Origin of the sequence: Domibacillus robiginosus (assembly GCF_000966195.1) — a bacterium.
Classification (GTDB): Bacteria; Bacillota; Bacilli; order Bacillales; family Domibacillaceae; genus Domibacillus; species Domibacillus robiginosus.
In genome coordinates, this window is the sequence record NZ_LAHL01000005.1 from 1 (window position 1) to 115,343 (window position 115,343).

Annotated in this window: 104 protein-coding genes (1 of these 104 running past the window's edge); 78 read left to right on the plus strand and 26 right to left on the minus strand. The window is 45.3% G+C overall.

What is annotated here, in order from left to right:
- Positions 1-51: 51 nt before the first annotated feature.
- Entirely contained in the window at positions 52-315 is a 264-nt protein-coding gene (locus VP97_RS03425) for a hypothetical protein (RefSeq protein WP_050180283.1), read from the minus strand.
- A gap of 262 nt (positions 316-577) precedes the next feature.
- Entirely contained in the window at positions 578-1,777 is a 1,200-nt protein-coding gene (locus VP97_RS03430; RefSeq protein ID WP_050180284.1) for a nitrate/nitrite transporter, read from the minus strand.
- Between the two features lie 192 nt (positions 1,778-1,969).
- Here VP97_RS03430 and VP97_RS24685 point away from each other — a divergent pair, with 192 nt between their 5' ends.
- From VP97_RS24685 to nasC, 3 genes are read left to right on the plus strand one after another with little or no spacing between them, the layout of a single operon-like run.
- Positions 1,970-2,098 (plus strand): hypothetical protein, encoded by a 129-nt coding sequence (locus VP97_RS24685; protein WP_281175072.1) that lies wholly within the window; start codon positions 1,970-1,972, stop codon positions 2,096-2,098.
- 21 nt (positions 2,099-2,119) lie between these two features.
- Entirely contained in the window at positions 2,120-4,387 is a 2,268-nt protein-coding gene (nirB, locus tag VP97_RS03435) for a nitrite reductase large subunit NirB (RefSeq protein WP_050180285.1), read from the plus strand.
- A 13-nt stretch (positions 4,388-4,400) separates the two neighbouring features.
- Positions 4,401-6,512, plus strand: coding sequence for an assimilatory nitrate reductase catalytic subunit NasC (nasC, locus tag VP97_RS03440; protein ID WP_245629822.1), 2,112 nt, complete (start codon positions 4,401-4,403; stop codon positions 6,510-6,512).
- A 25-nt stretch (positions 6,513-6,537) separates the two neighbouring features.
- Here the strand turns inward: nasC and mobA are convergent, their stop codons facing one another.
- The gene (mobA, locus tag VP97_RS03445) at positions 6,538-7,113 is read right to left on the minus strand and encodes a molybdenum cofactor guanylyltransferase (protein WP_050180286.1); all 576 of its coding nucleotides are present in this window, start codon (positions 7,111-7,113) and stop codon (positions 6,538-6,540) included.
- 42 nt (positions 7,114-7,155) lie between these two features.
- On the opposite strand from mobA, the gene mobB reads away from it, so the two are divergent.
- Positions 7,156-7,650, plus strand: coding sequence for a molybdopterin-guanine dinucleotide biosynthesis protein B (mobB, locus tag VP97_RS03450; RefSeq protein WP_050180287.1), 495 nt, complete (start codon positions 7,156-7,158; stop codon positions 7,648-7,650).
- 10 nt (positions 7,651-7,660) lie between these two features.
- Here mobB and VP97_RS03455 read toward each other — a convergent pair whose 3' ends face one another.
- Both VP97_RS03455 and VP97_RS03460 read right to left on the minus strand, forming a co-directional pair.
- A complete protein-coding gene (locus tag VP97_RS03455) occupies positions 7,661-8,656 on the minus strand; it encodes a TolB family protein (RefSeq protein ID WP_050180288.1) in 996 nt (331 codons plus the stop codon).
- 22 nt (positions 8,657-8,678) lie between these two features.
- Entirely contained in the window at positions 8,679-9,299 is a 621-nt protein-coding gene (locus tag VP97_RS03460) for a hypothetical protein (RefSeq protein WP_050180289.1), read from the minus strand.
- A 149-nt stretch (positions 9,300-9,448) separates the two neighbouring features.
- Between VP97_RS03460 and VP97_RS03465 the strand changes: the two genes are divergently transcribed.
- Positions 9,449-9,919: a COG4315 family predicted lipoprotein gene (locus tag VP97_RS03465; RefSeq protein ID WP_050180290.1), complete on the plus strand. Its 471-nt coding sequence runs from the start codon at positions 9,449-9,451 to the stop codon at positions 9,917-9,919.
- A 13-nt stretch (positions 9,920-9,932) separates the two neighbouring features.
- Here VP97_RS03465 and VP97_RS03470 read toward each other — a convergent pair whose 3' ends face one another.
- The gene (locus tag VP97_RS03470) at positions 9,933-11,969 is read right to left on the minus strand and encodes a sensor domain-containing protein (protein WP_245629823.1); all 2,037 of its coding nucleotides are present in this window, start codon (positions 11,967-11,969) and stop codon (positions 9,933-9,935) included.
- A gap of 165 nt (positions 11,970-12,134) precedes the next feature.
- Between VP97_RS03470 and VP97_RS03475 the strand changes: the two genes are divergently transcribed.
- From VP97_RS03475 to VP97_RS03485, 3 genes are all read left to right on the plus strand, one after another.
- A complete protein-coding gene (locus VP97_RS03475; protein WP_050180292.1) occupies positions 12,135-12,404 on the plus strand; it encodes a hypothetical protein in 270 nt (89 codons plus the stop codon).
- A gap of 72 nt (positions 12,405-12,476) precedes the next feature.
- The gene (gene rbsK, locus VP97_RS03480; RefSeq protein ID WP_050180293.1) at positions 12,477-13,400 is read left to right on the plus strand and encodes a ribokinase; all 924 of its coding nucleotides are present in this window, start codon (positions 12,477-12,479) and stop codon (positions 13,398-13,400) included.
- A gap of 28 nt (positions 13,401-13,428) precedes the next feature.
- Positions 13,429-13,950, plus strand: coding sequence for a PTS sugar transporter subunit IIA (locus VP97_RS03485; RefSeq protein WP_050180294.1), 522 nt, complete (start codon positions 13,429-13,431; stop codon positions 13,948-13,950).
- Positions 13,951-14,178: 228 nt separating this feature from the next.
- Here VP97_RS03485 and VP97_RS03490 read toward each other — a convergent pair whose 3' ends face one another.
- Both VP97_RS03490 and VP97_RS03495 read right to left on the minus strand, forming a co-directional pair.
- The gene (locus VP97_RS03490) at positions 14,179-15,441 is read right to left on the minus strand and encodes an Nramp family divalent metal transporter (protein WP_050180295.1); all 1,263 of its coding nucleotides are present in this window, start codon (positions 15,439-15,441) and stop codon (positions 14,179-14,181) included.
- Complete coding sequence (locus tag VP97_RS03495) at positions 15,374-16,360, minus strand: agmatinase family protein (RefSeq protein ID WP_050180296.1); 987 nt, start codon at positions 16,358-16,360, stop codon at positions 15,374-15,376. The genes VP97_RS03490 and VP97_RS03495 overlap by 68 nt, the downstream gene beginning before the upstream one ends.
- A gap of 898 nt (positions 16,361-17,258) precedes the next feature.
- Between VP97_RS03495 and VP97_RS03500 the strand changes: the two genes are divergently transcribed.
- The 5 genes from VP97_RS03500 (at position 17,259) to VP97_RS03520 (ending at position 22,927) form a co-directional block, all read left to right on the plus strand.
- Positions 17,259-18,317: an LLM class flavin-dependent oxidoreductase gene (locus VP97_RS03500; RefSeq protein WP_050180297.1), complete on the plus strand. Its 1,059-nt coding sequence runs from the start codon at positions 17,259-17,261 to the stop codon at positions 18,315-18,317.
- Positions 18,318-18,333: 16 nt separating this feature from the next.
- Positions 18,334-19,212, plus strand: a complete 879-nt coding sequence (locus VP97_RS03505) for an aldose 1-epimerase family protein (protein ID WP_050180298.1) — start codon at positions 18,334-18,336, stop codon at positions 19,210-19,212.
- A 514-nt stretch (positions 19,213-19,726) separates the two neighbouring features.
- On the plus strand, positions 19,727-20,413 hold the full coding sequence (locus VP97_RS03510) for a GntR family transcriptional regulator (RefSeq protein ID WP_050180299.1): 687 nt from the start codon (positions 19,727-19,729) through the stop codon (positions 20,411-20,413).
- Positions 20,414-20,601: 188 nt separating this feature from the next.
- The gene (locus VP97_RS03515) at positions 20,602-21,924 is read left to right on the plus strand and encodes an Nramp family divalent metal transporter (RefSeq protein WP_082220214.1); all 1,323 of its coding nucleotides are present in this window, start codon (positions 20,602-20,604) and stop codon (positions 21,922-21,924) included.
- Positions 21,925-21,940: 16 nt separating this feature from the next.
- Entirely contained in the window at positions 21,941-22,927 is a 987-nt protein-coding gene (locus VP97_RS03520; protein WP_050180301.1) for a 2-hydroxyacid dehydrogenase, read from the plus strand.
- Between the two features lie 325 nt (positions 22,928-23,252).
- Here the strand turns inward: VP97_RS03520 and tlp are convergent, their stop codons facing one another.
- Positions 23,253-23,483, minus strand: coding sequence for a small acid-soluble spore protein Tlp (gene tlp, locus VP97_RS03525; RefSeq protein WP_050180302.1), 231 nt, complete (start codon positions 23,481-23,483; stop codon positions 23,253-23,255).
- Between the two features lie 187 nt (positions 23,484-23,670).
- Between tlp and VP97_RS03530 the strand changes: the two genes are divergently transcribed.
- The 4 genes from VP97_RS03530 (at position 23,671) to VP97_RS03545 (ending at position 28,313) form a co-directional block, all read left to right on the plus strand.
- Entirely contained in the window at positions 23,671-25,062 is a 1,392-nt protein-coding gene (locus tag VP97_RS03530) for an L-cystine transporter (RefSeq protein WP_050180303.1), read from the plus strand.
- A gap of 159 nt (positions 25,063-25,221) precedes the next feature.
- Positions 25,222-26,271 (plus strand): lactonase family protein, encoded by a 1,050-nt coding sequence (locus VP97_RS03535; RefSeq protein WP_050180304.1) that lies wholly within the window; start codon positions 25,222-25,224, stop codon positions 26,269-26,271.
- 73 nt (positions 26,272-26,344) lie between these two features.
- Positions 26,345-27,034 (plus strand): DUF475 domain-containing protein, encoded by a 690-nt coding sequence (locus VP97_RS03540; protein WP_425388441.1) that lies wholly within the window; start codon positions 26,345-26,347, stop codon positions 27,032-27,034.
- Between the two features lie 49 nt (positions 27,035-27,083).
- A complete protein-coding gene (locus VP97_RS03545) occupies positions 27,084-28,313 on the plus strand; it encodes a CynX/NimT family MFS transporter (protein WP_050180444.1) in 1,230 nt (409 codons plus the stop codon).
- Positions 28,314-28,357: 44 nt separating this feature from the next.
- On the opposite strand, the gene VP97_RS03550 is transcribed toward VP97_RS03545, so the two are convergent.
- Positions 28,358-28,864, minus strand: coding sequence for a shikimate kinase (locus VP97_RS03550; protein ID WP_050180445.1), 507 nt, complete (start codon positions 28,862-28,864; stop codon positions 28,358-28,360).
- Between the two features lie 198 nt (positions 28,865-29,062).
- On the opposite strand from VP97_RS03550, the gene VP97_RS03555 reads away from it, so the two are divergent.
- Together VP97_RS03555 and VP97_RS03560 are read left to right on the plus strand one after the other, a co-directional pair.
- On the plus strand, positions 29,063-30,022 hold the full coding sequence (locus tag VP97_RS03555) for a 2-hydroxyacid dehydrogenase (RefSeq protein ID WP_050180306.1): 960 nt from the start codon (positions 29,063-29,065) through the stop codon (positions 30,020-30,022).
- A 53-nt stretch (positions 30,023-30,075) separates the two neighbouring features.
- Positions 30,076-30,894 (plus strand): polysaccharide deacetylase family protein, encoded by an 819-nt coding sequence (locus tag VP97_RS03560; protein WP_050180446.1) that lies wholly within the window; start codon positions 30,076-30,078, stop codon positions 30,892-30,894.
- Between the two features lie 22 nt (positions 30,895-30,916).
- Here VP97_RS03560 and VP97_RS03565 read toward each other — a convergent pair whose 3' ends face one another.
- Positions 30,917-31,678: an IclR family transcriptional regulator gene (locus VP97_RS03565; protein WP_050180307.1), complete on the minus strand. Its 762-nt coding sequence runs from the start codon at positions 31,676-31,678 to the stop codon at positions 30,917-30,919.
- Positions 31,679-31,868: 190 nt separating this feature from the next.
- Here VP97_RS03565 and kduI point away from each other — a divergent pair, with 190 nt between their 5' ends.
- The 15 genes from kduI to bglB all read left to right on the plus strand — a co-directional run bounded on the left by kduI (position 31,869) and on the right by bglB (position 48,148).
- A complete protein-coding gene (gene kduI / locus VP97_RS03570; RefSeq protein WP_050180308.1) occupies positions 31,869-32,699 on the plus strand; it encodes a 5-dehydro-4-deoxy-D-glucuronate isomerase in 831 nt (276 codons plus the stop codon).
- 13 nt (positions 32,700-32,712) lie between these two features.
- Positions 32,713-33,477, plus strand: coding sequence for a 2-dehydro-3-deoxy-D-gluconate 5-dehydrogenase KduD (gene kduD, locus VP97_RS03575; protein WP_050180310.1), 765 nt, complete (start codon positions 32,713-32,715; stop codon positions 33,475-33,477).
- Positions 33,478-33,490: 13 nt separating this feature from the next.
- On the plus strand, positions 33,491-34,438 hold the full coding sequence (locus VP97_RS03580) for a sugar kinase (protein WP_050180311.1): 948 nt from the start codon (positions 33,491-33,493) through the stop codon (positions 34,436-34,438).
- 7 nt (positions 34,439-34,445) lie between these two features.
- Positions 34,446-35,084 (plus strand): bifunctional 4-hydroxy-2-oxoglutarate aldolase/2-dehydro-3-deoxy-phosphogluconate aldolase, encoded by a 639-nt coding sequence (locus VP97_RS03585; protein WP_050180312.1) that lies wholly within the window; start codon positions 34,446-34,448, stop codon positions 35,082-35,084.
- A 141-nt stretch (positions 35,085-35,225) separates the two neighbouring features.
- Complete coding sequence (locus VP97_RS03590; protein ID WP_050180313.1) at positions 35,226-36,053, plus strand: sugar phosphate isomerase/epimerase family protein; 828 nt, start codon at positions 35,226-35,228, stop codon at positions 36,051-36,053.
- A gap of 79 nt (positions 36,054-36,132) precedes the next feature.
- Positions 36,133-36,768: a YesL family protein gene (locus VP97_RS03595; protein ID WP_050180314.1), complete on the plus strand. Its 636-nt coding sequence runs from the start codon at positions 36,133-36,135 to the stop codon at positions 36,766-36,768.
- A 28-nt stretch (positions 36,769-36,796) separates the two neighbouring features.
- Complete coding sequence (locus VP97_RS03600; RefSeq protein WP_245629825.1) at positions 36,797-38,587, plus strand: cache domain-containing sensor histidine kinase; 1,791 nt, start codon at positions 36,797-36,799, stop codon at positions 38,585-38,587.
- The gene (locus VP97_RS03605; RefSeq protein ID WP_050180316.1) at positions 38,562-39,344 is read left to right on the plus strand and encodes a response regulator transcription factor; all 783 of its coding nucleotides are present in this window, start codon (positions 38,562-38,564) and stop codon (positions 39,342-39,344) included. The genes VP97_RS03600 and VP97_RS03605 overlap by 26 nt, the downstream gene beginning before the upstream one ends.
- Positions 39,345-39,505: 161 nt before the next feature.
- Entirely contained in the window at positions 39,506-40,813 is a 1,308-nt protein-coding gene (locus VP97_RS03610; RefSeq protein WP_050180317.1) for an ABC transporter substrate-binding protein, read from the plus strand.
- A 257-nt stretch (positions 40,814-41,070) separates the two neighbouring features.
- The gene (locus tag VP97_RS03615; protein WP_050180447.1) at positions 41,071-41,970 is read left to right on the plus strand and encodes a carbohydrate ABC transporter permease; all 900 of its coding nucleotides are present in this window, start codon (positions 41,071-41,073) and stop codon (positions 41,968-41,970) included.
- A gap of 51 nt (positions 41,971-42,021) precedes the next feature.
- The gene (locus VP97_RS03620) at positions 42,022-42,864 is read left to right on the plus strand and encodes a carbohydrate ABC transporter permease (RefSeq protein WP_245629831.1); all 843 of its coding nucleotides are present in this window, start codon (positions 42,022-42,024) and stop codon (positions 42,862-42,864) included.
- Positions 42,865-42,984: 120 nt separating this feature from the next.
- The gene (locus tag VP97_RS03625) at positions 42,985-43,674 is read left to right on the plus strand and encodes a rhamnogalacturonan acetylesterase (protein ID WP_050180320.1); all 690 of its coding nucleotides are present in this window, start codon (positions 42,985-42,987) and stop codon (positions 43,672-43,674) included.
- Positions 43,667-45,673, plus strand: a complete 2,007-nt coding sequence (locus VP97_RS03630) for a beta-galactosidase (protein WP_050180321.1) — start codon at positions 43,667-43,669, stop codon at positions 45,671-45,673. Before VP97_RS03625 ends, VP97_RS03630 begins: the two co-directional genes overlap by 8 nt.
- Positions 45,670-47,076 (plus strand): family 4 glycosyl hydrolase, encoded by a 1,407-nt coding sequence (locus VP97_RS03635; protein ID WP_050180322.1) that lies wholly within the window; start codon positions 45,670-45,672, stop codon positions 47,074-47,076. The genes VP97_RS03630 and VP97_RS03635 overlap by 4 nt, the downstream gene beginning before the upstream one ends.
- Positions 47,048-48,148, plus strand: a complete 1,101-nt coding sequence (bglB, locus tag VP97_RS03640) for a beta-galactosidase BglB (RefSeq protein ID WP_245629826.1) — start codon at positions 47,048-47,050, stop codon at positions 48,146-48,148. The genes VP97_RS03635 and bglB overlap by 29 nt, the downstream gene beginning before the upstream one ends.
- 131 nt (positions 48,149-48,279) lie before the next feature.
- On the opposite strand, the gene VP97_RS03645 is transcribed toward bglB, so the two are convergent.
- On the minus strand, positions 48,280-49,269 hold the full coding sequence (locus VP97_RS03645) for a LacI family DNA-binding transcriptional regulator (protein WP_050180323.1): 990 nt from the start codon (positions 49,267-49,269) through the stop codon (positions 48,280-48,282).
- 142 nt (positions 49,270-49,411) lie between these two features.
- On the opposite strand from VP97_RS03645, the gene uxaC reads away from it, so the two are divergent.
- From uxaC to VP97_RS03755, 22 genes are all read left to right on the plus strand, one after another.
- Entirely contained in the window at positions 49,412-50,857 is a 1,446-nt protein-coding gene (uxaC, locus tag VP97_RS03650; protein WP_172656734.1) for a glucuronate isomerase, read from the plus strand.
- Positions 50,826-52,289, plus strand: coding sequence for a tagaturonate reductase (locus VP97_RS03655; protein ID WP_245629827.1), 1,464 nt, complete (start codon positions 50,826-50,828; stop codon positions 52,287-52,289). The genes uxaC and VP97_RS03655 overlap by 32 nt, the downstream gene beginning before the upstream one ends.
- Positions 52,258-53,742, plus strand: a complete 1,485-nt coding sequence (locus VP97_RS03660) for a UxaA family hydrolase (RefSeq protein ID WP_050180325.1) — start codon at positions 52,258-52,260, stop codon at positions 53,740-53,742. Before VP97_RS03655 ends, VP97_RS03660 begins: the two co-directional genes overlap by 32 nt.
- A gap of 101 nt (positions 53,743-53,843) precedes the next feature.
- Complete coding sequence (locus VP97_RS03665; protein WP_050180326.1) at positions 53,844-55,628, plus strand: sigma-54-dependent Fis family transcriptional regulator; 1,785 nt, start codon at positions 53,844-53,846, stop codon at positions 55,626-55,628.
- A 149-nt stretch (positions 55,629-55,777) separates the two neighbouring features.
- A complete protein-coding gene (locus tag VP97_RS03670) occupies positions 55,778-56,959 on the plus strand; it encodes an iron-containing alcohol dehydrogenase (protein WP_172656733.1) in 1,182 nt (393 codons plus the stop codon).
- 21 nt (positions 56,960-56,980) lie between these two features.
- Positions 56,981-58,324 carry a GntP family permease gene (locus VP97_RS03675; protein ID WP_050180327.1) on the plus strand — a complete coding sequence of 448 codons (1,344 nt, stop codon included), beginning with the start codon at positions 56,981-56,983 and terminating at the stop codon, positions 58,322-58,324.
- Between the two features lie 13 nt (positions 58,325-58,337).
- Positions 58,338-59,795: a CoA-acylating methylmalonate-semialdehyde dehydrogenase gene (locus VP97_RS03680; protein ID WP_050180328.1), complete on the plus strand. Its 1,458-nt coding sequence runs from the start codon at positions 58,338-58,340 to the stop codon at positions 59,793-59,795.
- Positions 59,796-59,879: 84 nt separating this feature from the next.
- Positions 59,880-60,389, plus strand: a complete 510-nt coding sequence (locus VP97_RS03685; protein WP_050180329.1) for a DUF3231 family protein — start codon at positions 59,880-59,882, stop codon at positions 60,387-60,389.
- 129 nt (positions 60,390-60,518) lie between these two features.
- Positions 60,519-61,382 carry a MurR/RpiR family transcriptional regulator gene (locus tag VP97_RS03690; RefSeq protein ID WP_050180330.1) on the plus strand — a complete coding sequence of 288 codons (864 nt, stop codon included), beginning with the start codon at positions 60,519-60,521 and terminating at the stop codon, positions 61,380-61,382.
- A gap of 90 nt (positions 61,383-61,472) precedes the next feature.
- A complete protein-coding gene (locus VP97_RS03695) occupies positions 61,473-62,096 on the plus strand; it encodes a phosphoheptose isomerase family protein (protein ID WP_156153403.1) in 624 nt (207 codons plus the stop codon).
- Between the two features lie 143 nt (positions 62,097-62,239).
- Entirely contained in the window at positions 62,240-62,506 is a 267-nt protein-coding gene (locus VP97_RS03700) for a phosphocarrier protein HPr (RefSeq protein ID WP_050180332.1), read from the plus strand.
- A gap of 90 nt (positions 62,507-62,596) precedes the next feature.
- Positions 62,597-63,451 carry a Cof-type HAD-IIB family hydrolase gene (locus VP97_RS03705; protein ID WP_050180333.1) on the plus strand — a complete coding sequence of 285 codons (855 nt, stop codon included), beginning with the start codon at positions 62,597-62,599 and terminating at the stop codon, positions 63,449-63,451.
- Positions 63,452-63,668: 217 nt separating this feature from the next.
- Entirely contained in the window at positions 63,669-64,595 is a 927-nt protein-coding gene (murQ, locus tag VP97_RS03710) for an N-acetylmuramic acid 6-phosphate etherase (protein WP_050180334.1), read from the plus strand.
- On the plus strand, positions 64,592-65,446 hold the full coding sequence (locus VP97_RS03715; protein ID WP_050180335.1) for a MurR/RpiR family transcriptional regulator: 855 nt from the start codon (positions 64,592-64,594) through the stop codon (positions 65,444-65,446). Before murQ ends, VP97_RS03715 begins: the two co-directional genes overlap by 4 nt.
- Before the next feature lie 47 nt (positions 65,447-65,493).
- Positions 65,494-66,855: a PTS transporter subunit EIIC gene (locus tag VP97_RS03720; RefSeq protein WP_050180336.1), complete on the plus strand. Its 1,362-nt coding sequence runs from the start codon at positions 65,494-65,496 to the stop codon at positions 66,853-66,855.
- 54 nt (positions 66,856-66,909) lie between these two features.
- Complete coding sequence (locus VP97_RS03725; protein ID WP_050180337.1) at positions 66,910-67,971, plus strand: DUF871 domain-containing protein; 1,062 nt, start codon at positions 66,910-66,912, stop codon at positions 67,969-67,971.
- A 70-nt stretch (positions 67,972-68,041) separates the two neighbouring features.
- Positions 68,042-68,353, plus strand: coding sequence for an iron-sulfur cluster biosynthesis family protein (locus VP97_RS03730; RefSeq protein WP_050180338.1), 312 nt, complete (start codon positions 68,042-68,044; stop codon positions 68,351-68,353).
- Between the two features lie 324 nt (positions 68,354-68,677).
- Positions 68,678-70,189, plus strand: coding sequence for an MDR family MFS transporter (locus VP97_RS03735; protein WP_050180339.1), 1,512 nt, complete (start codon positions 68,678-68,680; stop codon positions 70,187-70,189).
- Positions 70,190-70,375: 186 nt separating this feature from the next.
- Positions 70,376-71,524 (plus strand): mannitol-1-phosphate 5-dehydrogenase, encoded by a 1,149-nt coding sequence (locus VP97_RS03740; RefSeq protein WP_050180340.1) that lies wholly within the window; start codon positions 70,376-70,378, stop codon positions 71,522-71,524.
- 641 nt (positions 71,525-72,165) lie between these two features.
- Complete coding sequence (locus VP97_RS03745) at positions 72,166-73,632, plus strand: SulP family inorganic anion transporter (RefSeq protein WP_050180341.1); 1,467 nt, start codon at positions 72,166-72,168, stop codon at positions 73,630-73,632.
- 62 nt (positions 73,633-73,694) lie between these two features.
- Entirely contained in the window at positions 73,695-74,111 is a 417-nt protein-coding gene (locus VP97_RS03750) for a universal stress protein (protein ID WP_050180342.1), read from the plus strand.
- 61 nt (positions 74,112-74,172) lie between these two features.
- Entirely contained in the window at positions 74,173-74,883 is a 711-nt protein-coding gene (locus VP97_RS03755) for a DNA alkylation repair protein (protein WP_050180343.1), read from the plus strand.
- A 279-nt stretch (positions 74,884-75,162) separates the two neighbouring features.
- Here VP97_RS03755 and VP97_RS03760 read toward each other — a convergent pair whose 3' ends face one another.
- From VP97_RS03760 to VP97_RS03780, 5 genes are all read right to left on the minus strand, one after another.
- Entirely contained in the window at positions 75,163-76,113 is a 951-nt protein-coding gene (locus VP97_RS03760) for a bile acid:sodium symporter family protein (protein WP_050180344.1), read from the minus strand.
- A gap of 121 nt (positions 76,114-76,234) precedes the next feature.
- Entirely contained in the window at positions 76,235-77,926 is a 1,692-nt protein-coding gene (gene cydC, locus VP97_RS03765) for a thiol reductant ABC exporter subunit CydC (RefSeq protein ID WP_050180345.1), read from the minus strand.
- Positions 77,892-79,610, minus strand: coding sequence for a thiol reductant ABC exporter subunit CydD (cydD, locus tag VP97_RS03770; RefSeq protein WP_050180346.1), 1,719 nt, complete (start codon positions 79,608-79,610; stop codon positions 77,892-77,894). Before cydD ends, cydC begins: the two co-directional genes overlap by 35 nt.
- On the minus strand, positions 79,610-80,620 hold the full coding sequence (cydB, locus tag VP97_RS03775; RefSeq protein ID WP_050180347.1) for a cytochrome d ubiquinol oxidase subunit II: 1,011 nt from the start codon (positions 80,618-80,620) through the stop codon (positions 79,610-79,612). The genes cydD and cydB overlap by 1 nt, the downstream gene beginning before the upstream one ends.
- A complete protein-coding gene (locus tag VP97_RS03780) occupies positions 80,620-82,014 on the minus strand; it encodes a cytochrome ubiquinol oxidase subunit I (protein WP_050180348.1) in 1,395 nt (464 codons plus the stop codon). Before VP97_RS03780 ends, cydB begins: the two co-directional genes overlap by 1 nt.
- A 252-nt stretch (positions 82,015-82,266) precedes the next feature.
- Here VP97_RS03780 and VP97_RS03785 point away from each other — a divergent pair, with 252 nt between their 5' ends.
- The 3 genes from VP97_RS03785 (at position 82,267) to VP97_RS03795 (ending at position 84,408) form a co-directional block, all read left to right on the plus strand.
- Positions 82,267-82,722 carry a GNAT family N-acetyltransferase gene (locus VP97_RS03785; RefSeq protein ID WP_050180349.1) on the plus strand — a complete coding sequence of 152 codons (456 nt, stop codon included), beginning with the start codon at positions 82,267-82,269 and terminating at the stop codon, positions 82,720-82,722.
- 85 nt (positions 82,723-82,807) lie between these two features.
- Positions 82,808-83,392: a phosphate propanoyltransferase gene (pduL, locus tag VP97_RS03790; protein ID WP_082220217.1), complete on the plus strand. Its 585-nt coding sequence runs from the start codon at positions 82,808-82,810 to the stop codon at positions 83,390-83,392.
- 209 nt (positions 83,393-83,601) lie between these two features.
- Positions 83,602-84,408, plus strand: a complete 807-nt coding sequence (locus tag VP97_RS03795; protein ID WP_050180350.1) for a YihY/virulence factor BrkB family protein — start codon at positions 83,602-83,604, stop codon at positions 84,406-84,408.
- A 30-nt stretch (positions 84,409-84,438) separates the two neighbouring features.
- On the opposite strand, the gene VP97_RS03800 is transcribed toward VP97_RS03795, so the two are convergent.
- From VP97_RS03800 to VP97_RS03820, 5 genes are all read right to left on the minus strand, one after another.
- A complete protein-coding gene (locus VP97_RS03800; RefSeq protein WP_050180351.1) occupies positions 84,439-84,846 on the minus strand; it encodes a DUF3021 domain-containing protein in 408 nt (135 codons plus the stop codon).
- Positions 84,843-85,301, minus strand: coding sequence for a LytTR family DNA-binding domain-containing protein (locus VP97_RS03805; protein ID WP_050180352.1), 459 nt, complete (start codon positions 85,299-85,301; stop codon positions 84,843-84,845). The genes VP97_RS03800 and VP97_RS03805 overlap by 4 nt, the downstream gene beginning before the upstream one ends.
- 34 nt (positions 85,302-85,335) lie before the next feature.
- Positions 85,336-86,079 carry an ABC transporter permease gene (locus VP97_RS03810; RefSeq protein WP_050180353.1) on the minus strand — a complete coding sequence of 248 codons (744 nt, stop codon included), beginning with the start codon at positions 86,077-86,079 and terminating at the stop codon, positions 85,336-85,338.
- Positions 86,076-86,810 carry an ABC transporter ATP-binding protein gene (locus VP97_RS03815; RefSeq protein WP_050180354.1) on the minus strand — a complete coding sequence of 245 codons (735 nt, stop codon included), beginning with the start codon at positions 86,808-86,810 and terminating at the stop codon, positions 86,076-86,078. The genes VP97_RS03810 and VP97_RS03815 overlap by 4 nt, the downstream gene beginning before the upstream one ends.
- 121 nt (positions 86,811-86,931) lie before the next feature.
- Positions 86,932-87,489, minus strand: a complete 558-nt coding sequence (locus VP97_RS03820) for a hypothetical protein (protein WP_050180355.1) — start codon at positions 87,487-87,489, stop codon at positions 86,932-86,934.
- A gap of 47 nt (positions 87,490-87,536) precedes the next feature.
- Here VP97_RS03820 and VP97_RS03825 point away from each other — a divergent pair, with 47 nt between their 5' ends.
- The 5 genes from VP97_RS03825 (at position 87,537) to VP97_RS03840 (ending at position 91,816) form a co-directional block, all read left to right on the plus strand.
- Positions 87,537-88,046 (plus strand): dihydrofolate reductase family protein, encoded by a 510-nt coding sequence (locus VP97_RS03825; protein ID WP_050180356.1) that lies wholly within the window; start codon positions 87,537-87,539, stop codon positions 88,044-88,046.
- Positions 88,047-88,050: 4 nt separating this feature from the next.
- Positions 88,051-89,079, plus strand: coding sequence for a PQQ-dependent sugar dehydrogenase (locus VP97_RS03830; RefSeq protein ID WP_050180357.1), 1,029 nt, complete (start codon positions 88,051-88,053; stop codon positions 89,077-89,079).
- An 81-nt stretch (positions 89,080-89,160) separates the two neighbouring features.
- Positions 89,161-89,859: a DsbA family oxidoreductase gene (locus VP97_RS03835; RefSeq protein ID WP_245629828.1), complete on the plus strand. Its 699-nt coding sequence runs from the start codon at positions 89,161-89,163 to the stop codon at positions 89,857-89,859.
- 1,015 nt (positions 89,860-90,874) lie between these two features.
- Entirely contained in the window at positions 90,875-91,006 is a 132-nt protein-coding gene (locus VP97_RS24690; RefSeq protein ID WP_281175073.1) for a hypothetical protein, read from the plus strand.
- A gap of 237 nt (positions 91,007-91,243) precedes the next feature.
- A complete protein-coding gene (locus VP97_RS03840) occupies positions 91,244-91,816 on the plus strand; it encodes a metallophosphoesterase family protein (protein WP_050180359.1) in 573 nt (190 codons plus the stop codon).
- Between the two features lie 257 nt (positions 91,817-92,073).
- Here VP97_RS03840 and VP97_RS03845 read toward each other — a convergent pair whose 3' ends face one another.
- Positions 92,074-92,979, minus strand: coding sequence for an AEC family transporter (locus tag VP97_RS03845; RefSeq protein WP_050180451.1), 906 nt, complete (start codon positions 92,977-92,979; stop codon positions 92,074-92,076).
- Between the two features lie 197 nt (positions 92,980-93,176).
- On the opposite strand from VP97_RS03845, the gene VP97_RS03850 reads away from it, so the two are divergent.
- Genes VP97_RS03850 through VP97_RS03865 form a run of 4 tightly spaced genes read left to right on the plus strand, consistent with a single transcriptional unit; the run spans position 93,177 to position 96,037 of the window.
- Entirely contained in the window at positions 93,177-93,791 is a 615-nt protein-coding gene (locus VP97_RS03850) for an acetate uptake transporter (RefSeq protein WP_050180360.1), read from the plus strand.
- A 59-nt stretch (positions 93,792-93,850) separates the two neighbouring features.
- Positions 93,851-94,645 (plus strand): threonine/serine exporter family protein, encoded by a 795-nt coding sequence (locus VP97_RS03855; protein ID WP_050180361.1) that lies wholly within the window; start codon positions 93,851-93,853, stop codon positions 94,643-94,645.
- Between the two features lie 13 nt (positions 94,646-94,658).
- Positions 94,659-95,111, plus strand: a complete 453-nt coding sequence (locus VP97_RS03860) for a threonine/serine exporter family protein (protein WP_050180362.1) — start codon at positions 94,659-94,661, stop codon at positions 95,109-95,111.
- 14 nt (positions 95,112-95,125) lie between these two features.
- Entirely contained in the window at positions 95,126-96,037 is a 912-nt protein-coding gene (locus tag VP97_RS03865; RefSeq protein WP_050180363.1) for a DMT family transporter, read from the plus strand.
- Positions 96,038-96,088: 51 nt separating this feature from the next.
- Here the strand turns inward: VP97_RS03865 and VP97_RS03870 are convergent, their stop codons facing one another.
- Positions 96,089-96,721 carry a hypothetical protein gene (locus VP97_RS03870; protein ID WP_050180364.1) on the minus strand — a complete coding sequence of 211 codons (633 nt, stop codon included), beginning with the start codon at positions 96,719-96,721 and terminating at the stop codon, positions 96,089-96,091.
- A 457-nt stretch (positions 96,722-97,178) separates the two neighbouring features.
- On the opposite strand from VP97_RS03870, the gene VP97_RS03880 reads away from it, so the two are divergent.
- The 5 genes from VP97_RS03880 to VP97_RS03900 all read left to right on the plus strand — a co-directional run bounded on the left by VP97_RS03880 (position 97,179) and on the right by VP97_RS03900 (position 105,178).
- Positions 97,179-97,574, plus strand: coding sequence for a hypothetical protein (locus VP97_RS03880; RefSeq protein WP_050180366.1), 396 nt, complete (start codon positions 97,179-97,181; stop codon positions 97,572-97,574).
- A 298-nt stretch (positions 97,575-97,872) separates the two neighbouring features.
- Positions 97,873-100,773, plus strand: coding sequence for a DEAD/DEAH box helicase (locus VP97_RS03885; RefSeq protein WP_050180452.1), 2,901 nt, complete (start codon positions 97,873-97,875; stop codon positions 100,771-100,773).
- Between the two features lies 1 nt (position 100,774).
- Positions 100,775-101,170, plus strand: a complete 396-nt coding sequence (gene mutT, locus VP97_RS03890; protein WP_050180367.1) for an 8-oxo-dGTP diphosphatase MutT — start codon at positions 100,775-100,777, stop codon at positions 101,168-101,170.
- 350 nt (positions 101,171-101,520) lie between these two features.
- Positions 101,521-104,634, plus strand: a complete 3,114-nt coding sequence (locus VP97_RS03895) for a PAS domain S-box protein (RefSeq protein ID WP_050180368.1) — start codon at positions 101,521-101,523, stop codon at positions 104,632-104,634.
- A gap of 130 nt (positions 104,635-104,764) precedes the next feature.
- Positions 104,765-105,178, plus strand: a complete 414-nt coding sequence (locus tag VP97_RS03900) for a VOC family protein (RefSeq protein WP_050180369.1) — start codon at positions 104,765-104,767, stop codon at positions 105,176-105,178.
- A 40-nt stretch (positions 105,179-105,218) separates the two neighbouring features.
- Here the strand turns inward: VP97_RS03900 and helD are convergent, their stop codons facing one another.
- The gene (gene helD, locus VP97_RS03905; protein ID WP_050180370.1) at positions 105,219-107,546 is read right to left on the minus strand and encodes an RNA polymerase recycling motor HelD; all 2,328 of its coding nucleotides are present in this window, start codon (positions 107,544-107,546) and stop codon (positions 105,219-105,221) included.
- Between the two features lie 189 nt (positions 107,547-107,735).
- On the opposite strand from helD, the gene VP97_RS03910 reads away from it, so the two are divergent.
- Together VP97_RS03910 and yidA are read left to right on the plus strand one after the other, a co-directional pair.
- Positions 107,736-108,713 (plus strand): aldo/keto reductase, encoded by a 978-nt coding sequence (locus tag VP97_RS03910; RefSeq protein ID WP_050180371.1) that lies wholly within the window; start codon positions 107,736-107,738, stop codon positions 108,711-108,713.
- A gap of 293 nt (positions 108,714-109,006) precedes the next feature.
- Entirely contained in the window at positions 109,007-109,816 is an 810-nt protein-coding gene (yidA, locus tag VP97_RS03915; RefSeq protein ID WP_050180372.1) for a sugar-phosphatase, read from the plus strand.
- A gap of 154 nt (positions 109,817-109,970) precedes the next feature.
- Here the strand turns inward: yidA and VP97_RS03920 are convergent, their stop codons facing one another.
- The gene (locus VP97_RS03920) at positions 109,971-110,843 is read right to left on the minus strand and encodes an NAD(P)-dependent oxidoreductase (protein WP_050180373.1); all 873 of its coding nucleotides are present in this window, start codon (positions 110,841-110,843) and stop codon (positions 109,971-109,973) included.
- 120 nt (positions 110,844-110,963) lie between these two features.
- Here VP97_RS03920 and fdhD point away from each other — a divergent pair, with 120 nt between their 5' ends.
- The 3 genes from fdhD to VP97_RS03935 all read left to right on the plus strand — a co-directional run.
- Positions 110,964-111,755, plus strand: a complete 792-nt coding sequence (fdhD, locus tag VP97_RS03925; RefSeq protein ID WP_050180374.1) for a formate dehydrogenase accessory sulfurtransferase FdhD — start codon at positions 110,964-110,966, stop codon at positions 111,753-111,755.
- A gap of 248 nt (positions 111,756-112,003) precedes the next feature.
- On the plus strand, positions 112,004-114,991 hold the full coding sequence (gene fdhF / locus VP97_RS03930; RefSeq protein ID WP_425388440.1) for a formate dehydrogenase subunit alpha: 2,988 nt from the start codon (positions 112,004-112,006) through the stop codon (positions 114,989-114,991).
- On the plus strand, positions 114,984-115,343 hold the 5' portion of the coding sequence (locus VP97_RS03935; protein WP_050180375.1) for a helical membrane plugin domain-containing protein. Its footprint extends 258 nt past the window's final position; the window shows 360 of its 618 coding nt (coding positions 1-360); its start codon is at positions 114,984-114,986; the stop codon falls past the right edge of the window. The genes fdhF and VP97_RS03935 overlap by 8 nt, the downstream gene beginning before the upstream one ends.

Below are 115,343 nucleotides of genomic sequence, written 5' to 3' on the forward strand. Positions count from 1 at the left end.
TTTGTCTACAGTCTGAAATCCGGCCTATTAAAATAAGGCCGGATTTTTCTTTTAACGACGGCATCCGCATCCGCATCCACGGGTATGGCCAGGATTAGAACCAGAACCAGGGCCCCATCCCCAGTTATTTCCTGGGTAACCGGGATCAACAACTTCGTTACGTGTGATCGGCTGATAGATGTGGCGTGGTACGTTTACAATGTGCTGACGATTAATCGTCACCACTGGATGAATAACTGGAATTTCACGTTTAATATACGTATCTTTTATTACGCATTGCGGCGGACAGACGATTGGACGAACATGACGACGCATATTTTTCACCTCCACGCTTCTATACAAATAGTAAATGCATCAGCCTTCCTTTCCGCAACGGACAAACATCCAGCAATTCAAATAAACTTACATAATATCAAGCGGTACTTTTCGTTCAGGAGCTAGAAACCGCTCGTTCAGCCTACCCAAAAAGTTAAACCCTTTCCTTATTATATGAATCTGTTCCCTTTATCGTTTGAACATCCAACAATAAACAGCCGAGCCGGTAAAATGCCGGCTCAGCTGACTTTGGGAAAGTGCATTAAGCTGATTCTTCCTTTATCGCATAAGCTTTACGCCACGAAATTTGTGCCACTATTAATAGGATAAGAGCAGCAATACCAATGACTGCATAAACTGTAAATCCGGCTGCATATGTGCCGGTCATTTGTTTTAATGTACCCAAAATATTAGGAACAAAAAATCCGCCTACACCGCCAGCGGCACCAACAACGCCTGTTACCATGCCGATTTCCTTTTGAAACCGCTGTGGAACAAGCTGGAATACAGCGCCGTTCCCCATCCCAAGGCACATCATGCCGATAAATAACATAATAGTAACGATTGTTAAGGAAGGCAGCGTGCTAACGCCAAACATCATGACTGCTACACCGATAAATAAGAATTTAAGCAGTGCAGCTCCACCGATTTTATCAGCAATCATCCCACCGACGGGACGGAACAGGCTTCCGGCAATTACGCAAAGCGTGACGAAATCACCTGCGCGAACACTGGTTAAACCATATTGATCCACAAAGAAAATACTTAAAAAGCTGGTCAGCCCTACAAATCCACCGAATGTCACACTGTACAGTAAACAAAAATACCAGGTATCCCGCTGTTTAAACACTTTAAAATAGTTGATAATCGGCTGAGGCTCCGGCTGTGTCGGCGCATCTTTAGCAATAAGTACATACGTAATAAAAACGAGTGTAAGAGGAATAAGAGCAAGGCCCATCACGCCATTCCAGCCGTATACCTCTGCCAGGCGCGGACCAAACAGGGTTGCCAGTACAGTTCCGCTGTTTCCAGCGCCGGCAATGCCCATTGCCAGCCCTTGAAGATGAGGTGGATACCAGCGGCTTGCCATGGGCAGTGCAACGGAAAAGCTTGCGCCGGCAACCCCAAGCAAAAGGCCGATAAAATAAAGCTCTGTCATGGAATTTCCGAAAAGCCATCCCCATAAAAGAGGAATCATGGTTACGGTCATGCCGCCAATAGCGGTTTTACGAGGACCGATTCGATCTGTTAGGATGCCGAGAATAATACGGAAAAAAGAGCCGGCCAAAATTGGAATCGCCACAATCAATCCTTTTTGAGAAGGGGAAAGGCCAAAGTCCTGCGTAATATAGACCCCGAGTGCTCCAAGCATAACCCAAATCATAAAGCTGATGTCAAAGTACAAAAACGACGCCAGTAAAGATGGTGCATGGCCGCTTTTTTTTAATTCTGCTAGTTTCATGTGTTCCTCTCCTTCACGTTAAGTAGTGGATAAGTTGCTTACCGTTAGTGTAGGTGTGTGAAAAGATACTTTCCATATACTTGTTAGAAAACCTTACTAATTATTTTAAAAAATCAAAAAAATCTGATTGACTTTCGAAAAAACGTTTTATATTGTGTTAGTTAAGCTGACACGAAAAAAGGAGTGATCATGATGAAAATCATAACGATGATGTGGGTATGGATAGCGAACGGAGATGCCTGCACAGAATCGGCCCAATCACTGCATACATCATTTACGGGGAACGAAACGTATTGGAACCCGGCCTTCAAAGCGGACTAAAAAGAAGAGAGGGGTTTCTCCATGAACAAAAGAAAGCTAGTTGTGGTTGGAAACGGGATGGCCGGTGTTCGTGCGGTAGAAGAAATTTTAAAGATTCAGCCAGATAAATTTGAGATTACGATATTTGGGAAGGAGCCGCATCCAAACTACAATCGAATCTTACTGTCTAAAGTTCTTCAAGGAGATACGACGGTCGAAAGCATCACCTTAAATGACTGGTCATGGTATGAGGCAAACGAAATTACTCTTTATACAGGTGAGCCAGTCGTACAAATTAATACAAATCAAAAATATGTTGTAACCTCCAAAGAGCGTTTGGTGCCGTATGATGAATTAATTCTTGCAACGGGTTCTCTACCGTTTATGCTACCGCTTCCGGGCGCTAAAAAAGAAGGCGTAACCGCGTTTCGCGATATATATGACTGCGAGAAAATGGTTAAAGCTTCCCAAAAATACGAAAAAGCTATCGTTATTGGCGGCGGGCTTCTTGGTCTTGAGGCAGCTCGCGGGCTTCTTAATTTAGGTATGAAGGTAGACGTCGTGCATATCGGCGACTATATTATGGATCGGCAGCTTGATCCAGTCGCTGCCCGTATGCTTCAAAGGGAGCTGGAGGAGCAGGGAATGAACTTTCTGCTTCAAAAACATTCATCAGAAATTACCGGCCATAAACGGGTGAAAGGAATTCGCTTTTCAGATGGAAGCTGGCGTGAAGCTGATTTGATCGTGATGGCTGTTGGCGTTCGGCCAAATACGGGAGTCGCTGCTGGTACAGACATTGAAGTAAATCGGGCTATTGTGGTGGATGACTACATGCGCACGAACATTCCGCATATATACGCGGTTGGGGAATGTGCAGAGCATCGCGGCTTCGTATATGGTCTAGTGGCGCCTTTGTATGAACAGGGTAAGGCGCTGGCTGCCGCTCTGTGTGACCAGGAGCATCCAGGCTATCAGGGATCTGTACTTTCTACACAATTAAAAGTATCTGGTGTCGATGTTTTTTCAACAGGGGAATTTATGGATAGCGATGAAACACAGTCGATGCAATGGATAGACGGTATTCATAACACATACAAAAAAATTGTCATAAGAGACGGTAAAATTGCCGGTGCCGTATTGTTCGGCGATATATCAGAAGGTGCCCGGCTGCTTGGGATGATTCAAAAGAAAACAAGTTATAAAGTGCTTGAAAGAGAAATGGCCCAGGGCAATGACAGCAAAGATGAACAAATTGCCGCTATGGCTGATCATAATATTGTCTGCGCATGCAACGGTGTATCAAAAGGAAAGATTATAGAAGTTGTTTGCGAGCAGTCGCTTGAAAGTGTTGAAGATGTAAAAGCGTGTACGAAAGCGTCAGGTTCCTGCGGAGGCTGCCGTCCGGTTGTAGCAGATATTCTTGATTTTATTAAAAGAAACGGAGCAGAAAAGGAAATAGAAAAAGAACCAATCTGCGCATGTACCAATGCTGAACACGGAGATGTGATTCAAGCAGTACAGCATTACCCGAACGATTCGGACGCTCAGCTGATGAGCCGGCTTGGCTGGGAATCAGATGGAGGGTGTGATGTATGTCGACCGGCTCTTCACTATTACATGAGTGTACACAGCAATCTTATTCCGGATATTGTGGAGGAACGGGCTGCAGATGGAACCTATATGGCAGCTCCGCGTATGTATGGCGGCATTACAGGAGCCGAGCAGCTTCGAGTCATTGCAGACGTAGTAGAAAAGTATAATATCCCGCTTGTGAAGCTTGCAGCTGGGCCAAGAATGGAGCTTTATGGCATTGAAGAGCAGGCGATTTCCGATGTGAGAAAAGCACTTTCTTCTGCTGTGTTTCCATGTGGAACAGGGCTTCGCGCTGTCGGCACATGTGCGGGTATACGTTATGCAAAGCATGCACTTCATGATTCGTTAACCCTGGGTATGCAGCTGGAGGAGCGGCTTGAATCGTTCATCTTTCCGACTGAATTGACAATTGCTATTTCCTCGGGCCTTGATGATGAAGCCGAGGCACACGGAGAAAACATTGGCTTAATCGGGGCACCAGGCGGATGGGAATTGTATATATCGGGTGAACGGCTTTATGTGGCCATGAAGCCGGAGGAAGCTGTTCAAATGACAGAAGCATTGCTTACGTATTATCGTATATCGGCATTTTATGGAGAAAAAATGGACAGCTGGGCCGAGCGGCTTGGTTTAACATTGATTCGCGAAGAAATGTTAAGACGAAAACGTCGAGAGTCATCCGTTCAAAATCAACAGGCAGCCGCTGCCTTGTAAAGCAGGTGAGAAGATGGAAACAGCAGTCGAAAACGCAATGAAAACGGTGATGGAAACACAATGTCCTTTTTGCAGCGTTCAATGTAAAATGACGATCACAGAAACAATAGAAAAGGGGCAGAGCACTTATCATGTTGAGCCAAAACAAAATGCAGCTTCAGAAGGCCGTCTTTGTATTAAAGGACTGAACGCTTATCAGCATGCACTGACAGGTGAAAGAATTACGGAACCGCTAATGAAAAAAAACGGCCGTTTCGTGCCGGTTTCATGGGAAGAAGCGTACAAAAAAATTGCAGAGCAGTTTACAGCACTGCAACATCAATTCGGCCGTGATGTGATTGGCGTATATGGAGGCGGCTCGCTAACCAATGAAACGTCTTATACACTCGGAAAATTTGCACGGGTAGCCCTTCAGACGAAGTATATTGATTACAACGGCCGATTTTGCATGTCAGCGGCGGCCACAGCTGGCAACCAGGCGTTTGGCGTTGACCGTGGGCTAACCAATCCGCTGTCGGAAGTAAGGAAGTCGGACTGTTTGATTCTGGCGGGAACCAATATTGCTGAATGCCAGCCGACATTGATGCCCTACTTTAGAGATGCAAAAGAAAATGGCGCGTTTATGATCGTTATTGATCCGCGCAGCACCTCGACAGCTGAAATGGCAGATCTGCATTTGAAAGTAAAACCAGGCACGGATGCTGCGCTTGCTAACGGTCTGTTGAAAGTCATTGTAGATGGCGGATTTATAGACGAAGCATTTTTAGCTGCGCGTACAACGGGATTTCAAGAAGTAAAAGAGCATATCGATTCACATAAGCTTGAGGATATCGCCGCTTTCACAGGTGTGCCTCAAGCGGATATCGAAGAAGCAGGCCGGAAATTTGGTCAGGCCGCCTCCGGAATGATTTTAACGGCCCGGGGCGTAGAACAGCAAACAGATGGAGCAATGGCTGTGCGGAATTTTATTAATCTGCTGCTTGTCACAGGCAAAATTGGCAAGCCGGGGAGCGGCTATGGAGCGGTTACAGGCCAGGCGAACGGGCAGGGAGGACGGGAGCATGGCCAAAAAGCAGACCAGCTGCCGGGCTACCGGTCGATTGAAAATGATGAGCATCGTGCTTATATAGCCAAAGTGTGGGGTGTTGAACCTGACAGTCTGCCGGGCAAAGGTGTATCTGCGTATGAAATGATGGAAAAAATACATGCCCAGGAAATTCGCGCGCTATTTTTAATGGGGTCAAATCCGATTGTCTCCAATCCAAACGCAAACTTTGTAGAAGAAGGGCTGAGGAAGCTGGACTTCCTTGTTGTAGCTGATATGCTTTTCTCAGAGACTGCCCAGCTGGCAGACTTAATTTTGCCTGCTGCTGCTTATCTGGAAAATACAGGAACATTGACGAATGTAGAAGGACGTGTGCTGCTTCGGGAAGCTGCTCGTCCAGCGCCAGGGTCCGCCAAGCAAGATTGGGAAATCCTTTCCGATATTGCTACGCTCATGGGCAAAGGCGTTTACTTTTCTTATAAAAACGCTGAAGCAATTTTTGAAGAGCTCCGTCTGGCAAGCAAAGGCGGCATTGCCGATTATTATGGTATTACCTACGACCGGCTTCGCAAAGAAGAAGGTATTTATTGGCCTTGTCCATCGCTGGAGCATTCAGGTGAAAAAAGGCTGTTTGAAACATCGTTTCCAAAGCCGGATGGAAGGGCCGTAATGGTTCCAGTGCCGAATGAGTTTCCGAAAGAACGAGCAGGGGGAGAATATCCACTTACCTTAACGACCGGCCGGGTACTTGGACACTATTTAACAGGGGTGCAGACACATAAAAGCCCTACGCTTGAAGCGCGGCAGTTTGAATCATTTGTAGAAATTCATCCTAAAACAGCCCGGCGCTTAAAAATTGAAGACGATGCGCTTGTGAAGGTGCAATCCCGACGTGGTGAAGTCATCGTCCGCAGCAAGCTGGCGGCAACGATTCGTGAAGATACGATTTTTATGCCTATGCACTGGGATGGTATTCAAAATGTAAATAAATTGACCAGCGAAGCCCTGGATCCGTCCTGTAAAATGCCTGGCTTCAAGGTATGCGCGGCCAAAGTTACACCTGTTTTAGCGGCAAGGTAAAACAATCCGTTTTGGATTGTTTTTTTTATTGGTTTTCTTTGTATTTGTGAAAGTCAAGTGGTGTATTAATGTTGATAAAGGACGGCTCATCTTGAAAAGAAACTGTTTTAAAAGGAATCCTGTGTAAAAGCGCCAGTAAGCTTTTTTTTCCTTCTCCTAACGTTTCATTCATGTAAGGAAGGCAGCGCCGGTGGTATAAAGCGACAAGCGGCTGCAATTTCGCTCCTTCTGCTGGCACAATCGCGCTATAATCAGGATGACGATGTAAAAGCAACTGCCTGATAAACGCTTCTCTTACAAAGGGAATGTCAGCGGAAAGCACAACAAACCACTCAGGCTCTTTAAACTGCGAGATAACATGATGAAGAGCAAAGAGCGGACCTTGATGCGTAGTGGTTTCCACCACCAGCTCGAATCCAGCCCGATCAAACCGGTCAGCAAGGAAACGGTTTGTAGAAAGAATAATTGGCTGCAGCCCATTGGCCCGAAGCGCATCTACACTATGCTCGTAAAAAGGCTTTTCTTTATATCGCTCAAACATTTTTGGGCGGCCATATCGTGATGACTGGCCGCCGGCAAGTACAATACCGGCTGTTTTCATCTTTATCACTCCTGAAGCTATTATAACGCGGAGGTTGCTTTCATGAAAAATGTATTTCAAGTAGTAGGCTATCAAAACAGCGGCAAAACCACATTGATGGAAAAGCTAATCCAGGCGGCCGCTGCGCGCGGGGCACGTGTTGCGTCCATTAAGCATCACGGTCACGGAGGTATGCCGGATGGGCAGAAAGACAGCGCCAGACACCAGCAGGCGGGAGCCGTTATAGCTGGTGTAGAAGGAGAAGGAGTCCTGCAGATAGCCATTACACAGGATCAATGGACGCTGCAGCAGATTCTTAGTTTATACAGCTCTTTTCCAGTAGACTTCATTTTTATAGAAGGCTACAAAGGAGAACCGTACCCGAAGGCGGTTTTGATTCGCAGTGAGGAAGACCTGCCGCTTTTATCTCTTTCGAATATCCAATGTGTGATCAGCTGGAGAGACATCCCTGAAGGCTCAGCTGATTGTCCGGTATTCCGGTTGAACCAGGAAAAAGAGTACCTTTCATTTATCTTAAGAAAAGCCGCGCTGGACTAAAGCGCGGCTTTTACTCGGAAAGCACAATTTCCTGTTTATTGGATCCATCGAGATTCATTTTAAACAAGTGATAATCCGGCTTTCCTTTTGCAAAGTTCGGATCGGTCATAAAATAAATAGTATGCCCAGAGGGATGAAAAACGGGAGAACCTGCATATGTACCAAAAGATGTGAGCGCCTGCGGCTGCTTTAACTGGTTATTGTACCGAAACAGCTCGTACTGGAAAGTATCGGCTGTTTCTTCATTGGCTACAGCTTGATACACCATGTCACCAGTTGGTTCATGAAAGGCATAATCAGTCACTTCCAGATGTGTTTTGGGCGTTGTATAAGGCTTTACTGTAGACTGGCCATCGAGTGAAACTGTCCAGACAGATGACTTGCTTTCAAACATATCAACCGTTTCATCCTGCATCAGTACAAGAGCAGAAGTACCATCCGCGCGGACATGCAGGCCGCTCATACTATATGAATTCAATGTGGTCAGCCGTTTTTTCGCACCAGTGGATAAATCATATCGGAAAATGTCTGAATGGGCTCGCTCACTGGCTAAGCCAATGAAGTAAAGACTGTTTCCATCTTCTGAGAATTCAAGACTTGAAGCTGCCTGATTTCCTTTAAATAAAAGCGTTTGTCTGCCAATAGAAAAATCTACTATGTAAACGTCTGTACGGACTTCTCCTGTTTCTATCACATCACCTTCCTGAATAGCAATAAAAGCGGCAGCTGAGCCGTCCGGTGACACATCCACATCGGTAACCAGCTGGTCAGCTGGCAGGCGGGTGACTTCTTTGTCTGTTTTATTTTTTTCTGAAAAGATTCGTAAAGATGGAATACCGTCCTCATGTTTTACATAAAATATGTCTCCAGCAGGTGAAAGGTCAAATACATCCGTTAACCCATTTTGTTTTTCAGCGTCTGTTTTTTGAAAGGCAATACCCGTTGACACCAGGACAGCCCACAATATAAAAAATCCGCCCAATATCCAAGCTGTTTTCTTTTTCAATGGCTCGCCCCCGTTGCTAAAATCATTCAGAAAACAAAAGAAAGTAAGCGCCTATGAATAAAATACCGATCAAAGGCAAAGTCATCAGCCAATCGTGGGTGTTTCCCTCCTTACTCCAAAGAACCAGCTGAACTTTGTAAAGCACAACCCAAATCAAAAAAGGAATAAGAAGCAGCAGGAGCATAAGAGAAGGACCTGCCAGGACAAAAGAAATGAACAGAAGAAAAAGCGTTACCGCGCCGTATAAAAGGCCAGTCGTAATATAAAAAGCATGAATTCTTTTTAGCATTTTTGGCTTTTTCCCCATTACATTCAATCGATAAAAAAGAAAAACAGTAAATCCAATAAGCACCCATACAATGATCGACAGAGCAAACTTGCTGATATGCTCAAGGTAAAGCAGAGAAACCCATCCGTAAAAGAATAAAATCAGCTGTGCAGCGAGTAAAATACTTACATGTGTTGGGTTTGGTTTTTCAATTCGGCTTGTGAACAGAAAAAAAGCTGACGCAGCAAGTGAGAGCGTCATCCAGTAAAAAAGCGCGTCACCATTCGCGAAAAGAAGAGCAGTGTACAAAGCTGTTGTAAAAAAAGCGGAGGACAAGCCAAAGAAAAACAATTCTTTTGACGGGAACGTAGTCATAAGAGCTCCTTTTCATATCCTTATATTTCCATAAATAAATTATATAACCAAAAAAGCAGCTATGCAAATATCGACAAATATTTCATATCCAGCGATGAATAAGAAGCTTCTTTTAAGGATATCCTCTTGTTACAAAGGAGATGGATAGAATGTGGAAATGGATGATAGCAGTTGTTTTGCTGTCTGGATGTATGGCGGATGAAGAGCCAAAAGAGATGTCAGCCCCAATGAACGAACCCCAGGATGCTGCTCAAAATCCAACAGAGCCGCTTCGAGTTATGAAAAAAGAAGAAACAGGACAATATTTAGCCGATTCGGCTGGTATGACACTTTACTATTATATACACGATAAAGAGGGTGCCTCTGCCTGCACAAATCACTGCCTTGAAGAATGGCCGCCTTTTTACCTTGGTTCTAGTAAAGTACCAGAAGGCTTCAGCCGGAGCGATTTCGGTGTTATTACACGAAAAGATACAGGTGAAAAGCAGTCTACGTACAAAGGATACCCACTATACTATTTTTCGCGTGATCAGATGGCCGGTCAAACGAACGGGTACAGCGCGGATAACGAATGGTATACTGTTAACAACGCCATTGAACGTATAGCACAGGCAAACTAAAAAACGGCTGTCCTTATAATCCGGACAGCCGCTTTTTTATGTTTTCAGAAGAAAGCGGCTCTGCATACAGATAGCCCTGTGCTTCCGTACAGTTCAACGCCCGCAGCAGCCGAGCCTGTTCCTCGGTTTCTACTCCTTCTGCAATCACCTTTAAATTTAAATTTTGAGCAAGATCAATGATCGTTTTTACAATTGCTTGATGGTGTTCTGTTAAATCCTGAACGAAAGACTGGTCAATTTTCAGCTTTGTAATGGGGAATCGGCTCAGGTAGCTGAGCGAGCTGTAGCCGGTGCCAAAGTCATCAATGCTGACATGAACACCAATATCACGCAGCCGGTTTAAAACCTGCTCTGCATGAGCGACATCAGCGGTCATACTCTCGGTAATTTCAACATCCAGCCATTTGGGCGAAAGGCCGGTCCGCTGCAAAATCTGCTCTATCTGCTCGGCAAAATGCTTCTGCATAAATTGTCGAAGTGACACATTTACACTCATGCACACGGGCGGCAGTCCTGATTCCTGCCATGCTTTGTTTTGAGCACAGGCAGTCTCAAGCACCCAGGTGCCAATAGGAATAATCAGGCCGGTTTCTTCGGCAAGCGGAATAAAATCGGCCGGAGAAACAGGCCCGATTTTCGGGTGATTCCAGCGGATCAATGCTTCAACGCCGATGGTTTGTCCTGTTTTTATATCGATTTGAGGCTGATAATCCAGGTGAAAATGCCCCTGCTCAAGGGCACGGTGCATTTCCCGTTCAAGCATCATTTTATTACTCATGTCGCGGTGCAAATCGCTTGTGAAAAACTGATAATTGTTTTTGCCGCTTTCTTTGGCAAAGTACATAGCAGCATCTGCGTTGCGTATAAGCGTTTCTGCCTCTAATCCATCCTGTGGATACATACTGATGCCGATACTTGTGCTAATGAAAATATCGAGGTTTTCAATCAAGAAAAAGTGGCTGATCTCTTTTTGAATTCGTTCGGCAATCAGCTGCGCTTGTTCGTGCGTAATGGAGGGCAGCAGGATGGCATATTCATCTCCACCAAGCCGGGCTGCTATATCGGCGCGTCTAATACACTTTTGAAGCCGAAGGGCTACTTTTGCAAGCAGGAGATCTCCTGTATTGTGGCCAAGTGTATCGTTTATGTTTTTAAACCGATCCAAATCAAGGAACATAACCGCAAAGGATTCCTGTGACTGCGCTGAATGATGTAATGTTTCAGTCAGCTTTTTTTGAAATTGGCGCCGGTTCGCAAGACCGGTTAAGTCATCATAATGAGCCATTTTTTTCACTTGTCTTTCGGTTTCCTTGCGCTCTGTAATATCAATAGCTGTGCCGATGACTTCCGTCACTTTCCCGTTTTCAAAAAGCGGTGAAAGATGCACAAGCAAAACAAATTCAAGCAAAGTCAATTCGAAATTTACCTGTTCCCCTGCAAATCCTCGTTCCAAATAACCTGCTGCATACGAAAAAGTACGTTTTGAAACAAGATCTTCCAGGCGGCTTTCCCTAGGCCAATTGGACGACAGGCCCATCTTTTGGGCCAGCTTTCCTTCCAGCATTGTTAAAATAATATGGCCTGCTTCATTTTTTCGATATTTAAATACAGCATTTTGCAAGTGCTTGACTGTAGTTTGAAATTCATTTTTCTGCGCTTGCTTTAATGCTTTTTCTGTTTGATGCTTGTCAGTGATATCTATGTCAATCGAAAGGAAATTTACCAGGCAACCATTTTGATCCAGAATAGGCACGACGGTCGCATTGATACTGTAAATCGTCCCATCTTTTGCACGATTGTGCAGCTCGCTTTGCCAAACCTGCCCCTGTTTTAACAAATGCCACATGCTATTGAAGTGATCAGTTGGGTACAGACCTGAATCAAATAGTGAGTGTTTTTGCCCAATGATTTCTTCCAGGTCGTATTTTGACAGTTCACAGAATCGATCATTTACGTATAAGATGACTCCATCTTTGCTTGTAATAGAAAGGGAAAAACACTCGTCCAGGGCATGGACAATCGATGAAACATCGTGCAGATGGTTTAACATAGACTCCAACCTTTCGCTTTCTGTTCTATCTAGGTCTATTTTACCTATATGTTCCAAAATTTTCAATGAATACATGCCTCGCTTTATTATTTTATTGCTCAGTTCCATATTTTTTGGACTGAAATGGGTATAGAGTACATAATATATAAAATCGGAGGGATCGATATGGGATGGAAATATTGGAAGGTGGTTTTACGTTATGGTCATGTAGGAAAGCGAAACGAGGTTAGTGTAGCAAGATACCTGTTAACAGAAGCCCACTATACACCCGTGCTTGTTATGGACCAGGCTGCCCACATGCCAGGTGTAAAGCATAATGGGGTAACGTCTGTAACAGAAATTAATCGAGATACGTTTCTAGAAGGCAAACGAAGAGAACAGGAGAATTTCTTTCTTCAAAAAATGAAAGCGTTCCATAAAGAACGCCCGGCTTAAAAAAGTGGTCTCGTCCGCCTGCTGGTGGCATTTGAGGCCGCTTTCTTTTATGCTTACATAGGGGTGAATAAAATGGGGCAAGTAACAGTAGCAGGCAGTTACGTAGCAGATTTGATGATCCGGACGCCGCAATTGCCGGCACCTGGAGAAACCGTTTTAGGCGGACCTTTTCAAATGGGACCTGGCGGTAAAGGCGGAAACCAGGCAACCGCAGCGGCCAGGAGTGGGGCGGATGTTGTTTTTATAACGAAAATTGGCACTGATGTTTTTGGCCAGGAAGCCATGCAGCACTTCGAGCGCGAAGGATTTGATATTCGCTTTGTGCAGAAAAGCGAACAGGACGCAACAGGCACCGCCCTTATTTCTGTTGATGAAAAAGGGGAAAACAGTATTGTTATTGCACCAGGCGCGTGTGGTAAAATGAGCCGCATGGATATAGAAAGGGCAGGCAGGGCAATCGAACAAGCCGATATTCTTGTGCTCCAGCTTGAAATTCATTTCGAAGCTGTGGAAGCGGCCATTCACCAAGCCATTCAGTGCGATGTACCCATCCTGTTAAATCCTGCTCCCTACACAGCATTTCCGGCAGAGTGGCTCTGTCATGTTACTTATGTAACACCGAACGAAACAGAAGCTCGTGGTTTAACAGGAATTACTGTAGTCGATGAAGCATCAGCTCAGCGTGCAGCGGATATCCTACACGAGAAAGGTGCCGGCGTCGTGATCATTACCATGGGCGGGAGAGGCGTTTTTTTGTCCAAAGAAAAGGGGAAAGGCCGACAAATGAAAGGGTTCTCTGTTGAAGTCGTTGATACAACGGGTGCCGGAGATGCTTTTAATGGAGGATTCGCTTATGCTATTAGCAGCGGCATGAAGGTAGAAGACGCTGTGCAGTTTGGACAGGCTGCTGCGGCACTTTCGGTCATGAAAGCAGGCACCGCTGTTTCTATGCCGTATCTTGAAGAAATAAAAGCGTTTTTAAAAAAGGTTCTTTAGGGAATAGAGAAAAAAAGGAGGGTTCTATATGGGATTTTTAAGCAAGCTTTTTGGTGGAAAAGAAGAAGAGAGTACCGTGCAAAATACGGGTGAAATCGTGCTGGTTTCTCCAATGAGTGGAGAGGTCATCAGCTTAGAAGAAGTACCTGATCCGGTTTTTTCTCAAAAAATGATGGGCGACGGAATTGCCGTGAATCCGTCGGAAGGAAAAGTAGTGGCGCCGGCCGATGCAAAAGTGCTGAATGTGTTCCCGACCAAGCACGCCATTGGTTTAGAAACGGCAGAAGGCCTGGAGCTTCTTATTCATGTTGGGCTCGATACAGTGAACATGAAGGGGGAAGGCTTCGATGTGAAGGTTTCAGAGGGAGATCAAGTGAAAAAGGGGGATGTACTGCTTACATACAGTCTCGAACTTGTTCGTGAAAAAGCAGCCAGCATTATCACCCCGCTCATCATCTCTAATGGAGATCTTGTTAAGCAGATGGAAAAGCATGAAAATGTGACGGCAGTTGCAGGTGAAACACCTGTACTGACAGTCAAGATTAAATAATGTAAAGGAAGTCTCAATCGTTGAGACTTCCTTGAGAGTGTAGACAAAGTTAGAAAGCAGGCTGATTGAAAACGCTTGGCTTTCAAGGAAAGCGGCCGGCTGGGAAGCGGAGTGACCTTTTAGGGGTCATGAGCATTCACAGCCGGCAAGTGACACCGAAAGTGAGCGTTTGTCAACAGCCTGAAGGAAGTCTCAATTATTGAGACTTCTTTTTTAGATTTCAGCCATTCAAGCTCCAATGAAGGAACGAATTGCATCAATTAAGCTGTAAATACCAAGCCCGGTGCAAACCAGGGCAACCAGTCCGCCAGCGATATTGGCCCTTACTGAATTTGTATATTCGCCTAAACGGTGCTGATTATTCATGATGATTAGCAGCATAATCGAAATAAAGGGGAGTAAAATACCGTTTAGTGCCTGTGCAAAAAGAAGGACATCCAGCGGTTCGAAACCGACCGCCGAAGATACAATGCCGATCACGATGACCACTGTAAAAACCAGCTTAAAACGACGGTCCTTCATGCCGTTCTGCCAGCGCAGAATACTACCAATGGTAATCGCCGCGCCAAGCGGTGAAGCAATGGCAGAAGAAAGGCCAGCTGCAAACAAGCCAACGCTCATAAAAATCTTTGCCCAGCTGCCAAGAATCGGTTCAAGCTGCAGGGACAATTCGGCTACGCTTTCTACCTCAATGCCGCGAATCATCGTAGCCGAAGTGATTAAAACAGCGGCTGTAATCAAACCGCCAATTCCAATGGAGACGATAATATCAAGTCGTGATTCTTTTAAATCGGACGGCTTGTTCCATCTTTCCTGCACAGTTGAAGAATGAATAAACAGGTTGTAAGGCACAACCGTAGTACCGATCAACGCAACAATCGTAATAATAGAGCCGGCAGGAATAGTGGGAACAAATGCTCCTTTGACGACTTCTCCTATATCCGGCCTGGCAATCACCATCGTCGTTAAAAAAGTAATGCTCATAATTGCAATAAGAAAGATCATGACTTTTTCAATGATTTTGTAGCTTCCTGTAAGTCCAATGATTAAAATGATCATGCCGACTATCGGGCCAAGCACACGTTCAGGTACGCCAGTTAAAGTAGAGATGCCGAGTGATGTCCCGAGAAGATCGCCAGCGATATACGCAGAGCAGCCAACAAGGATAGAAATGATCACCAGCCACATTGCTCCATATTTTAAAATGGGCTGTGTAAACTGCTCCCGAATCGCGTCACCAAGACTCGACTGCGTCATAATGCCAAGACGCGCCGTCATTTCCTGTAAAATCAGTGTGGCAACAATAGAAAAAACAATGGCCCAGAGTACAGCATATCCGAAAGAAGCACCCGCTTTGGTCGCAGTGGTCACGGTACCCGGCCCGATAAAAGAAGCGGTGACAATGGCACCTGGCCCAATAAATTTAATCCTGTCCCTGAATGTTTTCGCCAACGGTGCCAGCCCCTTCAGATTGTTGTTTGTGTAACACATGGCCTGCGAGCGCATATAAAACAATCGTTGAAGACAAGTGGGCAGACAATTGTGAAGGATCCTGCTGCGGATATACCTCTACAAAGTCCATGCCAGCAATACCGAGCTTAGCAATTTCATGAACAAGCGTAAGCAATTCATAAGAGGTTAATCCGTTACCGTCAACCGGCCCGCCTGGATTAAAAGCAAAATCCAACACATCACTGCAAATACTTAAATACACACAGTCCACTTCTTTTGAAGCAAGTTCATGCAGCCGATGAGCCAGCGCTTTTAAATCGGGATGTTCACGAATGTCGTTAACGGTAATTGTCACTGCTCCTGCTTTATGTGCATTCCGGCCGCTTTCAGGCTTGTTTCGGGGGCCGTGAATCCCGGTATGTATGATACTTTCATTCCGGACACCTTCTTGCTCATACAACCGCATAAACGGGCTGCAGCGTGCGTAGGGGTCTCCTTCATGAGATGGAAGATTATCATAGTGAGCATCTAAATGAATAACGCCAACTTTTTTACCAACATTCGTCAATGAGCGGACAATCGGAAACGTTATGCCATGATCGCCGCCAAGCCCGATCAAAAATTTGCCGCTCTGCCAAAGCGGTTCGGTAAACTGTGTAATCCGGGTCATGGTTTCTTCTACATCAGCCGGTACTACATCCACATCCCCGATATCTCCGAGCCTGATATGCTCAAACACATCCATATGATTTAGTTCTGGCAGGTAGCCGCTATAGCGCCCAGAGCTTAACCGCATAACTTTAGGGCCCAGTTCACAGCCTGTATAGTCTCCCCAGGTTACGGCACCTTCCCAGGGCACGCCATAAACGATCGCATCCACTTCATCCAAACGATGATCAGCCGCTAAATTTCGTGCCCCTAAAAAACAAGGTGTATTTCCATAAATCATGTTACTCATCCAAACAGTCCTTTCATGATAAGGGTTGGTTTTCTTTTTCCCTAACAAGAAGGAAGAAAACCAGGAATTTGGAATAAGGTTTAGGCTATGCTTTGATTTCAGTCATTGAGGGGATTCGTCCGGTCGTTATAGCCTTAATGATGTATGCGGCCGCTACATTTGCCCTGTCAGCTGGCGCAGGTGGGGAATGGAAATCCATACAGTAGATTTACTGTATCGAGAGTGTAGACAAAATCTTTCTCTTTCAAAAAAGAGCCGATAAGTGAAGCCTGCCGGACTTCGCGTATTCTAAGGCAGTGCGGGAGCTTCCTCGGCTTGCGCCTGCGGGAGTCTTCGTCCGGCCTGCTTCACTAAATGGTATTGAAGATCAATCAGCCAAGGACTGCGTAGACATTTCCTCTTTTTTAAAAAGAAAAAATATGACCTTATTGGTTTTATACAATTTTGTTGCAAGCCACTTGGCGTCGGGAGGGCCGCGCAGACTCCTATGGGACTATCGGGCAGCAGAGACCGGTGGAGCCGACAGGCGCAACTGGGCTCTGCGCCTGCCCCATGGAAAGCGGAGCTGCCCGGACGCCGCTGATCTATCCCCATTCATGTAGACGGTTATCAATCACTTTTCTACAGCCTGATACAGTAGATTTACTGTATCTTTATATTTTTTAACCAGGAGGATGACATACCCTGCTTTTGTTACTGCCATAGTCGTCCTTCGCGGAATGGACTTTTATTCTTAAGTGTCCCCGATGGTTCAATAAATCGGCAGGACGGTTAGAAACAGGTATCTGGCTGTCCTGCCGTTTTTTTTCGTCCAGAAAGGCCATATTATTTCCTTGCCTAAACCGATCATGGTACTTTTAAAAGAAAGGATACGATGCAACGGAAGGAAGGTTTTTTTATGGAAATTGGGATTAGTACATTTGTGGAAACAACACCCGATATAAAGACAGGCATCGTGATTGAGCACGCTGAGCGGCTGCGTCAGGTAGTCGAGGAAATCGTGTTGGCTGATCAGGTGGGCCTGGATGTATTTGGAGTGGGTGAGCACCATCGTGAAGATTATGCAGCATCTTCTCCGGCTGTTGTATTGGCCGCAGCAGCCCCGCAAACAAAACAAATCCGGCTGACAAGCGCTGTAACCGTGCTTTCTTCAGCCGACCCGGTACGCGTATTCCAGGACTTTGCGACGCTTGACGCCCTGTCAAATGGTCGGGCCGAAATTATGGCGGGGCGGGGGTCATTTATTGAGTCTTTCCCATTGTTTGGGTATGATTTACAGGATTACAACGAACTGTTTGACGAAAAGCTGGATTTGCTGCTGAACATTCGAAGTGCTGAAAAAGTAACGTGGCAGGGAAAACACCGGCCGGCGATTCAAAATCTGGGTATATACCCGCGGCCTGTGCAAAATTCACTTCCAGTCTGGATCGGCAGCGGCGGCAATTCTGAATCAGTCGTTCGCGCCGGGCTTCTTGGCCTGCCGCTTGTGCTCGCCATTATCGGCGGAAGCCCGGTTCAATTTGCCCCGCTTGTAGAGCTGTATAAAAAAGCAGTGGTGCATGCCGGGCATGATCCGGCTGTTCTGCCAGTAGCGTCACATTCACACGGCTTTTTAGCCAAAAGTACAGAGGAGGCGGCTGATTTATTTTTCCCGTCTACACAGGCGGCGATGAATAAGCTGGGCAGGGAACGTGGTTGGGGACCATATAGCCGGGCAAGCTTTGATGCGGCTCGAAGCTTTGATGGTGCCCTGTATGTCGGTGATCCAGAAACGGTTGCCCAAAAAATCATTCACCTTCGTAAAAAGGTCGGTATTACACGGTTTATGCTGCATGTTCCAGTGGGCACGATGCCTCATGAACTGGTGATGAATGCAATTGAACTGCTTGGCAGGGAAGTGGCACCCATTGTACGTGAAGAAATAGCTAAGTGGGAAGCGGACGGACAGCCGCAATAAGGAAAGGAGCTATGAAATGATTGTTCTCGAAAATGAAACGTTAACCGTTAATATTTCTCCGTCCGGGGCGGAAGTGCGGAAAGTGTTTCATAAAAAAACGGGTCTGGATTATATGTGGAGTGGTAACAGCAAGTATTGGGGCCGTGTGTCACCAGTGCTGTTTCCAATTGTCGGCCGTCTGAAAAGAGATCGATATACGCTGGAAGATAAATCACACAGAATGCCACAGCATGGTTTTTTACGAGATGTGGAATTTACCGTACAGGATCGGGGAAAGGATTATGCGGCCTTTTGCTTTGACCCGCTTGATTCATTCCTTGACATTTACCCATTTCGGTTTCAAGTGATGATTTACTACACATTAAAAGAGGAATCCTTAAATGTGCGCTGGGAAATTCGGAACGAGCATCATAAAACAATGTATTTCTCCATCGGTGCCCATCCTGCCTTTAATGTACCGCTTCAAGCGGAAGAAAAAGCGGAAGAATATACATTGAACTTTACGCCGGCAGCGGGCAGACAGGTCACGCAATATGAGCTGGTAAACTCAATGGCAAGGGAAAAAAAGACGCTTCAAACGATTGAGCCGATTTCCATTCAGTCCTCCTTGTTTGAACAGGACGCCTTTATATACAGCCACATTGACCGCGTTTCACTCCGATCAAATCGGACCGGCCATGGAGTAGAAGTGGACCTGGCTGGGTTTCCCTTTGTCGGCATTTGGTCAAGCTACAACAAAAAAACCAGCAAAATGGCGCCGTTTGTCTGCATTGAACCATGGTATGGCATTGCCGATACAGTCGATGCCAGCGGGAAACTAAATGAAAAGCTGGGGATAAACGAGATTGAAAAGGGTGGACGGTTTAAAGCTGATTATACCATTACCTTTAAATAAGTGAAGTTCTCCTAAAAACGCACACGTCCTGTGTGCAACGGAGAACCCAAAACATCCTGTTTAAGTGAAGTTCTCTAAGAAGGCACACGTCCTGTGTGCAACGGAGAATCCAAAAAATCCTGTTTAAGTAAACAAGAGAAACTGCCTAGTCAGAAAGACTGGGCAGTTTTTCATTTGGGAAATGGAAACAACAGGGCTTATAAACAAACAGTAAAAGTGTCCATCACAGTATTATACTTTTTTTAAAAGAACATGGAATGGAACAAAGCGGCTAACATTCTGCTGTGGAATGTATGGCGACATACATTCTTGCTAAAAAGATAGACATGAAGTATAAAGCGCGATGATAAAAAAATTTTTTATTATAATCTGAAATCGTTGAAAACCCTTACGGTTGCAAGGTTTAAAGGGAGAATTGGTTTTTTATGAGGGTATTGACATTTTATGTTTGGTTGATTATGATACCAATATATTCTGATATATCAGACATCACTATAAAGAAAGGAGGGGGAAAATGGAGCCGAAAATTAACTTGAACGTAAAGACAGAAGAAATAAAGTCTCTTCGTGAAGTTGTGCTGGGATCGATACGGCAGGCGATTGTTACGGGAAAATTAAAACCGGGACAGCAATTGAAAGAAAGAGAACTGGCTCTCGCCATTGGAACAAGCACAACACCTGTAAAAGAAGCACTTCGTATTTTAAGCCATGAAGGTTTAGTAGAAACTTTTCCAAGAAAAGGAACGTTCGTTTCCGAGGGTGTTCATACTTCTATTAAAGAAATTTTTATGTTAAGAGCCAATCTAGACAGCCTTCTAGCTAGACTTGCTGCTTTGAAAGTAACCAAAGAGGAACTAATGCAATTAGAAAACCAAATTAGTATAATGGAAAACCTTGTAAAGAAAAAATCGGTAGACCACTTAAAAAAAGAAAATACCAATTTTCACATGATGATCCGAAAAGCGGCAAAAAACCCGGTTATTTTTCAAATGATTATGAATGTCGTAGCGTATGATGAAGCATTTCGTGATCGGACTTATGAACATGAAGAAGAAATTGAAGCAGGATTTAACGATCACCGGCTTGTTTACGAAGCAATCCGTGCAGGAGATGAAAACTTATCTGAGGAACGGATGAAAAGTCACATTTTGAGGTCAGTAGAACGAGTATTGGAAAAAGAAAAAAAGAAAAAAGAAAACTGACGTGTAGAGCCTGGTAAGCAACACGTCAGCTTGTCTTCCGGATATTCTCCCAATGGAGAGCCGTACAGCCTCCATTATAGCAGTGAATTTTCTTTTAAACAATGCGCATATAAAGCATTATTTTGTAAGCGCTTTACAAGAGATTAGCATGCGAAAAAGTATAATAACTTTTATGGAGGAGGTTCCGTATGGAATTAAACCAGCGCAATCAAGAAATTAACGAAGTTCAAGCCGAACAAACTACACTCGTTCCTGAAAAACGATCTTTTTTAAAGACGATGCGCTCTTATGGGCCGGGGATTGTCGTTGTACTAACGTGGATGGGAGCAGGAGACCTGGTGGATGCTTCTGTCGCCGGGTCCCATTATGGATACTCACTCATGTGGGTTCTTGCGCTTGCTCTGTTAATCCGTTTTTGTATTGTGAACATTATGGCTCGCATTGAGCTTTGTAATACACAGGGTATTTCTCTTTTGCAAGGCTTTGCAGGCCTTCATAAGTTTTATCCTTACTTTTTTGCTTTTGCAGCAATCATTATGGGTCACCTGGTTAATGCATACATGATTAAAGGTACCGGGGAAGTGCTCGCCTGGATTTTTAATTTTGGTTCCCCATTAATGTGGTCAGTCGGTGTTGTTATTCTTAGCCTATTTATTCTAGGAAAAAATATTTACAACAAAATGGAGCTTATTATGAAAGTGCTCCTTGCCGTTATGACTGTGTCATTTATTGGCCTGGCTCTCTATACAAAGCCGGATGCTTCTGAAATTGTCCGTGGAACAATCGGGTTTGGTATACCGGAAAATACGGGTGCTTACGGTACATGGGTGGTTGCAATCTCGCTTGTCGGGGCTGTCGCCGGGTCTCTCGGAAACTTTTTATATGGATACTTTATTAAAGAAAGAGGCTGGACAAAGCCTGTTCACAAGAAAATGCAGCGCAATGATTTGCTGCTGGGTATTTGCGTAGGTGTTGTAATTAATCTTTCTATCTGGGTAGTGGGCGCTGAGATTTTAAGACCCAATAACATTGAAGTAAATAGTTTAAGTGATATTGCAGCAGCTTTAGAACTTCACCTGGGCTGGCTTGGGTCTACTATCTTTTACCTGGGAGCGTTTGGCGTGCTTTACAGTAGTGTAATTGGCCATGCAGTCGGATTTCCTCGAATTACTGTCGATTGCCTGCATATTGTGAGTCAAAAAAGAAAAGAAAAGTACGGCAAGAATCTTACAGAGGATCCGCTGTTTAAATGGGTGAGTTTGTTTATTCTCGTTACTCCACTTGTTTGGTCGCTTCCTAATATGCCTGGCTTCGTTACACTCGTCGTATTTGTAAACGTATTGTATGTAATCGCACTGCCAGCTATTTCAATCGGTCTTTTAATCTTATCAAACAAGAAATCACTATTGGGGAAAAGTACAAATAATTGGTTCGAAAATATGGTGCTTTCCGCTACAACGATTCTAGCTGTCTGGTCTTCAGTCAAATTATTTATGGACTTTTTCAATTAAGGGAGATGAAAAGAGCATGAAGCCATCTATTATTGTTTATAAAAAAGTACAGCAGGAAATAAAGAACAAGCTTGAACAAGATTGCTCGGTCACGTATTTTGAACAGCCTGATTATGAAAAAGACCCGCTCTTTTGGAAGCATCTTCAAAAAGCGGAAGGGCTTCTAGGTTCTGGGCTGCGTATTGATGAAGACTTTTTGAAAAAAGCTCCATGCTTAAAGATCATTAGCAATTCTTCAGTTGGTTACGATAATTTGGATTTGAAGGCGATGACGAATCGACAGGTTATGGGAACAAATACTCCGGGCGTACTGACGGATACTACAGCAGATACTATATTTGGCTTGCTGATGTCTGCCGCCCGGAAGATGCCACAAATGCATACATTAGTTCAAAGCGGTCAGTGGCAGCAAAAAATAACGGAATCCTCATTTGGAGTCGATGTTCATCATAAAGTGCTTGGAATCATTGGAATGGGCAGGATTGGCAACGCCATTGCCAGGAGAGCACATTTAGGATTTGGCATGGAGATTCTGTATCATAACCGTTCGAGAAATGAACAGGCAGAAAAAGATTACCGGGCACAATACTGTGAGCAGGAAGAGCTGTTGCGCCGGTCCGACTTTGTTTGTTTGATGCAGCCACTCACACCTGAGACAAAGCATTCATTTGGCAGGGAGCAATTCCAGCAAATGAAAAAGACGGCTGTCCTTATCGTCGGATCAAGAGGCGGAATTGTGAAGGAAGAAGAGCTGGCGGATGCACTAAAGCATGGAATAATAGGGGGAGCCGGACTTGACGTGTTTGAGCAGGAACCTATCCGGAAAGACCACCCGCTTCTCGGCTGTTCAAATGTTGTTACTTTTCCGCATATTGGTTCCGCTACACTAGAGACACGTTTGGAAATGGATCGCCTTGCCAGTGACAATTTGCTAAAAGGGCTTAAAGGAGAAGTGCCGCCAAACCTCCTTAATCCAAGAAATGAAAAAGTAATTGTTTCATAATAATTAAAGAGAAACCGTTTGAAAATGTATCCAGCCGGTTTTTTTTATTAATAAATGCGGCTTGTTTTAATTACGCAGTTTAAAGCGGGATAAGAAATCAATTTTGTCGATCTTCTGCTTCATTTGCGAATGAAAAAAGCTATGCAGCTGCTGAGGCAGGAAGGACTGAAGATTTAAGAAGTGGCAAGCATGGTCGGCTGCAGCCACCCGCAGTATTTTAATATTTGCCTTAAACAGTACACCCATCAGTCACCAGGCCAGTTTAAATAAGAAAGAGGAGCGGTCTTGCATGCAGCAACACCGCTCCTCTTTGTCATATTTGGGTTTATTTCTTTCTGCGGGCTGCCGCTTCGTCTTGGATCTCCTCGCGCATTCCTTCAATGCTTTCTTCCCGGCGTTCATTTTTCGCTTTAATGGCTGCACGCTCTTTACCATTTGCAAACACCATTGTTTCTTCGGCCGCTTCAATGTTTCCAATGGTGTTTTGAACCATTTCCTGCAGCTTCTGAACATTGTCGGAGCGGTTATCCGGCTTTGGTCGGTTGTTATGTGTCATGTGTATTCCTCCTTTTAGTCTCGGGTAGTACAATCCGTAGACTGCCCTTTATTTCTTCTGTCCATTCAAAGAGAAAATATGTATATGTTTTATCATTTAAAAATTCTGACAATATTCCCGACTTGACTTATCGGAATTGGGGAGTTAAAGTAAGAATCTACATTTTAGCTATTAGGGGGCTTTTTTTATGGAAAATGGATTTATCCTTTTAAATATTATCGGCCTTCTGGTTCTCGTGGCTCTTTTATTTTTCATGCAGCGCCGTCACGTTTCATTTTCGAAACGGGTATTTACCGGGCTTGGCCTTGGTATTGTGTATGGACTTATTTTGCATTTTGCTTATGGCACAGAATCAGAAACGCTGGCAAGTTCTACAGCCTGGTTTGATTTGATTGGAACAGGCTATGTACGTCTGCTTCAAATGATTGTTATGCCGCTTGTTTTTATTTCTATTTTAGGCGCATTTACAAAAATTACGATCGGAAAGAATTTTGCCAAGATGGCGACGCTTATTCTTGGTATCCTTCTGGGCACAACGGCTGTAGCGGCAGCTGTTGGTATTGCATCGGCAATCGGCTTTGACCTGGATGCATCTCAAATTGTACAGGGTACAGCAGAAACAGAACGCGGCCAGTCTATTGCTGACCAATCGGCTGAAGTGGCGGATAAACCACTTCCATCTCAAATCGTTGATCTGCTTCCGCAAAACCCATTTCTAGACTTTACGGGTGCTCGTCCAACTTCTACTATTGCTGTTGTGATTTTTGCTGCTTTTTTAGGCTTTGCTTACTTAACCGTTGCACGCAAAGAGCCTGAGCATGCTGATTTGTTGAAAAAAGGTATCGATGCACTTTACTCACTTGTCATGAACGTTGTGAAAATTGTGCTTCGTTTAACACCATACGGCATTTTGGCTATTATGGCCCGTACGGTTGCACTGTCTGACTTTGGAGCTATTTATAACCTTGGCAAGTTTGTCATCGCTTCTTATATAGCATTGATTGTCATGTTTATTATTCACTTGTTGATTTTAACTTTATCCGGCTTAAGCCCGGCTACTTATGTGAAAAAAGTCGGGGAAACGCTCAGCTTTGCTTTTTCTTCACGTTCAAGTGCAGGAACGCTGCCAATGACATTAAACACGCAAACGACACGCCTGGGCGTGCCAGAAGGTATAGCTAACTTTGCCGGATCATTCGGTTTGTCCATTGGCCAAAACGGCTGTGCAGGCATTTATCCAGCTATGCTTGCTGTAATGATTGCTCCTTCTGCGGGCATTAACCCGCTTGACCCTGGCTTTATTGCTACCTTGATTGCCATTGTGGTGATCAGTTCATTTGGTGTAGCCGGTGTAGGCGGCGGTGCCACATTTGCGGCCATTTTGGTCCTATCTGCGATGAATCTTCCTGTCGCACTTGCTGGTGTGCTTATTTCAGTTGAACCGCTGATCGATATGGGACGGACAGCTCTTAACGTAAACGGCACGATTACGGCAGGCGTCACAACTGCACGCGTAACAGGAGAGCTGGACAAAGAAATCTTTAACGAAGACCTGGCTAAACAAACAGCCGATGTATAAACAAAAGCACCTCCACACAAGGAGGTGCTTTTTTTGTTATTCAGCGTTTTTAGATTTTTTGGACAAATTAGCATGAAGACTTATTTACGGTTCATAGTATATAATAGAAGTGTCGTATACATAGACAAGAGGAGCGACTTACGAAACGGAGGCACTTTCATGACGATCTATACAGGGTTTGTAGGAACGTACACAAAGCAGGACGGAAAAGGAATTCACACGTTCGAGCTTGATACAGAAAAAGCCGAACTCTTACATGCTGCAGTGGCAGCGGAAGTAAACAATTCAACATACATCACGATCAGTGAAAATGAACAATTTTTATACGCGGTAGAAAAAGGCGGAAAAGGCGGCGGCCTGGCAGCTTTTTCAATCCAAAACGGAAAGCTTCACAAGCTGAATGATGTGCTTGACAGCGAAGGCGTGCCCTGCCACGTATCCTTAAATAAAAGCGGCACTCGTGCTTTTACTGCTCAATACCATACGGGTACAGCCGAAATGTACAGCATCAATGCCGAAACAGGCGAATTAATTGATTTGCTAGATGTGGCGACTCATGAAGGGACAGGCCCGAATCCAGACCGTCAGGAAAAAGCGCATACTCACTTTTTCGGTATGACAAAGGATGAGCGTTTTGTTGTGGCCGTAGACCTTGGGACAGATGAGATTATCACTTATGAAATGGCCGGAGAAGACCTGTTGAAAAAAGCGGTTTTCAAAACAGCGCCGGGAGCCGGTCCGCGCCATATCGTGTTTCACCCGGCGGAGTGCATAGCTTATGTGATGACAGAACTGAGCAATGAGGTTCTTGTACTGGAACTTAACGAGCAGGATGGGACATTTACACAATTGGCTGCCCACAAAACAATCCCGGCTGATTTTGAAGAAAACAGCCAGGGCAGTGCCATCCGCATGTCATCCGACGGCCGTTTTATTTATGCAGGAAACCGCGGTCATAATAGTATTGCTGTATTTGAAACAGCTGAAGATGGACGGCGCATTCAATTGGTAGAAATTGTTTCCACGAAAGGCGATTGGCCTCGTGATTTTGATTTGGATCCAACGGAAATGTTTTTGATTGTGGCACATGAAAAAACACATAATGTGGTCCTGTTTAACCGCGAAGTAAAAACCGGCCGTCTGACACCTGCAAACTCGGAAGTGACAGTGCCAGAAGGAGTTTGTGTGACCTTTTTAAAAGGAAACTAATTGAAAGAAGGCTTTCTATTTGAATGCAATCGACAGTATCGTTCAGACGTACGCTTCTTTTTGGGACTGGGACATGTGGATCCATGTCCTGACAGATCCGGTCAGCTGGGGGCTGATTGGGACACTGATCGTGCTGGAAGGACTGCTGTCGGCGGATAATGCATTGGTGTTGGCCGTAATGGTCCGTCACCTGCCTGAAAAAAAGCGAAAAAAAGCACTGTTTTACGGGCTTTTAGGAGCGTATCTGTTTCGGTTTATTGCGATCGGGCTTGGTGTCTGGTTAATGGAAATTCGATGGGTAAAAATTCTGGGCGCCATTTATTTAGCATGGCTGGTTTGGAATCATTTAAAAGAGAGCGATGAAAAAAAGCAGCATGTCGACATGAGTAAAACCGGTTTATTGGTCCGAATGTTTGGCCCTTTTTGGGGTACGGTTGCAGCCGTTGAATTGATGGATATTGCTTTTTCCGTTGACAGTGTACTGGCCGCATTCGGCATCAGCAAGGAAGTATGGATTCTTCTTCTGGGCGGCATGCTTGGTGTTTTAATGATGCGGACAGTGGCAGGAATATTTATCAAGCTGATTGACCGGGTGCCGGAGCTTGAAACAACCGCTTATCTATTAATCGCCATTATTTCCATCAAAATGATGCTAAGTATTGCACATATTGAAATAAGCCATACGATTTTCTTTGTGATTTTAGCGGCGGCGTTTTTCGGAACATTCGTCGTTCATATTTTTCGAAGAAACCCTGTCAATTAGCGGCAGGGTTTTCTTTATGGAAATAAGAAAAGGAGAAAGGAAATCCAACATGAACAGTCAAAGAAATGAAATAGAACAACAGCGTTCAAGGACCGGACAGCTTTTGCTGCTGTTCAGTATTATCCTGCTGGCCTTAAATATGCGGTCGCCGATTACCTCAGTCGGACCGCTCACAACGATGATTCAAAATGACCTGCAGCTATCAAGTGCAGCAGCAGGTGCCCTGACAGCGATTCCTCTGCTCGCTTTTGCTATATTGTCACCGTTTGCGTCAAAATTAGCGCGTGCATTTGGAATGGAGCGGGTGCTGTTCAGTGCCCTGCTGCTATTAACGATGGGCTTGATGCTGCGGCCGGCAGGAAGTGCAGCGGGACTATTTGCGGGCACAATCCTGATTGGACTGGCGATTGCCCTTTGCAACGTGCTGACGCCGGCTGTGGTAAAGCTGAATTTTCCTCACAAAGTCGGCCTTATGACTGGATTTTATGCCATGTCTATGAATTTATCAGGAGCACTTGCATCGGGATTCAGTATTCCCATGGCTGCGTTAAGCTCTTTGGGCTGGCGGACTTCATTAGGATTTTGGATAATACCAGCTTTTGCCGCCATCCTCGTCTGGATCACTCAGTGGCGCTATATTCGAAACCCATTGAAAGCAGGACAGCGTACATATCAAAAAACCTCCCTCAAGGGCTCGATGCTTGCCTGGAAAATCACTGCTTTTATGGGTATTCAATCTCTTCTGTTTTATTCACTCGTGGCCTGGCTGCCGGACATTTTACATGAACAGGGGCTGAGTGTGGAGTCGGCAGGTTGGATGCTGTCTATTATTCAATTTACACAGCTGCCCTTTACATTTATTGTTCCGATTATTGCTGATCGGATGAAAAACCAGCAGCCGCTTGTCATTTTAACTGTTTCCTTTATGGCAGCTGGCTTGAGTGGCATTTTATTTGCCTGGACGGAATGGGTTATTCTTTGGGTCATCATGATTGGAATCGCCGGAGGGTTCGCCTTTAGTCTTGCCATGATGTTTTTTAGTTTACGGACGAAAACTTCATTTGAAGCAGCTGATCTGTCTGGTATGGCCCAATCAGCCGGCTACCTGTTTGCTGCATCGGGGCCGGCCTTGTTCGGCGCGCTTCATGATACATTGAATAGCTGGACGGTGCCTATGCTTCTATTAATAGCGGCTGTTATGGGCCTTTTTATTGCTGGTATGGATGCGGCAAAAGAAGGGTATGTAACGGGGCGGTCTTACAATCGCTCCGCCAAGTAAAAAAGCTGCATCACAGGGAACAGGGTTCCTTTGATGCAGCTTTTTTATTTATAATTCGGCTCGTACAATTCCCATGTATATTTAAGAGAATCGACAATAAAGTCTGCTATTTCTTCCGCAGAACGATGACGAACTGGCAGTGTAGAATGGTGAATGGCGTACGCACTCTTACGTTTGTGAAAAAGCTCTTTAATTTCATCCAGGGTCTTGCTTTGAAGAACAGGACGGGTATCGATCAAAAGATCAAGGCGTTCTTTCCATTCTTCCCAGGCCACATCCAAGTAAAAAACGATGCAATGATCAAGGCATGCTTTTCGGATCTCCGGATTTAAAAAAGCACCGCCGCCGATAGACAGAACTTTCAGTTTTTCCTGGGCAAGAAAGCATGTTTTCTTTTGTTCATATTCACGAAAAAACGGCTCGCCATGCTGAGCGAATATTTGGGGAATCGTCATGCCGAAATCTTTTTCAATTTCCTGATCTACGTCAATAAATGTTCGGTATAGTTTTTTTGCGACCAGTTCACCGATCGTCGTTTTGCCGACACCCATAAAACCGATCAGTACAATGGACTTTTGTCTTGCCGGTATTTGTAAATGGTTCAATCGAAACACTCTTTCCTTTGTTAAATTACTTTTTAGTATAGTACAGCTGTGAAGTGCCGTAAATAAGTTTTGTATTGGCAGGAAACGAAGCATCTGGACGTTTCATGCTATACTAGAAGAAAATGTAAAGGAAGGGTGAGTAATATGAAGCCGGTAGTTGTCGTGTACAAGCCGCTCTACGAAGAAGCACTCCAGTATATCCGTTCTACATGTGAGGTAGAATATTTCCCGGGATATGAACGAAATGATTCTAACTTTCTTGAAGCACTTGGACGTGCAGATGGCTTGATCGGCTCGGGATTAAAAGTCGATGAAGCGCTTTTGCAGCAAGCGCCAAATTTAAAAGTAATCGCCAATAAATCAGTAGGCTACGATAATCTTGACCTTGAACTGTTAAAAAAGCATGGTATACGAGCGACAAACACGCCCGGTGTTTTAGACGATACAGTGGCGGATACGATCATGGCGCTTATGCTGGCAGCAGCCCGCCGGGTAACTGAATTGGATCGATTTGTTAAAGCAGGCAGCTGGTCTGAAAAAGGATTTGATGACGATCAGTTTGGCCTGGATGTTCACCATAAAACACTGGGGATTATTGGAATGGGTGGTATCGGCCGGACGGTTGCCAAACGGGCGCATTTCGGCTTTGATATGAACATTTTATATCATAACCGCTCACGCCAGGAGAAAGCAGAGCGTACATATGGCGCTGTTTATTGTACGATGGATGAACTGCTGGAGCAGTCGGATTTCGTTTGTGTCATGACGCCTTTGACGGAAGAAACAAAAGGAATGATCGATCAAGCAGCGTTTGCTAGGATGAAAAGCACCGCTGTTTTTATTAACGCATCACGCGGCCCGGTCGTCAACGAAGCAGCACTTATTCAAGCTCTTCAATCCAAACAAATATGGGCTGCCGGGCTCGATGTGTTTGAACAGGAACCTGTTCATCCCGATAACCCGCTCCTGCAAATGGAAAATGTCGTTACACTGCCGCATATTGGCTCCGCTACAGAAGAAACACGCCGCAAAATGGCGATGCTCGCCGCTGAAAATGTGGTGGCCGGTGTAACAGGCGAAACATTAAAAACACCGATTTTTTAACATTCTTTGTATCGGCTGAATGAGAAACCATAAATGGAAGGGTGTAGGTGAAATTGGTAAAAGTAACAGTGGTTTTCCCTGAAGGCAGGCATAAAGTGCTGACAATGAGCTATGACGACGGAAAAGAAGCAGATCGACGACTCGTCGCACTGTTTAATCGATATGGCATTAAAGGTTCTTTTCATTTGAATTCAGGGCTGTTTCATACAGCCGGCCGGATTCCGTCACATGAAATTGCTGATTTGTTTCAGGGGCATGAGATTTCCGCTCATACGTATACTCATCCAACCATTGAGCGTTCTCCGAAGGAACAGCTGATCAGTGAAATAATGGAGGATCGGAAGGTGCTTGAACAATTGGCCGGCTGCACGGTCAGAGGTATGTCTTATCCGAATGGATCCTTCAATTCCCGGATTAAATCGATGCTGCCTTTTCTTGGCATTGAATACGCAAGAACCGTCAACAGTACAGGATCTTTTGGCATGCCGGATGATTTTTTGGAGTGGAATCCGACGTGCCACCATAAGCACGATTTAATGCAAAAAGCTGAAACGTTTGCTGGACTTCATAAAACTCAATACTTATATATGATGTATGTTTGGGGCCACAGCTACGAGTTTGACCTTGATCATAACTGGGACATAATAGAAGAGTTTTGTGCGTTCATCTCCGGACGGAAGGATATTTGGTATGCTACAAATATCGAGATTGTCGATTATATGAATGCTTTTCATGCGCTTAAATTTTCCGCCGACAGCAGGTTTGTTTACAATCCCTCGGCACAGTCGGTCTGGCTGAATGTGGATGGGGAAACGGTTGAGGTAAAGGGAGGCAGGCAACTTACTCTCGCCGGACAAAAAAGCACTTCCTGACTGGAGATCAGGAAGTGCTTTTTTACATCTGGCAGCCGAGCTGCTCGGAAATACTCCTCGAGGTCTCGCGCATTTTGCGAATGAGTTCATCGTGAATGCGCTCCATTGTAATACGGTGAACAGGTCCTGATACACTGAAACTGGCCACGATACGGCCGCTGAAGTCACGAATGGGCGCAGCGATGCAGCGAATACCTTCTTCATTCTCAATGTTATCAAGCGCGTAGCCCTGCTGTCTCACCCGTTCGATTTCCTTTTGTAATTCTTCAGGTGAATCAATCGTTTTGGCCGTTCTTTTAACAAAGTCAATGGATGCGGTTGCCTGTTTATAGGCTGCTTCATCCATCCCGGAAAGCAAAATTTTCCCCACACCGGTGCAATACATTGGGTTACGGCTGCCGATTCTTGAATACATACGAATTGTTTGGCTGCTTTCAATTTTATCAATGTAAACTACTTCTGCATTATCTTCCACGCACAGGTGGATTGTTTCGTTAATATCCTCACACAGGGCTTCAAGAAACGGACGAGCAGCGGAAATCAAGCCGTTGTTAGCCGTAATATTCCGGGACAAGTAGAGAACCTGATAGCCAAGCCGATATTTTTCCGTTTTCGAGTCCTGCGTTACATATTTCATGTGCAGAAGTGTGCTGAGCAAGCGGTGAATCGTGCTTTTGGATAAGCCGGATTTTTCCGCAAGCCGGCTGATTTGAATGCCATCCGGATAGTCTGACATGATATTTAAAAGCGTCAATGCGCGTTCGAGTGACTGGACATTGGACATAAAAGTGTCCTCCTTCAAAGAGCTGTTCTATTTATCATAGGGAATCAAGGTTTTTTTGTAAATAGTTGTTGTTTTCTTTCTTTTTTCAGAATATTGCTTGCAAAACATGAAAACGCCTTTATAATAAAATTATAAATAATGAAACAAAGTTCCATGATACGGAACAAAAATCAAAAGGAGTGTTCATTAAATGAAAACATTGTATGCCCACCATCCAGATGATGTAAAAAACTATACGACTGATAAACTGCGTGATCAGTTTTTAATGGAAAAGGTCTTTGTAGAGAACAGCATTCAATTAACATACAGCCATGTAGACCGGATTATTTATGGCGGTGCAATGCCAGTAGAGAAAGCGCTAACAATGGAAGCCGGAAAGGAATTGGCGGCAGAATATTTTTTAGAGCGCCGTGAAATGGGTGTCATCAATGTCGGCGGTGACGGGAAAGTAACACTGGATGGCAAGGAATACGAGATCAACAGCCGGGACGGTCTTTATATCGGCAAAGGAACAAAAGATATTGTGTTTGAATCAAAAAATGCTGAAAAACCAGCAAAGTTTTACATTAATTCATGCCCGGCTCACCATTCTTATCCAACCGTAAAAGTTGGGATCGATAACGCCATCGCTCGACCAATGGGTGCAGATGAATCGATGAATAAACGGACCATTTACCAGTTTATTCATCCAGATGTATTGGAATCATGCCAGCTGAGCATGGGGATGACGATGCTGGAAAAAGGAAGCGGCTGGAACACGATGCCGTGCCATACACATGAACGCCGCATGGAAGTGTATTTCTACTTTGATATGGAAGAAGACACACGCGTGTTTCATATGATGGGGCAGCCGCAGGAAACTCGCCACATTTTAATGGCCAACGAGCAGGCGGTACTGTCACCAAGCTGGTCCATTCACGCAGGTGCCGGCACAAATAACTATACATTTATTTGGGGTATGTGCGGCGAGAACATTGATTTTGATGATATGCAGTTTGTCGATATGAAGGATTTACGCTAAGGGGGCGGACCAAATGGCATTTCAACAGGCGTTCTTTTCGTTAAAAGGAAAAACGGCTCTCGTCACAGGGGCCAGAACAGGAATTGGGCAGGCTATTTCTGTTGGTCTTGCTGCTTCCGGGGCACATGTTTTATTACTCGGGCACCGAGACAATTTAGATGAAACAAAAGCGAAGATTGCCGAAGTAGAAGGAACGTGTGAAACGGTATTAATTGATTTAAGCCAGACAAGTAGTATTCGGGAGCAGATCAAGCCGGTGCTCGAAAAGCACCAGATTGATATTTTAGTCAACAACGCCGGTGTCATTTATCGCGAGCCGGCCGCCGAGTTTAGTGAATTAGAGTGGAACCGCGTGATGGATGTGAATATTAACTCCGTATTTATTTTGTCACAGGAAGCAGGCCGTGCGATGGTTGAGCGGGGCTCTGGAAAAATCATTAACATTGCGTCACTTCTTTCCTTTCAGGGCGGTGTGTTTGTTCCGGCTTACACGGCCAGCAAGCATGCGGTAGCCGGCTTAACGAAAGCGCTTGCGAATGAATGGGCAGCGAAGGGCGTGCAGGTAAATGCGATTGCGCCGGGCTATATTGAAACAAACAATACTGAAGCACTGCGTAACGATCCGGACCGGAGTAAATCGATTTTAGACCGTATTCCTGCAGGAAGATGGGGAGAAGCAGATGACATTGCGGGAGCAGCTGTGTTTCTTGCTTCGAAAGCAGCCGATTATGTGAACGGTCACGTGCTCGTTGTTGATGGCGGATGGATGGGAAGATAAGGAGGCGAAAAGAATGGATGTGGTAACAATCGGCGACGGCATGATTACATTTGATCCTGCTTCGAAAGGGCCGCTTCGCTTCGTTGGTCAATTTCAGCGGAAAATTGGCGGTGCTGAACTGAATGTGATGCTTGGCTGTGCACGTCTTGGTCTCCGCTCTGGCTGGATCAGCCGTCTTGGTAAGGACGAGTTTGGCCGTCATATTTTAAACACCGTTCGCGGAGAAGGAGTCGATATTTCTGAAGTGAAGCTCGAAGAAGGATATGCCACTTCCCTGAATTTTAAAGAAGTTCAGGAGTCAGGTGCAGGCCGGACCTTTTATTACCGGCTTCCTTCACCTACTGAAACGCTGACACCTGAAAAATTGCCAGAGGCGTACATTAAGGAAGCTCGCATTCTTCATGTGACAGGTGTATTTCCGGCTATTCAGCCCCAAAATCGCCAGGTCATTCTTCGAGCGCTTCAAATTGCAAAAGAAAATGGCGTAAAGGTATCTTTTGATCCGAATATACGCCTCCGTCTTTGGTCAAAAGAAGAAGCCCGAGAAACGATCCTGTCTTATCTGCCGTATGTTGATTATTTATTAACGGGCCGGGAAGAGCTTGAAATTATCTTTGATTCAACAGACGATGGTTTTCTGCGTCATGCGCTTGGTGGATTTTCATTCGAGCAGGTGATTATGAAAGATGGAGACAAAGGAGCGGCTGTGCTTCAAAACGGTTTATGGAAGCACGTGGCGGGCTTTCCGGTAGCGAAGGTTGTAGACACAGTTGGCGCCGGGGATGGATTCGACGCCGGTTTTCTATACGGGCTGCTGCAGCAGTGGCCAGTCGAGCAATCATTAGAATTTGCCAACGCGATCGGTGCTATGGTTGTGCAGGTAAATGGTGACAACGAAGGACTTCCATATTTAGAAGAGGTAGAAGGATTTTTAGGTCAGCGTGAAACGATAGAAAGGTAGGGGAACTATGGTTATAGAGCAATTGACAGCAGCACCGATTGTGCCTATTTTGAGAAAGGTGCCGTACGAAAAAAGCGCTTCTATTGTACAGGCTCTTATTGATGGAGGGGTTACTTCTATTGAAGTGACAATGGAAAGCGATCGGGCCGAGGAAATTATTGCAGAATCTATTCAGTCACATGGCAGCAAGGTGCTGGTCGGAGCTGGCACGGTTCTAAATGTCAATGACTGCCGCCGGGCGATTGAAGCAGGAGCCCAGTTTATTGTGACGCCAGCGCTGGATGAGGAAGTCACTGCTTATGCAGTCGAGCAGAACATACCGATTATTCCAGGTGTGTTCACGCCTGCTGAGATGATGCGCGCTATGAAGCTTGGGGCAGAAGCGATTAAATTGTTCCCGGCATCTGTTCTTGGTCCCGCGTTTATCAAAGATGTAAAAGGACCGCTCGGCCACATTCCGATTATGACGACCGGCGGTATTACACTCGAAACAGCGGCTGACTATATCAAAGCAGGAGCTGCAGCTGTCGGAACGGGCAGTGCTCTGCTGAAAGGAGACTTGATTGCCGCGAGTGACTGGGAAGGTTTAAAGAAAGAAACAGAAAAATGGCTTCAAGCTGTAACGAGCCAGAAGGTGATGGGCTAAAAAAGCCGGATGGCCAGAGTACGAAAAAACAGGCCGGAATGTTTGCCTGGCGACCCAAGCATTTGTGATGGAGGTCGCCAGGTTACCCATTCTGGCTCATTTTCATTTTTATAGTCTATAGAGGAACAGGAGGAAGCAAAGATGAAATTAGGTCTTCGGGGACACGATTTAGAAAAAATGCCGGCAGAGGAGCTGGCCCGGACGATTTCCCAAAAAGGATTTAATGCGGTACAGCTGGCGGTAGGAAAATCTTTTGACTTTTATACGGGGCCTGGCAGCTTAACGAAGGACATTTCCCGGGAAATCGGCGAGACATTTCTTCGGCATGATGTGCAAATTGCAGTACTCGGCTGTTATATCCAGATGATCCATCCAGACCTTGAGATACGCCGGCGTGAACTGGATCGTTTCAAGGAGCATCTTGCTGCTGCCAAAGACTTTGGCTGCCTGCTGGTTGGGACGGAAACAGGAAATGTTCATGCAGAAATTGCTTATACAACGGATAACTTCGAGGAAGAACCATTTTTAGCGGTTGTGGAAAGCATGAAAGAATTAGCAGCAGAAGCGGAAGTGCAGGATGCGGTGATTGGAGTAGAAGCCGGTGTAAATCATCCGATCTACTCGCCAGAAACGATGAAGCGGCTGCTTGACCTTGTTGATTCAGATCATGTGCGTGTTATTTTTGATCCGGTAAATTTCCTGACGGCTGAAACATGGGAAAATCAAGCTGCTATATTTGAAAAGGCGTTTGAGCTGTTCGGAGACAAAATTGCTGTGCTGCATGCCAAGGATGTAGAGCTTACAGATGGTTCGCTTCAGGCGGTTCCGGTAGGAAAAGGCTTGATTGATTACGAAACAGTTTTCCGGCTGATCCGGGAAACCGGACGGGTGATACCGGTGCTGCTTGAGGATGTGCGTGAACCGTTTATTGAAGAAAGCCGCCAATTTTTAGCAGCACAAAATCACTGATTTTTAAACAAACTCCCCGGAAAAGTTCTATCGAAATTTTTTCCAATTTCGATAAACTGAATAAAAAGGGGATGATATAATGGTACAAATGATGACCAATGGTGTGTACCGGTTTTGCGAGTGGATTACCCGCCTGGCTTACTTAAACATTTTATGGATAGCGTTTTCACTGGCGGGCCTGCTCGTTTTTGGTTTTTTCCCGGCCACAGCAGCCCTGTTTTCCGTTACACGTAAATGGACGATGGGAGAAACGGACACACCTGTTTTTCGGACATTTTGGACTGCTTATAAGGAAACATTCTGGCGGTCCAACCGGCTGGGACTGATCATTACACTGCCGGCTGTTTTATTCGGAGCCAATTTTATGATTTTTGAGCAGTACGGGGCACCGCTTCCGTTTATGCCATTTCTTTTAACAAGCTTTTTTTTGTTGTATAGCGTAGTTGCATTATTTGTTTTTCCGGTGTATGTTCACTATAACGTCCCGCTCAAACAAACGGTTAAGTATTCGCTTTTTATCGGGCTCTTACGCCCTGTTCACACAGTGATGATGATCGCGAGTCTGGTCGGAATGGTATATGTTATTATGCAGCATATTACGTTTGTTCTGTTCTTTAGTGGAAGCGCTTTCGGATTCGTACTGATGTGGTTTGCGATGAAGGCGTTTCACACGGTGGCTGAAAAGCAGAAAGAAACTTCTCTGCAGCAAACGTAAAGAGTGCGCCGGAGGAGGATACATGTTCTTGAAGCAGTTATGGGAACAGCTTGTTATCGCATTTGAAAATTTAAAAATCAAGTATAAGTTTATTTTGTTTGTTTCAGCCATTATGTGTGTATTTTTACTTTTTACGATTGCCGGTCTTCAGTACGCATTTACAACGTACGATCAACAAATTTACCGGAAGTCCTCTCAGGTACTGAGTATGTCATCTGACAGTGTGGAAAATGAACTGCAGCGTATTCAGGATATTTCATTTGAAATTGTCACCGATCCTTCCCTTATTCAGCAGACAGCCCTTACAAAGAAAGAAACAAATCGTTATGAGCAATACGGCATTCAAACAGCGATCAGCAACCGGCTCAGCGACTATATCAGCTCTGAAAAGTACATTCATTCTATTTACCTGATTGATGCAAATGGAAAAATGTATTCAGCGGGAAATTCACTGGCGCCGGCATCTGAAGAAGAAAAAGCTATGCTGATCGAGCGAGCAGAGCAGGCACATGGTTCAAACGTATGGATAACAGCTGATGGCAAAAACCGCTTCCTGACCGCTGTCCGGCAAATCCGCTCCTATGAAAACTTGAGCATGGAAAACCTTGGAACCATTGTGATTCGTGCTGACCTGGAAAAGATTGTCTCGTCTCTGCCTGAAGAGTGGGAAGATACACAAAGCAATACGATGATTTCAAATGGCAGCCATGTGTTTTTTTCTGAAGAAGATATTCGTCCATTCCGCTCATTTGATTTTTCAAAGCAGACAGAGCAAGGCTACACGGTCAAGGAACTTAATGGAAGCCGTTACTTTGTAACATACGTAAAAACGTCGTTTGCAAATTGGACATACTGGCATTTCATTCCTTTTGATGCTGTGTTTTCAAATATTACAAAAGTAAAGTATTCAATCATAGCCGCATTTGTCGTTTTACTGCTGGCTGTCATTATGGCCGTGGTTCATTTTACGCGAAAGATTACCACGCCGATTGAAGAGCTGGTCCGAACGATGCATCACATACAGAAAGGGGATTTTGCAATCGCGGAAACGCTGCCGCCGCCTCCACGACATCAGGACGAGATCGGGATGCTGCACCGCGATTTTACATTTATGGTTCAGCGCATTAATGAGCTCATCAAAGAAAACTATGAAAAACAGCTGCTCGTAAAAGAAACGGAATTTAAAGCGCTGCAAGCACAGATCAATCCGCACTTTTTGTATAACACACTTGAATCAGTCAACTGGCTGGCGAAAGCAAACAAACAGACGCAAATTTCTAAAATGGTAGAGTCCCTTGCCTATTTGCTGCGGAACTCCGTTAATGTAAAAGAAGACATCGTCACCATTCAGCAGGAAGTAGATTTAGTCAGCCATTACGTAACCATTCAAAAATACCGCTTTGAAGACCGACTTGATTTTCACATCGACGTGGAACCGGCTGTGTTTGATTGCCGTATTCCAAAATTAACGATTCAGCCGTTAATTGAAAATGCGATTCACTATGCGCTTGAGAAAATGATCCATCCGTGTACGATTACCATTAAAGCATACAAGAAACAAGATGCTGTTTTTGTAACAGTGGAAGACAATGGGCCTGGAATGGATGCGCAATTTTTGCAAAAGCTGTACAAAGGAGAAGTAAAAACACGCGGGACAGGCATTGGACTGAAAAATATTGATGAGCGGACTAAGCTGTTTTTTGGGGAGAAGTACGGGGTTTCAATCCACAGCATACCGGAAAGCGGCACGGCTGTGACGGTTTTTTTACCTTACAAAACGGGAGATGAAAATCATGTACAAAGTGTTGCTGGCGGATGATGAGCGCATCATTTTGGAAGGGATTTCAAATGTCATTGACTGGCAGTCAATCGATACAGAGCTGGTTGCCACAGCACGAAACGGGGTAGAAGCTTATGAAAAAATTGCCGAGTATCGTCCGCATATTGTGATCAGCGATATTAAAATGCCAGGCATGGACGGGCTTGAGCTTGCCGGGAAAGTACAAACTGATTTTCCAGATATTCAATTTATCATTTTATCAGGATTCAGTGAATTTGAGTATGCACGCTGTGCGATGCAGCACGGGGTTAAAAACTATTTGCTAAAGCCCTGTAATGAAGCGGACATTATCGAAACGGTTACAGGTGCGGTAAAGAACATTAAACAGCGTGAGCAGCAGCGGCAACAGCTGTCGGACGTGCAGTCGAAGCAGGTTATGGAAGAAAAACGGCAGCCGTGCAAAGCATATTCGCCGGTTATTAATGAAGTAGTGGATATTATTTATACCCATTTTGGTGATAAACATTTGTCTTTAAAGTGGGTGGCAGGCCAAATGCTGTATATGAATGCAGACTATCTTGGAAAGCTGTTTAAGCAGGAAACGAATGAGCGCTTTTCCGTTTATTTAACCAAAGTCCGTATTGAAGAAGCGATGAAGCAAATTGGACAGATGGATGATGTAAGAGTAGCTGATCTGGCGGAGCGAACTGGCTTCGGTGATAATCCGCAATACTTCAGTCAGGTATTTAAAAAGTATACAGGTGTTACGCCGACAGAATACCGAAAAGCCATTTAAACAGCTCCATCCTGACCCTGGTCAGGGTATTTTTTTTGACATTTTGTCCATCACTGTTTTTTAAACATTGTTGTCGGGTTTTTCCATTTAAATTATTTTAAAAATCCATAAAATAAGGATTGTAAGCACTTTCAAAAAAGAAGCGAAAGCGGGGGATTGGGATGAAGAAAGCAGTATTATCGCTAAGCAGCCTTATGCTAGCTGCAGGACTTGCCGGATGCGGTAACGACAGCAGCAGCGGGTCGAGCAGTGAAACAAAAGAAGGCGGTTCAGGCGAAGAAATTACACTTCGAGTTGCATGGTGGGGCGGCCAGCCGCGACATGATTATACAATGAAAGTCATTGAAATGTATGAAAAGGAGCATCCAAATGTAAACATTGAAGCAGAGTTTGCTAACTGGGATGACTACTGGAAAAAGCTAGCGCCGATGGCAGCAGCCAATCAGCTTCCTGATATTATTCAAATGGATACAGCTTACTTATCGCAATATGGTGAAAAAGGGCAATTGGAAGATTTAACACCGTATACGAAAGATGGAACGATCAATGTAGATAATATTGATGAAACGACACTTGCAGGCGGCAATATTGATGACAAAATGTATGGATTCAACCTTGGTTCAAATGTGCTATCCGTTATTACAAACGATGACATGCTCAAGGAAGCGGGCGTTGAACTGAACGATGAAAATTGGACATGGGATGATTTTGAAAAAATGGCCATTGATGTACAAAAAGCAACTGGCAAATACGGAACAAACCCTATGAATCCACCGGATGTATTTTTCCCGTACTACCTTCGCACACAGGGCGAGCGCTTCTATAAAGAAGACGGTACAGGCCTTGCGTACAAAGATGACCAGTTATTCGTTGATTTCTTCGAGCGTCAAGTTCGTTTAATTAAAGCGAAAGCGTTCCCAACGCCAGATGTTTCTGCTCAGGTTAAAGGGCTTGAAGATGACTTTATCGTAAAAAGCGAAGCAGCGATGACATGGAACTACTCAAACCAGTATCTTGGCTTTGCACAGCTGACAGACGCGCCATTAACGCTTAACCTGCCGCCGGAGCAAGCAGAAAACAAAGCGCTGTTCCTGCGTCCAAGCATGTTCTTCTCTGTACCAAAAAGCTCTCAGCACAAAGAAGAAGCAGCGAAGTTTATTGATTTCTTTACGAACAATGTAGAAGCAAACAAATTAATCAAAGGTGACCGCGGTGTACCGGTTTCATCTGAAATCATCGAAGCCCTAAAGCCTGAGCTGACAGAAGATGAATTGAAAATCTTTGAATATGTTGAAAGCGCATCCGAAACAGCCAGCCCTGCTGATCCGCCAGATCCACTTGGCAGTGCCGAAGTAATGAAAGCGCTAAAAGATATTTCTGACCAAATCCTATTTGAAAAAATCTCTGCTGAGGAAGGCGCGAAAAAATTCCGTGAGCAGGCAGATGAAATTTTAAGCAGAAACAGCTAATACCATACGAAACATTCAGTTTGTTTGGACGGCTGGGTTTTGTCGAGATGTGGCTGCATTTTCGCCTGAAATGGCTGAATAAAAAAGTGAATGGCTGGATAACAACTGGTAAATGGATAAACCAGCCCTTCCTCAGTTCAATTCAGCTGTGATCAATGAAAATCCAGACACAAGCAGCACAAATCCAGCCGTCTTATCATGAAAAACACGAAACCGAATGGCGCTTTTCTTTAAAAATACGAAAGGACGTGACCCCAATGAAACTACGCCCGGCAGGAGATAATCTCGCAGGCTATGCGTTTATCTCTCCATTCATTATTGGATTTCTTGCCTTCACTATTATTCCAATGGTTATTTCGCTTTACTTGTCTTTCACAAGCTATGACTTGTTTACAACACCTCAGTGGGTTGGGCTTGCCAACTACATTGAAATGTTTACTGGAGATGAAAAATACTGGACCACAATTAAAGTAACCTTCACCTATGTGCTGGCCGGGGTGCCGCTTCGCTTAACATTTGCTCTTATTGTCGCGATGCTGTTAAACCGTGCTTCCCGTATGGTAGGCATATACCGGACACTGTTTTACCTGCCGTCCATCATTGGCGGAAGTGTTGCGGTAGCGATTATGTGGCGCAACATTTTCGGGAATGAAGGGACGATTAATCAAATTCTATTTTTTATGGGGATTGACCAAAAAATCTACTGGTATCAGGACCCGACTTCCGCTCTTTGGACTTTAATCATGCTGTCTGTATGGCAATTCGGTTCTTCTATGCTGATTTTCCTGGCTGGCTTGAAAAACATTTCACCTGAATACTATGAAGCTGCAAGCGTAGACGGTGCTAATCCATTCCAGAAATTTTTTAAAATTACATTGCCGCTCCTCAGCCCAATCATTTTCTTTAACCTTGTGATGCAAACGATTTCCGCGTTTATGACCTTTACACCGGCTTATATTATTTCTAAAGGAGAAGGCGGCCCGCTTGATGGGACACTTCTGTACTCGCTTTACCTGTTCCAAAAGGCATTTAACTTCTTCCAGATGGGCTATGCCTCTGCCATGGCATGGGTCATGCTGTTGATCGTCGGACTTTTAACACTGATTTTATTTAAAACATCCAAGTACTGGGTGCACTACGAATCGAAGGAGGGGTAACGAATGAAAGCAGTCCACGAATCACCGCAGGCGGAGCCCCGCCAGCTTCAAATGCAAAAACCAAAATTCAACTGGAAAAAATGGCTGTATCATCTTGTCACAGGCGCATTTGCCCTGTTAATGCTTTATCCCATTCTCTGGCTGTTAATGAGTTCATTTAAAGAAAGCTCACAAGTGTTTGTTACTGCTCACTCTCTCATTCCAGATCCATTTATTTTAAGCAACTATGTGCAGGGGTGGGAAGGCATCGCCGGCCAGTCATTTGGCACCTTTATTAAAAACTCACTGATTATTGTTGGATTTTCCACAATCGGCGCTGTTATTTCTTCTTCACTGATCGCTTATGGATTTGCCCGCATCTCTTTTAAAGGGAAAGCGTTCTGGTTTGGCTGCATGATGGTATCAATGATGCTTCCACACGAAGTTGTTATGATTCCGCAATACATTATTTTTGCGAAAATCGGCTGGTTAAACTCGTTTCTGCCCATTATCGTGCCACAGTTTTTCGGCCATGCGTTTTTCATTTTCTTGATGGTTCAGTTTATCCGTAACATTCCCATTGAGCTTGATGAAGCAGCGCGAATTGACGGCTGCGGCCGATTCGGTATTTTCTACAAAGTAATTTTGCCGCTTATCGTGCCAGCGATGGCTACAGCTGCGATCTTCTCGTTCTACTGGAAATGGGAAGACTTGATCAACCCGGTTCTATACTTAAACAGTCCTGAAAAGTACCCGGTTTCACTTGCCTTAAAACTGTTCCTTGATTCGGAAACAGCCTCTAACTGGGGTGCCATGTTTGCCATGTCAGTTGTTTCACTTCTGCCGGTTATCTTGATTTTCTTCTTGTTCCAGAAATATATCGTGGAAGGAATCAGTACAAGCGGATTGAAGTAAGAAAAGTAAAAGGCGCTCTAAACCTCTGGAAGGACCGGGCTTATGAGCGCGGACTGATGGTGCCTGGAACTGGATGTCATTTGTAATAGGTAATTTCTTATCTTGGAAAGGAGCGGCTCCATGGGAAAAAGAATGCGTGTGTTTATTGCCGGTGATTCTACCGCTGCAAACTGCCCGCCTCATGAAGCACCTATGATGGGCTGGGGGCAGGTGGCTGCCGAGTGCTTCACCGATAAAGTGGACATTATCAATGCTGCCCGAGGCGGCCGAAGCTCAAACAGCTTTATTGAAGAAGGCCTGCTTGACGGTATATGGGAAAGCATTTCGCCGGGTGATTATTTGTTTATTCAGTTCGGCCACAACGATCAAAAAGATTTTGGCACAAAGCCGTGGACTACGTACCCTCATTATTTGAGCCAGTACATTGATGGAGCGAGGGAACGGGGAGCACTGCCCGTTCTTCTTACTTCGGTTCAGCGCCGCACATTTGGGGAAGACGGCGCAATCGAAAATTCACTTGGTGATTACCCGGCGTCTATGAGAGAGCTGGCAGATAAAAAAGACGTGCCGCTTATTGATATGTGGGCCAAAACCAAAGAGCTGTATGAATCCTATGGACCTGAGCGTTCTATCGAATTATTTACCTGGTTTGCCCCGGGAGAAAACAGCAACTACCCGGATGGCATCCAGGATAATACCCACTTTTGTGAAACGGGCGCTCGCCGGGTTGCTGCACTTGTCACAGAAGGCATTGAGGAATTGAATCTGCCGCTTAAGGCGTATATAAAGGAGACCATTCGCAATGGCTGACAAGCTTTATCATGGCGCTTGTTTTTATCCGGAGCTATGGGATGAAAAAACAATTGCCGAAGATATAAAGAAAATGAAACAAACCGGCATTAATGTTGTGCGGATCGGTGAATTTGCCTGGTCAAAAATGGAGCCGGAGGAAGGAAGCATCGACCTTCGCTTTTTTGTAAATATCATTCATCGTCTATATGAAAACGGTATTGATACAGTTTTGTGCACACCGACTCCAACACCGCCGATCTGGTTTTCACACGGGCACCCGGAAAGAATGCACGTGGATCAGGCTGGCCGAACGATGCATCATGGATCAAGACAGCATGCCTGCACAAACAACGCGTACTTCCGTGAAAAAGCCGCCATGATTACAGAAGCACTGGCCAAGGCAGCAGGCCGGCTGCCCGGTGTGATTGCCTGGCAGCTCGATAACGAATTCAAATGCCATATTGCGGAGTGCATGTGCGCTTCATGCAAGAACCAATGGCATCAATGGCTGCAAGCAAGATACGGCACAATTGAGCAATTAAATGAAGAATGGGGCACCCATATTTGGAGTGAATATTACCATTCTTTCGATCAAATTCCCCAGCCGGCTGCAACACCTTTTCTTCATCATTCCTCACTGCAGACGATGTACCGGCTGTTTGAATCAGAAAAAATCGCCGAGTTTGCGGATGAGCAGGCATCTATTATCCGCCGATATTCCGAAGCGCCGATTACACACAACAGTACGCTCTTTTTTTCGCTTGATAATGAACGGCTGTTTGAAGGGCTTGATTTCGCTTCTTTTGATACGTATGCCACGCAGGAAAAAATGGAGTCTTACTTATTAAATTGCGATGTATGGCGGGGTTTAAAGAAAAACAAGCCATACTGGGTGGTGGAAACGAGCACCTCGTATGCTGCGTCACTTGAAAGCTATGCAAACCCGCATCCAAACGGTTATCTGAGATCAGAAGCTGTTGCCGCTTATGCGCTTGGAGGAGAAGGCTTTTGCTACTGGCTCTGGCGCCAGCAGCGCACCGGCTCCGAACTGCCGCACAGCGCTGTGATCAGTGCGTGGGGGGAGCCAACTGTCGGCTATGAAAATGTACTTCAGGTGGAAGAAGCGCGAAAAAAGATAGAGCCCATCATGATTGCAACAAAACCCGTTCAAGCGGATATAGCGATTACCTACTCAGACCGAGCTCGCATGTTTCATTTGACCGAGCCGCATAACGGCATACATTACAAAGACTTAATGACTGACTTATACAAGGTTGTGCTGCAGGAAGGGTTCCACCGTGATGTTTTGCCTGAAGGAGGCGATTTGAGCGGTTACAAGCTGCTGTTTACGCCGCTTCTGCCATACGTATCGGATGATTATTTGGAGCAGGCAAAAAGCTTTGTAGAAGACGGAGGCATTTGGATTGCCGGACCGATGACAGGCGGACGGACGAAGGATCACACGATTCATACGGACAGGGCGCTTGGCAGGCTGGAAGAATGGGCCGGCGTTAAAACTCTTTTTACCTTCCCGATGGACGAGAAAACAACAGCTGGAGAAGCATTTGGGCTGGAAGCACCGCTCGGACTGTGGAGTGCTGTGTTTGAACCGGCCGGTGCAAGTCCTGTAGGAAAGGTCACAAAAGGAGTTACGCCGAACAAAGCGTTTTTAACGGAGCACAGCGTTGGCAAAGGAAAAATTGTGATGCTAGGCGCCATGCCGTCTGGAGCAGCAGGAAAAGAATTGATCGCAGAGATCTTTCGCCATTACACAGAAGAAGCCGGCGTAGAAGTAAAAATGGATGTAACGCCGGGCACGATTGTAGCACCGCGCAAAACCGAGGATGGACATTCCGTCTGGATCATCGTAAATATGGACGGCCATGGAGGCACTGTAACGGTACCAGCTGATGGAGAGGATATACTGGAAGCAACGACGATCGGAGCCGGAAAACTCACGATACAGCCATATGAATATAAGATCATTCAATTTAAAAAAGAAGGTGCTTTTGAATGAAGCGTAAAGTGGAAAATGTGAAGATTGCTTATATTGGCGGCGGCTCTCAGGGCTGGGCAAAACGGCTGATGAATGATCTTGCACTTGAGCCAAGAATGAGCGGAACGGTATCGCTGTATGATATTTATCCCGAAGCCGCCCGGCAAAATGCAATCATTGGAAACAGCGTATCGGCACGGAAAGAAGCAGTAGGAAAGTGGGCATACGAAGCAACGGGCGATATAAAGGAAGCGCTGACAGATGCTGATTTTGTTATTATTTCGATTTTGCCGGGATCGTTCGATGAAATGGCGTCTGATGTTCACACGCCTGAAAAATATGGTATTTATCAATCAGTCGGTGATACAGTCGGGCCAGGCGGAATCATTCGCAGCCTGCGGACGATTCCGATTTACAAGGAAATTGCCAAAAATATAAAAGCGTACGCACCGGATGCATGGGTCATTAACTATACAAACCCGATGACGCTTTGCACACGCACACTGTATGAAATCTTTCCCGAAGTGAAAGCGTTTGGCTGCTGTCATGAGGTATTCGAAGTACAGCATCTCCTGGCCGATATGGTGAAAGAAATCACCGGTACAAAAGTGGAACAGCGTCAGGATATAAAGGTCAATGTAATGGGCATTAATCATTTTACGTGGATCGACCGGGCAAGCTATGAAAACACAGACCTGCTGCCAATGTACAAGGAGTTTGTCGAGAAGCATGCCGAATCAGGCTATGAAAAAAACCCGGGAGACTGGGAGAAAAGCGTTTTTTCATCTGCAAACCGGGTGAAGTTTGACCTGTTTCGCCGGTACGGACTCATTGCCGCAGCAGGTGACCGTCATTTAGCGGAATTTATGCCGCCGGTTTATCTGGAAAGCCCGGAAACGGTGGCGGAATGGAAGTTTCATTTAACGCCGGTTGATTTCCGGAAAAAAGACCAGAGAAGCAAAATAGAGCAAAATCAAAAAGTGGCTGCCGGCGAAGCAGATTTTGAACTCGCACCATCTGGAGAAGAAGGAGTAGCCATCATCGCCGCGCTTCTTGGACTGGAAGAGCTGGTGACAAACGTAAACATGCCAAACCGGGGCCAGATTGACAATCTGCCGCATGGTGCCGTTGTAGAAACAAACGCGGTTTTGCGCCGTGACAGTGTACAGCCGGTATTAGCCGGTAGCCTGCCCGCGGATTTGTTGGGAATCATCGGCCGACACGCCGCTAACCAGGAAACAGTTTTACAAGCAGCTTTGACAGAAAACAGAGCCCTTGCTTTTAACGCATTTGTAAACGATCCACTTGTAGCGCCAATTGGATTTGAGAAGGCAGAAGCGCTGTTTGAAGAAATGATCGAAAACACAAAATCACATGTTGGGGGAGGTTTTGCTCGTGATCGCAACGCGTATGCATCGTCATGATATTGAACAAACCATTGATTTACTGATTGATAATCTTGTGAACTTAAATGATCCGGACGGAAAGTATGCCATTCCACTTGCAGACGGCCGGAAAATCGATAATAAAAGCTTCAATTACTGGGAATGGACAGCGGGTGTCGGCCTGTACGGCATGATGAAGTACTACAAGCTGACGAAAAAGCAGGACGTGCTTGATATCATTGTGAAATGGTTTGAAGACCAGTTTAAAGAACATCCCGTCGAGAAAAACGTCAATACGATGGTACAGCTGTTAACGATGGCTTACTTGTACGAAGAAACAGGCAACCCAACGTATTTGCCGTACCTGGAATCATGGGGAGACTGGCTGTATCACGATATGCCGCGCACAAAAGACGGCGGCATTCAGCACGTCGTATTCGGATCGGAAAACAATCAGCAGCTTTGGGACGATACACTGATGATGAGTGTGCTGCCGCTGACGAAAATCGGTCTGCTGTTAAATAAGCCTGAGTATGTGGAAGAAGCGAAGAAGCAATTCCTTGTTCATATTAAGTATTTATTTGATAAAAAAACTGGCCTTTGGTTCCACGGGTGGACGTTTGATGGCAATCATAACTTTGCAGAAGCGCTGTGGGGACGCGGCAACTCCTGGATTACCATTGCCATTCCCGAATTTTTAGATTTGATCGAACTGCCGGCAGGCGACCCAGTCCGCCAGGTGCTGATTGATACACTCCAACGTCAGCTTGAAGCACTGCAGGCATGTCAGAATGAAAACGGACTCTGGCATACCCTGCTTGATGATCCTTCTTCCTACGTAGAAGCCTCCTGTACAGCAGGCTTTGGCTTCGGTACGCTGAAAGCCATTCGCAAGCGCTATGTTGGAAAAGAGTATAAAGAAATGGGCTTGAAAGCGGTAGAAGCAGTTATTGAAAACATTGATGAAACCGGCGAATTAAAGCATGTATCTGCCGGAACAGCAATGGGCGAAACACTTGATTTTTACAAGCAGATACCTGTGACAGCGATGCCATACGGCCAGTCGATGGCGATCCTGTGCTTAGTAGAATACTTATATGTAAAGTTGTAAAAAGGGGTGCACCACGCACCCCTTTTTTTGCTGGCCCAAAATAAGCTTCCCTGGGCCGGAATCGTTATATTTGGGCCGGATTTCAAGGCTGTTCGGCCGGATTTTCTTTTATTCGGCCCGGAGAAGAACAGTTACCGGCCATTTACACGTGCGCAGGAATGCCGCTCGATTAGGACAGAGCTCATCGTACGGGTAAGCTGTTCGGTTGACCCTGCTTCCAGCTGGTCGAAAAGAAGAGAGGTCATTTGCTCGGCAATTGCCTGGATGGGAACCCCAACACTGGTCAGCGGCACCTCGAGCGTAGCCATCTGCGGAATATTATCGTAGCCGATAATTGACATATCTTTCGGAATCACAAGACTCGTTTCGCGGAGCGCTCGTACAATACCTGCGCTTATATCATAGCTGGCCCCAATAACAGCAGAAGGAAGAGTAGAAGACCGGAGCATCCTTTTTGTCGCTTGATAGCCGTCATACCATTCAAGCCCCGCCGAATTAATAAACGACTGCTTATGAATTGGTAGGTTAAAGTGCTGCATCGCTCGCTCGAACCCCCGGTACTTTTCCTGCTGCCGCAAATTAATAGGAGAAAAATCACCGATAAATGAAATATCCCGGTGGCCAAGCTCTTTTAAATAAGCGACCGCCTGAAACATGGCCTCCTGATAGTGAAGATCAACAAAGGAAAAAGAGTTGTGCGGACCTGCTCCGTATGAAACAACAGGAAATGGAGCCGTCACCGCAGGAGAAAGGTTGTTTTCTTCATCAAAGATAAGCACACCGTCTACATGAAATCGCTTAAAAAGGTCCAGTGAGGATTGAACAGGGTTGACTGATAAAATCATAGAAAATTCTCTTTTTTGAATCTCCGTATTCAACTCTGTAACAAGTGTAGAATGAGTAGCACGGTCTAATGTCGGCCAGATTAAGCCAATTGTTTTGGATTGCTTTGTCACGAGCTGCTTTGCCGCAAAATTAGGCTCGTACCCCATTTCGCGTGCCACTTGATGAATTTTTTCTTTCGTTTTCGGCTGAACGAGCGGGCTGTCGTTCAATGCTTTCGAAACAGTCGAATAGCTTACGCCGGCTGCTTTCGCAATATCTTTTATTGTAATGGCCATATCGATCACCTGAATTGTTTTTCTTCATGTTACTCTAAAAAAACGTTGTTATCAATAAAGGATTGCAAGAAATAAAGCAATGAAGTATTATAATAACAACGTTGTTATTACGAAAAGGGAGATGGGAAAAGTGAAACCATTTATGGATGATCAATTTTTATTGACGAATAAGACAGCGGTTACATTGTACGAGCAGTATGCAAAAGACATGCCGATTATTGATTATCATTGCCATTTAAGCCCGAAAGAAATTTATGAAAACAAGCAGTTTGCTAATATTACGGAAGCGTGGCTTTATGGCGACCACTATAAATGGCGCTTAATGCGGGCAAATGGAGTGGAAGAGTCACATATTACAGGGGACGCGGATGATTATGATAAGTTTCTTGCCTGGGCAAGAACGGTTCCAATGACGATTGGCAATCCGCTTTATAACTGGACGCATCTTGAGCTTCAGCGGTTCTTTGGCATCCATGATTTATTGGATGAAAAAAGTGCACCTTCTATTTGGGAACGGGTCAATAAACAGCTTACAAGCGGGCGTATGGGCGCACGTGACTTAATTCGAAATTCTAATGTAAGAGTTGTCTGTACAACAGATGATCCAGCTGATTCACTCGAATACCATCAAAAAATTCTCCAGGAAGGGGACTTCGATGTAAAGGTTGTACCGGGATTCCGTCCAGATAAAGGGCTTGAGCTTAACCGTGACAGCTTCGCAGGCTGGATAGGAACCCTTTCAAAAGCAGCAGAAATGACGATAAACAGCTATGACACGTTTTTAAATGCACTGGAAGCACGAATCGACTTTTTTCATGAAACAGGCGGCCGCGTATCAGATCATGCGCTTGACCAGGTGATGTTTGCCGAAGGGAGTCGTGAAGAGGCTGCCGCTATTTTTGAAAAAGCTTTACATGGTGAAAAGGTATCTGTCGAAGAAGAAGCCCGGTACAAAACGCATTTGCTGACGTTTCTTGGCGAGCAGTACGCAAAGCGCGGCTGGGTCATGCAGTACCATATGCACGCCCACCGTAATAACAATAAGCGTATGTTTGAGCGTCTCGGCCCCGATACAGGCTATGACAGCATGAACGATGAGCCGCTTGCAAAACCGCTTGTCGGGCTGCTGGGTGCTCTTGAGAAAACGGGAAGCCTGCCAAAAACAGTCCTGTATTCTTTAAATCCAAAAGACAATTATACAATCGCAAGTGTGACAGGAAGCTTTCAAGGCGGCGGTGTTCCGGGCAAAATTCAGTTTGGAACAGCCTGGTGGTTTAACGATCAGAAGGACGGAATGCTTGACCAAATGAAAGCGCTGGCCAATCTCGGCTTGTTCAGCCAGTTTATTGGTATGCTGACGGATTCACGCAGCTTCTTGTCCTATACACGTCACGAATACTTCCGCCGTCTTGTCTGTGATTTAATCGGCACATGGGTCGAGCAGGGCGAAGTGCCACAGGATCTGGACCTTCTTGGGGGAATCGTGAAAGGGATCTGCTTTGAAAATGCAGCTGCTTATTTTGACTTCGGCTTACATGAAAAAGGAGGCGGGATTCTTGCAGCGTCTAACCAAAACAGTGCACAATAAAACTGAATATCCGGAACGGGTGCTTCAATTTGGCACCGGTAACTTTTTGAGAGCGTTTACTGACTGGATGATTCACCGCATGAATAAGGAAACGGATTTTAATGGCAGTGTGGTGGTGGTTCAGTCGACGAAGCGCGGCGCTGCCGAGGTGATCAATGAGCAGGATGGGCTGTACAGTCTTTTCCTGCAGGGGATGCTTGATGGAAGGGCCGTGCGGCGGCATGAAGTAATTGAATCGATCAGCCGGGCATTGAACGTACACGATCAATATGACGAGTACCTGGCGCTGGCGACGAGCCCGGACTTGCGGTTTGTTGTGTCCAACACGACCGAAGCGGGCATTGCGTTTGACGAGAAAGATCAGCTGGAGAGCCGTCCACAAAGCAGTTTTCCAGGTAAATTAACAGCGTTGTTATGGAAGCGTTTCACACATTTTAATGGCGATCCTTCAAAAGGACTTGTGGTCATTCCGTGTGAGCTGATCGATCAAAATGGCACGACATTAAAAAATATCGTTCTGCGCTACGCGAAAGCATGGCAGCTCGGTGAAATTTTCGCAGAGTGGATTGATAACGCCAACACATTTTGCAACAGCTTAGTAGACCGGATTGTGCCGGGTTATCCAAAAGATGAGAAAGAAGAGCTGGAAAGGGAGCTTGGCTGTGAAGATCAGCTAATGACTGTCGGTGAGCATTACCATTTGTGGGCAATTGAAGGACCGGAATGGCTGCGTGAAGAGTTTCCGGCTCATAGGGCTGGATTGAACGTGAAGGTGATAGATGACCTGGCGCCATACCGATTGAGCAAAGTGTACATCTTAAACGGCGCACACACGGCCTTGACACCGATTGCCCTGCTTTCAGGAATTGAAACAGTCAAAGAAACGGTTACAAGAGGTGAAACAAAAGCGTTTGTTGAAGAGCTGATTTTCCAGGAAATTATTCCGGCGGCAGGGCTCCCAAAAGAAGAAACAATTGCTTTTGCCAATCAAGTATTAAGCCGGTTTGCGAATCCATTTGTTCATCATTATGTAAAAAGTATTGCTCTGAACGCCATGCCGAAATTTAAAACGAGAAATGTACCCCTCCTGATCAAGCATACAGAGGCGTTTGGTGAAGTGCCCGAGCGGATCGCACTGGCGCTTGCGGCCTGGATTCACGTTTATAAAACGAGTGAAACGGACGAAGCGCCTATCGTAGCCCTTTTCCGTGGTCAATGGGATGCATGTGACGGTACAGACGAGGGGATTTATCAGCTGGTCGAGAACGTTCTTGCTTATGAAGCTCTCTGGGAGCAGGATTTAAATCAAATTCCTCGTTTGACAGAAACAGTGGCCCGCTTAACAGTGGGCATTGAGAGAGAGGGAATGATGGAAACATTACAGAAAGCAGGTGCCAGCTATGAAAGACACGCTGATCATCAACGAACGTGACAATGTGGCTGTAGCACTGCGGGATTTGTCCAAAGGAACCCGTATTGAATCAGGCGTTGAACTAGGAGAGAACGCAGGGAGAGGCCACAAAATTGCGCTATATGATATTGACGAAAATAACAACGTTGTTAAGTATGGTTTTCCGATTGGGCATGCCACAATGCCGATTAAAAAGGGGAGCGTTGTTCATACACATAATGTAAAAACAAATCTACATGATATTCAGACGTATACCTTTACACAGAAACTGAACGAAAATCCATTTAAACAGTCCAAATGCACTTTTAAAGGGTATAAGCGAAGCAATGGAAACGTCGGTATTCGTAACGAGCTCTGGATTGTGCCAACAGTCGGCTGTGTAAATGGTGTTGCAGATTTGATCATTGAAGAGTTCAAGCGGGAACGCGGCGGAGACATTGCCCCTTTTGAAAATGTGCTTGTGCTAAAGCATAATTACGGCTGCTCGCAGCTTGGCGATGACCATAACCAAACAAAACAAATATTAGCCGATGCGATTGTGCATCCTAATGCAGGCGGTGTGCTTGTACTGGGGCTTGGCTGTGAAAACAACAACATTCACGAGCTTCGTGACTCGCTCGGTCATTACGATGAAAGCCGTGTTCAGTTTTTGCTTTCACAGGACGTGGAAAATGAAATTGAAGCCGGGGTAAAATGTCTGCATGCGATTTGGGAAGCAGCAAAACTTGATCAGCGGGAGGATGTACCGCTTTCCGAACTGAAAATCGGGCTAAAGTGTGGAGGATCAGACGGGTTTTCAGGCATCACTGCTAACCCGCTGCTTGGAAGGCTTTCAGATTTTATTACGGCGCAGGGCGGCACTACCGTTTTAACAGAAGTGCCGGAAATGTTTGGGGCTGAAACGATTTTGATGGAGCGGGCTGAAAACGAGGAAGTATTTGAAAAAATTGTTCGGCTGATCAACGAGTTTAAGCAGTATTTTATGGATCATAATCAGCCGGTCTATGAAAATCCATCACCGGGCAACAAGGATGGCGGGATTACCACACTTGAAGACAAATCGCTCGGCTGCACGCAAAAAGCCGGAACGTCTACGATTGTTGATGTTCTTCCTTACGGGGGACGTCTGCAAAAGCAGGGACTAAATTTATTGAGCGCTCCTGGAAATGATTTGGTCGCTTCTTCCGCTTTAGCTGCGGCCGGCTGTCAAATGGTGCTGTTTACAACAGGGCGCGGCACGCCATTTGGCTCGTTTGTACCGACGGTTAAAATCGCTACAAATACACCGCTTTATGAAAAAAAACGCCATTGGATTGATTACAATGCCGGGACGCTTATTGAAGATATTTCTGAAGATTTAGTGCTTGAGGATTTTATTCAATATATTATCCGTGTAGCCAGTGGTGAGTGGGTTAATAATGAAAAAAATAATTTCCGGGAGCTCGCGATCTTTAAAACAGGCGTAACACTTTAAAAGCAGCCTTTACGGTTTTTTACCGTGAAGGCTTTTTGTATGGAAACTTATGTTTAAAGATGGTAGCGTATACAAAAAAGAGTACCGGAAGGAGTGAAAAAATGAATCGGGTTAACAAGTCAACAAATTATCAGGAAACATTAACAGTGGGTAATTGGATGACGCCGGCTCCTTATGTAATTGAAGCGCAGAGAACATACCGGGACGCAGCGCTTATGATGAACCGGCTCCGCCTGGACTGCCTGCCGGTGATCGATCACCAGCAGGACATTGCAGGAATCGTTACACTGCGGCAAGTTTTAAATATTTTATTAACAGGAGATCCTGATACCTGTCTGGAAGGGGAAATGAGAAAACGTCATTTTATTACAGTGAAGCCGGAAGACCGGATTCAAGATGTATTTACACTTCCACACAAGCAGTTTTTAGTCGTCAATGAGACACAGCAGCTTATCGGTATTTTAACGAGACGTGATATGCTGGATGCCTTTTCTAAGCATATTTACCGGCTGCAGCAAATGGAAAACACGGCAGATGTCCTGCAAGTTATTTTAGAAAGTGCATACGAAGGTATTGCCGTTGTAGACGAAAATGGACTTTTACTTGAATTTAATGAAGCATACAGCCGGTTCACCGGCGTAAAAAGAGAAGATGCGGTTGGACGGCATGTGACAGAAGTAATTGACAATACAAATTTACATATGACCGTTAAAACCGGCATTCCGGATCGCGGGGTTCTGCAAACGATTCAAGGCCAGCCGATGGTTGTGCATCGTATTCCGATCTGGAATGGAGAAAAGGTGACCGGCGCAATCGGCATGCTTATTTTCGAAGGCGTAACAGAGGTATATGGCCTTTTAGAACGAATTCAAAAAAGTCAGGTAGATGCGCAGGTGCTGCCCAAGTCATTGGCACAAACAACCGAAGAAGACAGCCGGATTACATTTGACCAGGTAATCAGTGTAAGCGAAAGCATGGCGGTGGTAAAAAGAATGGCTAGAAAAGCAGCACGGACGACAGCGACAGTACTAATTACAGGCGAAAGCGGCACAGGGAAAGAAATATTTGCAAAAAGCATTCATCATTTAAGTCCGCATTTTAATGGTCCTTTTATTAGTGTTAACTGCGGAGCGATCCCCGAGCAGCTATTTGAGTCCGAACTATTCGGATATGAGGAAGGTTCTTTTACCGGAGCGAAAAAAGGCGGCAAGCCAGGAAAATTTGAGTTAGCTGAAAACGGCACACTTTTTCTCGATGAAATCGGTGAGCTTTCCCTTGTTCTTCAGACAAAACTGCTGCGTGTATTGCAGGAAAAGGAAGCTGAGCGTGTAGGAGGGATCACAAAATATAAAGTAAATGTCCGAATTATTGCCGCGACCAATCAACATATCGAGCAAATGGTGGAAGAAGGGGCATTCCGGGAAGATTTGTATTACCGGCTGAATATCATCAGGCTGCATTTGCCTGCATTACGCGAAAGAACAGAAGATATTCCAGCCCTGCTTTCTTATTATGTGAAAAAAGTGTGTGATAACTATGGCATTGCGGAAAAGCAATTTACATCCGATGCAGTAGCGATCATGATGAACAGCCCGTGGAAAGGGAACATTCGAGAGCTGGTTAACAGGGTGGAGCAGCTGGTTACAATGGTAGATGAACGGATTGTTGATGCTTATCACCTGGAAGGAATGACACAAAATCCGCCTTCCTTGCAAGAATCAGAATCTCGTGTAATTGACCGAGTAAAAAGACAAAGTGCTGAAAATGAAAAAGACTTAATTATTCGGGTGCTTGAGGAAACAGGCGGAAATAAATCAAAAGCGGCTGCGAAGCTTGGCATCCACCGTACAACGCTTTATCAAAAATTAAAGAAATACAAAATGTAGTATAAGGTGTAGTGGTTACGCTACACTCCCACTACATATGTAGCGTTAAATCGACACTTTTTGTTTGGGAATTGTCGATTTAATGCTTTTTTTAGTTTGGCACGGTTATTGCATTATATAAATTAAGAAGCGACAAGGAGATGAAGTAAGTGAACGAATACAATAAATTTCAAATGCCGCAAACAACTATATATGGGTGCGGCTCCTTTGAACAAATCGGCAAAGAAGCCGCTCAGAGAGGAAAAAAAGCACTGATTGTCAGCGATGCAGTAATGAACAAACTTGGCTATGTTGACACATGCAGAAAGCAGTTAAAAGAGGCTGGTATTGAAAGCGTTATCTTCCTGGGGGTAGAATCAGAACCAACAGATCAATATGTGGCAGAGGCCCTTCTAATGCTGGAAAAAGAAGCATGTGACGTTATCGTTTCGCTTGGCGGCGGCAGTTGTATTGACACAGCGAAAGCGGTTGCTGTTTTAGCAGAAAACGGCGGCTATATTGGAGAGTACCGGGGCGCAAGCAAGATTGCTGATCAAGCACCGCTTCCGCATATTGCCGTACCGACTACAGCGGGAACCGGTTCGGAGGCAACAGATGTAACAGTCATTACCAATACGTCCAACGACGTAAAAATGATGATTAAGCAGCCTGCTTTTATGCCTTCTGTTGCACTTGTGGACCCCTCTCTTTCAATGTCGTCACCGCCGAAAATTACGGCAGCGACTGGTGTTGATGCCTTGACACATGCAATCGAAGCGTACATATCGAAAAAAGCACATCCGATGAGTGATATGTACGCGCTGGAAGCAATGAAATTAATCATTCCCAATCTTGAAAGAGCTTATCAAAATGGGTCGGATCTCGAGGCGCGTGAAGCGATGGCGCTCGGCTCCATGTATGCAGGCGCTGCTTTTTCCAATGCATCGGTTTGTCTTGTGCATGGCATGTCACGGCCCATCGGCGCTTTGTTTCATGTGCCGCATGGTATTTCTAATGCAATGCTTCTGCCGGCAGTGCTTGAATACAGTAAAGAAGCGTGTACCGAAAGACTGGCGCACATTGCCGCTATTTTTGACCAGAGTGCAGTTGAGATGACAACTGTTGAAGCGGCAGAATTAACAGTTGAGCGTGTTAAGCAATTATGCGATTCACTGGATATTCCGAATCTGCAAGGATGGGGAATCGATAAAAACCGGTTTGAAAGCGTCATTGAAAAAATGGCGGTTGATGCGCTGGACAGCGGCAGTCCGGGCAATAATCCGCGCGTCCCGGATGAAAGAGGCATTCAAGAGCTTTACCGTACGTGCTTTTCATATCAATTTTCATTATAAAGAGAGCAGAGAGGTGTTTGTATGTTAGGGATGCTCGGGTTGCTGGTTTCTTTAATTGTGCTAATTGTTTTGACAATGAGAGGCGTCAATATTATTATCGCTGCGATTATTAGTGCGATTTTAGTTGCTTTAACGGGCGGCATAAACCTTGAGACGGCGCTGACGGAACATTACATGGGCGGGTTTACGAGCTACTTTGCCAATTGGTTTTTAATCTTTTTGCTTGGCGCAATTTTTGGCAAAGTGATGCAGGAAACGCGTGCAGCCGACAGCATTGCACGATGGATAAAAAATAAGCTTGGCCCTGAGCGAGCTGTATTAGCCGTTGTGGCTGCAGCAGCCATTATGACATATGGCGGCGTAAGTTTGTTTGTTGTCGGGTTTTCTATTTATCCGATTGCAGTTTCATTATTTCGCTTAGCTAACTTGCCTCACCGGTTTATTCCCGCGGCTCTTGTATTCGGATCTATTTCCTTTACAATGACAGCGCCCGGATCGCCCGAGATTCAAAACTTAATTCCAACTGAATTTTTCGGAACAAAACCAACAGCAGGTGGCTGGATTGGTGTATTAATGGCCCTTGTTATTATGACCGCCGGCGGCTGGTATTTAGGAAGAATGGTGAAAAAAGCATCTGCAAACGGTGAAGTGTTTTATTTGCCGGAGGAAGCAAGCCGAAAAGAGGGAGAGGAAGTCGCAGCAACTGCTTTAGCTGAGCAGGAACTTGAAGAAAGAATGAGTGGTGAAGTCCCGCCGTTTTTGGTTGCTTTATTTCCTCTTGCGGCCGTGATCATTATTTTAAACATAGCGGCAAACTTTACTTCTTCAACAGCGGCAGCACTTATTTCTTTGTCGAGTGGAATCTTTTTTGCGAGTGTTTTGATGGCAAAATTTTTAAAAGATTTATGGGAAGCACTTGCGAAGGGAGCGCATGATGCCCTGATTGCAGCAGCTAATACATGTGCGGTTGTAGGTTTCGGAAGTGTTGCGGCGCAAGTATCTGCCTTTGACAAAGTAGTCGATGCACTTGTTAATATACCTGGCCCGCCTTTAATGGGCCTGGCCGTTGCTGTAACGCTGATTTGCGGGATTACAGGATCCGCATCAGGCGGTCTTGGTATTGCTCTTCCTATTTTATCGCCGATTTATATGGCACAGGGGCTTGATCCGGGAGCAATGCACCGTATTTCAGCATTGGCTTCGGGCGGCCTGGATTCTCTGCCGCATAATGGTTATGTTGTTACAACGATCCGGGCCATCTGTGGAGAAACACATAAAAGGTCTTACAAGCCCATTTTTATTCTGAGTGTAGTTCTGCCAACGCTTGTTTTAATATTAGCAGTTATTTTGTATTCAATTTTCTAAGGAGGAATTATAAATGACAGAAGTGAAAAAATTACAAAATTATATAAACGGTGAATGGGTGGATTCTCTGTCGAGCCAGACCGAGACGGTTGTAAACCCAGCAACAGGCGAAGAAATCGCTCAGGTGCCGCTTTCTACAAAAGAAGACGTAGACCGTGCGGTACAGGCCGCAAGCGAAGCATTCAAAACATGGTCGCAGACAGCCGTTCCAAAGCGTGCACGCATTCTGTTCAAATACCAGCAGCTTCTTGTAGACAACTGGGAAGAGCTGGCGAAGCTGATCACGATTGAAAACGGTAAAAGCCTGTCAGAAGCGATGGGTGAAGTGCAGCGCGGGATTGAATGCGTAGAATTTGCAGCTGGTGCACCGACACTGATGATGGGCAGCCAGCTTCCAGATATCGCGACAAACATTGAATCAGGCATGTACCGTTATCCAGTAGGCGTTGTTGGCGGTATCACACCATTCAACTTCCCAATGATGGTGCCTTGCTGGATGTATCCACTGGCGATTGCATGCGGTAACACATTTGTCCTGAAGCCGTCTGAACGCACACCGCTTTTGGCAGCGAAATTGGTCGATCTATTCAAGGAGGCCGGCCTTCCAGACGGCGTACTAAACATCGTAAACGGAGCGCATGACGTCGTAAATGGCCTGCTTGAGCATCCAGAAGTAAAAGCCATTTCCTTTGTCGGCTCACAGCCAGTGGCAGAATACGTATATAAAACAGGGGCAGCGAACTTGAAACGCGTACAGGCGCTTGCCGGAGCGAAAAACCACTCGATTGTGCTGGCTGATGCAAACCTTGACCTGGCCGCAAAAGAAGTCACAGCGGCAGCCTTCGGTTCAGCGGGCGAGCGCTGCATGGCTGCAGCCGTTGTGGCAGTAGAAGAGGGCATTGCTGATGAGTTTATTGCCAAACTAAAAGAAGCAGCGGATAACATTCAAATTGGCAACGGCTTAGATGACGGCGTATTCCTCGGCCCGATCATCCGCGAAAATGCGAAGCAGCGCACAATCGGCTACATTGAAGCCGGCATCGAGCAGGGGGCAACACTTGTGCGTGACGGACGTGAAGATGAAGCCGCGAATGGTGACGGCTACTTCCTTGGCGCGACGATTTTTGACAATGTGACACAGGAGATGACGATCTGGCAGGATGAAATCTTTGCACCGGTTCTTTCAGTAGTCCGCGTAAAAGACCTGGCAGAAGGTGTGGAGACAGCGAACGCTTCTACCCTTGCGAACGGTGCCTGCCTGTACACAGACAGTGCAGCAGCGGTACGCCAGTTCCGTGAAACGATCGATGCAGGGATGCTTGGTATTAATGTTGGGGTGCCGGCACCAATGGCTTTCTTCCCATTCTCAGGCTACAAAAATTCATTCTATGGCGATCTTCATGCGAACGGTAAAGACGGGGTTGAATTCTTTACACGCAAGAAAATGGTTACAGCACGCTATGTGAATTGAATGCCACATATTTGACTATTCCATGGAAAATACTAATCATGTGCAAAACCAGCACAGACAATTTATTTTTCCTGGAGGGATATGATGGGTATTTTAAGTGGGAATCCAAAAGACGAGCCGATGCATTACGGTGAAGTAGCTGCCGTCTGGGCAGGCTCCTTAACTGCTAAAGGCGCAGCCGCTTTTTACAGCACGATGCTAAACCATGCCGGTGATACGGATTTGAAGCAAGTGCTTGAGGAAGGCTTCACACTGGCGCAGGCGGAAATAGCCGGTTTAGATGAAATTTTAAGAGAAAACGGCGTAGCAATTCCGCCGGCACCTCCAGAACGTCCACACGCGGATCTTGAAAGCATCCCGCCGGGCGCACGTATTCAGGATCCGGAAATTGCCACGATGATTGGAAAAGATGTCGGCATGGGCTTAGTATCGCACAGCCAGGCAATGGCGCAATGTATCCGCGAAGACATTGCAATGATGTTTGCAGAGTTTCACACAGCAAAAGCGAAGCTTGGCCAGACCAACTTGCGGCTTTTAAAAGAAAAAGGCTGGCTTGTTGTACCGCCCCTTCATATGAACCAGGTAAAAGAGTAGTCGAAAAGCAGGGCTGTTATCCAGACAGCCCTGCTTTTTTGCGGAAAATAGAACCAATTACACCGGCACCGATTGACGCTTTTTAAGCCTGTCCGATAAGATAAAAACAATACAATCAGGAGGGGCCGAATGAGCGGAACATCGATGCTGGAAAAAATACAACATCAAAGCAGTGAAATGAGTACAGCAGAGCAAAAGGTAGCGTCTTTTATTTTAAACAATGCTCACCTTGTACCGAACATGACTACAGGAGATTTATCGAAAAAAGCAGAAGTCAGCGAAGCGACGGTTATTCGTTTTTGCAAAACAATTGGCATTGGAAGCTACAAAACGTTTAAATTAACACTCGTAAAAGAATTATCGAATACATCCATTGGCGTAAATGACTTTTCTCTGTTGCAATCGAAGGACTCACCATATGATCTGTTTAACAAAGTAACCCATGTAAACAAGGGAGCTCTTGAATCTGCTCTTTCAGCACTGGATAAGCGGGAACTTACCAAAGCTGTTCAGGCACTCCTTCAGTCAAAAATGATGTTGTTTTATGGAGTAGGCGGCTCTGCTGCTGCTGCCGTTGACGGACACTATAAATTTGCGAAGCTCGGCTTTCATGCCGTTATGACGCCGGATTTTCATTTTTCACTTTCAATGGCCGCCCATATGCAAAAAGGAGACGTACTGATGGCGATCAGCACGTCAGGAAAAACAAAAGACGTGATTGAGCTTGCCCGCTTCGCCAAATCAAGAGGCGCGACGGTTATAGCGATTACAACGGTCGGTAAATCAACTCTTTACAAAGAAGCGGATATTACACTTGGAACCCCTATGGTCGAGCATGAAAACCGGATTGGAAGCATCGCCTCTAGAACCGTTCAACTGAACATTATTGATACGCTTTATGTAGCTGCTTTTCATCAAATTGGTTCTTATGTAGAGGAGCCGTATACAAAAGCATCACAGGCGGTTGCAAAATTAAAAAAATACAAAAAATAAAATTTCATAAAAACAACTTAAAAAATTGTATTTTTATTTCTTGAGCGTATAATAGAAAGTGAGACGCTTGAAGAGAAATGAGTGATAAAAGTGCAAATTGTAAAAGATGCTAAAAAAGTGGCCTGTGAAGATCCGCTTGATTGCTTACGTGATATCAACGAGCTGTTACACTCAGGTGAACTAAATGATTCTAATCTCTTAAAAAAGCTAGAAAAAGAAATGGGCTTGATTCATAAACTAGTGATCGCAGCCATTCAAACGATTCAAAACAAAGGAAGATTGATTTATCTTACACCTCGGGCAGTTGAGCGCATTCATATAACTGATTTAAACGGGCCAAAGCGTCTGCAAAACGACAGTACTGGAAAAAAACAGTGTTTAAAAGCAGGTGGAAGCGAGCTGCTGGCTCGAATAGAGCTTAATGAGCTTCAAGTCGGGCCCCGTGATATGGTGATTTGTTTCACAGCCGCTGCTGAGGTCTATTCGGAAAGCAGCATAAGATATGCGAGAAAAAGTGGGGCTATGACAGCTTGTATTCTCCTTGGCGAAGATGCGGAAGAAGAGATACCAGCCAACATAAATGTGAGGATGGAGGCAGCGGAACATTTGACAGCCTTCGAGCGCGCATGGCTGCAAAACTTGTTGATTCACCTCGTTTCCAGTGCGGTATCAAATTACATTCTTCATTATGAGTTAAAAGAAATTTCCTTTTAACCCACTGTTTTCCGCGATTAATCGCGCAACAGCAGGGTTTTTTGTTTTATGCTAAAATGCGACAACACTTTAGTGGTATTTGTGTGCTGTTTATTTTATAATAGGAAAAGCGTACAACTTAACGATAAAGGAGTTTTCTTATCATGGCACAAAAAACATTCACAATTACAGATGAAACAGGTATCCACGCTCGTCCGGCTACTGTACTTGTTCAAACAGCTTCAAAATTCAGCTCAGATGTAAATCTTGAGTACAATGGCAAAACAGTAAACCTAAAGTCAATCATGGGCGTTATGTCTCTTGGTATTCCTAAAGGGGCGTCTATCACAGTAACAGCTGCTGGATCTGATGAAGATCAAGCGATTGAAGCTGTAAGCGAAACAATTAAAACACAAGGTCTTGGCGAATAATTTTTGCCTGAGGCTTCTCTTAAAACGGAAAGAAGAATCCCTTCTTTCCGTTTTTTCATACATAAAAATGGAAGCATAGAGGGGGATTATATGGCGTACTCACTTATTGCGATTGATTTAGATGGGACACTTTTAAATGAGGAAAAAGAAATTGACGATCGGTCAATTCGTGCAATCCGTGCTTTTGAAGAGCAAGGCGGCCAGGTAGTCATCTGCAGTGGGCGAACACCGCTGGCTACACGCTGGATTGCCGAAACAATTGGACTTCAAACACCGATTATTTCACTGAATGGGGCAGTTCTTCACGACGAGAAGGGGACATTGCTTGATCAAAAAACATTCTCTCATACAGGCTTACAACAGTTTGTTTCTTTTTGTGAAGAGGAGCATATATGCGTTCATTTATATGAAGGAAATGATCTGATTGTGGCGGAAAAAAACCGCTGGAATGAAATATGGGTGGATCAAAATATTCTTCCTCTTGCTCAAACAGGGGGTATTGTGGAACGACGGAACATGTATTTGGAGGAATGCCGGGTCCGGGTAACACCTGATATCAAAAGTTGGATAGAGAATCACCCGGCTATTTCAAAAATGGCTGTTTTCAGTGAAAACGGCGATTTTCGAGCGATTGAACAAAAAATCAAAGCTGCGCTTCCGGATGTAGAAGCAGCTAGCAGTTCTAATTACGCCAATTTAGAAATTTCGCCTCGTGGTGCTGCGAAGGGCGTTGCTCTAAAGAAGCTAGCTGCGCGGCTTAACGTACCGATCGCCGAAACGGCTGCTATCGGTGATAATTTTAATGATATTTCCATGTTTCAATGCGCTGGAATGAGCATTGCGATGGGGAACGCACCGGAGCTGGTTAAAGCGGCTTCCCATCATGTGACAGCTTCAAACAATGAAAATGGAATTGAAGAAGCGATCACTTTTTTAATGAAGTAGCTGGAGACTGTCGACAAAGTCGTCAGTCTTTTTTTAAAAGAGCTGATAGGGGAAGCTGGGTGCTCGCCCTCTTCTCAGTCCATATCAAAATATTTTGTTTATAGTCTGGAAATTTTCAAGGTCTTTTTTAAAATTTTATTTCATAATTATTATAAAGTGTTGAAATACAAAATCAGTACAATTACAATAGTCCTATCATCTAAGAGGGGGAATCTGGATGGATGAAAAGCTGATGCAGCTAACGACAGAGTCGAGAAACAACCGCACAATGCAAATTGATACAGCCGATACAAAGGATATTTTAACCATTATGAATGAAGAGGATCACCGTGTGGCGGAAGCCGTTAAAGCAGTGCTGCCTGAAATTGAGCAGGTGGTCAGCTTTGTTCTTCACTCGTTTCAAAACGGTGGCCGGCTTTTTTATATGGGTGCCGGAACAAGCGGCCGGCTCGGTGTACTGGATGCGGTTGAATGCCCGCCGACCTTCAGCACACCACCCGAAATGGTGCAGGGGCTGATCGCAGGTGGAGAGCGTGCATTTGTAAAAGCCGTTGAAGGAGCAGAGGATGACGAGGCGGCTGGCCGTCTAGATCTTGAAAGCCGGGGGCTGACAGAACAGGATACTGTTATTGGCTTAGCGGCAAGTGGCAGGACGCCTTATGTAAAAGGTGCCCTGGCTTATGCACAAGAAATAGGGGCTAAAACAGCTGCCATCTCCTGCAACCATCATGCACCAATCAGTGCCTACGCTGACCAGCCAATTGAAGTAGTCGTCGGTCCAGAAGTGTTAACAGGCTCAACAAGATTGAAAGCGGCTACAGCTCAAAAAATGATTTTAAACATGATTTCAACCGCATCAATGCTAAAAATGGGTAAAGCATTTGAAAATTTAATGGTCGATGTTCATGTGAGCAACGTGAAGCTAAAGCAAAGAGCCATTCATACAATCGTCCGTGTAACAGGGGTTTCGAAAAAGGAAGCGGAAGCAGCCCTTCATTCAGCCAGCAACGAAGTGAAACCGGCAATTGTTATGCTTCAGTGCGGCCTATCTTTTGAGGAAGCAAAAAAGCTGCTGGCAGAAGCGAAAGGCTATGTGAGAAAAGCCGTTCAGCTGGGCAGGGAACGTGAGGAGAACAGTCGATGAACGCCGGAGGATTGAACCGGCTGCGGAGCATCTTGCCTCAGCTGCCACCCTCAGAGAAAAAAGTGGCTCAGTTTATTTTAGAAAACCCTGAAAAATTGCTGAATGCAACCGCGGGAGAAATCAGCCAAATGGCCGGCTCAAGCAGTGCAGCTGTTATTCGTTTGTGTAAATCAATGGGTGTGAAGGGGTATCAGGAGCTGAAGGTAAGGGTAGCCGGTGATTTGGTAAAAGTGCCGGAAGCCGGCTATCGGGATATCGAAAGCGGCGAAACACTCCAAGGCATCGTGCAAAAAACGCTCAGCAACAGCATTCAAAGCTTAAGTGATACAAGTGAATTGCTTGATTATGGACAAATAGAAGCAGCAGTCGAAGTGCTGGCAAAGGCCAAAACCATTCACTGTTTCGGGATTGGTGCTTCGAGCTTAATTGCAATGGATGCTCAACAGAAATTTTTACGCATCCATAAAAATGCGACCGCTTTTACAGATACATACCTTGTTGCTTCACTCGTTGCCAATGCAGAGGCAGAGGATGTTCTGCTTGGTATTTCATTTTCAGGTGAAACACAGGAGGTGGTGCGAATCCTGTCTCTCGCTCGGAAAAGAGGCATCAAAACGATCAGCTTAACGAAATACGGGTCATCTACAGTGGCAGCTCTTGCAGAAGTGAACTTGTTTACATCTGCATCGAGCGAAGCACCGCTCAGAAGCGCGGCCACCGCTTCGCGTTTTGCGCAATTATTTATCATTGATGTGTTGTTCATGGGGATGGCAACAAAAGAATTTGATCAAACCGTGCAGTATATTGACCATTCACGGGAAGCGATACGCTTTTTAAAAGAATCAAAGTAAAAGAGCTGGAACAAAGGGTTGAAATATGGGGGAAAGGGTGAAGAGAGATGTCAAACGAAAATAAAATGATCGCGCAGCAAATTGTAGACTGTTTCGGTGGTCCGGAGAACGTTGCGTCTTTTACCCATTGCATGACGCGCCTTAGAGTCACACCGGTCAACAGGGGACGTGTAGATACGGAGGCGATCAGGAAAATCGAAGGGGTTTTCGGAGTAGTAGAGGAAGAAACAGTTCAAGTCATTCTAGGGCCAGGTAAAGTCAATAAAGTTGCCGAGGAATTCGGAAAAATAATAGATGCATCGGGCGGGAATATGCTGAAGGACCGGGCCGCTGCCACAAAATCAGAGTTAAATAAAAAAAACGCCACGCCTTTTAAGTTGTTTTTGCGTAAAATATCGAGCATCTTTATTCCTCTTATTCCGGCGCTGGTCGCCTCCGGCCTGATTACCGGGATATCTAAAGCCATTATCCAGGCAGGCTGGCTCGATGCTGAATCGCAAGCCGCTCTTCTTTTAAATGCGATTGGTGGCGGCTTGTTCGCCTATCTTGGCATTTTAGTCGGCTTGAATGCGGCAAAGGAATTTGGCGGGTCGCCTGCGCTGGGGGCACTGGCTGGAATTCTGGTTATTAACCCGGCAATTGACGGCATTACGTTGTTTGGAGAAGCGCTCGTGCCGGGACGCGGCGGCTTGATTGGAATTCTGTTTGCAGCCATTTTCATTGCTTATGTAGAGCGCTGGATTCGAAAAGGGGTGCCGCAGTCACTGGATATTATTGTAACTCCGACGATTGCTTTGCTTATTACCGGTATCGTTACGTATGTTATCTTCATGCCTATTGGCGGTTTTGTTTCCGATGCGATTACAAACGGTTTGCTTGCCGTTCTGGATATTGGCGGCATTGTCGCTGGCTTTGTACTTGGCGCAACGTTCCTGCCGCTTGTAGTTACAGGGCTTCATCAGGGATTAACACCGATTCATCTTGAATTGTTAAATTCTATTGGTGATGATCCGCTTCTGCCGATTCTGGCAATGGGCGGCGCCGGACAGGTTGGTGCTGCTTTTGCGATTTATATGAAAACAAAGAAAAAGCGATTAAAACGAGCGATTGGCGGATCTCTTCCGTCTGGTATGCTGGGGATCGGTGAACCCCTCATTTTCGGTGTGACGCTGCCGCTTGGACGCCCATTTCTAACTGCCTGCCTCGGAGCAGGAGTCGGGGGAGCCTTTCAAGCTTATTTTAATATAGCAACAAGTGCGATCGGGGTTTCCGGACTGCCGCTTTCGTTCATTGTTCTGCCGCATCAAATTCTGCTTTATTTAGCTGGCCTTGTGATTGCCTATGTAGCTGGATTTGCATGTACGTATTTGTTTGGATTTAAGGATGAAATGGCAAAAGAATTTGATTGATAAAAAACCAGGAGCAGAATCCTTTTCTGCGCTTTTTACGTAAGGAGGATGTGTATGTTTGGGATTTCTGTTTACTTAAGTGAAGACATAGGGGAAAAGCAAAGGGCCTATATAAAAAAAGCAAAGCAGCACGGCTTCGGCTGGATTTTTACTTCCCTTCATATTCCAGAGGATAACACTTCAGCTCTTCGCGGCCGGTTTAGCCAGCTTGCAAAAATAGCACAGGAAACAGAAATGGAACTTTTTGCGGACGTTTCACCGGCGTCGCTCGAACAAATCGGCTTATCAATAGACCGGGCCGAAGAATTGACTGAATGGGGCGTGACCGGGCTTCGCGTTGACTACGGCATAGCGGCGAAGCAGATTGCTGCTCTTTCCAGCGTAATGAAGGTGGCGCTCAATGCCAGTACATTAACAGAATATGAATACAAAGAGATTCTCGCGGCCGGAGCTGATATTCATAGGATCGAGGCTTGGCATAATTTTTACCCACGACCAGAAACGGGGCTTGGAGAAGCATACGCAGGAGAAAAAAATGAGTGGCTTGCATCGCTCGGCTTGCGTACAATGGCTTTTGTTCCGGGAGACCGCGACAAGCGCGGCCCATTGTTTCAAGGGCTGCCGACACTTGAAAAGCATCGGAACAGCGCGCCCTTCTCAGCCGCGCTTGAGTTAATGCGCAATTTGCATACACAAAAAGTGCTGATTGGCGATCCTGATCTCTCAGATAAAGCATTCCGGCAGTTTAAGCGCTTTGGGGAAAATAGATGTATTCCGTTAGGAGCAAAATCATTTGCAGATACATCCCTTTATAAACATACGCAAACGAATCGGCCGGACCCGGCAAGAGATTGTATTCGTTCCATTGAATCAAGAGGGTTTGCACAAACCGGAGACAAACCGATAGAGCCTTTTCATACCGTTGAGCGGCCGAGAGGGTCTATTACTGTTGATAACAGACTGTACTTGCGCTATGCGGGAGAAATGCAGATTGTACTAAAGGATTTGCCGGCTGATGAAAAAGTGAATGTCATTGGAAGAATCGTCGCAGAAGACCTGCCGCTGCTTCCGTTTATCGAGCCTGGCGGGCGGTTTATCATTCTTTGGGAGGAATAAGCAGTCATTGCCAGGCAGCCGATGATTTTTTCTTTAATTTTTGGGGAAAAGAAACAATGAGGTGATTGATATGAACATTGATGTAAAGCCAGCTGCGGCGGCAGAATTGCAGAAGCACGAATTTGGTGAAAATGAAGGGGTGCGGATTGAATCTATTTTTATCGGTAGCTGCTCGATCGCATCTGAATATCATCTAAGAATCGACCGTAAAAAAGAAGAAGACGGTTTATTTACGGTTTCAGGCATTCCTTTCCTTGTTTCAAAAGAAAGCCAGGAAAATCTGCATGATCAGATCTCGCTCGATTTCAACCCGGCGATGGGGTACAAGCTGACATCAGCCGAAGAAACATATCGCTACAACTTAAAATTAGAGCGGGCATAGGAACCAGCAAGGGCTGTTTCTTCTGTCTCCACGATAAGCATTGTACAGGGACTCTGTTGTCACGTAAAAAATCCATAGATAATAAAAAAACGCCGCTTTTTAAGCGGCTGTTTTTTCTGCCTAGAGGCAATACTTCTGTAAAGATGACACCCTTAGTATAAAGAAAAAAAGAAGAGCGGAACAACAAGTTCGTTAGATTATCTGACAAGAAATTTACCGCTGTCACAACCCCGGCTTTTTTGCCGGCAGCCGCTTTTTTCATATTCGTCCCGTCCGTTCGTTGCTATACTAAAAAGCAGGTGAAACAAAGAGAGGAAGAGTAAAATGACAACGGAACAAACACATTTGCGGTTCGTACTGGCAGGGCTGCTTCTGGCGATTTTAATGGCTGCAATGGACAATACAATTGTAGCGACAGCGCTCGGCTCTATTCTGGCTGATTTAGGCGGCGTGGACAGCTATATTTGGATTACCTCTGCGTATGCTGTAGCGGTGCTGGCCGGCATGCCCATCTTCGGCAAGCTGTCGGATATGTATGGAAGAAAAAGGTTTTTCATATTTGGCCTGTTTGTTTTTTTAATCGGCTCTGCCCTGTGCGGCATTGCTCAGTCGATTCCTCAGCTGGCCGTGTACCGGGCTGTTCAGGGCATTGGCGGCGGCGCATTAATGCCCATTGCGTTTACGATCGTATTTGACGTATTTCCTCCTGAAAAGCGCGGGAAAATGACGGGCATGCTTGGCGCGGTATTCGGGGCATCAAGTGTGATAGGGCCGCTGCTCGGGGCATTTATTACAGATACAATCAGCTGGCACTGGGTTTTTTACGTGAACATACCTATTGGCCTGGTCGCTCTTTTTTTAATTCTACGCTTTTACAAGGAAACACCAAAGCATACAAAGCAAAAAATTGACTGGACAGGGGCGGTTACACTTGTGATCGCGGTTGTTAGTTTGATGTTTGCCCTGGAGCTTGGCGGGAAAGAATTTGCCTGGACTTCGTGGCAGAGTATTTTGTTGTTTGGCTCGTTTACTGTTTTTATCCTTCTTTTTTTATGGGCCGAAACAAAAGCAGAAGAACCAATTATTTCATTCTGGATGTTTCGAAACCGGCTTTTTGCTTCGTCACAGGTGCTTGCTTTTTTATACGGTGCCACGTTTGTTGGGCTGACCATCTTCATTCCCATTTTTGTACAGGCCGTGTATGGTGGTTCAGCAACCAATGCCGGTATTATTTTAATGCCGATGCTGCTTGGCTCTGTGGCAGGGAGTGCTTTTGCCGGAATTATGCAGGCAAAAATGCCATACCGCCGCATTATGTGGATTTCTGTGATTGCGTATGCAATTGGCATGGCGTTCATGTCGACGATTTCACCTGAGACAAGCCGTTTGCTGCTGACTATTTACATGGTGATTGTTGGGTTTGGCGTTGGCTTTTCTTTTTCGCTGCTGCCATCCGCAAGTGTGCACAAAATGGATTACCGGCATCGTGGCTCAGCGAACGCAACCAATTCTTTTTTTCGCTCACTTGGGCTGGCGCTGGGAATTACAGTGTTTGGGTCGATTCAAACGAAGCTGTTAACAAGTGAGCTGGATGATAAGCTGGGTGGAAGTGAAAATACAGGTGCGTTCGGCGTGGATAACCTTCAGACTATTTTTCAATCGGATCAGCGCGCCCAAATTCCAGCGAATATTTTAGATATTATCGCTCATGCGATGTCGCATTCGATTGCGGCGACGTTTTCATGGTCGCTTATCCCAATTGCCATTGCGTTTATCGCTGTTTTTTACATGGGAAATGAACAGTTACAAGTAGAAAAGAAAAAAGTGATGGAATAAAAAAAGTCGTTCCCCTTTCATTGGTGGAACGGCTCTTTTTTAGTTTTTAAACGTATTTCTTTCGGAACAGAGGATGGAAGGGTTTAAGAGAGAGGCAGAAGGAAATAATGTAAAAGAATAGCATCAAAGCGTAAGGTCGTTTTTCAGTAAAAAACAAGATGAAAATATGTAAAGAGGTGATCTATTATGCAGGCCGTTCATTTTGGTGCAGGAAATATAGGAAGGGGCTTTATTGGAAGCCTTTTGTATCAGTCAGGATATGAAACATGCTTTGTAGATGTAAATAGTGAAGTGGTTGAACAGCTTAATGAAAGAAAGGAATACCGGGTAGTTCTGGCGGATGAATCACAGGAAGAGCTGGTGGTAAAAAATGTTCGCGCGCTGAACAGCTCTATAGAAGCTGACCGTGTGATAGAAACCATTGCGACCGCGGATATTGTGACAGCTGCAGTGGGGCCGGCTGTTTTACCCCACATTGCAAAACTTGTAGCAGAAGGACTGCGGAAGCGGGATTCACCTGTGAATATCATCGCCTGTGAAAATATGGTGGGCGGCAGCACACTGTTAAAAGAAAAAGTACTCGAGAAAATACCACAGGATGAGCACGATGCCATTTTATCCCGGGCTGGATTCCCGGATGCAGCGGTTGACCGGATTGTGCCGAATCAGTCGAATGAAGATAAATTGATGGTCGTCGTTGAACCGTTTTACGAGTGGGTAGTAGAAGAGTCGAAGGTTGTCGGTGACAAGCCGGCGGTAAACGGTATTACCTGGGTTCCGGATTTAAAACCGTATATCGAACGGAAGCTGTTTACTGTCAATACCGGTCATGCAGTGGCCGCTTATTTTGGCTGGCAGGCCGGCGCCCAAACAATTGATGAAGCACTTCAAAAGGAGGGGGTATCACAGGCACTTAAAGAAACATTAAGAGAAACCGGTCAACTTTTGGTCGCAAAATATGGGTTTGATCAAGCAGACCATACCCGGTATATTGAAAAAATTATCGGCCGGTTTGCGAACCCGCATATTACGGATGATATTACCCGTGTCGGCCGCGCACCAATCAGAAAGCTTGGCGGAAACGATCGCCTTGTCAGTCCGGCCAGGCAATACGAGCAGCTTCTTGATAAGACGCCTGTTTACCTGGCCAAAAGTATCGCTGCTGCTCTTTTGTATGACTACGCACAGGACCCGGAAGCAGTGGAGGTCCAGGGAGAAATTGAGCACAACGGTGTTCATTCTGCACTGAGAAAGTTCACACAGCTGAATGAATCAAATCCGCTTTTTGCGGAAGTGATTGAGCAATACGAATCGATTCAAAAAAAAGGAATATAAAAAGAAGCTGAATAGATCAGCTTCTTTCAGACTGTAGACAAATGATTGATAACCGTCACATGAATGGGATAGATCGGCGGCGTCCAGGCAGCTCCGCTTTTGCAACAAGAATGTATAGGGCTATAAGGTCGTATTTTTTCTTTTTAAAAGAAGAGAAAATTTCTATCTGGTCCCTGGCTGATTGATCTTCAACACACTTGGTGAAGCCTGCCGGACGTAGACTCCTGCGGGAAGTACAGTGAGTCGGGAGATCCCGCAGGCGCAAGCCGAGGAAGCTCCCGCACTGCCCGTGGAACGCGAAGTCCGGCCGGCTTCACTTATCGACTCTTTTTTTGAAAAAGAAAGACTTTGTCTACACACTGAAAGAAGCTGAATAGATCAGCTTCTTTTTTTGTAGCGACAAAACTGGATTTAATAGAAAAGGATCGAAAAATGGTGGTCAAGCCGGATAAAAAAGAAACCTCGCTGTAAGGGAAGGGAACACAATCCGATTTGTTCTCCCTTTTTTAGTTTAAGCAGTAAGAATCCGCACATTTTCAACCGAATTGTTTCGTGGTATGATAAAAGAACTTTAAACGGGCAGTGACTTCCATGAGAGTTGGGGGTCAAAAAATAATGCAATAGAGGTGACGTGTTTTTTTATGTTTACACAATTGAAAAAAGAATGGTTCGGCAATGTCGGCGGTGATATTTTGTCGGGTATTGTCGTGGCGCTTGCGCTTATTCCAGAGGCTCTGGCTTTTGCGATTATTGCGGGAGTAGACCCGATGGTAAGTCTGTACGCATCGTTTTCAATGGCGGTTGTGATTGCGTTTATGGGCGGGCGCCCGGCGATGATTTCGGCTGCTACTGGTGCAATGGCGCTGGTCATGGTCACACTTGTGAAAGATCACGGGCTGCAGTATTTATTCGCGACGACGATTTTAACCGGTATCCTGCAGATCACCTTCGGCTGGCTGAATGTGGCGCGTTTTATGAAGTTTATTCCGCGCTCGGTTATGGTTGGCTTCGTTAATGCGCTGTCGATTCTGATTTTTATGGCACAGCTGCCCCACTTTGTCGGCAGTTCAATGGCGATGTATGTATTTGTAGCGGCAACACTTGCCATCATTTACATTTTTCCGCGTTTTGTTAAATCCATTCCTTCTCCGCTTGTCGCCATCGTCGTCATGACCATTGTGGCAGTGGTGGGCGGTTTTGATTTGCGGACGGTTGGTGATCTTGGAAACATTACCCAGTCCTTGCCGTCATTCTTTATTCCGGATGTGCCATTGAATTTCGAGACATTGTCAATCATTTTCCCAACGGCTTTAGCACTCTCTATGGTCGGTTTGTTAGAGTCGCTGCTTACCGCGTCGATTGTAGATGATATGACGGATACGACAAGTGATAAAAACCGGGAAGCGCGCGGCCAGGGAATCGCAAACATTGTAACCGGCTTTTTCGGAGGAATGGCTGGATGTGCCATGATTGGACAATCGGTCATTAATGTGAAATCCGGCGGCCGTGGCCGGTTGTCGACCTTTGTGGCGGGAACATTTTTGCTGTTTTTAATTATAGTGCTCGGTGACCTGGTTGTGAAAATTCCTATGGCAGCGCTTGTTGGCGTAATGATTATGGTATCAATCGGCACATTTGACTGGTCATCCTTTAAGGCCTTTACGAAAATTCCCATTACCGACAGTATCGTAATGGTCGTGACGGTTGTAACTGTTTTGATCACGCATGACTTATCAAAAGGTGTTTTCGCTGGCATCCTGCTGAGCGCCATTTTCTTTACAGCGAAGATTTCCAAAGTGGAGGTCTCTTCTTCCCGTAAAGGTGATACACTATATTACAAAGCAGCCGGACAAATCTTTTTTGCCTCTGTTACCGATCTGCTCAATGACTTTGATTACCAGCCAGAAGGGGTCACGAATGTACACATCGATTTTTCAGAGGCCCATATTTGGGATGATTCCGGTGTGGCAGCAGTTGATAAAATTGTATTGAAATATCGTGATAGCGGTATTCAAACGGTCCTAACCGGCTTGAATGAAGCGAGCTCTTCTATGATGAAACGAATGGCTGTTCATGATAAAGAGGGCTCTAAACTATCCGGACATTAATTTTTAAAGGGGCGTACTGTATAAAAGCAGTGCGCTTTTCTTAAACAAAGGGGGATATTTGGATGAGCGGCCGTATTTTGCTGGCATCAGATGGATCGAATCATGCACTGCGGGCAGCAGAGGAAGCGATTAAGCTTGCCAAAGTATTAAATAAAGAAATTGTGATCACATTCGTTGTGGACTTTGATCAGTCGAAAAAAGACGTCCTCCACAGTGTGGGCTCTATTGAACGAGAACAAAAACGGAAAAAACAGCTTCAAAGTACAGAGCAGAAAATGAAGGAAGCGGGCGTTCCTTATTCGGTCCAGCTGCTCCATGGTATACCGGGACCGGCCATTGTAGATTATGCAAACAGGGAAGCCGTTTCTTACGTGGTAATTGGCAGCAGGGGCCTGAACAGCCTGCAGGAAATGGTGCTCGGCAGCGTCAGCCATAAAGTAGCGAAGCGGGTAAACTGCCCGGTTTTAATTGTGAAATAACAAAAGCCATTCTCTTTTGAGAATGGCTTTTGTTTTATAATAAAGAAAAGGGGGCTTAAACATGACGTATGAAGAAGTAATGGAAAAGCTTGAGCAGCTTGGGTCAGATCAAACGAAAAAAACGTTTGCCCGTCACGGGGCAAAAGAGCCGTTTTTCGGTGTTAAAGTCGGCGATTTAAAAAAGCATTTTGTCAAAGAAGTAAAAAAGGATCAGCAGCTCGTGTATGACCTGTACGCATCCGGCAACAGCGATGCTATGTATTTAGCAGGTTTGACTGCGAAGCCAAAAGAAATGACAAAGGAACGGCTGAACGAATGGGTACGGGATGCTTATTGGTACATGATCAGTGAGTACACAGTCGCGCAGGTTGCGGCGGAATCTCCATTTGCTCTTGAATGTGCGCGGGAGTGGATGCAGTCGGATGATGAAATGATTGCGGTTGCAGGATGGAGCACCTACAGCAATTACCTGTCGATTACCCCGGATGATGGGATAGAAAAGGAAGAAGTCAGAAAGCTGTTGAACAAAGTGGAAAAAAACATTCATATGGAGCAAAACCGCGTTCGGTACGTAATGAATAATTTTGTCATTTGTGTTGGTGCTTATTATAAGCCGCTTTCAGAGCGGGCGAAGGAAGTGGCAGCATGCATAGGTCGCGTGAACGTCGATGTTGGGGATACGGCCTGCAAGGTTCCGGTTGCCACAGCTTACATTCAAAAAATAGAAGAGCGAAATGCAGTCGGTAAAAAGAGAAAAACGTGTATTTGTTAAATAGAGATTTTCTGTAAGATAATTTGACAGCGAAAAGGATTTTTTTAAAAGCTCATGGTAAGATTTCTATACGTCATCGAACACCTGAATGAAAAAGCGCTTTGCAAAGACTGGACCCCTGCCAGTACTAGTGCAGAGCGTTTTTTATATGGGGTATTAAATCTGGCTGGAGAAATGCTTACTGCTGCATTGCTTGCTCAAATAAACAAAAATAAGCCTCTCGCATAGGAGAGACTTATTTTCATTGGAAGGCACAGCATCCATTTGAAAGTCATAGGTTTATGCTGCTTTTCGGTCCGCTTTCCGGTCTGCTTTTCTTGCCCAGTAAGTGGCCAAAAGCGGGCCGGAAATATTGTGCCAGAAGCTGAAAATGGCACTTGGCACAGCGGCAAGCGGACTGAAATGAGCGGCTGCAAGAGCGGCGCCGAGTCCGGAATTTTGCATGCCGACTTCGATCGCCATTGCTTTTCGGTCTTCATAAGGCATGTTAAAAAGTTTTCCTGCCAAGTATCCAAGCAAATAACCAAGACCATTGTGTAAGATGACAATACCGAAAATAAGCAGTCCGGATTCTACGATTTTTTCTTTGCTTGTTGACACGACAGCAGCCACGATCAGTACAATCGCTACAACGGAAACGAGCGGCAAAATATCTACGCTTTTTTCCACCTGCTTTTTAAAGAACAACTGCATAATAAAACCAAGAATAATAGGGATAAGTACAACTTTTACAACTGACATAAACATATCCGCGGCGGATACTTCTAGCCACTCACTTGCTAAAAGATAAATAAGCGCCGGCGTTAAAATTGGTGCCAGCAGTGTAGATACTGATGTAATGGCCACGGATAGAGCGGTATTTCCTTTTGCCAAAAACGTCATCACGTTAGAGGCAGTACCACCCGGGCAGCAGCCAACTAAAATAACGCCAATTGCAATTTCCGGCTCGAGCCGAAGCCCTTTTGCAAGAGCAAAAGCCAAAGCTGGCATCACAATAAACTGGGCCAAAACCCCGACGATGACTTTTACAGGATGACGGCCCACTTCTTTAAAGTCTTTTCCTGAAATGGTCATCCCCATCCCGAACATAATCACACCAAGTAAAATAGAAATATAGGGCGCAATCCATGTGAACTGTGCGGGAAGAAAAAATGCGAATGCCGCAAACACAAGCACCCAAATAGCGAATGTTTTGCCGGCAAATTGACTAACTTTTACGAACGTATTCAATTCGTATTCACCTCCGTTATAGTAGAATAGCATAAAATAAGTCGAAATAGGTCGTATTTTCTGATTTTTTAAGTTAATTAATTTTTCCATAATAAAAAAAGAACAGCCGTAAAAACTGTTCTTACCCCATGCCCATATCCAGCTCGTAAAGCCGTTTGTAGCGTCGTTCCTGCTGAAGCAGCTCCTCGTGTGTGCCATTCATTTGAATGTGTCCGTCGTCTAAGAAAACAATGCGGTCCATTTTTTCCATACCTGCCAGGTGGTGGGTAATCCAAATGATGGTCTTTCCATCGAGCACTTCAAACACCGTATCAATGAGCTGCCGTTCTGTAATTGGGTCCAATCCAATGGTCGGTTCATCGAGAATGACGATAGGGGTCTGCTGCAGCAGAATACGAGCCAGGGCAATCCGCTGCCGCTCTCCGCCGGAGAATCTTGCTCCGGTTTCCTGCATGACCGTTCCATACCCATTTGGAAGAGATTCAATATATTCATGCATATGCACCCGTTTGGCCGCTTCGATGACTTCTTCGTCTGTTGCCTGTGGGCTGCCGAGCCGAATATTATTCATAACCGTTGTGTTAAACAAGTATGGCTGCTGGTTCAGCACGGCTATTTCCCGGGAAATGTATTCATCCGGTTTGTTTCCGTTCACCAGTACTGTTCCGTCCTGTGGAGAAATCAACCCTTCTGCCAGCTGCATAATCGTTGATTTCCCGGCGCCGCTCGGACCGAGAACCGCTACCTTTTCCCCTGCCGGCACAGAGAATTGAAAATGCTTTAGTACCGGTTCTGTTTCGCTGTAGGAAAAAGATACGTCTTCAAAAGCAAGTGCCGGCACTCCTTTTACGAAAACCGTCTGAACCACATTTGGCTCTGTTTTTCCTTCTTCCACTTTTTCAAGACGGCTGAGAGACTGGGCGTAGCCGGTCCACTCCTGTGCTGCAGAAGAAAGGGGAAGGAAAGCTTCCGTAATTGGAAATAGCACCAGTGTAAAAGCAGCAATTAAAATCGGTGCCATTTCACCGTTAACACTTTGGCCGCCAGCCCATACCATCATAGTGACAACCGCCGCTCCGACAAGCAGCTGCAGACCGAAGTCGCGGCCGCGGGCAAAGGTTTGTTTCGCCGATTCAAGCTCCGTCCATTTTTGTTCAGCACGCTCAAAGTCATCCACAAACGCTTGCTGGCGTCCGCTGAACAGCCAGTCGCCCATACCCATTACCGCATCGGTTAACCGGCCATACTGCGCAGCACGCTGTTCTTTCTGCTTCGCCTGCTTTGCTTTCATCACCAGCAGGGAAACAAGCGGAACGAGCACAGTAAAAATGAAGAAATACAGCGCCATCACAAGGGCAAACGGAACGGAGAAAAAGCCAAGCGCCACAACCGCAGCCATATATAAAAGCAGAGAGCTCAGCCATGGAAAAATCAGTTTAATATAAACATCCTGCAAATGCTCAATATCATCCGCAAACAGGCCGAGTGCGTCACCTGTTTTGAAACGGGCCATTTGCGGGCGGAGTGCTTCATACAGCCGGACGCGCATGCGGGATACGATTTTTAAAATAAAGCTATGGCTCACCAGCCGCTCTACATAACGAGAAACGGACCGCATAATGCCAAATGTGCGTACCAATACGATCGGTACGTAAATCATCAGCAGGTTTTCGGGACGCGCGGCGGCTTTTGAAATCAGATAGCCGGATACAAACAGCAGCGCACTGGCTGCAAAAATAGTCAGTCCGCCAAGCAGGACGACCAGGATGAGCAATCGTTTATGTTCTTTCAGATAAGGAATCAGCCATCCCATGTGTATCACCTCGTGCGGCTTGTACGAGGGAGGCGTACACGCCGTTTTTCTTCATTAACTCTTCATGTGTTCCTGTTTCAGCAATTTGTCCTCGTTCCATTACGATAATCCAGTCCATTTCCCGCATCCAGTGAAGCCGGTGCGTAGCGAGCAGTACGAGCTTTTGATCGAAAAGAGGCAGCATCGTTTCTTTTAAAGCCGCTTCGGTTTCGATATCCAGATGCGCCGTCGGTTCATCAAGCAGTACAACCGGCCGATTGCTGAGATAAGCCCGGGCCGCTGCCACGCGCTGCATCTGCCCGCCGCTCAGACGGCGTCCGCCTTCACCGATCGCTGTGTGCATCAGCTCCTCAAGCGAAGACAGACCCGCTTTTTGGGCTGCTTGCATGACTTCTTCGTCTGATGCATCGGGCTCGTAAAAGCGGATATTATCCGCCAGCGTTCCGCTGAAAATATACGGGTGCTGCGGAATATAAGTCAGCTGGTTCTGCCAGGCCGGCTGCTGAAGATGGGAAACAGTCTGTCCGTTCACCGAAATGGTTCCAGCGTCAGCTCCTAAAAAACCGCCCAGTACGTCGATTAAAGTGGATTTACCGGCACCGCTTGCTCCGATAATGCCGACTTTTGCCCGTCCTTTAATGGAAAGGGAGATGTTTTGCAGGGAAGCAGCACTTACTCCTGACAGCGTCAGCTCATCCCGATCTGACCACGATGAAAGAGAAAAATCAGCGGCCTCTGTATAAGCGGACGCATCCAAAATGTCCTGCATGGCGCGGCCGGCTTCCTGTCCGTTTAACGTGGCGTGATAATCGGTGCCAAGCTCCCGAACCGGAAGAAAATATTCAGGCGCCAAAATGAGTACAGTGAGCGCCGGCAAAAGTGTCATTTTTCCATCTACAAGCCCGAGGCCGAGAAACACCGCAACGGTTGCGACAGACAGCATTGCGAAAAAGTCGAGCGCAAAAGAAGAAAGAAACGCCACTTTTAAGGTGCTCATCGTTGATTTCCGGTACTGCTCGCTTACATGCTCGATCTGTTTGCGATGTGAGCGCGCGCGCCCTAAAAACGTTAATGTTTCTAAGCCCCGAAGCGAGTCTGTGAAGTGGCCGGCGAGCCGCTGATAGCCCTCCCACTGGCTGTCTGCTTTTTTCCGGGCGGCAAGTCCTAATAGCACCATGAAAACGAGTAAAACAGGGAGTGTGATAGCCAAAACGATGCCGGATGTTCGATCGGTCCACAGAACAAACAGCCAGATCGCCAGGGGAAGAATCATCATGTTCATCATTTTTGGCAGAAACAAATTCAAATACGTACGGAACTGGTTTGTTCCTTCTATAATCAATGTAACAAGCCGCCCGGTTCCTTCCTGTTTTGAATAGCGGGGGCCGAGTGCAAACAGTTTTGAAAGCACATCGCGGCGAAGTGCCGTGCTCGTTTTTTCCGAATAGTGCTCAACAATTTTTTGTTTTAAAAAGCTGGTAAAGTAACGGCCGGCCAGCGCACCGAAAAACAGCATCATCATCGGAAATACCGCATTTGGCGTTTCACCGTTGAAAAGCCGGGTAAGGGCGCCTGCAAGCCATTTTGCCTGAAGAATGATCAGTACTGCCTGGATAATAGTGAAAAAGGTGAGTCCGGCAAGCACCGGAACTACACCTTTATAGCGAAATAGATCTCTTCCCATCAGTACGTCAAATCCTTGCCGTCGACTCGTTTCCGGAACACATAATAGCTCCACACTTGATAGCCAATGACAAACGGAAGCAGTGACACTGCCACGATCGTCATGACTTTAAGCGAGTAAGGGCCGGATGCCGCATTATAAACCGTTAGATCATAAGCGGCAGAAAGAGAACTGATCATGACCCGTGGGAACAGCGAAGCGAAAATGAGCGCAACCGTTAACACGATACCGGCGCCGCTTGAAACAAAAGCAAGGCCGTCCCGTTTTATCATGAGGAATACGGCTGCCAGCACGTAAGCCAGTACAATCGCAACAATCATCGGGATGGTTACAGCTGCCCGAACCGTAAAAACATCTGTGTAGACATAAGACAATCCAACAAACAGGGCGAGCGCGGCGACCGCCAGCCAGACTACTCGTTTCGCAAGTGAGCGGGCACGGTTTTGCAGGTCACCGACCGTTTTCAATGTTAAAAAGGATAAGCCATGCAGGAAGCAAAGAATCGTCACCGTAACCCCGCCTGTTACAGAGTAGATATTCACGAAGTCGCTAAAGCCTGCATACATGTTCATGTCCGCATCAATGGGCATGCCGCGAAGGATGCTTGTGAACAGAACACCGAACAGGAATGGCGGCAGGATGCTGCCGAAAAACACAACGTAATCCCATGTTTTGGTCCACTTTTCGCTGTGGACTTTCCCGCGGAATTCAAACGCCACGCCGCGGCCGATCAACGCAAGCAGAACGAAGACAAATGGAACATAGTAGCCGCTGAACATCGTCGCATACCAGTGAGGGAAAGCGGCAAAAATAGCACCGCCGCCTGTTAAAAGCCACACTTCATTTGCGTCCCAGAACGGGCCGATTGTATTAATCATAATACGGCGCTCCAGGTCGTTTTTCGCCAGAAAGCGCGTCGACATGCCGACACCGAAATCGAATCCTTCAAGAAAAAAGAAGCCGATAAAGAGGACCGCGATCAATAAAAACCATAGCTCATTCAAGCCCATTACAAGTACACCTCCTGGTCAAACGGATCAATTGTTTCTTTTACAGGCGCAGCTTCGTGATGCTCAACGCCTTTTTTAATTTCGCGTACAAACAAGTAAACGAGCACAATCGCTAAAATTGTATAAGCAAGAGAAAAAGCAATAAGGGACAGAAGCAGGCTCTGGGCACTAACGTTTGGTGAAACAGAAGCAGATGTTGTCATCAGGCCAAACACCGTCCATGGCTGACGGCCAATTTCCGTCATAATCCAGCCGGCGGAGTTTGCGATAAACGGAAACGAAATAAGCGCCACCATGCCGCGCAGGAACCATTTTTTCTGTGTCAATGTTTCCCGATAGCTGAAATAAAGACCTAACACCGATGCAAGAATCATCACCATGCCGGCACCCACCATAATCCGGAAGCTCCAGAAGGTTGTTTTTACCGGCGGGATATAGTTGCCTTCACCATATTTTGCTTCATATTCCGCCTGCAGGGTTTTCATCCCCGGCACGTCTCCCTGGAATTTTTCATACGCCAGGTAGCTGAGCGCAAATGGAATATTAATTTCAAATGAGTTTTCTTGATTTTTTGAATCAATAAATGCAAATGCTGTCCATGAAGCCGGATCACCGCTGTCTTCCCAGAGCGCTTCACTGGCCGCCATTTTCATCGGCTGTGATTCCATTAAATGCTTTGCCTGCGCATGACCGCTGAATGCAATCGCAAGACCCGAGATCAGGGCAACCGTCATGGCAAGGTTAAAGGACCGTTTAAACAAGTCGACTTCATGGCCTTTAATGATTTTATAAGCACTGATGCCTCCAATGAAAAAAGCACCTGTGGCAAGCGCACCAAAAATTACGTGCGGAAATTCTACTGCGAGCTGCGGATTGGTTAACAGGGCAAAGAAGTCATTCATTTCCGCCCGGCCGTTTTTGATCGCAAAGCCGACCGGCTCCTGCATAAACGAGTTAGCAGCTAAAATCCAAAGAGCAGACATCATTGTGCCCAGTGACACGAGCCAGATGCAGGCAAGGTGCACTTTTTTGGACAGGCGGTCCCAGCCAAAAATCCATAAACCAATAAATGTTGATTCCATAAAAAAAGCAAGCAATGCTTCAATCGCAAGCGGGGCACCAAATACATCTCCGACAAACCGTGAATACTCGGACCAGTTCATGCCAAATTGAAACTCTTGAATGATGCCTGTTACAACACCAACTGCAAAGTTAATTAAAAACAAATGCCCCCAGAACTTCGCCAGTTTTTTGTAGCGTTCGTCACCTTTTAAAACGTAGTGTGTCTCAAATAACGCGACTAAAAACACAAGGCCGATGGAAAGCGGCACAAATAAAAAGTGAAAAATGGTGGTGGACCCGAACTGAAGCCGGGCTAAAAATAGTTCATCCATCCCGTAAATCCCCTTTCTCCTATTTACACAGTGGTAATATATTATATTGTGAATTTATTCACAAATTCTATCTGCTTTATAATTTACGCTCTTTTGTCTTCAAAAGATATAGGATTTCGGCGAAGAATTTGAATGATTTGTGACATTTTTCACAAATCATTTTTTACATTATAAAAAGAGAGTAAATTCTGAAATGAAAGGGAAAAGCGTGTATAATCAGGGATAAAAGAACGGTGAAAGGGGTTTAGGGGGATGATTGAACGGCTGCACCATGGGGAAGAAACAACAGCAGCAGAAATTCTAGCACTGCAAATACCTGCTTATAAGGTGGAAGCGTCATTAATTGGATATGACGGTATTCCGCATTTAAATGAAACGGTAGAGATGATTAAAAGCAGTAACGAGATCTTTATCGGTTTTTTAACAGAAGGGGAGCTGTGCGGCTTTCTTTCTTATAAAGACGAAGATGAATGTGCCCTTATTCAACGGCTGGTTGTTCATCCGGGACACTTTCATGAAGGGATTGCTTCAAAGCTCCTTACATATTTTCTGCAGGAGGAATCAGAAGGGAGGACCATTCGTGTTACAACCGGTGCGAAAAACGAGCCCGCCTGCAATTTGTATAAGAAATTTGGATTTGAAGAATTGGACACATTGCTGCTGGAGCCTGGTGTAGAGCTGGTGCTTTTTGAAAAAAAACATCAGTGAGCATTTATTGCTCGTATTTTCACAAGAAAATAGTGTAGAATAAGGGCTGTGTAAAATTTTGAAGATCAGAAAGGCTGGAAGATAGATGTCATTAACAAACCATGGAACAATCCCTGTAGCGGTTTCTGCCCGCCACATTCACTTGTCACAGGAACACCTTGAAATTTTATTCGGAGAAGGCCACGAGCTCACAAAGCGCGCGGACTTGTCACAGCCAGGTCAATTTGCGGCAGAAGAAACCGTTACGATTGCCGGCAAGAAAAGTGAAATTGCCCGCGTTCGTGTTCTTGGACCATGCCGCCCGGCTACACAGGTAGAAGTAAGCTGGACAGATGCAATGAAGCTTGGCGTACGTCCTCCGCTTCGTGAATCAGGCGATATTAAAGGTTCTGAAGCTGTGACAATCACAGGTCCTAAAGGTACAGTGGAGCTTGAAGAAGGCTTGATCATTGCACAGGCACACGTTCATATGACAAAAGCTGATGCAGAAAAATACAACGTAGAAAACGGACAAATCGTTACAGTGGAAGTGGGCGGTGATCGTCCAATCGCATTCCGCAACGTTGTGATTCGTGTATCTGACAGCTATGCGCTTGAAATGCATATCGATACAGACGAAGCGAATGCAGGTTTTATCTCCCAGGGTGCTAAAGGCGATATCTGGGCATAAATGTAGATGGGAAAAGGACAATCCTCCAGGGGATTGTTCTTTTTTTATCCAAAGACAGAGGGTAAATCACTTTTGCACGAACAGATCTTACAATAGTAGAGTGTCTTCTTTGGAAGAGGATTATTGAAAACAGATGAACTGCTGTGTATATATCGTACAATCAGCTTACGATTTCGAGGAAAAGGGAAAAATAAAAAGGAGGTGAACCTATGAATACAGCTCAAAGAATCATGAGCCGCTTTTTCGCCGAGCGCTTTTACGACCAGGCGGCTCAAACAGCTTACTACTTGCTTCTGTCTGCAATTCCATTTATTATCTTTATGCTTTCATTCATTAGTTTTTTTCCAATGGATCAGCAGGCAATCCTGGATTTTGCCCGTCCATATGCACCGGGAGAGTCATTCGCTTTAATTGAAGAAAATGTGGCAGCGGTTCTGTCTGCGGAAAAAGGGCAGGTCCTGTCACTCAGCTTATTGTCAACGTTCTGGCTGTCTTCCATGGCGGTGCAGTCGCTGGGCCGGTCACTGAACGACGCCTTTCGGATTGAACGAGACCTTCCTTTTTGGCAGGGCCTGCTGCGCGACTTTGGGGTTACTTTAATCTTCATGGTGATGGTGCCGCTGTCAGTTGTGATTCCTTTACTTGAGAAAGTGCTGCGCTGGCTCGTCTCTCAATCCGATACGCTTGAACACATATCGGGCCTGCTGGATATTTGGCCAGCTGCTCAGTGGGGGATCGGTACCCTGTTTTTATTTGCTTTTTTTATCGCTTTTTATAAAATCGTTCCAAACGACCGATTAACAGTTCCATTTGTGCTGCCAGGTGCTCTGTTTGCGGCAATTGGCTGGCAGGTGGTGTCTTCCTTGTTCGGAAGTTATGCAGCGGCTGTCAGCTACACACGCCTGTACGGGCAGCTGTCCGGAATTATTGTGCTGGTGCTCTGGTTCTACTTAACAGCGGTCGTAATTTTGATTGGCGGGCTTTTAAACGCTGAAAAAGGACAGAAGCACCCATAAAAAAGAAGGGCTTGTGGAAGCCCTTCTTTTTTATAGCTGATTGAGTTTTTGGTTGATTCTTTGTGCTTCTCTCTTGAAGTAAAGGTAAAAACCAGTCCAGATAAACACGTAAATCAGCAGGAACACCGAAGCAGATAAAAGGAGACTTTGCAAATTAGCAGGAACCCAGCCGATGATAGTTGCCAGAATCAGGTACGGACAGATGGCAGTGAAAAAGTGCAGTGCAGTCTGCTGAAACAGCCGAAGAGACTGAATTTCAAAAAAAAGCGGCGTCACAGCAAACAGCCAGCCGCAAAACACATACCCTGCTGCATCTTTTACAAAAGCGCCGCCCTGGATCGTTTCCTGGCCGCTCCACACAGTAACGCACGTGATAAGGACCATAATAAAAGCTCCGAAAAACAGCCCGATGACACTTTGAACAGCAAACCGCTTCATGCTCTTTTCCCCCTGGTTACATTAAGCGCTTCTTTTATCTGACTGACGTAATGACGGGACACGTATTCTTTAGCGCCTGATTTAAAATAAACGCAAAGAGTGCCATTAAATGACGCTTCAAAGCGGCTCAATTCATGCAGGTTTGCAATGACCGACTTTGACAGCCGTACAAACCGTGAACCAGGCAGCATACGTTCAAGCTCGTACAGCTTTTCTTTTAACTTAAAAGAGCCTTCCGCAGTTACCGCGATAACCGATTCTTCTTCTGTATGAAAGTAATGAATAGCTGATGGTTTTAAAATGTGCTGCATATCTCCATTTCTGCCAACAAGAAACTCATTTTCCCGTCCTTTTAAAAAAGACACGATTTCCTGCACATTTTCATCAAGCTCCTTACAGTGAATGGTCACTTTTGTTTGTTCATATTCGCTGTCGATATCCAGTGATATTTTCATACACCAGCCCCCTGCCGAATGAAATCTTATTTCCTTATTTTACACTTTTTTTCGGCTGGAGAAAAAGAATCACACAAGCAATGAAAACAAGAACAATGAGGTAGGAAATAGATATCCACGTGCCGCTGTTCCAGATAAGCTGGTTGTTCCACACATCGATAAACAGGTGATTCATATGATACATCGGATTAAGCTGTGCTGCTGTCTGTACAAATTCCGGCATTTGATTAACAGGAAATGAAAAGTCAGCCGTTACCAGCACGATTTGAAAAATAATAATTGAAAAAACAAGTGCGCTTTTCATTTTTGTGAAAAAAGAGTAAATGGCGGAAGCGACGGTCATTAAAACGGTATTGAATACAAGAAATAACCCGTATGCGGTCAAAAGCTGTACTGGACGAAGTGACAGGTCATACAGCCAAAATCCGATTCCGTGAATGAGCACAAAACCAAAGCTTGTAATAATAATCGATTTTAAAATACCGGACAACAAGAGTATTTCCGCTGATACAGGTGAAAGCAATATTCGTTTTTCCACACCTTCTGCCCGGTTCGCCACCTGGTCAAAGCCAAAAGCGAAAAATACAACGGAGAAAGCAATCAACAGCACAAATGAGGGGGTAGCCATATCCGCATACGAAAGACCGGGATACGTACTATCCGAAAAAAGCTGGCCTAAAAAAATGTATGTGGCTGGCGGGACGAGAAGGGAAAAGACAACATAAAAAATTTCCCGGGAAAACATAAGCAGGTCATACTTTAGCTGAACTGCAATCATGAGGCGTCCTCCTCGTGTGGGACATTTTGAAGATAATAGTCATTCATGGACGCATATCCGGAAGCAAGCAGCCGGACAACCGTATCAAACTGCTTGACGCGTCCTTTCTCAATGAGCATTACTTTATCGCAGAACCGCTCTATCTCGTCCATTGAGTGAGTCGTTAAAATAACCGTTCCCCCTGTTTTTTGATTGTAATGCTGAATATAAGACCAGAGCATTTGACGCATATGCGGATCGAGACCGGTTGTAGGTTCGTCTAAAATGAGCAGCTTCGGCTTTGCTAAAAAGGCGATAGCGAGGCTCACTTTTTGCTTCCAGCCGCCGGACAGCTTATCAAAGTACGTTTTACGGTGAGAAGCAAGGCTGAAGTCAGCGATCAGCTGCTCGACCTTTACATCAGATTGGTAGTAGGCCCGAAACAAGTGAAGCAGCTCTTCGACCTTCAGTGATTTATAAAATTGAGTCGGCTGAAGAATAGCGGAAATGCGCTGCCGAAGCGCTTTAAGCTGTAGGCCGGATGCTTCCTGTATGGACTGGCCAAATAATTGTACGTCTCCTTCATCAAACGATTTTACGGTCATTATCACTTCGAGAAAGGTTGATTTTCCGGCACCGTTTTTGCCGATTACGCCAATAATTTCCCCGGCATTCGCTTTAAAGTCAATTCCCCTCAATACATGATGGCTTCCGTAGGACTTATGAAGATTCTGAACTTGAACAATCGTCATTTGTTTTCCTCCGTTTTTCTTGATACACCCAGTATAGGAAAAAATGGGATGGACGGCTTTCTTATCTCGGCCACATGCACAAAAAAAGCGGTCACTGGTTAAATGATGGACGTAACGTGTATTAGGAGTTATCGCTTTGCAGAGACAAACAGGTTAAATAGTGGTCATTTAAATAACGCTGTCGCGTCATATTCGTGGTTTTGGAAAAAGCAGCTTCAAGCAACCCTTCAAACGCTTCGTCTGTGTTGAAATAATGAAGGAGCAGCACGGCGTTTTCTTCCATTGGCAGAGCGAGTCCAATGATATGCGCAGCAGAACATGCAGAGGCAGTCCTCCGCTTTCTTCCATCGCTCCAGCACGCGTATAACTCGTCTGAAAGCTGGTGGCCTGCAAATACAAACGGCTTTTTCCACTTTTCCAATGTGTTTTGGATAATGGGTTTTGCTGTGAGTGCCAGCTGTTCTTCGATATAATGAATCCATAAGAAAGGGTTTTCGATCATCGCATGCCATTCATCCAGCACTGATTCAACCGCATCATGTGTAACGTATGTACTGAGAAGCGGAATCCATGTGTGGTGGAGCCGTTCAAGACGGTCAGGGTCCGCCTGTTCCTCGATATAATCAACAAAGCCATCGAGAACGGCTCGCAGCTCACGTTCGTGAAGAGAGGTAATCATCAATATATCCCCTTTTTGATTTTTATTATAAAGGAGAGAACAATAAAATGCGCAAAAGTGTATTGTATATTGCCGCAAGCCTTGATGGTTTTATTGCGGGAAAGGACGGAAACGTTGACTGGCTTGATGATGTAGAAGGAGACGGGTCCGATAATGGCTACCTGTCTTTTTATGAAACCGTTGACACGCTCCTGATGGGCCGTGGCACCTATGAAAAAGTCCTCGAGCTGACAGATGATTTTCCGTATGCCGGCAAGAAATGCTTTGTTTTGTCACGGACGATGAAAGGAAAAACAGACCAGGTTACCTTTACTGACGAAGCGCTGCCGACTGTGCTGGAAAAAGCAGAAGGGACCGTCTGGATCGTTGGAGGCGGACAAGTGGTGCAGGAGTGTTTGAATCACCGCTTGCTTGATGAGCTGTTTATTGCTGTCATACCAAAAGTGCTGGGCGGCGGCATCCCGCTGTTTCCACCGGGCACAGAAGCGTCCCTCTCGCTTGTAGATGCAGAAAAGATAGGGGATATCGTATCGATTCACTACAAAAGAAAGGACTGACAGGATGAAGAAAAAGTGGCTGGCAGGAATGCTGTTTGTAGCAGGATGCGGTATGCAGGAACCGGAGAGAGCGGAAGAGTCAGATCAGTCCAGGCAGCCGGAATCCAGGGAGCTGGCGGCAGAAGCGGAAAATTTGGACACGCCATGGTCGATTGAGCAAAGTGAAGGTATTTTTTACATATCTGAGCGGAGTGGTACAATTGCCAGAGTGGAAAATGGCCAGGTTGAGCATCAGCCAGTTGAACTGACATCACCGCTGTCGGACGCTTCGGAAGCGGGCCTGCTCGGCTTTGTGCTGGCGCCGGATTTTACAGAATCGAAGGAAGCTTATGCTTATTACACGTATGATAAAGAAGGAAAGCCGTATAACCGGATTGTCAGGCTTAAACAAGAAGAGTCGGACTGGCACGAGGTAAAGACGATTTTGGACGAAATTCCGTCCGGCAGCTTTCATCATGGCGGCCGGCTTGAAAGGGGTCCGGACGGTGCTCTTTATGCGACAATTGGGGATGCATCTAATCCAGAGACCGCTCAGGATCCGGAGTCCTGGAACGGGAAGATTGTTCGGATTAACGAATCAGATAAAGCTGAGATCTATAGTATGGGACACCGCAATCCTCAGGGAATCGCCTGGGCCGCAGACGGGACCATGTATGCATCGGAACACGGGCAATCGGCAAATGATGAAATCAACCGGGTTGAAAGAGGGAAAAATTATGGCTGGCCGGACATTGAAGGAACAGAAAAAGCAGAGGGGCTTGAAGCGCCGCTTGCCGCGTCCGGTCCGGATAACACATGGGCGCCTTCCGGAATGACCTGGCATAAGGGAGCACTGTATACAGCATCACTCCGCGGTGAAGCTGTACTGGAAATTGATCCCCAAACAGGAGAGGTTTCCCAAAAAGTCGATGGCTATGGCCGTATTCGGGATGTTTTTTCTGACGGGGAGCAGCTGTACTTTGTGACGAACAATACAGATGGTCGTGGAAATCCAGCTGCAGGTGACGATAAGCTTTATCGGATAGCGGAATAAAACAGAGGCCGTGTTTTCTAAACAGGCAGAATAGTTGCGACTTCCCTTTTTTCCTCCTACTCTAAAGAAAAGGAGTGGAGAATGATGAAAGTAGAAATCTGGTCGGACTTTGCTTGTCCGTTTTGTTACATTGGCAAGCGCCGGTTTGAAGAAGCAGCGGCACATTTTGATGGCAAGGTAGAGATAGAGTTTCGCAGCTACGAGCTTGATCCGAATGCACCGGTCAAGTCAGAGGACAGTGTGCACAGTGCACTGGCAAAAAAGTATGGCATGACAGTTGAAAACGCAAAAGCAATGAATGACCGAATGACTGAGCAGGCAAGGGAAGCCGGACTCGTTTATAACATGGATACGATTGTTTTAGCGAATACGCATGATGCACACCGCCTGTCTCATTTTGCAAAAGAAAAAGGGAAAATGAATGAGTTTACAGAGCGGGTATTAAGGGCGTACTTTACTGAATCTGAGCATATTGCAGACGCAGATTTGCTGGCCGGGTGGGCAGAAGAAGCCGGTCTTGACAGGTCGGAAGCAAAGAATGTACTGCAAAGCGGCAAGTACAGTGACCGTGTTCATGCCGACCAGGAAGAAGCGCGTGATATTGGTATTGAAGGGGTTCCGTTTTTTATTTTCAATGACAAGTACGCGGTTTCCGGTGCCCAATCAGTTGAAGCATTTAAGCAGGTACTGGATCAGGTAGCGGCAGATGAAGAAGTAACAGCAGGAAAAACCGAATGGTGTCAGGACGATGACTGTAAGGACGTTGAAAGTGAAGATTAATTGAATGTAAAGGGATACAGCAGAACATAAAAAGCGTTGATTCACCCCGGTTTATAAGCTGAAAGGGTTACGCTCCTGGATAAAGAGCCAAAGCTGTCAACAGCTTTGGCTCATTCTGTTGAAATAAGAGACTGACTCTATCTTTTCTAGATTACATCCAACATATTTGTGAACGTTTAGGTCTCTAGCAGTATGGGCCACCGTGCTTGGCCTAGGCATAGAAGAGGCGGAATCCGCGGGGCAGCGGGTTCGCTCGTCTTTGTCGCTGCGCAGCAAAGCCCGATCTTATGCCCGCCAGTCCCGCAGAAGTCTGCGCCCCGCTCCTGCCGCTCGGGTGGGGAGGAGAAATCAGCCGATAAAACCCGATTGATTTTGTTTTACGGATGAGAAACGAAAAACATGCTTTTTATGCTCGCTTTTTAAGAAAACAACGGGCGGAGGGCAGCCGGTGGAGACTCCCATGGGACGAGCGGACAGGGTGAAACAGGCGGCACGCAGTGGCGCTGGTTCAGCGTTCGCCCCATAGGAAAGCGGAACCGGCAGACCGCAGCCCCTGACACTGCTTCTCAAAGAAAACAGCGTGCTTCTGGCTATCACAAAAAGATGATTTCAGCCCAAAAACGGACGATCCTCTTGACGACTCTATTTTTCAACACTGTGAGCCAAAGCTGTCAACAGCTTTGGCTTTTCCTATAACGGAAGGATTAAAGGTAAAACAATCCGGGGCCGATTGAACGGGTGCATAAAAACCGCTCGCTGGCGGCTCCAGTTGTATCTCCGCCCGGGAAAATCGATTCCTGTACAGCCATAAGCTTCTCAAACCTGGACAATGAGAAAGGGAGCTAAACAGCGCGCTCCATAGTCCGGGAGAAAGCCCTCTGCATACCGTCCGCCCGCCGGTTTCCATGCTGAGGATGATTTGACGAAAATCCGGTTATACTGATTCAATCATCAACAGTATCATGTTGAGCTGTTGTCTGCATGCTGTCGATCAGCCGGCGAGTGGAAGCTGATATTGTCCATAATTCTTGGTAAAAAGAACGAATACGGCTGGGGGCATGTGCGGAATATCTGCACATGGGCGCAAGGCGCTGCATACGATTACGGTAATACATCATCGTCTGACGAGGAAAATGAAGAATTATAATTTCATCGAGCGAATCAGACGGGCATCTGCCTGACAAACAGGTGCAGCATACGTTCATGCAAGCCGCCCGAAGATGCTTCCAGCCGTGTTGCTTCATAGCTGGTTCTAGCTCAAAGTGCAGCAGCTATTAATCTACCGGTCCCGCTGCCGATAATAAATATGTGTACGATATCACTTCTTTAGTGTGCAGAAAAGAAGGCTGGCAATGTTAAACTCGTTTGGAAAGGAAGATAGAGCATGAAATATGCGCTCTTAGGTGACCTTCATTCCAGTGTGGAAGATACAAAAGCGGTGCTCCAGCAGATTAAGTGCTGTGCATCGGATGCCCAAATTATTGGTCTCGGAGACTTGTATGAATGCCATGTCGGAAAGCGGAAGGCTAAAATAACAAGAGATATTTCTATAAAAAGAGCAGCGCATATGCCGAAAAAGTTTGCGCCGCTCCTGACTTTTCCTTCTGTCCGGGGAAATCAAGAAGAACGGATCATGCTTGTGACAGGGAGAAATGACTTTGCTCATTTGCCAGAAAAATTATTGATCGACGGTGCTGTGGTAATACATGGGCATCAGTGGAAATGGACAAAAGGCTGGCTGCCCGTTTTGCCCAAAACTGATCCGCCGCTCGTCTTTTTTGGCCACAGCCATATAGCCGGTCTTTATCGAAAAGGTCGTCCACTGCCTTTTTCATATGGCGAGCCAATTTTGCTCAAGAAAAAAAGATATGGCATTAATGCTGGAGCTGTCTCGGGGGCACGTGAATGGGTGTTGTATGATTCGTCTGCAAGGACTGTCACCTTTATGAAAGCTTGATAAGTAAAAAGCGCGACAAGCGGGTTGTCGTGTTTTTTGCTTTTTTAATGGCTATTTATGCTTTTCCATGTGTTCAACAAAGGATTACAGGTTCATTGTTTTGCCGGCTTTGGGCTGAGTATCGAGTCTACAGAGAAATGGCATCTGTAAAACAGAAAAAATAAAATAACACCCACTTCGCTGTGAAATGGGTGTTGAGCTGCGTTCTTACCAGACATGCTGTGCTCTTTCGGAACACGAAAGATATGTCCGCTATTCTACATTCCAAGGCAAAACAGGACAAGCGGAATACTTAAGATACTTAAAAGCGTTGTAATCAATGTGGTGAACGATACGAGATCCGGTTCGGTCCCAAACTGAATCGCAAACATCGTTGTATTTGCCGCTGCCGGCATGGCCGCCAGCAAAATCATAACATCTTTTAATAAATCATTAACCGGTATAAAAGAAACGATGACAACGGCGAGAAGCGGTGATACAATCATGCGGATTACAGAAACTGCGTGCACATATTTGTATTCGACCCGCTTTGTCGCAATGACTGCCAGCTGCATGCCCAGCACAATCATCACGGTTGGAATCGAAGCATCTGCCACAAGGCTGATCGCATCCATAAACGATGGCGGGATTGAAACATGCAGCAGCTGAAGCAAAACGCCGAGAAGGGCCCCGTGCAAAACAGGCATTCGCACGACCCGCTGAAGCGACTGCTTTAAGGTCGTTTCTTCTTCCCCACCGAGAGAAGCCGCAAACAAGCCGATCGTATTCATTAGGAATGCTTGAAAAACCATAATAATAACCGCGTATTCAAATCCTACGGCTCCAAAAGCGAACAGGACAACCGGCGCCCCGTAATTACCGCTGTTCATAAAAACACCGCCTAACACCATAGCCGCCATTTTGGTGCGATCTGCTTTCATGAAAAAGCCGGTAATCAGCACAACAATAATGAGGACCAGTGACAAAGCGAGACAGAAAACGGTAATGTACACATATTCTATTGTTAGCTCGTTGGCATAAAACGTTCGAAACGCAAGAAAAGGCGACATTAAATACAGTGCAGCCATCGAAATAGACCTGATCTCAAATCCAATCCATTTTTGGCCGAGGTAGCCGGTTAAAAAAATCAGGAATGCCGGCAGCACAATCATCAATAATTCCAAAACAAGGTCATCTCCGTCCCATTTCAACTCTTTCTTTATCATACCAAAACTTTTTGGCGAAAACAGGCGGAATTTCGTTCTTTGCTATAGGCGAACGGGGAGGTTTCGTGTACAATACAAGATGTTGTTTTTCAGAGAAAGAGAAAAACGATCTGAAAAAACCGACCAGTCGGTTAAAATATATGTTGGAGGAAAATATGAACGAAACAAAACAAGTAAAAATTGTCACAGCTGATCCGTCAGCAATCGGCTTGTTCGGACTAGCCATTGTTACGCTTGTGGCTTCATCCCAGAAGCTGGGCTGGACAGATGGATTGTCTTTAGTGATTCCATGGGCAATATTTTTAGGCGGCATTGCGCAATTTTACGCATCTATTTTAGATACAAAGCACAATAACACATTTGGCGCCTCTGCTTTTGCAGCATACGGACTGTTCTGGATGGGCGTCAGCTTGTCATGGCTGATGAATCTCGGTGTATTTGGCCAGATTCTGCAGGAAAATGCAGATATGCATCAGCTTGGTTTTGCTTTTATCGGTTATCTTATTTTTACTGTATTTATGACCATTGGCGCTCTTGAAACAAATAAAGTGCTGTTTATCATTTTCTTTTTAATTGATTTCTTATTTATCGGGCTGTCCCTTAGCTCATTTGGCATCATGGAGCATGCGGCGCATCAGCTTGCAGCGTACTCAGAGCTGCTTATTTCACTGTTTTCGTTTTACGGAGCAGGTGCAGCTGTGCTGAACACACACTTCGGACGCGAATTTCTTCCGATTGGCAAGCCGTTTGGCATCATTAAAAAAGGGTAAAGGATGCTCCGTCGGCGATTTGGCCGGCGGGCTTTTTTTTATGAAGTGAAAGGGCTATAATGGGGGCATCGATAACGATTGGGGTGATTCGGCTGGACGCCTTGCTTGAAAAACAATATGACATTATGGACGTCAGCCTGCTGGCAGGAAAAATTATGTTAGAAAGCGGAGCCGAAACATACCGGGTAGAAGACACAATGGTGCGGATCGCCCTGTCGTACGGTATTGAGGATTCGCACAGCTTTGTGACACCAACTGGTATTATGTTTTCAATTGAAACAGACGAGCCGACCAAAACAAAGCTAATGAGAATCTCGAGCCGCACGACGGATTTATATAAAGTAAGTGCAGTAAATGCTGTTTCCCGGCGGATCAGCGCAGGAGAACTGACCGTTTCCGAAGCGTATAAGGAATTAAAATCGATTCAAAGAGCACCGATGTTTTTTTCATTTTTTATGCAGGTGGCGGCGGCGGCTTCAACGAGCGGCTGTTTTGTTATTTTACTGAAAGGGTCGTGGGATAACGTATTTCCCGCCATGCTGTCGGGAGCACTTGCTTATTTTCTTCTCCTAAAAGTAGCTGACCTTGTCCCAACGATGTTTTTCTCCGAATTTATCGCGGCTCTCGCTGGCGGTGCAGCTGCATATGTTTTGTTCCGGCTCGGATTCGGAAGTGACCTCGACCGAATTATTGTGGGAACCTTGATTCCACTTGTTCCCGGTCTGTTAATCACAAATGCGGTCCGTGATTTGATGGCCGGCCATTTTCTTTCCGGTCTGGCAAAAGGGGCAGAAGCTTTATTAACAGCACTTGCAATCGGGACCGGGATCGCGGTTGTGATGACGTTTATTTAAGGAGGAAGCAGGCATGACCATTTTAACCAATATGTTTTTTAGTTTTGTGGCGGCCGCAAGCTTCGGGGTTATGTTTAATGTGCCAAAAAGCCTGCTGTTCAAGTGCGGAACCGTTGGGATGGCCGGCTGGATGGTCCATTATTTTCTATCCGAGCACAGCATCAACCCGCTGCCGGCAACGGTCGCAGCCGCCTTTACCATTGCTGTAATCGGGCATGTATATGCGAGGGTGTACAAAACACCGGTTATCATCTTTACGATTGCAGGCATTATTCCGCTTGTTCCAGGGGGCACGGCCTACCGGGCTATGCGTTCATTTGTACAGAACGATTACAACACAGCGATTAATCTGGCGGCGAAAGCATTTATGATTTCAGGCTCTATCGCACTCGGACTTATTTTATCCGATGTATTTTATCAATTAATTCTACGTAAAAAAGTACCTGCCACAAGAAAGCAGACATAGAAAGAAGGGGCATTTTGCAAAAAATAAAGCCATACCTGCTGCTGATCTTAGTTATGATGACCTGGGGATTTAACGTACCCCTCATTAAAATACTGGTCAGCACAGTGGAGCCGGTCACAATCACTGCTTTTCGGATTTTCACAGCATCACTGGTTGTTTTTTTGATTTTAGCGAAAATGGGGAAAGTCCACTGGCCGGCTATTTATCATTGGAAGTATATTTTGGGCGGCGGCTTGTTTAATGTTTTTTTTCACCACTTGTTTTTAGGGCTTGGCGCGGCTGGAACCAGCTCCGTGCATACAGGCATTATCCTCGGGCTTGGCCCGATTTTAACCGCTTTGATGTCTGTCGTCTTTTTTCGCAGAAGTCTTTCCGTATTAAGGGGACTCGGGTTTTTAATTGGTACAGCAGGCGTCTTCGTCACAGTACTGGGCGGAGGAGCCGGTTTAAGCGGATTTGTACTCGGAGATTTATTTATCTTTTTTTCAATTACGGCCCAGGCATTCAGCTTTATTCTGGTGAGCCGTGCTGCGCGTGATATGGATCCACTTCTGTTGACCGGTTACATGCAGTTATTCGGTTCATTTGGACTGTTTCTGACGAGTTTCCTTTTAGAGCCGAATGGCCTTGCCTCGCTTGCAAATATTCATGCCGGGACAATCATTGTATTTCTAGTGTCGGCAGTCGGCGCTACAGCGATTGGTCATTTGGTGTACAACAATACCATTACGAAAATCGGACCTGCCGAAGCGGCGATTTTTTTGAACTTAAATACTTTTTTCTCGATTGCCGGCTCTGCCGTTATTTTAGGTGAACCAATTTATTACTATCACTGGCTTGGACTTCTGCTGATCGTGCCAGGTGTATTAATGGGATCGGGAGCGCTTGAAGAAATGATTCGCAAGCGCCGGCATATGGAAAGATAAATTAAAAAAAGCCCGGCCTCTCTAGTTAACATTAGAGAGGCCGGGCTTTTTTCAAATTGTTCGCGCTGTTTCACAATTTTTCTTTCCTAACAGCGGGCAGTACGGGCATTTTTCGCAGCCAGGCACTTCCTTATACAAGCAGCATGTTAACCGGCTAAAGTTCGCCATCGCATCCTGTGGGGACTGTCCACGTAAAAACCGCTGAAACCCTGGCAAAAGCGCAAGGTCACGTGTGTCGTTTAAAATATGCACATACATCCAAAGCACATAGCCAAAAATATTTTCCCGGGAAATCATGGCGGGCAGTTTGGCTTTTTTCGATAAGTGTAAAATGATTGGCTCCGCGAGACGACTGATCAAAAGGTCGGCCCCTTCGTCACCGCAGGAAACCCAGTTTTCATGCTTCAGTCGAAATAAAAGAGGCCATCCGTCTCCGCTTCCCATAACGATCTCTATTTCATCAGCGTCACCGTTCCATATTCGCCGTTCTTTTGAAAAAACAGCCAGGTGGCCGGCAAGAAACAGACCGTACCGACGCATAAACATCGACGCTGCTGCCGGAAGAGAGGTAACCTTTATATCCTGCTCTGCTGACGCCATCAGTAGCTGTATATGATCTGCCCATTCCTTTACTGTTCCAATTGCTTTGCCTTCCTCTGCAAATGCAAACATTGTCCGGTCCATACCAGCCACCTCCTTTTTCTTTATTATAAATGCAGCCCATTCTCATAATCAATGTAAGCCGTCCGCCGTGCCGCCGGCTCCTTTCTTTCATACCGTGTGAGTAAACGAAAGGAGTGGCAGCACATGAGAAAAAGCGGCTGTCGATGTGGCTGCAAAAAAGATCCGAACTTCCGCCCTGGAAAAAAATCAAGCGAAAAGAGAGAAGAAAGCGGCCAGGAAAAAAGAAGAACAGCTTCATCAACGAAAAGAAGTTCTTTATCTAAAAAAAGATAAGAAAAGAGCAGGTATTTGGGAACGTTTCACACTGTCCAATACCTGCTTTTTTTCGTGTCAAACAGGTAAAGGAATTCAGCGGACGAATTGCTTCTCCTGATAATTACGAGTAAGTTAAGCGGTATGCCGTGGCAGGGATGCTGCTGTCCTCATATGGTATAGAGAAAGAAGAGGAGGTGATCACATGCCAGGTCATAATGGAAAAGACAAAGAGAAAGACGGCCAACACAAAGGGCATAACAATGATCAAAACAAAGGCAAAGAAAAAGACAACGGCAAAGGAAAAGGGAAAGATAACGGACTAATGAATCATCTTATGGAAGGTGATTGGGTTCTTGTTTTCACAGATAATGATCAAAGCCCTGTTTTCGGTCAGGTCAAGGACGTAGACCGTAACGCTGTTGTTCTTGAAAACCTTTTTATCCCGTTTGTTGAAAAAGTGGTAATCCCGCTTGATAAAATTGTAAAAGTCTTTGTATTCGGCGATCAGTTAACAGAGGATCAACTGGAAAAATTGTTAAAAAAGAAGAAAGACAAAAACAAAAATAAAGATAAAAAGAAAAATAAGAAAGAAGATTAATCATGTGAGCCCGCTCTTTGAGCGGGCTTTTACTGTTTCTAATAAAGGATGTAAACAGTGTTTGAGTGATTCTGGAGAGTATAAACTATGCTCAAAATACAAACCGGTGCCGTAAGATGATGAGCGGAATGCAGGCAGTATCTTATGACAATAGGAAAGTGTTCACTATTTCAAAGGTTAAGGTAAAGATGTTTAGCAAAAGCCTAACATTGGTTGTGTCCTGTCGACTTTTTACCGGGAAAATATCCTGCGCTAAATGGAAAATGTTAATATGGAAGAAAAGAAATTTGGTGATCATATGGAAAATTTCATTGAAAATCTACAGGGCTCTTTGTATAAAGGATTTATCAATCAGCATGAAGCAAAACCGGGAAGCTTCAAGCCCCGGCTTCTCGTTAACAATGCCCAAAAAGGAGAAAATGTGTTAACGACACTGTTAGAGGAACTGGATCAAAGCCAGTCGTTTCTTTTTTCAGTAGCGTTTATTACAGAAAGCGGCCTGGCAACACTAAAATCCAAATTGCTTGATTTAAAGACAAAAGGCATTCGAGGACGTATTTTAACATCCACCTTTTTAAACTTTAACCAGCCAAAAGTGTTTAACGAGCTGATTAAAATCGAAAATGTAGAAGTGCGTACAACAGCTATTAAAGGGTTTCATGCAAAAGGGTATATTTTTGATCATGGCAGCTCGTTTTCCTTAATTGTTGGCAGCTCCAATTTAACAGCACATGCATTGAAAGTAAATTACGAGTGGAACGTTAAACTTACTTCACATGAAAATGGGGAAATCGTTCATCACTTTAAAGATCAATTTGAAGATATATGGGAGAGAGCTGAAGTTTTAACACAGGATTGGATTGACCGTTATGCAGTGACATACACGGCAAGCCAGGAGCAGCGAGCCATGCAGCAGGTGATTGAACCGCCAACCCATTATGGAAGTAATGCTATACAAGCAGCTCTCGAAGTTATGCCTAACAAAATGCAGAAAGCCGCCCTTCAGCAAATTCAAGCTCTTCGGGATGAAGGAAAGCAAAAGGGACTGGTTATTTCAGCGACTGGTACAGGGAAAACCTATTTATCGGCTTTTGATGTGCGGACTTTTCGTCCAAAAAGAATGCTATTTATCGTTCATCGCGAACAAATTTTGCAAAAAGCGATGAGTGACTTTAAAAAGGTGCTGGGTGGTGACATGAGCGATTTTGGTATTCTCTCTGGAACTTCCAAGCAGGTGGATGCAAAGTATTTGTTTGCGACCATTCAAACGATTGCGAAGAGGGATGTACTGAATCAATTTGATCCTAAAGCATTTGACTATCTGTTAATAGATGAAGTACATAAAGCAGGGGCAAAATCCTATATAAACGTAATGAATTATTTTCAGCCAGCTTTTTTAATGGGAATGACTGCAACGCCTGAACGGACTGACGATTTTAATATTTATCAGCTGTTTGATTACAACATTGCTTATGAAATTCGTTTGCAGGAAGCATTAGAAGAAGATATGCTTTGTCCGTTTCATTATTTTGGTGTGACTGATTTAGAGATTAATGGAGAGCTTATTGATGAAGCAGCCACTTTCACCGAGCTTGTTTCAGAAAGTCGAATTGAGCATATTTTAGATAAAATTCAGTACTACGGCTTTTCCGGTCAGGCAGTGAGAGGATTAATGTTTTGTAGCCGAAAAGAGGAAGCAAAAGAGTTGTCTTCTAAGTTAAATGAGCGAGGATACCGCACAGTGGCTTTGACAGGAGATGACTCTCAGGAACAGCGTCTTCAGCGAGTAGCAGAGCTTGAAAATGGTGAGCTAGATTACATTTTAACCGTAGATATTTTCAACGAAGGAATTGATATTCCGTGCATTAATCAAGTTGTAATGCTTCGGCAAACACAGTCGAGTATTGTATTTATTCAGCAGCTGGGGCGCGGACTGCGTAAGCACGAATCAAAAGAGTTTGTTACGGTCATTGATTTTATTGGAAACTATAAAAATAACTATATGATTCCGGTTGCTCTTTCAGGTGATCAATCACAAAATAAGGATAACATTCGACGGAAAACCGCGGAAACAAATTATATTTCTGGCACCTCGACGATTAACTTTGAAGAAATCGCAAAAAAGCAAATTTTTAAGGCGATCAACAATAGCACGTTACATACGGCCAAGCTTTTAAAAGAAGCCTTCATAAATTTAAAAAATAAAATTGGTTATACACCACTTTTACATGATTTTATAGTCAACCATTCAATTGATCCTATTGTGCTTGTCGAGAAACACAACAATTACTATCAGTTTTTAAAGAGTATAAAAGAAGAAGTACCAGTAGCTCTGACAGAATACGAGCAACAAATTTTAACGATGCTTTCATTAGAGTTATTAAATGGGAAAAGGCGTCATGAGCTTGTTTTAATAGGGAAATTACTTCAAGAAGATTCACTGGAACAAGAGACCTACTTAGATCACCTAAGAAAAGAAGGCTGTTTAATAGATGAGCAAACAATACAATCTGTACAGCGTGTTTTCGATTTATCTTTCTTTACACAAAGCACGCGCAAAAAATACGGTGATGAACCGGTTGTTGTATTACAAAACCGTATGTACTGCTGGAATGAAAAAGTGTATGCCAGTCTTTCACAAAACATATTTTTCAAAAATCTTGTAAGGGATATCTTTCAAACAGCTGTTGAAAAAAGTCGAAAGTATGAATGCAGTCAGCGGTTAACACCCTATGAAAAATATTCCCGTAAAGATGTATGTAAACTATTGAACTGGGAAAAAGATGAAAGTTCTACTATTTACGGGTACAAACCAAAAAACGGAACATGCCCGATTTTTATCACCTACCATAAAAATGAAGAAGTAGAAGCGAGTATCAATTATGGGGATGAATTTATTAGTCCGGAATTGTTAAAATGGTATACAAGAAGCAACCGAACGCTTCAATCCGATGAAGTACGCAAAATTATTCATGCACAGCAAACAGATCTTGATATTCATATTTTTGTTAAAAAAGACAATGATGAAGGTACGGATTTTTATTATTTAGGACAAGCAATCCCAGACAGTAAAACGGTAGAGCAAGCAACGATGTATGACAAAAATCAAAAGGAAATTCCGGTTGTCCGTATGGATATGGTAATGGAGCATCCGGTTGAGCATTCTTTGTATCACTATTTAACCGAAGGAGACAATTAAAATGAAAAAAGCGGTCCGTGTAGTAGGAGCAGTTATTGAAAATGAAAAAAATGAAATTTTATGTGCATTGCGCTCTCCAGAAATGACCCTGCCAAACTTGTGGGAATTTCCAGGAGGGAAAATTGAAGCAGGTGAAACACCTGAAGAAAGCTTGAAGCGTGAAGTTCAAGAAGAGTTAGCTTGTGAGATTGAAGTGGGAGAGAAGATTGAAGAAGTTACACATGAATACGAGGCGGTAATCGTGAATTTATTAACCTATCGTTCTCGTATTTTGAACGGACTTCCTAAGGCCGAGGAGCACGCGGAATTGCGCTGGGTTTCACGTGATCGGCTGAATGATCTGGAATGGGCGCCAGCTGACATTCCTACCATAACGCAACTGATGAGTGAGTATTAATTTTGTTGGAATAAGAACGGTCAAAGCCAAAGAATGCAACGGGCTTCAAGACAAAAAGTGCAGACCCTGTCACCTTTGTGGCAAGGTCTATGCGCTTGTGAGGAGAGTATAAAAGGATATTTTGTTTCTACCTTCTACAACAGCTCGCCGTCCACATTCCTTTCTTCCATTAAATTTGAAATTTATTCCATGAAATAACTGTCTGAATCGTGATATTTCCATCGATAGATCGTGTTATAATCATTCTAACCTAAAGATAAGAATAATTATGTAAGCGTTATCTTTTTGGTGGGCAGGTAAGATAAGTGTTTATCTTTTTATAAATCATTATATGAATCGGGAGGGATATGATGGAGGTATTCAACAAGAAGCCGAATAACCAAAACAGTTTTACAAGTGCTGTTTCGACAGATGAAATGGCATCTATTATAAATTTACATACATGGATGATCAAAACACTCGCCAGCGGGGATTCACTGCACACAACGATGCAAGCACTGACATTGAAGCTTGAAGAGCATTTTAAACGGAAAACGTATTGTTCGCTTTTAATGATGAATGAAGAAAACAGGTTTATTGTCGAATATGCACCGACTCTTCCTCATGGCTATCAGCAGGCAATTCATCTCGTGGAGGCGAATCCGGCAGCCGGCTCATGCGGAGCGGCCGTCTGCCGAAGAGAAACGGTTATTTCATCTGATATTGAGAATGATCCGCTCTGGAAAGACTTTTGCGAGGATGCCCTCCATTTTGGGCTGAAAGCCTGCTGGTCCAGTCCGATTCTAGTAGAAAACCAGGTTGTCGGCACGTTTGCGGTTTACCATTCAGACGTTTGTGCACCTGCTCCTCATGAGATCGAAATGCTCGAAACATGTGCGAGCCTGGCAGGCCTGGCGATTGAACGAGACCGGCGGATCAAGCTGGAACGGAAGCTGCAGGAAAGCGAACAGCGGTTTAAGTCGTTATTTGACTACTATCCTGACTCTGCTTATATTTTTTCATTAGAAGGTCATTTTCTTGATTTCAATCAAGAATCAGAGCCGATATCGGGCTACACAAAAGAAGAGCTGCTTGGGGAAAAATTTATTCCATTCATTTCCTTAGAGGATAGAGAAAGAGTATGGGTCCATTTTAATGAGGCAAAGAAAGGAATCGTTCAGCATTATGAATGTAGAGTGGAACATAAAAAGGGCCATCATTTAACCGTAAGCCTGACCAATGTCCCGATTATGGTGAATGGCGAGGTTGTAGGCGTTTATGGGATCGGACGCGATATTACCCGTGAGAAGGAATTGGAAAATGAACTGATAACAACCCACCGGGAAATGGATTATCTTTTTAAAAATCATTCAGGGCTCATTGTTAAATATAAAAAGGAAAATGGTCAGTTTATCCATACCTTTGGGGGAGGACAGCTGCTTGAAGGAATGGGGTTAAAGCTGGAAGAAGCACTTGGAAAGTCGCTGTATGATCTTTTTCCAGCAGAGCTTGCCGCTCGGAAAGAGCAATTTTACCAGCTGGGATGGGAAGGAAAAGAAGCAGCCTATGAAGTAAAGCTGCATGACATTTATTACAGTGCTGTACTGAATCCAGTTTTTAAAGATGGACAAGTTACAGAAGTCATTGTCACGTGTAATGATATTACAGAGCTGAAAAAAGCCCATGAGGAGCTGCGGGAAACAAAGGAGCTGCTGGAGTCTTTTGTAAACAATACTGCTGATGCGATCGTTACGATGAATGAATATGGACAGATCACCTATGTGAACGAGGCGTATGTGGATTTATTCGGCTGGCAGGAAGACGAGCTGCTGGGCAAAGAGATTTCCAATGTTCCGGATCATGGTAAAGAAACTTTCGATCGTCTTGCCCGGCTGACCTTTTCAGACAAAAAGATCAGCCGGTTTGAGACAGAGCGGTTGAGTAAAGATGGAAGAACCATTCCAGTCAGCGTTACACAATCTCCGCTTAAAGATAAAAATGGTGCGGTAACCGGGGCATCCGCCATTATTCGGGATATTAGCGAACAGAAAAGGACTGAACGGGAGCTGGAGGAAAACAAGCAGCGTTACCAATCCCTTTTTTACTGCAATCCAGATATTGTTTACAGTATGGATGTGAATGGCGCACTGGTGAATACGAATCTTTCATTTCATAAAGTATTGGGCTACACACCAGAGCAGGCAAAAGGGATGAGCTGGGAAACATTCATAAAAAAGCGGTCTCTTAATGAAACGGAAAAGTATTTTGAGAGAGCTTTACAGGGAACACCGCAAAGCTATGAAACAGTTGGCATTCATCAAAACGGCCAGGAAGTAATGGTACATGTAACAAATATGCCGATTATTGTAGATGATCAAATTGTTGGTGTTTATGGGATTGCAAAGGATATAACCGAACAGAAGAAAGCACAGCAGGAAATTCTTTCATTAAAGCAAAAAATGGAACTGGTGCTGGACTCAATTGGGGATGGCATTTATGCAATGGATAAAAATTGGGGAATCACGTTGATCAACCCGGCGGGCGCAAAAATGCTGGGCTATGATATGCAGGAACTTTTAGGGAAAACACCAAAAGACACATTCAAACATTTATATGATCTTGACTGTTGTATGTCCTATCAAACGCTGCTTGATGGGAAGAACCGCCATGTAACGGATGAGCTCTTTTTTAGAAAAGATGGTACTAGCTTCCCTGTCGACTATATCTCTTCCCCTATTTTAGAAAATGGAGAAATTCGAGGAGTGGTGGTAGCATTCAGGGATATTTCAGAGAAAAAAATGGCTGAGGAATACCTTTTGAAATCAGCTAAATTGGAAATGGCCGGGCAGCTGGCGGCAGGAGTAGCTCATGAAATACGCAATCCTCTCACCTGCATTCAGGGATTTATCCGATTGCTGGAAGAAACGAATGAAAGTGAACCCGAATACTTTACAATTATAAAATCAGAATTTGGGCGGATTGAAGGCATCATCAGTGAATTTTTGGCATTGGCCAAACCGCAGGCATTAGACTTCCAGGAAAATAGCATTGAACTTATTTTAAAGCAAACCATTCATTTAATGAGTGCACAGGCAATTATGCACGGTATGGAAATCATCACAGATATTGAGCCGGATCTGCCGTTGCTTCAGTGTAATAAACATCAGCTTAAGCAGGTTTTTATTAATGTCATTAAGAATGCCATTGAAGCAACTGCCTCTGGAGGAAATTTAGCGGTTAGCTGTAAAAAAACCAGCTCCCATCTTCATATCCAATTTCAAGATCAGGGGGAGGGAATTTCGCCGGACAGAATCAAGCATCTGTTTGAACCATTTTACTCTACCAAAGAAAAAGGAACGGGCCTGGGGCTGATGGTCAGCTACAAAATCATTGAAGAGCACAAAGGAATGATGCGCGTTGAAAGTGAGGAAGGAAAAGGGACAACGGTTCATATTCTTCTCCCGCTTGCATCCCGAATCCTATAAAATGTAAAAGAATTTATGGTTTGGAAATAAAGGACTTTCGAACATCTGTGTGGAAAAAAGAATGATGGATAGAAGCAGTACCTTCCGCCGGTTGCTGGGAGCATAGATATAAGAAACAGGAGTGATAGAAATGGCAGTTCAGCCGTATTTAGTGTTTGATGGAAACTGTGGGGACGTTCTTTCTTTTTATGAAAATGTATTCGGTACAGAAGCGAAGCGAATGACATTCGGTGAAGCGCCGCCGCATCCGGACCATCCACTGCCAGAAGAAGCAAAAAGCCGCATTATGCATGCGAATTTGGAAGTAGAAGGCACAACGCTTTTGTTTTCAGACACATTTCCAGGTACGCCATATGCACAGGGCAGCGCGATCAGCCTGGCGCTCGTTGGCTCGGATATGGACAAGCTTCGTTCATACTTTGAAGGACTGGCTGTAGGCGGTACGGTAACGATGCCGATTCAGGAAACGTTTTGGAGCAAGCTGTATGGCCAGGTACGTGATCCGTTCGGTATTGATTGGCAGATTAGCTATAGTGAACAGTAAGAAAAACGTGCTCCGGCCCAAAATGGCCGAAGCACGTTTTTTATTTTTCGATAGTTGTATACATTTCGGACTCGACGGCCTGCATAAGCGGCGTTTCTTTTCCTGACGAAAACAGGTGGAGCTCATGCATGGCACGGGTGCAGGCGGTATAAAACAAGTTTCTCTCCCATTCCCGTCCGTACACATCTTCAGAAATGTTAAAAAGAAGAACCGCATCAAACTCGATCCCTTTCGCTAAATAAGAAGGAATGACGACCAGCCCCTGCTCAAACGTGTACGTTTCCTGGTCGAGTAATTGAGCGGGAATGTGAGACGACAGCCATGTGTGTACACGCTGGCTCTCCTGCATCGTTTTACAGATCACAGCGATTGTCTGATGGCGGTCTTCTTCAAGCATTGAGCGAATGCGCTTTAACAGCTTTTGCTGAAGGTCTTCTTCATTATTTGCATACGTTAAAGTTGGCTTTGATCCTTCCCGGTTAAACGCTTCAATTTGTTCGCCGCCTTCGATCAGCTGCCGGGTAAATTCCACGATCGGGCGAGTGGAACGGTAGCTGCGTGTAAGCGTGATTTTTTCAAATGATCCCTTTTCGCCAGTTGTCTCCGATAAAACGGATGATTCATGTAAAGCCTGGACAAAAATGGATTGATTCACGTCACCGAGCAGTGTCATTTTACTGTAAGGAAACAGCGTTTTTAAATAAGCTAGCTGAAAAGGCGAGTAATCCTGTGCTTCATCAATAAAAACGTGCCGAATATGAGAAAAAGATTTTCTTCCTTTAAGCTGATCTTGAAAATACAAATAAGCAGTCGCGTCTTCCCAGCTGAGTCCGTTTTGATCCAGCGTTTCGAGTGTGCTTTTGCAAACAGAAGCCCAAATAGGGGGATCAAGCTTTGTATGCTCCTCAAATAGCTTTCGGAAATTGGCTCTTTCATTCACAAAGCCAAGCCGCTTTATTCTGTTTCTTAAAGGCAGAAATTGTTTGCGTACAACGCTTTTGCTTAAAATACGCCACTCCATGTCCACATCGTTAAAGGTATCTTCTTGTTTTGATTGTTTTTTCTGGCGCGCCCGGTACGCGTTTAAAAAATCTTCTTTATCTAAAAGCTCTACTTCATCCCGCACCCATTCTTCGTTTTGCTCCAGACGCTCCAGCTTTTGAAGCCGCTTCAGCAGCCATTCTGATACAAGCTCTAACCGGTTTGGCAGCAGAATAGAAGGCGCTAATGTATAAAAGTACTGCCCCATTTCTTCAGAAGGAACGAGAATTTTATCCCGAAAAACAATGTCGCGAAAAAGAAGTCCCTCCTGCGAAAGAGAAGCAAGAAAATCATCAATCCGTTCCTTAAAGTCCAGACTGGCTTTGAACTGAATAACTGCTGTTTGAGCAGAATCCTCCGTTTCAGCTGCTTGCAGCAAAAACTGTTCCAATTGTTCAAACGGGCTTTGAACAGTAAAGGCATTACCAATCCGGTCCTCTACATACTCCTTGTATGTTGTTTGAAGAATATTTTCCTCTCCGAGCTCCGGCAGTACTGTAGACACATAGCTGTTAAACAGAGGATTGGGCGAAAACAGAAGCATGTTTTCTGCCTGCAGTGTCCGGCGGTTGGCGTACAGCAAAAAAGCAATCCGCTGAAGTGCTGCTGATGTTTTTCCGCTGCCGGCTGCCCCTTGAACAATCAGCGTCTGGCTTCGCTGATTACGAATAATTTGATTTTGTTCTTTTTGAATAGTAGCGACAATATTTTTCATTTGCGCATTTGATTTCCCGCCCAAAACCGCCTGCAAAATGTGATCACCAATCGTTAAGCTTGTATCGAATTGACCGGTTATTTCACCGTTTTGAATAATAAACTGCCTTTTTAAGGAAATTTCTCCTTCGATCTTTCCCTCCATTGTCTGGTAGGCAGCAGGGCCGGTTGTATAGTCGTAATACATGCTTGAAATAGGAGCCCGCCAGTCATAAATTAAAAAATTCTCCTGTGCTTCATCCATTAAGGAAGCGATGCCAATGTAAATAGGCTCTGGCTTCGGTTCGCCGGCTTCCTGGAAATCAATGCGGCCAAAATAAGGAGAACGGCGCAGCCGGTCCAGCTTTTTCAGCTCGTTAAACAGCTGCCCATGGCTTCTTTCTCTTTCCTGAAGCAATTCGGCCTGCTGTTTAATACCAGCCTGTGTTTCGATGACATCATCCGGCTCGTCCATATTGACGGTTACATCTTCCCAAAAGTTTTTGCGAAGACCGATAATGCCCTCTTTTAAAGAGCCTGTTTTTTCCTGGATGTTCTCTTCTTTTCGGTTGATCAGATCAATCACTTCGTTCACACGCTGCTGTTCTTTTTGCTGTTCTGTTTCCTGGTTCATTCTCCAAACACATCCCGTTTTTCAAAGTTTTGCCTTCTACTCATTCTATATCACCTTTTCAGGCTTTACTCAAACAACGTATGCACGGCTAGAACATAGTATTTCCAAAAAAACAGTTCGGATCGCATTCCGGGCCATTTTATGATTCAATGAAAGAGAGTGTATATACTGAATAAGGGAGATGGTTTCTTGAAAACGTTACCGATTCAAAAGCACGGATTAAAGGCAAGCCGGCTTGTACTTGGCTGTATGGGATTCGGCGGAGGCTGGAGCCGGGATGCAATTACAGAAGAACAGGTAAAGCAGGCGCATGAAGCAGTGGACGCAGCACTTGAGTCCGGTATTAACTTTTTTGACCATGCGGATATTTATGCATATGGAAAAGCGGAGGAAGTTTTTGGCCGCGTTTTAAAGGAACGTCCGTCACTGCGCGATGACATTTTAATTCAATCTAAAACAGGGATCACGTTCCCGGATAAAGAAGCAGGGCTGCCAACACGCTACAATTTTTCAAAAGAATACATTGTAAATAGCGTGGACGGTATTTTGTCACGGCTGGGCACGACGCATCTCGACACATTGCTTTTGCACCGGCCGGATGCTCTAATGGAGCCGGAAGAAGTAGCGGAGGCGTTTCATCAGCTGAAATCATCAGGAAAAGTGCGTTATTTCGGTGTCTCGAATATGAGTGCCGGACAAATAAAGCTGCTGCAAAGTGCGATTAGTGACCGTCTTATTGTAAACCAGCTGGAAATGAGCCTGCATAAAATCGGCTGGCTCGAATCCGGTGTGCATGTCAACCAGCCGGCATTTTGTGAAACGATTTTCCCGGAAGGCACGCTTGAATACTGCCGAATGGAGAACATTCAAATTCAAGCATGGGGCCCACTGGCACAGGGAATGTATTCCGGTGCGCCGCTTGAGGAAAAGCCGGAATCGGTACAGTCAACAGCAGCGCTTGTGAAGCAGATGGCGCAGGAGAAGGAGACCACAACGGAAGCGATTGTACTTGCCTGGCTGCTGAAGCATCCAGCGATGATTCAGCCGGTCATCGGTACAACAAGTCCTAGGCGGATTCAGGCTTCGGCAAAAGCAGTCAATGTCGAAATGAGCCGGGATGAATGGTATACACTTTATGTGGCATCGCGCGGTGTAAATTTGCCGTAAAAAAAGAATGTGCCCAGGAGACGCAGACGTTATTTGGACGATACGCCAGCGATACGCGGGACGATACGTAGTACGATACGTGGACAAAACTGAACTGAACTAAACGGAACTGAAAAAAATAAAAAACAAAACCGCAGTTGTTTTTCGCTGAAAGGTATCGATTTTCTCTAAAGTGCTGTACATAGAGAATGAAAAGCCACAAGGAAACAAAAAAGGGCGGATACGTGATTTGCCCACGCGGTGAGGCTCGTTTATTATGAAGAGTAGATTGCATAGACAGGAGCGTATAGGAAATGTACAAATTAATTGCGATTGATATGGATGGAACACTGTTAAATGATCATCATGAAGTGACGGATGAAGTCCGCAATGCCCTTGATGCGGCACGGGCACGCGGTGTGAAGGTAGTGCTTTGCACAGGTCGTCCGCTTGCCGGTGTTCGCCGGTACCTAAAGGATCTCCGTCTTGAGGATGAAGAAGATTATGTAATTGCTTATAACGGTGCTATTGTACAAAATACAAATACCAACGAAGTAGTGTTTAAGCAGTCGCTTGGCTATGAGGATTTCCGCACGCTGCATGATCTGAGCCTGACGCTTGATACACCGATGCACTTTTTTGATGCTGAGTACTTATATACGACGAACAAACTGATCAGCCCGTATACCGTACATGAAGCGTTTATTACGAAAATTCCATTCCAGCATACAACGGTAGAAGAAGTGCCGACTGACATTGCCATGCCAAAGGTCATGTATATTGATGAGCCGGAACGTCTGGACCGGACCATTGCGGCGATTCCTGCCCAAATCAATGATAAATACATGATGGTAAAAAGCGCACCGTTTTATCTGGAAATTTTACATCGCGAAGTCAGCAAAGGAAATGCGGTAAAGCGCTTGTCCGAAAAGCTGGGCATTAAACGCGAAGAAGTTATGACCATTGGCGATAATGGAAACGATTTGTCCATGATTCAATTTGCGGGCTGCGGCGTAGCGATGGAAAATGCAATTCCAATGGTGAAAGAAGCAGCAGATTATCAAACAAAATCCAATAACGAGCATGGAGTTGCCCATGTAATTCGTGAATTGGTGCTTGTGTAAGGCCGGATAAATATAATTTGGGCCGGATTTTAATCCGTGATGGCCGGAAAAAGAAATTTCCGGCCATCGCCGGGTAAAATCCGGCCTGTTTTTTATTTTTCCGACTGGAGCCGCAGCGATTCCGGCTCAAAAGGGCATTTTCCGGCCGTCAGCCTCAGCCCTCACCTTTCAACAGCAGGTAAATGGCCTGCGTGCCTCTTTCATCATGACCCTGCTCTGACAGCTTGTCATAAAGAGATTTAGCCAGTGCAAGGCCTGGTGTGTTCATCCCCATAGCTTCTGCTGATTGGATCGCAATATTCATGTCTTTAATAAAATGCTTGATGTAAAAGCCGGGCTCGAAATCCCCTTTGATCATGCGTGGTGCGAGATTTGCCAGTGACCAGCTGCCAGCGGCGCCGCTTCCGATACTGCCAAGCACCTGCTCCGGATCAAGGCCGGCTTGTTCCGCATACACAATCGCCTCTGCAACACCCATCATGTTGGAGGCAATGGCAATCTGGTTGCACATTTTCGTGTGCTGTCCTGCACCCGCACGGCCCTGAAGAATAATATTTTGTCCCATTGCTTCAAGCACGGGCTTTACGGCTTCAAAGTCAGTACTGTCACCACCGACCATAATAGTCAGTGTTCCGTTTTTGGCACCGACATCACCGCCTGATACGGGCGCGTCCAAAACGTGGATCTCTTTTTTCTTTCCTTCTTCATACAATTTTTCGGCCAAAAGCGGGCTGGAAGTAGTCATATCGATTGCATATGATCCTGGTTTTGCATTTGCTAAAATTCCGTTTTCTCCAAGATAAACAGCTTCTACATCGCTTGGGTAGCCGACAATGGTAATAATCACATCGGCTTCTTTTGCTACTTCTGCCGGTGTATCCTTCCAGGCCGCACCTGCTTCGAGCAGCTCCTGCGCGCGTGCTTTTGTCCGGTTGTACACAACAACCGGATAGCCGGCCTGCATTAAATGGCCAGCCATACTTTTCCCCATTACACCTGTTCCAATAAATCCAACGGTTTTGCTCATATGTATTCGACTCCTTCCAAAAATTGCTTTCTTCTTCATTGTACCAAAAAAGCGATTTGGTTGTTTTAGATTTTACGCTGAGTGGTAAAATGCTAAGGAGGAATAAAGGAGGAGCACAGGATGAAAGATGTTCAAACGAAACGAGCAGTGCTCCGTTTTGAAAAAGGAAAAGCAGAGCAGGCTGAAGACAGCATCGTAACTGAGCAGCCGGTGACCGTGAAGATAAATGGCAAAGAATTTGTCACAATGGTATGCACACCCTCTTACATAGAAGATATGGTCATAGGCTATTTAGCATCAGAAGGGGTGATTCGCAGGTACGAGGACATTGGTCAAATGCGAATGGACGATTCGGGCTTTGTTCACGTAGAGCTGACGCGTATAAATCCTTTTTTTGAGCAGCTGCAAAACAAGCGATACGTGACGTCATGCTGCGGAATGAGCCGGCAGGGGTTTGTTTTTGCGAACGATGCACTTACCGCGAAAAAAAGACATGACATTCATGTGAAAGCAGCACCAGATCTTTGTTTTTCGCTTATGCAAAGGATGCAGGAGGAAGCCGGTGTTTTTAAAGAAACAGGCGGCGTTCACAATGCGGCTCTTTGCGATGAATCCGGTATTCTCCTTCAAAGAATGGATATCGGCCGGCATAATGCACTTGATAAATTGTACGGGCACTGTCTGCGGAACGGAGTGTCGACGAGGGGGAAAATTCTTGTGTTCAGCGGCCGGATTTCATCGGAGATTTTATTGAAGGCAGCGAAGATCGGCTGTGAAATGGTTCTGTCAAAATCAGCACCGACAGAATTGGCTCTGCAGGCAGCCGAAGAACTGGGTATTACGACCGTCGGTTTTATCCGGGGCGGCTCTATGAATGTGTACACCAGGCCGGAGCGAATCATCTTGCCATGAAAGAAGGCCTCTGCTATAATAGATAACGCTTACATGAAAAGGCTTCCTTTTGAAACAAAGGGGATGGGAAACGAATATAACGGTCGTTTCTATATGGTAGTAATGGCATTTCTTTCGATGGGAAACGAAAGAAGCAGACAGCATGCGCACATCAGCATGCTGTCTTTTTTTGTTTAGTTCTATTTCTGAAAGGGTATTTTTAGAAAGTCTTTCGTAAATATACAAAACGTGAAAAAGGGACAAGCACAATGATCATGAAAAAGAGGGGTGTTTTCGCTGTGACCGAATACGTAAAAGTAACCATTAATGGGCAGAAAATGAGTATTCCGGGAGAGGTATCAATTTTGCAGGCTCTTCAAGAGCAGGCAGTTGACGTACCGCATGTTTGTTACCATCCGCAGCTGGGTGCCATTGAAACATGTGATACATGCTTAATTGAAGTAAACGGGGAATTTGTCCGCTCCTGCTCCACCCACATTGAAGATGGGGATGTGATTGACACAGCTTCTGGAGATGTAAAGCGGATACAAAACATTGCGATGGACCGTATTTTACACAATCATGATTTGTATTGTACGGTCTGTGATTATAACAATGGCGGCTGTGAAGTGCATAATACCGTGAAGCAAATGAAAATTGAACACCAGAGTGAGCCGTTTGAAGAAAAGCCTTATGTAAAAGATAACTCCAATCCATTTTACCGGTACGATCCCGACCAGTGTATCCTTTGCGGACGCTGCGTAGAAGCATGCCAGGATTTACAGGTAACCGAAACCCTGTCTATTGACTGGAGTTTAGAGCGTCCACGTGTTGTGTGGGATGATGGTCGTCCCATCAATGAATCTTCATGTGTATCGTGCGGACACTGTTCTACGGTCTGCCCATGTAACGCTATGATGGAAAAAGGCATGGTTGGGGAAGCTGGCTTTTTAACGGGAATCAAAGAAAACACATTAAAATCAATGATTGAGCTGACGAAAAACGCGGAAACCGGCTTTAGCTCTATTATGCCGATTTCTGATGTAGAAGCAGCGATGCGTCAGACGCGTATTAAAAAAACAAAAACAGTTTGTACCTATTGCGGCGTGGGCTGCAGCTTTGACGTCTGGACAAAGGATCGGCATATTTTAAAAGTGGAACCGCAGATAGAAGCACCGGCAAATGGCATCTCCACCTGCGTAAAAGGAAAGTTTGGCTGGGATTTTGTGAACAGTGAAGAGCGTTTGACAAAACCACTTATCCGCGACGGAGAGACATTCCGGGAAGCAGAATGGGACGAAGCTCTTTCGCTGATCGAAACGAAATTTAAAAATATAAAAGAAACATATGGTCCTGAATCGATGGCCTTTATTTCTTCTTCAAAATGTACAAATGAAGAATCATACTTAATGCAAAAGCTTGCCCGCGGCGTCATCGGCACAAACAACATCGATAATTGCTCACGCTACTGCCAGACACCAGCAACAGTCGGGCTGTTCCGTACAGTCGGCTACGGAGGTGACTCTGGTTCGATCACGGATATTGAACAGGCCGGCCTTGTGATAATTGTCGGCGCGAACAGTGCTGAGTCCCATCCTGTACTTGCTACACGGGTTAAACGGTCCCATAAATTGTTTGGCCAAAAGCTGATTGTTGCGGACCTTCGAAAAAATGAAATGGCTGACCGGGCTGATTTGTTTATTCAGCCAAAAGCCGGTACCGATCTTGTCTGGCTGTCCGCTGTAACCAAATATATTGTTGACCAGGGCTGGGCTGATGAAGAATTCCTGCAAAAGCGGGTCAACGGCATGGAAGAATATATTGCCAGCATTCAGCCGTATACACTCGAGTACGCCGAGCAAGTAACGGGTATTTCCAAGCAGGAACTGATTACGATTGCCGAAACCATTCACAACACAAAATCAACGTGCATTCTCTGGGCAATGGGAGTTACACAGCATATGGGCGGAAGTGACACGAGTACAGCAATATCGAACTTGCTCCTCATTACCGGCAACTACGGAAAACCAGGTGCCGGAAGCTACCCGCTGCGCGGCCATAACAATGTACAGGGTGCCAGTGATTTCGGCAGTATGCCGGACCGCTTCCCGGGCTATCAAAGCGTAAAGGATGACGCTGTCCGCGCTAAATATGAAAAAAGCTGGGGCGCAAAAATTCCAGCGGAGCCAGGCTTAAACAACCATGAAATGGTGTCTGGCATCCATGCAGGCAACGTAAAACTAATGTACTTAAAAGGCGAAGACATGGGCTTAGTAGATTCAAATTTAAACTACGTTCATTCCGCTTTTGAGAAACTGGATTTCTTTGTGGTACAGGATATTTTCCTATCTAAAACGGCTCAGTTTGCCGACGTCGTTCTGCCAGCTTCCCCGTCTTTTGAGAAAGAGGGCACTTTTACAAATACAGAACGTCGTATTCAGCGCTTGTATCAAGTGTTCGAGCCGATGGGCGATTCAAAACCGGACTGGCAGATCATTATGGAAATCGCAAACCGCCTTGGTGCCGGCTGGGAATACACGCATCCAGGCGAAATTATGGCTGAGGCAGCAAGCCTGATGCCAATTTATTCAGGTGTCACCTATGACCGCCTTGAAGGCTACAACAGCCTGCAATGGCCGGTAGCAGAAGACGGGACTGATTCACCGCTGCTCTTTAAAACGCTGTTCCCGTTCCCGGACGGCAAAGCACGTCTTTATCCGGTCGAGTGGACCGAGCCAATTCAATACGAGGAAGAATATGACCTTCATGTGAACAATGGCCGGCTTTTGGAGCACTTTCATGAAGGGAACATGACGTATAAATCTGCTGGTATTTCTTCAAAAACACCGAGCGTCTTCCTGGAGGTATCGCCGGAGCTTGCGGCCGAGCGGGGGCTGGAAGACGGAACCGTTGTCCGGCTGACGTCACCGTATGGAAGCGTAAAGGTTTCATGTCTTGTTACAGACCGGGTCAAAGGCAAAGAAGTGTACCTGCCGATGAACAGCCAGGGCGAAGGAGCGATCAACTATTTAACAAGCAGTAAAGCGGACAAAGATACGGACACGCCGGCGTATAAAGAAATCAGCGCCAAGATGGAAATTCTATCTGCAAAAGGGGACAACCCACTGCCAAGAATCAATCATCGCAACGGAAATCCGCAGCCGCAAATCGGCGTGCAGGTCGAGAAAAAGTGGGCGCGGCCGGATTATGTATTCCCTGGTGACCTGGTAACGAAAGGAGTGTCGAAGCGTGGCTAGAGCAATCACGGCGATACGCCGCCTGGAAATCAGTGAAGAAGAACAGCGCCGCCGGGACCTTGAAGAATTGGGAACATTGTTCATTGAACACAAAGAAGTCATCAAAGATTTTCTGCATATGCTGGATAAAATTCAAGACCGCAGTGGCCTGGATGTGGTAACCGGCTTGTTTGATAAAGGCGATGAGGTACTGGATGTGCTGGTTAGGGCAACGGACAAGCCTGAAGTCGCGAAAATCATTAAAAACAGCCTGCTTCTGCTTGGCTCGCTGGGAAAAATCAATATTGAAGACATGAATCCGTTTATTGAAAAAATCAACGGCGGCTTACATCACGCTGTCCGCTCAGAAAAT

Coding starts and splice junctions, on each gene's coding strand:
- VP97_RS03610 (WP_050180317.1), top strand. CDS start 39,506: ATGAAGAAAGCAGTATTATCGCTAAGCAGCCTTATGCTAGCTGCAGGA.
- VP97_RS03700 (WP_050180332.1), top strand. CDS start 62,240: ATGGCACAAAAAACATTCACAATTACAGATGAAACAGGTATCCACGCT.
- VP97_RS03530 (WP_050180303.1), top strand. CDS start 23,671: ATGGAAAATGGATTTATCCTTTTAAATATTATCGGCCTTCTGGTTCTC.
- VP97_RS03810 (WP_050180353.1), bottom strand. CDS start 86,079: ATGATTGCAGTTCAGCTAAAGTATGACCTGCTTATGTTTTCCCGGGAA.
- mutT (WP_050180367.1), top strand. CDS start 100,775: ATGAAAAAAGCGGTCCGTGTAGTAGGAGCAGTTATTGAAAATGAAAAA.
- VP97_RS03735 (WP_050180339.1), top strand. CDS start 68,678: ATGACAACGGAACAAACACATTTGCGGTTCGTACTGGCAGGGCTGCTT.
- VP97_RS03680 (WP_050180328.1), top strand. CDS start 58,338: ATGACAGAAGTGAAAAAATTACAAAATTATATAAACGGTGAATGGGTG.
- VP97_RS03515 (WP_082220214.1), top strand. CDS start 20,602: ATGGAATTAAACCAGCGCAATCAAGAAATTAACGAAGTTCAAGCCGAA.
- VP97_RS03665 (WP_050180326.1), top strand. CDS start 53,844: ATGAATCGGGTTAACAAGTCAACAAATTATCAGGAAACATTAACAGTG.
- VP97_RS03785 (WP_050180349.1), top strand. CDS start 82,267: ATGATTGAACGGCTGCACCATGGGGAAGAAACAACAGCAGCAGAAATT.
- VP97_RS03740 (WP_050180340.1), top strand. CDS start 70,376: ATGCAGGCCGTTCATTTTGGTGCAGGAAATATAGGAAGGGGCTTTATT.
- VP97_RS03625 (WP_050180320.1), top strand. CDS start 42,985: ATGGGAAAAAGAATGCGTGTGTTTATTGCCGGTGATTCTACCGCTGCA.
- nasC (WP_245629822.1), top strand. CDS start 4,401: ATGGAAACAGCAGTCGAAAACGCAATGAAAACGGTGATGGAAACACAA.
- VP97_RS03750 (WP_050180342.1), top strand. CDS start 73,695: ATGAGCGGCCGTATTTTGCTGGCATCAGATGGATCGAATCATGCACTG.
- VP97_RS03725 (WP_050180337.1), top strand. CDS start 66,910: ATGTTTGGGATTTCTGTTTACTTAAGTGAAGACATAGGGGAAAAGCAA.
- cydC (WP_050180345.1), bottom strand. CDS start 77,926: ATGGGATGGCTGATTCCTTATCTGAAAGAACATAAACGATTGCTCATC.
- VP97_RS03550 (WP_050180445.1), bottom strand. CDS start 28,864: ATGGGTGTCGGCAAAACGACGATCGGTGAACTGGTCGCAAAAAAACTA.
- VP97_RS03505 (WP_050180298.1), top strand. CDS start 18,334: ATGATTGTTCTCGAAAATGAAACGTTAACCGTTAATATTTCTCCGTCC.
- VP97_RS03920 (WP_050180373.1), bottom strand. CDS start 110,843: ATGAGCAAAACCGTTGGATTTATTGGAACAGGTGTAATGGGGAAAAGT.
- VP97_RS03470 (WP_245629823.1), bottom strand. CDS start 11,969: ATGTTAAACCATCTGCACGATGTTTCATCGATTGTCCATGCCCTGGAC.
- VP97_RS03880 (WP_050180366.1), top strand. CDS start 97,179: ATGCCAGGTCATAATGGAAAAGACAAAGAGAAAGACGGCCAACACAAA.
- uxaC (WP_172656734.1), top strand. CDS start 49,412: ATGGATGATCAATTTTTATTGACGAATAAGACAGCGGTTACATTGTAC.
- VP97_RS03490 (WP_050180295.1), bottom strand. CDS start 15,441: ATGTGTTACACAAACAACAATCTGAAGGGGCTGGCACCGTTGGCGAAA.
- VP97_RS03620 (WP_245629831.1), top strand. CDS start 42,022: ATGCAAAAACCAAAATTCAACTGGAAAAAATGGCTGTATCATCTTGTC.
- mobA (WP_050180286.1), bottom strand. CDS start 7,113: ATGAAAACAGCCGGTATTGTACTTGCCGGCGGCCAGTCATCACGATAT.
- VP97_RS03870 (WP_050180364.1), bottom strand. CDS start 96,721: ATGGACCGGACAATGTTTGCATTTGCAGAGGAAGGCAAAGCAATTGGA.
- VP97_RS03855 (WP_050180361.1), top strand. CDS start 93,851: ATGGGGGCATCGATAACGATTGGGGTGATTCGGCTGGACGCCTTGCTT.
- fdhD (WP_050180374.1), top strand. CDS start 110,964: ATGAAAGATGTTCAAACGAAACGAGCAGTGCTCCGTTTTGAAAAAGGA.
- VP97_RS03465 (WP_050180290.1), top strand. CDS start 9,449: ATGTGGAAATGGATGATAGCAGTTGTTTTGCTGTCTGGATGTATGGCG.
- VP97_RS03830 (WP_050180357.1), top strand. CDS start 88,051: ATGAAGAAAAAGTGGCTGGCAGGAATGCTGTTTGTAGCAGGATGCGGT.
- VP97_RS03900 (WP_050180369.1), top strand. CDS start 104,765: ATGGCAGTTCAGCCGTATTTAGTGTTTGATGGAAACTGTGGGGACGTT.
- VP97_RS03580 (WP_050180311.1), top strand. CDS start 33,491: ATGGATGTGGTAACAATCGGCGACGGCATGATTACATTTGATCCTGCT.
- VP97_RS03495 (WP_050180296.1), bottom strand. CDS start 16,360: ATGAGTAACATGATTTATGGAAATACACCTTGTTTTTTAGGGGCACGA.
- kduI (WP_050180308.1), top strand. CDS start 31,869: ATGAAAACATTGTATGCCCACCATCCAGATGATGTAAAAAACTATACG.
- VP97_RS03485 (WP_050180294.1), top strand. CDS start 13,429: ATGGGATTTTTAAGCAAGCTTTTTGGTGGAAAAGAAGAAGAGAGTACC.
- VP97_RS03635 (WP_050180322.1), top strand. CDS start 45,670: ATGAAGCGTAAAGTGGAAAATGTGAAGATTGCTTATATTGGCGGCGGC.
- VP97_RS03510 (WP_050180299.1), top strand. CDS start 19,727: ATGGAGCCGAAAATTAACTTGAACGTAAAGACAGAAGAAATAAAGTCT.
- VP97_RS03860 (WP_050180362.1), top strand. CDS start 94,659: ATGACCATTTTAACCAATATGTTTTTTAGTTTTGTGGCGGCCGCAAGC.
- VP97_RS03565 (WP_050180307.1), bottom strand. CDS start 31,678: ATGTCCAATGTCCAGTCACTCGAACGCGCATTGACGCTTTTAAATATC.
- VP97_RS03535 (WP_050180304.1), top strand. CDS start 25,222: ATGACGATCTATACAGGGTTTGTAGGAACGTACACAAAGCAGGACGGA.
- VP97_RS03895 (WP_050180368.1), top strand. CDS start 101,521: ATGGAGGTATTCAACAAGAAGCCGAATAACCAAAACAGTTTTACAAGT.
- VP97_RS03500 (WP_050180297.1), top strand. CDS start 17,259: ATGGAAATTGGGATTAGTACATTTGTGGAAACAACACCCGATATAAAG.
- VP97_RS03615 (WP_050180447.1), top strand. CDS start 41,071: ATGAAACTACGCCCGGCAGGAGATAATCTCGCAGGCTATGCGTTTATC.
- VP97_RS03685 (WP_050180329.1), top strand. CDS start 59,880: ATGGGTATTTTAAGTGGGAATCCAAAAGACGAGCCGATGCATTACGGT.
- VP97_RS03630 (WP_050180321.1), top strand. CDS start 43,667: ATGGCTGACAAGCTTTATCATGGCGCTTGTTTTTATCCGGAGCTATGG.
- VP97_RS03730 (WP_050180338.1), top strand. CDS start 68,042: ATGAACATTGATGTAAAGCCAGCTGCGGCGGCAGAATTGCAGAAGCAC.
- VP97_RS03540 (WP_425388441.1), top strand. CDS start 26,345: ATGTGGATCCATGTCCTGACAGATCCGGTCAGCTGGGGGCTGATTGGG.
- VP97_RS03660 (WP_050180325.1), top strand. CDS start 52,258: ATGAAAGACACGCTGATCATCAACGAACGTGACAATGTGGCTGTAGCA.
- VP97_RS03850 (WP_050180360.1), top strand. CDS start 93,177: ATGAACGAAACAAAACAAGTAAAAATTGTCACAGCTGATCCGTCAGCA.
- VP97_RS03840 (WP_050180359.1), top strand. CDS start 91,244: ATGAAATATGCGCTCTTAGGTGACCTTCATTCCAGTGTGGAAGATACA.
- VP97_RS03430 (WP_050180284.1), bottom strand. CDS start 1,777: ATGAAACTAGCAGAATTAAAAAAAAGCGGCCATGCACCATCTTTACTG.
- VP97_RS03885 (WP_050180452.1), top strand. CDS start 97,873: ATGGAAAATTTCATTGAAAATCTACAGGGCTCTTTGTATAAAGGATTT.
- VP97_RS03795 (WP_050180350.1), top strand. CDS start 83,602: ATGAATACAGCTCAAAGAATCATGAGCCGCTTTTTCGCCGAGCGCTTT.
- mobB (WP_050180287.1), top strand. CDS start 7,156: ATGAAAAATGTATTTCAAGTAGTAGGCTATCAAAACAGCGGCAAAACC.
- VP97_RS03690 (WP_050180330.1), top strand. CDS start 60,519: ATGAGCGGAACATCGATGCTGGAAAAAATACAACATCAAAGCAGTGAA.
- VP97_RS03590 (WP_050180313.1), top strand. CDS start 35,226: ATGAAATTAGGTCTTCGGGGACACGATTTAGAAAAAATGCCGGCAGAG.
- rbsK (WP_050180293.1), top strand. CDS start 12,477: ATGGGGCAAGTAACAGTAGCAGGCAGTTACGTAGCAGATTTGATGATC.
- VP97_RS03815 (WP_050180354.1), bottom strand. CDS start 86,810: ATGACGATTGTTCAAGTTCAGAATCTTCATAAGTCCTACGGAAGCCAT.
- helD (WP_050180370.1), bottom strand. CDS start 107,546: ATGAACCAGGAAACAGAACAGCAAAAAGAACAGCAGCGTGTGAACGAA.
- VP97_RS03720 (WP_050180336.1), top strand. CDS start 65,494: ATGTCAAACGAAAATAAAATGATCGCGCAGCAAATTGTAGACTGTTTC.
- VP97_RS03595 (WP_050180314.1), top strand. CDS start 36,133: ATGGTACAAATGATGACCAATGGTGTGTACCGGTTTTGCGAGTGGATT.
- yidA (WP_050180372.1), top strand. CDS start 109,007: ATGTACAAATTAATTGCGATTGATATGGATGGAACACTGTTAAATGAT.
- VP97_RS03675 (WP_050180327.1), top strand. CDS start 56,981: ATGTTAGGGATGCTCGGGTTGCTGGTTTCTTTAATTGTGCTAATTGTT.
- VP97_RS03605 (WP_050180316.1), top strand. CDS start 38,562: ATGTACAAAGTGTTGCTGGCGGATGATGAGCGCATCATTTTGGAAGGG.
- VP97_RS03745 (WP_050180341.1), top strand. CDS start 72,166: ATGTTTACACAATTGAAAAAAGAATGGTTCGGCAATGTCGGCGGTGAT.
- VP97_RS03705 (WP_050180333.1), top strand. CDS start 62,597: ATGGCGTACTCACTTATTGCGATTGATTTAGATGGGACACTTTTAAAT.
- VP97_RS24685 (WP_281175072.1), top strand. CDS start 1,970: ATGAAAATCATAACGATGATGTGGGTATGGATAGCGAACGGAGATGCC.
- VP97_RS03520 (WP_050180301.1), top strand. CDS start 21,941: ATGAAGCCATCTATTATTGTTTATAAAAAAGTACAGCAGGAAATAAAG.
- VP97_RS03820 (WP_050180355.1), bottom strand. CDS start 87,489: ATGATTACCTCTCTTCACGAACGTGAGCTGCGAGCCGTTCTCGATGGC.
- VP97_RS03715 (WP_050180335.1), top strand. CDS start 64,592: ATGAACGCCGGAGGATTGAACCGGCTGCGGAGCATCTTGCCTCAGCTG.
- VP97_RS03545 (WP_050180444.1), top strand. CDS start 27,084: ATGAACAGTCAAAGAAATGAAATAGAACAACAGCGTTCAAGGACCGGA.
- murQ (WP_050180334.1), top strand. CDS start 63,669: ATGGATGAAAAGCTGATGCAGCTAACGACAGAGTCGAGAAACAACCGC.
- tlp (WP_050180302.1), bottom strand. CDS start 23,483: ATGACACATAACAACCGACCAAAGCCGGATAACCGCTCCGACAATGTT.
- nirB (WP_050180285.1), top strand. CDS start 2,120: ATGAACAAAAGAAAGCTAGTTGTGGTTGGAAACGGGATGGCCGGTGTT.
- VP97_RS03645 (WP_050180323.1), bottom strand. CDS start 49,269: ATGGCCATTACAATAAAAGATATTGCGAAAGCAGCCGGCGTAAGCTAT.
- VP97_RS03460 (WP_050180289.1), bottom strand. CDS start 9,299: ATGACTACGTTCCCGTCAAAAGAATTGTTTTTCTTTGGCTTGTCCTCC.
- pduL (WP_082220217.1), top strand. CDS start 82,808: ATGTCATTAACAAACCATGGAACAATCCCTGTAGCGGTTTCTGCCCGC.
- VP97_RS03755 (WP_050180343.1), top strand. CDS start 74,173: ATGACGTATGAAGAAGTAATGGAAAAGCTTGAGCAGCTTGGGTCAGAT.
- VP97_RS03780 (WP_050180348.1), bottom strand. CDS start 82,014: ATGGATGAACTATTTTTAGCCCGGCTTCAGTTCGGGTCCACCACCATT.
- VP97_RS03825 (WP_050180356.1), top strand. CDS start 87,537: ATGCGCAAAAGTGTATTGTATATTGCCGCAAGCCTTGATGGTTTTATT.
- fdhF (WP_425388440.1), top strand. CDS start 112,004: ATGATCATGAAAAAGAGGGGTGTTTTCGCTGTGACCGAATACGTAAAA.
- VP97_RS03425 (WP_050180283.1), bottom strand. CDS start 315: ATGCGTCGTCATGTTCGTCCAATCGTCTGTCCGCCGCAATGCGTAATA.
- kduD (WP_050180310.1), top strand. CDS start 32,713: ATGGCATTTCAACAGGCGTTCTTTTCGTTAAAAGGAAAAACGGCTCTC.
- VP97_RS03555 (WP_050180306.1), top strand. CDS start 29,063: ATGAAGCCGGTAGTTGTCGTGTACAAGCCGCTCTACGAAGAAGCACTC.
- VP97_RS03475 (WP_050180292.1), top strand. CDS start 12,135: ATGGGATGGAAATATTGGAAGGTGGTTTTACGTTATGGTCATGTAGGA.
- cydD (WP_050180346.1), bottom strand. CDS start 79,610: ATGGGAAGAGATCTATTTCGCTATAAAGGTGTAGTTCCGGTGCTTGCC.
- VP97_RS03835 (WP_245629828.1), top strand. CDS start 89,161: ATGATGAAAGTAGAAATCTGGTCGGACTTTGCTTGTCCGTTTTGTTAC.
- VP97_RS03805 (WP_050180352.1), bottom strand. CDS start 85,301: ATGAAAATATCACTGGATATCGACAGCGAATATGAACAAACAAAAGTG.
- VP97_RS03585 (WP_050180312.1), top strand. CDS start 34,446: ATGGTTATAGAGCAATTGACAGCAGCACCGATTGTGCCTATTTTGAGA.
- cydB (WP_050180347.1), bottom strand. CDS start 80,620: ATGGGCTTGAATGAGCTATGGTTTTTATTGATCGCGGTCCTCTTTATC.
- VP97_RS03800 (WP_050180351.1), bottom strand. CDS start 84,846: ATGAAGCGGTTTGCTGTTCAAAGTGTCATCGGGCTGTTTTTCGGAGCT.